Below are 115,343 nucleotides of genomic sequence, written 5' to 3' on the forward strand. Positions count from 1 at the left end.
AGCGTAGAACATAATCATTCATATTATCTATGAATGTTGTCAGCTACATTAAGTAAAACCTTAATCCGGTAGTACCTGCTGACCCATTGGCGTCTCTCGACATTTCTGGGCAGTAGCATATTTCTATACAGTAACCTCACCTAACAAGAATATAAAATTGTTATTCTCAATTAGTTTTAGTCTATATTTTTATAATATGCGTAAAACTAAAGTATGTCAATGATATTTTCAATAGTTTTTAATTGTTGTTATCAATTAGAAACCATTATTAATATCCCACACAGATACTTTATATCTTTAATTTAATAAAATAAACCATAGTATTATTTTATCCAGTTTTTTTAATATCATTCACTACAGTTTCGTCTTATTAATCAAAATTTTCACCTTACTACTACTGTAGATATATTATGAAGCTCTGTAGTTATAGCATATCAAAAAAACAGCATCATAAAAATAGGTATCGTTTCTCCTATCCACTTGTTTATTAACAATTAACATATATTAATGCATATTATTCACAATTAATTCTCATTAATATCTGCATATAATTCTCAATTGATAATATATATTTATATTATTTTTTTTGAGACCTTTAACATTTCTACATTCATAACATATAGTAGTTAGTATATGTATTATTAATTGATAATGAGGTGTAATAAGTGAAAGATAATTCATTAAAAGGTTTGAGTAAGATCGAGGTAAAAACTCTTAGAGAAAAATATGGTTTTAATGAGCTTTTGAAAGTTAAAAAGTCTAATCCCATAATAAAATTTTTAAGTGTATTCAAAGAGCCTATGTTTTTATTATTAGCAGGAGCCTCAACTTTATATTTTATTTTAGGTGAACCAAGAGAAGGTAGTATAATGCTTATTTTTGTTATTTTTGTTGCTACTATAACCTTCGTTCAGGAATGGAAAACCGAAAAAACTATGGATGCTTTAAAAGATTTGACGGCACCCCATGTTATAGCCCTTAGGGATGAAAAAAAACAAGTAATTAAAAGCTGCGAACTTGTGCCTTCTGATATAATTTTTTTATCAGAAGGAGATCGTATTCCAGCAGATTGTGAAGTAATACAGGAATCAAACTTTTCAGTGGATGAATCTTCTCTAACTGGAGAAAGCGAACCTGTATATAAGCTACCCACCGGAGCTATAGATTCCTCTAAGGAATACTGGAAACAGGATTATTTATATGCAGGTACTTTGTCTAATTTCGGGAAATGCACTGCTAGAGTAAGGACAATAGGCTTTGAAACGGAATATGGAAAAATAGGAAAAGCTATAAATGAAACAAATCAGGAACCCTCTCCTCTTCAAAAGAAAGTATCTAATTTAGTAAAAACATTAGCTATTGCTGGCTTTATTTTATGCATTATAGTAATAAGTTTTTCCTATATGCATACTGGTGAATTTGTTGAGAGTATACTCGCAGGTATAACCTTGGCTATGGCCATTATTCCAGAAGAGTTCCCCGTAGTACTTACAATCTTCTTATCCCTAGGCGCATTTAGGTTAGCTAAAAAGAACACCTTAATTCGCAGTATACCCGCTGTGGAAACTTTAGGTTCCACCACCGTTCTTTGCGTAGATAAAACAGGAACAATCACACAAAATATTATGAGGGTAAAAACTATATATAACAATGAATTTATAGACCCAGATAAACTTCTGGATAAAGATTTAGCTAAGCTTTTAGTTTTAGCTTGCGAAAAAGATCCCTACGATCCTATGGAAAAAGCGATAGTTGCAGCTGGCACTGATAAAATAGACATAAATGAGCTTTACAATATTGAGTTAGCTAAAAAATATGCTTTTGATCCTAAAACCAAAAGAATGGCGAACATTTACAAAGAAAATGATACCTATTATATAGCAGCTAAAGGTTCCCCAGAAACTATATTGCCACTATGTAATCTAAGTCCAAATGAAGAAACCAAAATTTTAAATATTATCGATGATATGGCTATCAACGGGTTAAGAGTTATTGTACTGGCTGATTTAGTAACTTGTACCCTTAAAGATAATTTAGAGCAGTATAGATTATGTTTTAAGGGATTAATCGGACTTCAAGATCCACCGAAAGAAGGCGTACAGGATGCTATAAATATATGCAAAAAAGCTGGAGTAAGGGTAATGATGATAACTGGAGATTATTCTAAAACAGCTATAGCCATAGGACATGAGATAGGTCTTAATTTTAATAACTCTGCTATTACTGGAGATGAAATTGATGCTATGACCGACTATGAACTTTGCGAGGCAGTGAAGCATTGTGATATTTTCTCAAGAGTAATTCCAGAACATAAAATGAAGATAGTTAAGGCACTTAAAAAGAACGGTGAAATTGTTGCAATGACTGGTGATGGCGTAAACGATGCCCCAGCTCTAAAAAATGCTAATATAGGTATTGCAATGGGCAAAAGAGGAACAGAGGTTGCGAAAGAAGCTGCCGATATGATTCTAATGGATGATAATTTTACAACTATAGTTCACTCCATAGAAGATGGAAGAAGGGTTTTTGATAACATTCGTAAAGCTATGGTATATATAATGATAATTCACATTCCTATTATGGCCTTAGCGTTATTTTCACCTGTTTTTAACTTACCACAAATATTACTACCTGTTCATATTGTTCTTTTAGAGTTAATTTTGGATCCAACCTGCTCTATAGTTTTTGAAGGTGAACCAGCAGAAGATTATATAATGGATCAGCCCCCACGCTTGCCTGATGAACCTCTACTAACGAGAGCATTAACAAAAAAAGTTTTATTACAGGGTACAACAATGTTTTTAGCAGCATTTTTACCTTTCCACTATATGGTTGACTCAGGTCTAAGTGCAGACTATGCAAGAACTTTTTCTTTAATGAGCCTGATAGTCGGAAATGTAATTTTAGTCTTAGTTAATAGATCCAACACTAAGTATCTATTTAGTATTTTTAAGGAAAAAGGTAGCAAAGCTAGACTTTACATTAATAGCTTAGCCTTAATGATGTTATTTTCAATAGTGTATATTCCAGCTGCTCATCCTATTTTTAAAACTGTAGCGCTGAATTTTAAAACCGCTATACTAGCCTGCATCCTTGGTGCTGCTTCTACTGGTTGGTGGGAAATTGTTAAGTTTTATAATAATCCAAAGAACATAAAATTAAAAAATTAAAAAAAATGCCCTTTCCTAATTAGGATAACTACTGATAGTCTCCCAATTGCCTACAAAAAAAACAAACCCTATAGGTTTAATCCTATAGGGTTTATATTACTTTTTTTACTAGTTTCTGAATCCTCTGTCATTTTGTTGTTTTCTTGCTCTTCTGCAATCAACACATCTTTGAGGTTCATTGTCGAATCCTTTTTCTTTGTAGAATTCTTGTTCGCCTTCAGTGAATACGAAATCTTTACCACAGTCTTTACATACTAAAGTTTTATCTGCCATTTTAAACATTCCTCCTTTTTCAAATATTAAGATCTAACAATCGATTAACAATTATATTCTAAAAAGAGGATATGTTGTTATCTAGTTTAGTCTCAGTAATAACTGGCGTTAACCAGTTAATATAAATGTATTTTACCATACATATAAGTGAATAACAATACATTTTTGATTGTTCGCGATGAATTTTGTACTTATCCTATACGATTATAAATAATTTAATTTTATATTTACACCTTTACAATGTAATATTTATCCTCTATACTATATCTGTATTGCGTTCAATAATACAGTTGACACACTAGGATTATACATTTAAAATAAAAAAGAAAGGAGGAATAAGATGTTTGAATTAGATTTAAGAAGTCGTCTGCCCCTTTACGAACAACTAGTAGAAAAGCTTAAGCAGCTTATAATTAGTGAAATATTGAAGCCTAATCAGCAACTACCTTCAGTGCGCACTATTTCAATGGAGCTTACTATGAACCCCAATACTATTCAAAAAGCGTATAAGGAACTAGAAATACAAGGATATATTCACTCCATAAAAGGAAAAGGCAGTTTCGTTACTCCCTCCGCAAAAGTAGCAGATTCTGAAAACCTAAAGAAAATAGAAAATGAATTAACAAAAATACTGTCTGAGGCGATGTATATGGGGATGACAAAAGAATATATTTTAAAAATAATTTCACAAATACAAACTAATAAGAAGGAGGAATAAATATGATTTCAGTAAAAAATGTTTCTAAATCCTTTGCTGATTTAGAAGCATTACAAAATGTAAACCTTAATGTTAATAAAGGCTCTATTTACGGCCTTGTAGGTTCAAACGGTGCCGGAAAAACAACTCTTTTAAAGCTTTTAGCAGGTATCTATAAACAGGACACGGGAATAGTTCAAATAGCTGGTGAAAATGTGTTTGAGAATGTATTAACCAAATCAGAAATTGTATTTATACCAGATTCCCTTTATTTCTTTTCCCAATATACAATAGATAATATGGCTAACTATTATAAAAATATTTATCCTAAATGGAACAATGAAAGATTTGAAAATCTAATAAAAGTATTTGATATGGATGTAAATAAAAAAATAAATAGTTTATCTAAAGGTATGCAAAGACAGGTTGCCTTTTGGCTTGCACTATCAACTATGCCTAAGGTTATGATTTTAGATGAACCACTTGACGGCTTAGATCCAGTTATGAGGCAAAAGGTCAAAAACTTAATAATCCAAGATGTGGCGGACAAAGAAATGACTATTATTATTTCTTCCCACAATTTAAGGGAATTAGATGATATATGTGACCATATAGGAATTCTTCATAAAGGAACTCTCATAGTAGAAAAAGATTTAGATGCGTTAAAATCTGATGTGCATAAAATACAAATTGCCTTTAAGGATAAAGTACCAAAAGAACTTCTTAGCGGTGCTAATATACTCCACAAGGAAGAAAGAGGAATAGTGCTTCTTCTAATTGTTAGAGGAAATAAGTCTGATGTTATTAATTACTTTAATAAATTTAATCCTGTGATTATGGATGTTCTTACTCTTACCTTAGAAGAAATATTTATATATGAAATGGGGGCCGTTAACTATGAAATTGAAAACATCATGCTTTAATAAAGGGGTACTCGTAAATGATATAAAACGCTTTGGCTGGATAGGCATATGTTACACAATATTTTTATTATTTGAAGTACCTTTTAAAATATTGATGATGAACGCTAGTAACACCGCTCATCCAGAGTATTCTTCATCAATGAAAGATATTTTTAATAATAACATACTATTGATGTCCACTGCAGTTATACCGGTTTTAACTGCTATACTATTATTTAGGTACATACAAAACAAAAAATCTGTAGATATGATTCACGCTCTTCCTATAAAAAGGGTGAAGTTATATGATAACCATATATTTATAGGAATACTGCTTCTTGTATTACCAGTAATTATCACTGCACTTTCTTCATTATTACTTAAAGAATCTTTAAATTTAAACACTGCTAACATTCACTTTACGGTTAATAATGTTATGTTCTGGGCTGGACTAACAATTTTATTTAATATTGTTATTTTTCTTTCAAGTGTTTTAGTTGGTATGTTCACAGGACTTTCAACTGCACAGGGAATACTTACGTATATATTTTTATTTTTACCGCTTGGATTAACTGCCTTAATTAGTTATAATCTTGACTTCTTTATTTATGGCATTGCCAGTAACTACTATATAAATAATAGCATAGAATTTTTTTCCCCAATTACAATGTTTTTAACTAATACACCAATGACTTCAATGGAAATATTTATATATATAATTTTATGTATTGTTTTTTACCTTGTAGCTAGATTTGCATACCATAAAAGAAATTTAGAAGCTGCATCTAATGTTGTTACTTTTAAACATCTACAGCCTGTATTTAAATATGGCATAACCTTCTGCTGTATGCTAGTAGGTGGAACGTATTTTAAAAGCGGAGACTATGATATACGCTTCATAATACTCGGATATGTTATAGGCTCTGTAATTGGATATATTATTGCAGAAATTATAATAACTAAATCCCTAAGAATTTTTAGAAATATAAAGGGGTATTTCATGTACGCAGGTATTATCGCCCTACTAGCACTTGTTATTAATTCTGATATTATTGGATATGAAAAACGAATTCCTACTATAGAAAATATCGACAGCATCGTTATAGATAATGGGTTCTATTATTCAACTAGTTTAAAGGACAACCCAATATCTGCTTATCATGAAATACAAACTCTTAATAACATTGTGAAATTGCATAGTAAGCTTATAGATGATAAAAAAACTTTAAAGTACGCTTCAAATACAAATAAGCAATTTGCTATTCTATATAACTTGAAAAATGGAAAGCAAATAAAAAGACAATATAATATTCCACAAGATGAGTATGGAAAATATCTAAAACCTATATATGAATCAAAGGAATATAAAGAATTTCATAATAGTATTTTAAATACCGATTATAAATCCATTGATAAAATTTCAATTAACTCAAGATATGCAACTAAAGTGGTAACAATAACAAACCAAACAAAAATTAAAGAAGCAACAGATATTTTGAAAAAAGAAGCTTTAAATGAAACTTATGAAAGCATCATAGATTCAAGAGATTCATGGGCGAACATTGATATATTACTATCAAATGATGAAAGAATAAATTTATCTTGGAAAAAATCCTATAAAGAATTTGAAAATTGGTTAAAACAAAATGGATACTATTCTAAGGCTAGAATTTTGCCTGAAGATATAGACTATGCTATTATAGAAAAAAGAAACCCTAGCAACCCCCATGGAGGAATTAATCTTTCGGATGAAACCGTCAATGTAAAAAGACTTAAAATCACTGATAAAACTAAGCTTGAAACCTGTCTAACAAACTACTCACAAAATGTTGAAGGACAGTATGCTTTAGGTCTACATATGAAAAACGGTGATGATATTACTTATTTAAATATTGAAACCGCATATGTACCTGATTTCGTTCGCGAATATTTCAAATAAAACAAGAAAATATGGGGACGGTTAATAACTAATTGAATGCAATTAGTTATTAACCGTCCTTTTTTTATATTTTTACCAAAGAAAGTTCAGATTTGGAGAGAGTATTTTAGGATGTTGAGCAAAATGTATATGATTAAATCATTTACAAATTGGCTAAAATATCTATATGTAGTTAATTATTATAATACAAAGGATGTTTTATTTATGAATGCAAATGACTTTTCAAATATAAACCTAGTAAAATCATTAGATGAAAATATTAATATGATAAAAAACATTTTTATTAATGACACAACAGTCGTATATAGAGATCTATCAATTGGCAAACCTACTAGCACTAAGTGTACGCTTGTTTATATTGATGGAATGGCAAATCTGAAAACAATTAATGAGGATATTATAAAGCCACTTTTGTTAGGTGATATATCTGAGATTAATGATAGTAACATTATGGATATTTTAATGCAAAAAATACTTTTAACTGCAGACAACAAAAAAACATCTATTGTTGATAATATTATTAATGAAATTATATACGGAAAAACTATGCTTTTCATAGATGGTTTGGCTGAAGTAATTTCCATCGGTACTATAGGATGGGAAAAAAGGGCAATTTCAGAACCTCAATCAGAAACTATAATTAGGGGACCTCGGGAAGGCTTTACCGAATCAATGAATTTAAATATTACACTTATTAGGAGGAAGCTTATTAATCCTAACTTAAAATTCGAATTCATGAGAATTGGTGAACAAACTAAAACTCAAATATGTGTATGTTATATTAAAGGTATAGCAATGGAACCTATACATAAAGAGCTAATGACGCGGCTTAATAATATTGATATTGATGGTATTTTAGATTCTGGTTACATAGAGGAATTAATTAAAGATGCCCCTTATTCTCCCTTTAGGACTATTTTTAATACAGAAAGACCTGATGTGGTAGCAGGTAAACTTCTAGAAGGAAGGTTTGCAGTTCTCTGCGATGGAACTCCTGTTGTTTTAACTCTTCCAACTATCTTTGTTGAGGTTTTTCAGAGCAATGAAGACTATTATAACAATTTTTTATATTCCTCCTTTGTCAGATTTCTTCGATGGTTATGTTTTTTTATTAGTACTAGTACTTCAGCTATATATGTAGCACTTGTTACCTTCCATCAAGAACTTATTCCAACTCCACTTCTTTTAAGTATATATTCTGCGAGACAAGGATTACCTTTTCCTTCAATTGTAGAAGCCATGGGCATGATGATTGTATTTGAGATACTTAAAGAAGCAGGTCTTAGAATGCCTAAACATATTGGCGGAGCAATTAGTATAGTAGGTGCCTTAGTGCTTGGTGATGCTGCTGTTAACGCAAGACTAGTCAGTGCCCCTATAGTAATAGTTACTGCACTAACTGGAATTTCAAGCATTATGCTACCTCAAGTGTTAGGAATAGTAGAGATACGAATAATTTTTTTATTATTATCTTCCTTCCTAGGTTTATATGGTTACATTTTTGGCGTAATGGGTTTAGTTCTTCATATGATGTCTATTCGTTCCTTTGGTATACCTTATATGACTAACATCCCTTCTTTTTCTATTCAGGATATAAAAGATACGGTAATTAGAGCTCCCTGGTGGGATATGTATTTAAGACCGAAGCTATTTACAAAAAATAAAAGGCGTCAAAAAAAATTAAGAAAGAGAGACTCCAAATGAAAAAAAAAATCGTAATCATAATTTTTATTATAGCTATGTGTCCTATTATATTATGCGGGTGCTGGAACTATAGCGAAATAGACACATTAGCAATAGTAGCTGGCGTTGCTATAGATAAGGATATATCAACAAATAAATATATTGTTACAACAGAAGTTATAACCACGCAACGTCAAGGTGGTTCCTCAACCATTGGTTCTGAGCTATATAGCTCCGAAGGTGACAGTATATTTAATGCGGTGAGAAATATGATAAAAAAAACTGGTTTAAAACTTTTTTGGAGTGCTGAAAAGGTGCTAATAATAAGTGAGCCAGTCGCAAATGAAGGGGTAATTCCGGTGATCGATTGGGCCCATAGAGACTCCAGCCTTAGATCAGATATGTGGATTCTAATAGCAAAGGGTGATAGTGCTGCCGAAATTTTAAAAACTAAGGTTAATCTTAATAACGTAACTTCATTTCATCTTAATGATGCCATGACTTCATGGGAAACACTCTCTAAATTTCCTAACTCAATGTTATGGTTATTTGTCGATGCAATGTCTTCAGAAGGTAAGTCTGAAGCAATAGCTACAGTTAAAAATGAGCTTAATGCTGGAACTATAGTTCCTAATTTAAATGGCTCTGCTATTTTTAAGTCCGATAAGCTTGTAGGATATATAGATGGAGACGAAACCCTATACATGCTTATGATTCAGAACAAAATAAAACAAGGGTTAATTACTTTGAAAGATGTTTCAGGTTCTGGCACCAGCATAACCTTAGAAATACATGAAAATAAAACTAAATTAACCCCCCTTTATAACAATGGAATATCATCACTTATAATTGATATATACCCAGTTGTAACTATATCTGAGGTTGGAGGAACTAAAGATTTTATTAAAGAGGAAAATTTAAAAATACTTAAGAGTGAAGCAGAAAAAAAAATTGAAGATAATATACAATCTTTAATTAGTAAATTACAGAAAAATTACCATAGCGACGTTTTAGGTTTTGGAGAAATTTTCAAAAAAGAAAAACCAAAAGTAAGTGAGACTTACAAAAATAATGGAGAAGATATTTTGATAGGTCTAAAGACTGAAGTTAACGTGCACCTGAAAATAAAGGGTAGTGGTACAACAACAAATCCTATTTCAATAGAAAAATAATCAAAGGAGAATTTATAAATGTTTTTACTTGTAATAATTTTTTATATCATAGTAATGTTTTTTGAAACTGTCGTACTATTAAAAGAAAAAGATATTGGTAAAATAGCACTTTATTTTTCTCTGATTATATTTTCAATGATAATTAGCATTCTTCTAACTTTAGGAGTACAGTTACCAAGTCCATCGAATCAAATAAAAAATATTGTAGTTTCGATATTTGGCAAATCAAATTAGTTTATTTACTGTTTATCATTACAGCAAATAGTATGGGAGGCATAAATGAAAAATGAAGTTATTTCTGAAAGACAAGCTACAATACTTATAATACTTTTTATAATTGGAACTTCTTTTTTAAGAGGATCTGGAGGAGGCGATGCAAAACAAGATGCCTGGATAGCAATAATTATTGCTATTTTGTGGTCTATTATATTGTTACTTATGTTTTCTAAAATTTTATCCTCATATCCTGGGAAAGATTTATTTGATATACTTCAAATCGTTATGGGGAAGTTTATAGGGAAAACAATAAGTATACTAATGATATGGTTTGCCTTTCATGATGGCTCCTTAACTCTTAGAAGCTTATCAGAATTTACTGATATCTTAGCGTTACCTGATACACCAGTGGTAGTTCCTATGATTTTTTTTACTATACTTCTTATATGGTGTTTAAAAGAAGGTATTGAAGTCTTAGGAAGATGGTCTGAGTTCTTCATTTGGATTGTAATTCTAATATTTTTTACTGTCTCTATATTTTCAATTTCACAAATGAATATAAGCAAATTAAAACCAATACTAAGTAGCGGTGCCGCTCCACTTCTAAGAGGTGCTTTCTCAAGTTTTACTTATCCATTTGGTGAAACCGTAATTTTTACAATGGTATTTTCTAATATATCTAAAGTTAGAAATTATAAAAAAACATTTATGGTAGGCTTACTAGTGGGTGGAGGGCTTATATTTTTAGCAACATTAAGAAATATTTTAGTATTAGGAAGTGGAACCTTATCAAGATTATATTTCCCTTCTCCCACGGTAATAAGCCTTATTCACCTAGGTAATTTGCTTCAAAGACTCGAAATGACAGTAGCTATTCAATTTTTAGTATGCGTCTTTGTTAAAGTAAGTATATGTATTTTTGCAGTTTGCAATGGAATTTCCAAGGTTTTTGGATTTAATGATTACAAATTTATTGCAACACCTGTAGCTCTTCTAATGTTTAACTTCTCTTTTTTTGTTTACGAGAGTACCATGGAAATGTCATCCTGGACTTTGAATATATTGCCATATTATTCTTTTGTATTTGAAGTTATAATACCTTTAGTTATTTTTATTGTGGTGGAGATTAGGAGTAGAAGTTCAAAAACAACAAGCGTAATTAAATAATTACTTAGTATTGTTTCAGCTAAGTCATATGCAAATGAGTATAACAATCATATTTTTCAAAATTATTTTTTTAGTATAAATAATATATGATATAATATAAATACTTTTAAAATTTCTAGTATATGCATTGAAAGGAAGTGTTCCACATATGTTGAAAGAATTTAAGAAATTTGCTCTTAAAGGGAGTGTATTAGATTTAGCAATAGCTGTTGTTATAGGTGCGGCGTTTTCTAAAATAGTTACCTCTTTAGTGAATGAAATTATAATGCCCTTCCTTGGCATATTAATGGGTGGAATTAATTTTAGTAGTTTACAATATGATATACCTTCATCTATAGCCGGTGGAGTAGCATTGTCAATTAAATATGGTTTATTTATTCAATCTATCATAGACTTTTTAATAATTGCTTTTTCACTTTTTATATTTATAAAAGCTATACAATCTGTTAAAAAGAAAGAAATCGAAAAAATTATCGCTCCCAAAATTTCAAATGAAGAAGTGCTATTAAGTGAAATTAGAGACTTATTACAACAAAGAAAATAATATAAAAAATCTCCAAGTAAACATTTCACTTGGAGATTTTTGTATAATTAATTATATTTACATTCAATTTATACAAACAACTAAAACATGGGAGTTATAAATATATAAAGGAGGTGCTTCGTTTGAAGTTTTTTTCCTGTAAGAAGAAATCATTTTTAATCTTGCTTTTACCCTTAGGTATTCTCCTAACTCAAATATCTAGAATGTTTCCGACTCTTATAGAAAAATACTATTCATCATTTTTTTATAAAATAATTGCTAATATTTTAAGTGCAATTACCCACTTCTTACCATTTTCTCTTGCAGAACTTACAATTATTTTCTTTGTAACTTTCGCGTTATTGTATATTTTAAAAACAACTTTTGACTTATACAAATATGAAAATAAAAGATTAGGTATTTTAAAACACTTTGTTTTAAATATACTTGCTGCATCCGGATTAATATATTTTTCATTCCAGTTTTTATGGGGATTTAATTATCAAAGACTTACACTCAATAAAATATTTCAGTTAAATGTCCGCTCGTCATCTTCAAATGAACTTGCTTCACTTTGCATGCATCTTATAAATAGTTCAAGTTCTCTAAGAAAAAAAACAAACGAAAACCAATATGGTGTAATGGAACTTTCTTATAATAAAAAGTATATCCTAAAAACTGCTCAATTAGGATATGATAAAGTTTCACTTAAATATGCTGCATTAAAAGGTAACTATGGAATACCTAAGGGTATATTACTTTCAAGTCCAATGTGCTATACAGGAATTACAGGTTTTTATTTTCCTTTTACTAACGAAGCAAATATTAATATGGCAGAACCTGATTCATTCCTTCCATTTACCACGGTTCACGAAATGGCCCATCAAAGAGGCTTTGCCAAAGAAGATGAAGCAAACTATATTGCATATATAGCTTGTATAAATCATCCGTATATAGATTTTCAATACTCTGGAACACTTGCAGCATTATCTTATTCATTAAATGCATTACAAAAAAGTGATTCACAAAAATATAAAGAATTGATTTTAACTTGTAGCACAGGTGTAATTAATGACTTGAAGTACAACCAATCTTTTTGGGAAATGTACTCCGGTCCTATAGAAAAAATAGGAGATAAAATTAACGACACTTATCTTAAATCTCAAAATCAACAATCGGGAACAAAAAGCTATGGTGCAATGGTCGACTTACTTCTTGCTGATTACAGAGAAAAATGATTTTAAAACACCGTGGTTAAAATTAACCACGGTGTTTTAAAAATCATCAATCAAACCTATTATATTATTTCTGTGAATCATTTTATGTTATTTTACATGTTGCTATCTAACTCTTCTTGCAGACATATAATCACTTCTCGTTAATTGTGATATTTTAACTACATCCCCTGTGCTTGGTGCGTGTATGTATGAATTATTTCCTACATAAATACCAACATGGTGAGGACTTCCTGATCCAAAGAATACCAAATCTCCTGGTTGTAAATTCTCTCTAGACACATATGATCCGTGAGTTATCTGAGCATAAGTATCTCTACCTGTAGTAACTCCAAAATGTGCATATACATATTGAGTAAAACCTGAACAATCAAATGAATTTGGACCCGTTGCTCCCCACACATATGGTGTTCCCAGGAAAGTTTTAGCATATTCTATTACTTCATTTGAACCAATTGGTAAAGTTGGTTTTGGTAAAGTCGGTTTTGGTAAAGTTGGTTTTGGTAAGGTTGGTTTTGGTTTGCTTACCTCTTCAACTATTTCTTTTTCATCATTTGTTTCATTTTTCACTGCGGTACTTACCTGCCCTCTTGATGGGGTATTTTCTTGAGTTTTTTTAGTATCTATTGCCATATCGTATTTACGTTTTTGATCTGCTTCATCTTTTATTTGATTCGTAGTACTGTCTACTGAAGCCTGTATTTTTATCATCTCATTTTTATTCAATTCTTCCTGTTTATTAGCTTCTACTACTAGTAGTCCTTGTTCTTTTTTCTTTGCACTAAGCTCGTCCAATTTAATTTCATTATTAGCTTTTAACGCTAGAACTTTTACTTTTTTATCATTAAGAGCTTTTTTTCTATCCTCAATAATTTTCTTTTTCTCATTTAATTCTTTAATAATTTTGTTATCATATTCTACAATTTTTTTAACATTTTCTACTCTTGAGATAAGGTCTTCGACTCCTTCAGAATCAAGTAGTATCTCTAAATAACTATCTGCTCCGTTCATATACATTGCTCTCATTCTTTCATTAAATACAGATTCCTCGCCCTTTATATTGTGCTCGGCAACTACTATATCTTTTGTAGTCTTCTCTATTTTTTTCTCAGTACTATATATCTCATTTTTTGCTTTATCAATTCCTGCGTTCATGTTCCCAATATCTAAATCTAACATTTCAATAGATATCTCTAATTGGTCAGAATTCTTTTGTGACAAACTATATGAACCCTGTTGTTCTAGCAGCTGCTTCTTTTGATTATCTAACTGCTGCGTTAGTGACACTGCGAACATCGGCTTACTTACTGACATAACTAGTCCAATAGCTATAAGTAAAGGTAATATTCTTCTTCTCATTGTTACTCCCCCCATATCTTATGTTGTAAAATCATCATTAATTCTCATATTATTATTTCCTAACCATATTATAGCACTATATTAGGCAATTGGAACGATTAATATAAATTAACCTTATTAACAGTCCAAATTAATTTAAATTATTATTACCTGTCCAGCTCTATACATCTACATCCATTTCTAAATATCTCATTTATTTAATCTTTTTTACTATGTTTGTTTGTTTGTTTTTTCGTTTTTCTTTATCCTTTGCTTTAGATAATTGCGGCGTTTTTTCTTTTATTGAGCTATCTTGTGTAATATAACTAGTTGCTACCTTTACAGGGCTTATAATAGGTGTCTTAACAGACTTCTTTATAGCCTCCTTAATAGCATCTTTCTCTATACTTGATGACCCTACTACGGGGCTCACTATTTCGGTCCTATCTATAGTGTTCATAACTGTACTTTCTTTTTTATTCCCATGGAAAATATAAATGCTTGCTAGAGTTACAACTAGACAACAGAAAAACCCATTTTTAATTTTTGTTAACTTCCCTTTATTTGTGATTTTTGTTTTAGCTTTTTTAGTCCCCACATTTGTGCTAATATTATAGTCACTCAAACCCGCTATTTTTTCATATTTATCTTTTTTTAATACTTCTAAAATTTCTTTTTTTAGATCTTTAACCGAAATATATCTATCCTTAATATCAATCTTAACGCACTTCTGTATTATTATTTTTAATTTTTCATTAATATCAGGCCCATAATTTTCGTTCAAAAGAGGTTCTATACCTGTGAAAGGGGTCTTCCCTTTCACCATAAAGTATACTAACATTCCGATGCCATATATATCTGTTTGCGTACAACATTTCCCTAAGCCGTATTGCTCTGGAGCCGCATATCCATTAGAACCTGCGCACACTGTGTCTTGCGACTTGTCACCCTTATAAATTTTCGAAATACCAAAATCAATCAAAACAACTTTTTCACTGGTTGTTATAATTATGTTCGATGGTTTTATATCTCTATATATAATAGCTGGATTTTGATTATGTAAATATCCTATAATATCACATAAATCAGATGTAATCCGGCAAGTTTTTTCTGTCTGTATTCTACCATTTACCTTAACATACTCCTTTAGTGTTTGACCCTCTACGTAATCTTGAACCATATATAGATTGTTATTTTCATAAAATATATCAACTATTCTCCGAATACCTGGATGGCTTAGATTTTTTAAAATGTTAGCCTCTGTTAAAATATCTATATTTTTTGTATTTTTTATTACTTCTTTTATAGCCCAAAAATTACCCTGAATTATATTTTCGCATAAATAAACAGTGCCCATTCCACCCTTGCCTAAAATTTTAATTACTACATATTTTTTGTCTAATATATCTCCACTATTTAGCATAATTCACCTCTTGTATAAATGTTTCATAACTTATTCATCTAATAACATATGTATAAATATAAAATTTTAAGTGATATTTTCTTTTTATAGTCATACCTTATCCAATAATAATATATATATAAATATAGGTATATTGGGTATCTAATATCCTTTACGCGAAAGTATATACAAATATAAAATGCATTTGCTATTATTGTTTTACCACAAATAATAATAGCTTAACAAAAGAGAACACAAATACAAGGTAATTATATCAAACTTCCCATTGATTTACCATATATTCATGTTAAATGTTACTAACAATATGCCAATAGGATTTTTATTAGAGTTTCTTTAATGCTATATAGCTATCTCTCACAATTTATTAAATACCCAATAAATCTTACAGTTTCCTTGTAAATAAAAAATTTCTTTGTTTTTTTAAGTACCATTATTAACTCCCTGAATATAATAACACTGTAGAGCGAATTAAGGAGATGACTATTTATGGCTTTCAGTGCTAGGGAGTTATTGGCTAGAATACTACAATGTGAGGCTGGTGGAGAAGGCGAAAATGGGATGAAAGCTGTTGCCTCTGTAGTTATGAACAGAGTGCACGTAGCAGATGGTGAATATCTTAGGATAGGTCAAGGTGATTTAAGGAATATCATATTTCAGGAAGGACAATTTGATTGTGCAAGATCTGTAATTCGTGGTGTGACTAACCCACAAACCATTTGGGCGAGTCGACCAGAGCAGATACATTATGATATTGCTGATTGGGCTTTAGCTGGCAATAGATTATATACAACAGGTGAGTCCTTATGGTATTTTAATCCCTATGCACCATGTCCAGATGAATTCCCTTTCAATGGTAGTGGTATCTATCAAGTCAGTGTAGGTCTACATTGCTTTTACAATCCCACAGCGAAGTATTTTACTACTTAATTAAAAAGCATTACTAACTATACCTTTAGATAATAATTTAATATAATTTTTAAGGAGGATATTTTATGTTTATAGCACCACCTAACAATTTTAATCAAATTCCAATGTGGGACAGTGTTCCTGTGTTTTCTGAACCCCCAATGGCACCTATTCCAAAATTTGGTACAGATGATAATACAAGAGAAAGACCTGCGATGCCAACCCCTGATAGTAACCAGCACCGTGAAATGCCACCTGTCTCACCCATAGTAGATAATCCACTTTATAATCAAGGTTGGTTATCTACCCAAATAGGTAAATATATAAAAGTAGAATTTTTAATTGGAACTGGTATGTGGGTTGATCGCGAAGGCATATTAAAAGAAGTTGGTATTAGTTTTATTGTCATTCAAGAAAGTGGTTCAAATGATCTGGTAATGTGTGATATATTCTCTATTAGATTTGTAAGAATTTTTAAAAACCAATCTAAATGTACAGATAATTATGAAAAACAGACAAAATCTTCGTATTAATGTAATTTAAAATCACGAAACATATAAAAGATGCCCCTAGTGAACTTAACTCACTAGGGGCATTTCTTATAATTTTATTTTACATTCTCAACTTCACCATACTTTACTCCAAACGTGTCCACAGTAACTTTTTTCATCTTTTGATCTTTTTTAGGTTTATCATTACTCCCAGTCTCAACAGCTACTATTTTATCCACTGTTTCCATACCTTCTGTAACCTTACCAAAAGCAGCATAATCACCATCTAAGTTGCTACTTTCCTTAATCATTATAAAAAACTGTGAACCAGCTGAGTCTTTATCAGCACTTCTAGCCATAGATACTACTCCTCTTTCATGTTTTAAAGGGTTGTCGAAACTATTATTACTAAACTCGCCGCTTATTGTATACCCGGGGCCGCCCGTGCCCGTTCCTTCTGGGTCTCCTCCTTGTATCATAAAACCTGGTATTACCCTATGAAAAATTAATCCATTATAATAACCACTCTGGACTAAAGAAACAAAATTTCTAACTGTATTCGGTGCAATTTCTGGATATAATTCTACCTTAATAGTCGAGCCATCTTCCATTACTATAGTAACCATTGGATTTTTGTCATTAGCTCCTTTTTCTGTTTGTTTTTTAACTACTGGAGTAGGTTCTACCTCTTTTGTTGCTTTAGGTTTACTATCGACATTATCTTTTTCCTTATTAGCGCATCCAGCTGCCAAAAACACAAAAATCACTGTACCCAATATCATTGTTTTTTTTAAAAACTTCATCCTTTTCATTTTTAAACGCTCCTTCATAACTTGCCTAGCATTAACTATCTTCCGCGAAAATACAATATTAACGACTTCGGAAGGAGATTTTCACTCCCACTGAAGTTTTATTTTTGTTATAACACGGAACCCTCACTTGTAGAAGTTTAAGACCTCCCTTTTGAAATGTCATTAATCCTCTACACACTAGATTTAATTAATTCCATATTACCTTCAAGTGTATACTCTATTCCTTTTGATATATAAACTGTTTCTTCTTCTTTTAATTTCATTTGCCCATTACTCACTTTTATTACTCCCTCGCCACATATTACAGTGTAGCTATGGAAACTATCATTAACTATGTCTATATAATTGTTATTGACAATAATTTTTTCCACTTTAAAATAAGGTGTCTCTAATTTATTAAAATTATCAATTTTCCCACCTTTATTCTTACCATCATAATCTATAACATCTAAGGATTTTTCAATATGCACTTCTCTGCCTCGTCCCCAGTCATGAAGTCTATAAGTAATGTTGCTATTTTGTTGCACCTCAATAAGCTTTACACCAGATTCTATAGCATGTACCGTACCCGCTGGTATGTAGATGAAATCTCCCCTGCTTATATTGATTCGTTCTAAATAATCTTCTAGTTTACCTTCTTTTATAATTTGCCTTAGCTTTTCTTTATTTAAACCTTTCTTTATTCCTGATACTAAAGTCGCTCCCTCTTTAGCTTCCAATATATACCAACACTCTGTTTTTCCATTAGCATTTTCAACCCTTTTAGCATAATCATCATTTGGATGTACTTGTACTGATAAGGTATCTTCTGCTTTTATAATTTTATTTAGTATAGGAAAATCACTACCACATCCTAAAATTTCAGACAATTCTCGTCCTTCATAAATTCCTTCTTGCACCGTAGAATTTCCCTCTTCATGACATGAAAGTACCCATTTCTCCCATCCCCATATTTTTTCACTTAAGTATGGCTTTAATTTTAAAATTAATTCTTTAGACAATACAACTCCTCCAATACACGTTAATTATTTTTTCCCATATTTGTTATTATACCTTTTGCCTCTTTCACAGTACTACTTGGCCCACAAATATCAAATTTACCATTATATTTGTTATCTACTTCAGCTACTCTTATAAGTATTTCATTGAAGTTCTTTGATGTATTAAGCGTTCCAGTCACTTCACATTGCCCTGTTTTACTATTTTTAGCTTCTATAAAAGTGCTATATCCCGTAGTCTTAAAAACATTGTTCTTCGCCCATATTCTCTTTAGAATAACCTTCTCTTTAATACCATCTACTTCTACACTTCCAGTAAATTCATAATTCAAAGATAATTTCTTTTTTAATTCTCCAACAAGCTTAATTTCAGTTGATTTGTTAAATTCACTATTCTCATCATACATATATCCACCATAGTTTCTTTCAATGCTCACCGGTCTAAAATATATAACTGATATTAAAATCATACCAATAACTGCAATTGCTATTGAAGCTTTCAAAGCTGATCTATCCATATTTATCACCTCAGATTTTAATTGTTTTATTTAAAATATATTACTTTCTGCCTTAAGCTATACATAATATTATAAACTAAATTTTCTTATCACTTCCTTTTTTAAAATTTTATCACATTATTAATTTAATTTCTATTATTTTGTAAAAACATTGGAAATTTAGTTATAATTTAGATGCATTATACTCTGAATATTGGAGAAACTAATATTTCATTAAACTTTAGAAAGGTGGCAATATCCATGGCAAGAAAAGATTCAAAAAACTACAATTACACTACCCAAGAGCAAATTATGATTAAGAAAAATGATGATGCTAGATTACCAAAACGACTTGGCAGCGATGAAAAAATCCAGGCGGCTTCAAAAAGAAGTAAAATAGAATAATTCCTACTCGGTCCATCCTATTTAGTTTAGATAAAACAAGGCATCTATGATTATTGCCCATAGATGCCTTATTAATTCATACTTATTTAACTTTCCAAGTCGTTCCTTCCTTAGTATCAAAAAGTTCGATATTCATAGCTATAAATTCATTTCTTATCTCATCTGCTCTTGCCCAGTTTTTACTCTCTCTTGCGTCAGTTCTTTCAATTATAAGCTTATTTATAAGCTCTTCATCTACATTTGTATCTTCCTTTTCAATTGTCATAAGATCTAATGAGAATATTTTATCAAAATCTTCTATAAGTATAGCTTTTTCCTTATTATTAAGTTCACCATCTTTTAAAACATCAAAAAGTACAGTGAAAGCATTTGCTATATTTAAATCATCACTGATATATGATGAGAATTTTTCTTTGTATGCGTTAGTTTTCTCACCACTCGTTACATCATTTTGATTTATAGAGTTTAAAACAGTAGCAATTCTCTCTTTAAGTTTTTTGTAGCCATTCCTAGCGTCATTTAAACTGTCGAAACTAAACACTAACTGTTTTCTATATTTAGATTGAAGACAGAAATATCTATAATCAAGAGGACTATATCCTTCTTCTTCAAGTCTTGCTACAGTTAAAAAATTCCCAGTAGATTTTGACATTTTACCACTATCTAGTACTAAAAACTCTCCATGCATCCAGTATTTTACCCATTTATGTCCTAATACTCCTTCAGATTGAGCTACTTCATTAGTGTGATGTATCGCAATATGATCCACTCCACCACAGTGAATATCTAAACATTCACCAATATATTTAACAGACATTGCCGAGCATTCTAAATGCCAACCTGGAAACCCCTTGCCCCATGGTGACTCCCACTGCATAATTTGATTAGAAAACTTAGAGTTTGTAAACCATAGTACAAAATCAAGTGGGTTTTTCTTATTAGGATCTATTTCTATTCTACTTCCTGCTTTCAGTTCATCTATGCTAAGGTTTGCAAGCTTAGTATAGTCTTCAAATTTGTCAATTTCAAAATACACATTTCCATTAGATACATAAGTGTATCCTTTTTCTTCAAGTTTTTTTATAAAATCTATCATATCCTGTATATGATCTGTAGCTCTACATACAATAGTAGGTCTTTTTATATTAAGTTTTTTACAATCTTCAAAAAAAGCATCTTCATAAAACTTAGCAATTTCCCATACTGTTTTATGCTCACGGCTTGCACCTAATGCCATTTTATCTTCCCCTTCATCCCCATCCGATTGAAGGTGCCCTACGTCAGTTACATTCATTACATGTTTAACTTTATAATTAAAATACTCTAAGGATTTTTTAAGTACATCTTCAAAAATATATGTCCTTAAATTGCCTATATGTGCATAGTTGTACACTGTAGGTCCACAAGTATACATTCCCACCTTACCTTCTTTATAAGGTACAAACTCATCTTTATTTCTAGTCATAGTATTATAAACATTAAAACTCAATATATTCACTCCTTCTTAAATAGTACAAAAGTATCCAAAGCTTTCCGGAAACTCTTACTAATAATCTAATCTTTTCATTTAAAATATAAAAAGCTACAGGCATGCTGCAGCTTTAAACTTCAAAGTATAAACAAGCACAGATTTTCAAATACAAAAGTAACTCTAATTATTTAGAATCTTAAAACAATAACATATATATAAATTCTAACATAATAATAAGATAATGCAATAAATTATGTTAATAATCTTTTATTTGCTTCTAATTTATAAAATTTGCAGATACGTTATTTAAATTATTTATAATTCTTCAATTTCCTATAAAATAAAAGTAGCAGAGCATATAGACAAAAGTTTATATGCTCTGCTCTTTTTATTTTCTGTCAGCAGACTGTTTTTTTGTTGTAGCATTTTGATTTTTTGCAGATTCTCTAGTTATAGGAGTATCATAATTACTTTTAGCTAATCTAGAAAATTTATTGTCAGGTTGGCTATCTTTAGGCATAAAAACATCTCCTTTATTTATATTGCTATTTATATGTTTCGCTATTTTCAAAAAAAATATTCTACCTAATTATAATTGTAGAACCCATTCTCATAAATTTATTTCTTATAGAATCTAGAAAACAAAAACCAATCTAAAATATAGACTGGTTTTTAAAAGATCATTTATATATTTGATTTATCTTAATTAGAATGTGCCTTATAGTATCTCTTCATAATCAACATCAACAATAACACTATCATCATAATTAATATCAATGGAATCTGAAGTATCTTTATCACTACTAAACATATCAGCTTTCGCAGCAAAATTTTTCTTTGCACTTAATTTGTAGATGAAATTTTTAGTACCCTTTATTAGTTTAAAACTATACCATACTAAAGCTCCAAAAACTAAAATTGCAAATAAGGCTTTAATAACAAAGATAGCTATATAAGGTAATGTTATTAATAAAACAATAAATGTACCAATTGATAAAACTGATTTAAATAACTTTGAAATTATATTTCTGCCCTTTGTATATTCCATGATAATCCTAGCCTTCTTTCATTTCATAAGATTTATTTATTAAATATTAATCTAATTATAACATATAATTAGAATCTAATATTAGAGATTGCTTAAGAAAGTATTAATAAATTATTAATAATATTATTATTGCATTCCTCCATCTATTGTTATCACCTGTCCAGTAATATATTTTGAATTTTCACTAGCTAAAAAGGTTACAAGCATGCCAACATCTCGCACTTCTCCAAATTTCATCATAGGTATTTCATTAGTTAAAGATTTGCGTTCGCCATCAGTTAGCCAACCATTCATTTCTGTATCTATAACCCCTGGAGCTATTGCATTAACCCTAATATTAGATGGTGCAAGTTCCTTAGCTAGTGCCTTTGTAAAAGAGTTAATCGCACCCTTAGATGCTGAGTAAATCACTTCACAAGAGGCACCTACATTACCCCACATTGAAGATATATTTATTATGCTTCCACTTTTCTGTTTTATCATCTCTTTAACAGCACTGTGCGAACAATTAATTGTGCCTTTAAGATTTACATTTAAAATATTGTCCCATTCTTCTGGCATATCATCCATAAACAGCCCGAACTTTGAGATCCCTGCATTATTTATCAAAATATCTATTTTACCTAATTTTTCAACAGTAGTTTTTATCATACCCTTTGAAAATTCATAATCACTTACATCACCTTTAATTTTCAAGGCATAAGCTCCTAGCTCTCTAATTTCCTGCAAGGTTTTTTCAGCTGCTTCATCATTGCTTTTATAATTTATAACAACGCAAGCCCCAGCCTTAGCTAGCTCTATAGCAATACCTTTCCCAATTCCTCTAGATGCTCCTGTAACTATAGCTACTTTACCTTTTAAATTCATATATACCGCCCCTAACTTAAAATGTTTTCTTTTTTATTTATTATACCGCTAATTTACTAAATATTAAAACATCCCTTCATTTAATATCTTGTAAATAATTATCTATTCAATTATTCTTCTGTTCAGAATTCCAAAATTCAATCAACTTTTTTATGACTTCTACCTATTTAAATTTCACACAATTTATGTTACATTTTAGTTAGTTATAAAAAAATCCAAATTATTATACCTATTTACACAGTAGCATTTGATAAATGCAGTTGGAGGGAAAAATGGCTAATTTAAAAAGAAAATTTGGTGAAGGACCTATATATACGATAACTAATTATATATTTTGGTTTTTCTTGGGCAATCTGTACTTTCTACTTCTCAATATTCCACTACTTTTCATATTAATTGCACTCTTTTCTAATGGTTCAAATACAATTCCACAGGGGTTTATTTCTATTATCCTTATATGTTGTATCCCAATAGGCCCTGCCGCAACAGCTCTTCTTAGTGTTATGGGCAAACTTATCCGGGAAAAAGATATAAATATTACGAAAGATTTTTTTAAGGCTTATAAAGTTAACTTTTTCCAATCATTATTCTTTTGGTCTCTAGAAATAATTACACTATCTATACTATTTATTGACATCAAATTGGTTATTTCAAGTAGTTACCCAAAATTTTTAACTGTTTTTATTTTTATAGTTGTAGCTTTTATTTTTTCAATGAATCTTTATGTGTTCCCAATAATCTCAAGATTTTATTTAAGTACAAAAGATATTTTTAAAACTGCTGCCTACTATACCATTCGTAAATTTCATATTACAATTTTGAATTTAGCTAGTTTTTTGGTTGTAATACTCATATTTTTTAAAGTTTCTACCTTTATATTAGTATTTATATCAAGTATCATCTGTTATTTAATAATGTTCTATCAGCAAAAAATACTATTGGAAATTGAGTATAATCTTAAAAAAAATACTGAGAAAATTCAGGAAGAAGGCCAAAATGGATAAAACCATTAAATAATACTTCAAATCAGATAAAAAACAATATATCCTTGCAATACAGAGAGTAATCTTTTATATTAAATATAGGACATATATCTATTATAAATAATTTGAAATATCATAATAATTAAGATATATAACAAGGAGGAATTTACATTGAGTAAAATTGAACAATTAACCGTAGATACTATAAGGATTTTATCAGCTGAGGCAATAGAAAAAGCAAAATCTGGACATCCAGGGCTTCCGCTCGGAGCGGCACCCATGGCATATACATTATGGGCGAAGCATATGAAGCATAATCCTTGCAATTCAAAATGGCAGGATAGAGATAGATTTGTATTGTCAGCTGGGCATGGATCAATGCTAGAATATTCTCTACTTCATCTTTTTGGATATGGTCTAACTATTGAAGATTTAAAGAATTTTAGACAATTGGGAAGTTTAACACCCGGTCATCCTGAGTATGGTCATACAAATGGTGTTGAAGTTACCACAGGACCACTCGGACAAGGTATTGCTAATGCGGTAGGTATGGCAATAGCCGAAAGCCATCTTGCAGCAAAATTTAATACTAAAGAATATACTATTGTGGATCATTATACCTATGCTATATGTGGTGACGGATGTAATATGGAAGGAATCTCTGGAGAAGCAGCATCCCTGGCAGGTACCTTAGGACTTGGAAAACTTATTTTAATGTATGACTCAAATAGTATAACTATAGAAGGAAATACAGATATCGCCTTTAGAGAAGACGTAAGTAAACGATTTGATGCCTATGGATGGCAGGTTTTATATGTAGAAGATGGCAATGATATGGACGCAATAAGTAGTGCCATTGAAACTGCAAAACTTGAGTTAAATAAACCTACATTTATTAAAATTAAAACTATTATTGGATTCGGTTGTGCTAAAAAACAAGGTACTGCCTCAGCACATGGGGAACCACTAGGAGAATCTAATATAACTGAAATGAAAAAATGCCTAGGCTGGAACCTCGATCCATTTACAGTTCCCGATGAAGTAACTAATCATATGGAAAATGTAAAGTCAGATCTTAGGGAAAAAGAAGAAACTTGGAACACACTTTATGCGCAGTATAGTGAAAAAAATCCTGAACTTGCTAAGGAATATGAAGCATGGCAAAGCGGAGAACTTTCTGTTGATTTACTTAAGATCCAAGATATGTGGAAGTTTGAAGGCAAAGCAGCAACAAGAAACTCTTCTGGCGCAATAATAAATATATTAGCAAAACATGTACCAAACCTTATAGGTGGTTCAGCAGATCTTGCTCCTTCTAATAAAACCTATATGGAGGGCAAAGGTGATTTTTCTATGGAAGATAGAACTGGCACTAACCTTCATTTTGGAGTAAGAGAGCATGCAATGGCTGCTATTGCAAATGGAATATATGTTCATGGAGGTCTTAAACCCTTTGTTTCAACTTTCTTTGTATTTAGTGATTATATGAAGGGTGCAATGAGATTATCTTCCCTTATGAGTCTTCCAGTAATTTATGTTTTAACTCATGATAGTATAGCAGTTGGTGAAGATGGTCCAACTCATGAACCAATTGAACAGCTTGCAGCTTTGCGATCTCTACCAAACTTCAATGTCTTTAGACCAGCTGATTCAAGAGAAACAGCTGTTGGCTTTTATGCTGCAATGACTTCAAAAACAACTCCTACTGCATTAATACTAACAAGGCAGAATCTACCTTTGTATGAAGAAACCTCAATTGAAGCTTTAAAGGGTGCCTATGTCTTAAAAACCTATGAAGAAAAAGGTAGAAACCCTGATATAATTTTAATGGCTTCTGGTTCTGAAGTAGAATTTATTTATGAAGGAGCTAAGATATTAAATGACCGTGGTATCAAAGCTAGAGTAGTAAGTATGCCATCCTTAGATTTGTTTGATGCCCAATCAAAAGAGTACAGGGAATCTATATTACCATCAGACCTAAGATCCCGCTTGGCAGTTGAAGCCGCTTCTTCCTTTGGTTGGCATAAATATGTTGGAATAGACGGAGATGTAATCTCTATTGATAGATTTGGAGCTTCAGGTAAAGCCGACGATTTATTCAAAATATTCGGCTTTACAACAGAAAATGTTGTTAATAGAGCAATTAAATTGCTCCGTAAGTGATTTAATTAAGTTATAATTTTATTCTGAATAATTTTTTAAATCTTACACATAATATTATTAATAGTTATTAACTCACAGCTAGATAGATGAGCTCATCATTAATATAGATACAGCTAAAAGTTACTAACTACCATATGTATTAAATAAACTGTTTTAAATTTAGTTTTTAGCTGTAACTATTATTTAATGCAGTTTATTTAATATTGTATTTTAAAAGCATTTATAAATTATTAATATAAATATTTATTTAATTTAACATATAAAAATAAGCAAAATAATTATGCCATATAGAATTACTAATACCCCCATTAATTATTACATATGTTCCACCATCTTCTATTTCTAAAAAACTCTTTATTTATTAGCCCAATTATGATATTATGTAGTAAATTAGTTAAAAAGGAGGTTGATTATTATGTCATATAAAATTACTGATGCATGTGTAAGCTGTGGAGCTTGCGAACCTGAATGCCCAGTTAACGCTATAAGCCAAGGAGATTCACTATTTGTTATCGATGCTGATACTTGTATCGATTGTGGAGCTTGTGCAGGTGTTTGTCCTACAGGCGCTCCAGTTGAGGCTTAATTAGAACATAGATCTTATGATTAAGATACAAGCTACTGACTTTTGTCAGTAGCTTGTATCTTTTTATTCTGTTATATTATGAAACCCTTCCCCAGGGTTAGCATGTGCTATCAGATTTCTAAATTAAAAGCAGCTCCTATTCTACACATAGGGAGCTGCTTTTAATATTGTAATTTACTATTAAATCATCTCCTGCGGAGCCGCGACAGCTTCGCAGAAGATGCATTGATGACTTCAGAAGGAGATTTATACTCCCACTAAAGTTTTCTATTTGCTAGGGCAAATAACGTCTACTTATAGTAGGTACTCCCACTTATACAAATGGGAGACTTTCCTTCTGAAATGTCGTTAAAATTCAGCAGACCCAGTTGTTCTTGGGAATGGAATAACGTCTCTGATGTTGCTCATACCTGTAATATACATAATAGCTCTTTCAAATCCTAGTCCAAATCCAGCATGCTTAGTTCCGCCGTATTTCCTTAACTCTAAATACCACCAGTAATCTTCTTTATTAAGACCACATTCTTCCATTCTAGCTTCTAAAATATCTTGTCTTTCTTCTCTTTGGCTTCCACCGATAATTTCTCCTATTCCCGGTACAAGTAAGTCCATTGCTGCAACTGTCTTATTATCGTCATTTATTCTCATATAAAAAGATTTTATTTCCTTTGGATAATCCGTTACAAATAATGGTTTTTTAAACACTTCTTCTGTTAAATATCTTTCATGCTCAGTTTGAAGATCACAGCCCCAAGTTACCGGGTACTGGAATTCATTTCCTGATTTTTGTAGAATATCCACAGCCTCAGTATATGTTATCTGTCCAAACTCTGCGTTTACAACACCATTTAATCTTTCAATTAAACCTTTATCTACAAAACTATTGAAAAACTCCATCTCTTCTGGAGCGTTTTCCATAACATATTTTATTATATATTTCATCATGTCTTCTGCGAGTTTCATATCATCTTTTAAATCCGCAAATGCTATTTCAGGCTCTATCATCCAGAACTCAGCTGCATGTCTTCCTGTATTAGAATTTTCTGCTCTAAATGTTGGCCCAAAAGTATAAACATTTCTAAACGCTAAAGCAAAAGCCTCTGCTGCTAACTGTCCACTTACAGTTAAGCTAGTTTCTTTACCAAAAAAGTCTTGCGCGTAATCAACTTTTTTATCTTCGCCTAGCGGAATATTGCTAAAATCAAGGGTAGATATTCTAAACATTTCACCCGCACCTTCGCAATCACTACCAGTTATTATTGGTGTATGGGTATATACAAATCCTCTCTTTTGAAAAAACTCATGTATAGCAAAAGCAGTTAATGAACGCACCCTGAACACTGCTGAGAAAGCATTACTTCTTGGCCTTAAGTGTGCAATAGTTCTTAAATACTCAAAAGAATGTCTTTTCTTTTGCAATGGATAATCGGTATTTGACATCCCTTCTAAAACTATTTTAGTAGCTTTAATCTCAAATGGTTGCTTAGCTTCTGGCGTTACAATAAGTTTCCCTTCTATAGTCAAAGATGAACTTATAGGTAATTTAGCTATTTCAGCAAAATTTTCTAAGCCTTCCTCAAAAACTACCTGAATATTTTTGAAGAAGCTTCCATCATTAACTTCTATAAACCCGAACGCTTTAGAAGATCTTAAAGTTCTTATCCATCCAGAGATAGATACTACTTGATCTTCATATTTTTCTTTTTCTCTATAAATTTGTTTTACTAACAATTTTTCCATAAAATTGCCCTCCTTATAATTTTATATTTACCTTAATAATAAAAAAAGCCTTCCATCCCTTAATAATAAAGGGACGAAAGGCTATAATTTCGCTATGCCACCCAGTTTTGTCATATAATATGACCAATCTAATCAGTACAGAATTATATATTCGTTGATACGAGTTATACATTTGATACTGCCCAACAGTTAACGGATTGGAGCCGTCTAAGCCTACTACCTTAAAGATTTCGGTTAGAAACTCTGAGATGTTCTTCGATATAAACTTCGTATTGGTCTTTCACCATCACCAACTCGCTATTACTACCCTTTTATATCTACTCTTCTCTTCACAGTCTTTATATTTAAATATTAGTATATGTATCAATTATTTTTATATTCAATTAAAATTATAATATTTTTAATAATAAATGTCAAATATTTTTATAATAAAAATAGATGCCTAAAATGATTTTTCAATCATTTTAGGCATCCCTTAAGTTTTTCTCTTAATTATATATATTATAATTCTTTTAAACAAGCATATCTATTTAATCAAATTCTTCATCTTCATTTTCATCTTCAACTATCTCACCAATAACTTCATCTCTCTTTGCCGTTTCTCCAGTAACCTTATTTTCAAGAACAATGTTACATTTCACACATCCATCTTCTTCATTAATGAAAGTTTTTGCTACAACATCATCTTTTTCTAAAGATACACCCTGCGTAAGTTTCTCTGGGTGGTCAAATATAATAGGTTTACTATTTAATCTATCATCCATGTATAATCACTTCCTTTCTAAATTTAGTCTTTACATGAAGACTTCAAAATATACTTTGAAAATGTTGCCTATTATACTTGTATTTTATTTTGTAAATCCTTCTCCCGATACTTCTCTTACATCTGCAACAGTAATAAATGCGTTGGCATCAATTAATTTAACCATTTTTTGAAGAGGTACTATTTCATTTTTACCAACTACTATATATAGCACCTGTTTGGGTCCATTTGTATACATTCCAGTAGCATTTATTCCTGTTACACCTCTCTTTAAATCCTTCATTAATATTTCCGCTATTTCCTTAGAATTATTTGAAATAATAAATACCGCTTTAGAATAATTTATTCCTTCAAGTATACCATCTATAACCTTACTAACTATATAAGTAGATATTAGTGCATACATAGCTTTTTGAACACCAAATACAAAAGCACCTGTTAGTATTATAATCGAATCAATAGCTAATATAATTTTAGCTATTGGCATATTTTTTAAATAAACCTTTATGATGTTTGCAGCTAAATCAGTTCCTCCAGTACTAGCGGATGCTCTTAATACAAACCCTAAGCCTATACCAACAAATACTCCACCAAATATACTAACCAACAAAATATCGACCTGTGGCATCGGTATAAAGCTTGTATAAAACAACGCGAAAGATAGATATGCCGCAGCAAACAAGGATTTACCCACAAATTTTTTCCCCTTAAGTTTTCTAGCAATGATAAGCAATGGTATATTTATCACAATATTAGTAAACCATAGAGGCACTCCTATTCCGTAATGCTTTTCTGCAATATATTGAATAACAATGGCAATACCTGCTACTCCACCTGTTACTAATTTAAATTTTGCCAAAAACATATTTATGCCTGCTGCGAGTATTGTAGTCCCGATAATAATGTAAATATAATTTAAAACGTTCTCATTTTTAGTTTCTGTTCTCATTTAATCTATCCTACTTTCTACTTACTGCTTTATAATAATAAAGTATCACAATTATAAAATTATGTAAATAGAAATTATAGTTTTTAATTATTTTATAAGTTTTGCATCATAAATCCATCTAAATATAAAAAGCATCACATGTAATATTAATTTAGGGGGACTAAAAAATACTGCATGTGATGCTTTTTTATTTGGTTATTTAAATTATAGACATAAATGACTATTTCTATCCATATATATTAAAAATATTTTTTGTATATTATCTCTTGCCTAGGATGATTTATTTCAACTGCTTTTATGTTAATTTTTCTCATTATACTAGCAAATTCTTTAGTAATAGCTACTTCATCTCCGAAATGCATAGGTATAAGTAGTTTAGGCCTAATTTCTTTTGCAAAATATTCTCCGCCTATATAATAAAACTCTTGAAGTCTTGGATCTACAGGAAAAAAAGCTATGTCGATAGATTTTTCTTCTTTTAATTTCTCTATGTGAGTTTTAAATGAAGCCTCTGCTTCAGATCGCTCCTCTGAACTGTCCTCTTTCCAGTGCCACCAATTAAGATCTCCAGCATGAAAAATAGTTACCCCATCAACTTTTACTAAAAAAGATATTCCAATATCAGTTGAACCATAAGCTTTTACATAAACGTCTTTAAATAATTTTTCTTCACCTTCCTTTATAAATCTATAATTCGATTTATTTTTATCTATTTTTATATCATTACTAAGTATGTATTGTATATCACTATTATAATTTTCCCAATCCAAAATACAAGAATTAAAATGATCCTCGTGACTATGTGATGAAAACACATAAACATTTTTCATGTCTTTAATATTTTCAGATGATAACAATGCTGTCTGCTTATGGGCTTTATCATTTATTACAGGTTCTTTATAGTAATCAAATATTAAAAAATGATTTTTAGTTTTAATGGCAAACCCACTATGGTATATATAGTATATTTTTGTTTCTATTTCTCTCATATATTTTCACTCCTTCATAATTTTGTGATAGTAAACTCATATCATACATTCTATGCAAATATAAATATATTCCAAACCAGATATTTTTATTTTTAAACTCCTATGAATAAAATTTAAGTAAGCATATAATGATTCTATGGCATATGTGATATATTAATCAGTGTAGCGTGTGCTACACGATATATGAAAAGGTGGTTATATTAAATGAAGTTTTCTTTCGATCATAATAATATAAATGTATTGGATTTAGAAAAAAGCGTGGAATTTTATAAAAATGCTTTAGGATTTATAGAAACTAGGCGATTTCATCCATCAGATGGTAGTTTTACTCTTGTATTTTTAGGTGATGAAACAACTAATCATAAGTTAGAACTTACTTGTCTTAAGGACAGAACGCAATCATACAATTTAGGTGAAAATGAATTCCACCTTGCTGTAGTTACAGACGATTTTGATGAAGCCTACTCATACCATAAAAAAATGGGTTGTATTTGCTATGAAAATAAATCTATGGGAATATATTTCATTATAGATCCAGATGGTTACTGGACAGAGGTTATTCCTAGAAAATAGAAATAATAATATAAATTTAAATAGAAAGATGTTGCTATTTTTATTAGCAACATCTTTTTTTAATTTCCTTTAATAATTGTAAGTTTACCATCCACAATATCAACTATTGCACTACCGCCTGTGCAAAGGTCTCCAAACAGCACTTCATCTACAAAATAAGCCTTTATTTCTTTTTGGACCACTCTATTGATTTCTCTCGCGCCATAATCCTCGGAAAAACCCTTTTTACTTAACCAATCATATAAATTATCTGTAACCTTTAATTTTATATTTTTAGTTAAAAGTTTTTCTTCAAACTGTTTCATTGCCTTCTTAGCTATTTGAAGAGCCATAGCTTCATCAATTTTATTAAATACAATTATGTTATCCAATCTATTCCTAAATTCGGGTGAGAATACTCGCTCCACTTCTTTAGTAATTACTTGCCCAGACTCCATTTTGTCTCCAAACCCAATTATATGTTTGCCAGCCTCTCTCGCTCCTGCATTAGAAGTCATTATTAAAATCACATTTCTGAAATCCGCCTTTTTACCAGTATTATCTGTTAATGTTGCATAGTCCATAACCTGCAATAATACATTAAATATATCAGGGTGGGCTTTTTCAATCTCATCTAGAAGTAGCACGCAATAAGGATTTCTTTTAATAGCCTCAATTAACATTCCACCCTCTTCATAACCTACATATCCCGGTGGTGCACCGATAAGCCTTGCAACAGTATGTTTTTCCTGGTATTCACTCATATCAAATCTAATAAGTGGAATAGCTAAGCTACTCGACAATTGTTTACTTATTTCTGTTTTCCCAACCCCTGTAGGACCAACAAAGAGGAGCGACGCTATTGGCTTATCTTCTTCATTAAAACCTGCCCTAGATCGCTTTATAGATCTTACTAAAGTGTCTATAGCGTCTCTTTGCCCAAAAACTTGTTTCTTTAAATTAATATCTAGATTTTTCAGTATATCTATTTCATTATTTGATACACTTTGCTCTGGAATTTTTGCAATAGAAGCTACTATTTTTTCCACTGCACCCACCGTAATAAGAATAGTCTCTTCATTGTCTTCAGCATAAAGCCTTGCATAAGCACCTGCTTCATCCATAATATCTATAGCCTTATCTGGAAGAAATCTGTCCTTAATGTACTTGCTAGATAATTCTACTGCTATTTTTAAAGCTTCATCTTTGTATGTAACATTATGGTAAGTTTCGTATTTATCTTTTAACCCCATAAGAATATCGAAAGTATCCTCAACTGAAGGCTCTGGCACCTCAATTTTTTGAAATCTTCTAGCCAGTGCACTGTCTTTTTCAAAATGTTTCTTATATTCATCATAAGTAGTTGATCCAATAAATCTTACCTTACCATCTGCAAGAAAGGGTTTTAAAATATTAGAAGCATCCATAGATCCTCCAGAAACTGCACCTGCTCCAACTATAGTATGGATTTCATCTATATACACTATAGGTTTTTCTTCCTTACTAATTTCGCTTAACACTTTTTTGATACGTTCTTCAAAATCTCCTCTATACTTTGTACCTGCGAGAAGAGCACCCATATCCAAATAATATATTTTACTCCCTTGCAATAACTTTGGCACTTTATTTTCTACAATTAATTGTGCAAGACCTTCAGTAATAGCAGTCTTACCTACTCCAGGTTCCCCTACATGCACCGGATTATTTTTAAGCCTCCTGCATAATACCTGTAAGGTTCTTAGCAGAATATCTTGTCTCCCTATAAGAGGATCCATCTCTCCTTTGCCTGCTTGTTCTGTTAACTCTACAGTAAAGTTACTTAAAAAATTTTCCTTATCATTGGGATTTTCAATTTCCTCTTCATAGGTGTATTCTATATCTTCTTCATTGTCAGTAAATCTCACCGGCTCTTCTATCTCATTATCTGTTGTAGAATCAAAATCAAAAGTATCTACCACAGAGATACCATGAGCTATATAATTAAGAAGATCTCTTCTCTTCATTTGCTGTTTCCGCAAAAAATAAGAAGCAAAGCTTTCATCATCATCATACATGGCCACAATCACATCGCCTATCTTAACTATCTCTTTACCCGAAAGCATAACATGATCTGCAGCCGTTGATAGAATGGTTTGAATTCCAATTGTTTGGATCGGCTCTACATCTTCTACGATTTCTATATTATCCTTTAAAAATTTTGTTATTTGTTTTTTAAGTCTTTTAACATTCCCGCCACTATTCTCTACTATTTCAATTCCCTCTTCAAAAAATAAAGAAGCGTAAAGAATATGTTCTGGTGTAAAGTATTCATGATTTGACATTTGAGCTTCATTAAAAGCCGCAGTAATAATCTCATTTACTATATTATCTAATTGCATAATTACTCCTCTTCTAAGGTTAGTTTCAGTGGAAATCCACTTTCTTCACACATATCCATAGCTTGATCAATTTTTGTTATACCTACGTCATAGCTGTATATACCTGCAACGCCACTACCTTTTTTATGGACTTCAAACATGGTTTTTGTGGCTTCCACAACCTGTTTTTTAAAAACCCCAACTAAAACCTGCACAACAAACTCCATACTTGTATAATCATCATTGTGGATTATCACCATGTACTTACTAGGCTTCTTAATCTTCATTTCTATTTTTTCTTTAATGATAATTTCCTCATCGAAGGTCCTTTTTTCTGACATAATTAACAACCCCACTGTTTTTATTAAAATTTATGTTTAATAATCTAAAAAAATAACTATTCACATACTAGTCTATTTTATTTTCTATACCTTGCTCCAAGACTATTATATCCTACTTGTTTATATATTACTGCATTTACCTATATTATTTCAACTATTCTATACTTTTATATTTCATATCTAGCATTTAAAATATACTGATGTTTGAATGAACCATTTTTTTATTATTTACATAGTATGTAGAAGGTCATAAGACCTAAAAAAAAGGAGGAATTACTTTTGGAAAATAATCAAATTCTTCACCCTTGCGATAATTGTGGTGAAATTATTAGTTCAAAAACATTACCTTTAAGCAGTGGAATTAATATTACACCAGTTGGCATTAATGGCCCCCTAGTAGCTAAAATCCCTGTAGTTCTCGGCGAAAGAGAAATTCAAATAGATGTTGAAGCTGAGTTTAGATTGAACGAACCATTCTATGAAATTAAAAGAATAAAGAAAAATGTATATTTAACTCAATGCAAATTACTTCCAAGATCAGGAGTAATTGAAAATGGTGTTCTTAGATCCGGAAAATTATTTATAAGTGGATTTGTAAGGAAAAATATAGAATATGCAACCGCTGACTGCATCGAAGATAAAATTGTAAGTGGTAGAATAGCTCATACAACAATAGATGTCAAATTTACAACCGTAACAGAAGTTCAATATGTTGTACCACCAATAGTTAATGTTCGCAGAGCTCAAACTGAAATAGATTTATTAAGTAGTTGTGTGTGCCATGACGACTGCAAAGAAACTCTTATCGGAAAATCAGCATGTGAGCAATCTTTTGAAGATAATATAACTTTTACTGAAAGCCCATACTGTGAATTAGAAGGAGTAAGAATTTTTGAAGACGATATGAATACAGACCCTATATACCATAAAACTAATTCAAACGTACAACTTTACAATAAAGTAATTGAAAAAATGGTTGTTTATGTTAGAGTTAAAGTATTACAATTACAACAGGTAAATATACCATATGATGATCCAGTTAACCCCATTTGCACTACGAGTAAATATTCCGATTTCTGCGAGTAAATATTTCACTATAGACATTTAGATATAGCCGTTCTTCTAAAGAAGATATTTTCCTTTAGAAGCACGGTTATTTATATATTTAAAGTAACACTTTCTTTATTTTCTACATAGTATGTAGAAGGTCATAAGACCTGAAAAAAAAGGAGGAATTACTTTTGGAAAATAATCAAACTCTTCACCCTTGCGATAATTGTGGTGAAGTTATTAGTTCAAAAACATTACCTTTAAGCAGTGGAACTACTATCAGACCAGTTGGAATTAATGGCCCTCTAGTAGCTAAAATTCCTGTAGTTCTCGGCGAAAGGGAAATTCAAATAGATGTCGAGGCTGAGTTTAGATTGAACGAACCATTCTATGAAATTAAAAGAATAAAGAAAAATGTATATTTAACTCAATGCAAGTTACTTCCAAGATCAGGAGTAATTGAAAATGGCATTCTAAGATCTGGCAAATTATTTATAAGTGGATTTGTAAGAAAAAATATAGAATATGCTACTGCTGACTGTATCGACGATAAAATTGTAAGTGGTAGAATAGCTCATACAACCGTAGATGTCAAATTTACAACTGTAACAGAAGTTCAATATGTTGTACCACCAGTAGTTAACGTTCGGAGCGCTCAAACCGAAATAGATTTATTAAGTAGTTGTATGTGCCATGATGACTGCAAAGAAACTCTTATTGGAAAATCAGCATGTGAGCAATCTTTTGAAGATAATATAACTTTTACTGAAAGCCCATACTGTGAATTAGAAGGAGTAAGAATTTTTGAGGACGATATGAATACAGATCCTATGTACCATAAAACTAATTCAAATGTAAAACTTTATAATAAAGTAATTGAAAAAATGGTTGTATATGTTAGAGTTAAAGTATTACAATTGCAACAAGTGAATATTCCGCTATAGACATTTAGATATAACCGTTCTTCTAAAATAATATAATTCTTTAGAAGAACGGTTATTTATATATAATTAATATAATACGTATTCCATATTCAATAATATTTAATTACATAAGGCATATGAAATAAAATAACTCTACAGTATGCTATCTAGCCCGTTTTATTTAATATTTCTGACCCTTATAATAAAGGAGCATTTTTGAATGAAGGAAAAAAATAACTGTGATAAATCAAGGCTGATGAAGTTACTTATTGTTTTGAATATGTTGCAACGACCAAATTGTTTTATAATTTTTAATGAATCATCTAAAAAAGTCTCAACAAATGTTAATCACAAAAATAATTTATGCTTACAAAAAAATGCAAAAGATAGAATGAATGTAGAATATATACTTCCTATTAAACAAGTAAATATTGAAGGTTACTCAGATTTAATACCTCCTCTTAAACAAGTAAATATTGAAGGTGACTCAAATTTTATACTTCCTATTAAACAAGTAAATATTGAAGGTGACTCAGATTTTATACTTCCTATTAAACAAGTAAATATTGAAGGTGACTCAGATTTTATGCTTCCTCTTAAACAAGTGAACATTGAAGGTGACTTAGATTTTATACCGCCTCTTAAACATGTAAATATTGAAGGTGACTCAGATTTTATACCGCCTCTTAAACATGTAAATATTGAAGGTGACTCAGATTTTATACCGCCTCTTAAACATGTAAATATTGAAGGTGACTCAGATTCTATACCTCCTATTTGCGATAAATTAATTATGTCAAAACTGCTTGTTATTTTAAAACTCTTACAACAATCATCTTATAATGAAGATATTAATAAGATATTTAAAAACAGGTTAACAAATATCAAGCATAAAAATAATTTAAGTGTACAAAAAAATACAAACGATAAAATTACTACAAAATTTATACTTCCTACACGCAAATTAATTATTAAAACTGATACAGAATGTATAAAAAAAGAAGGTGACATTAATACTACTCCCGATTGTATTTATGATATCCGTGGAAGTATAAATACTAACCCCAGTAAAAGCTTAGTATCGACCTTCCCCCTCATAATTGCAGAAAAAACCATAGATATTCCTATTGAATCAACATTTAGATTAAAAAACGCTGCCTTAGATATAAAAAACATGAAAAAAGACGTATACTTAACTAATAGTAAGCTTATACCTTTGTATAAAAAAGATGATATTTCTCCCTCCTTAAATGGAAAACTTTTTTTAGAAGGTTTTGTAAGAAACAAAGTAGATTCCTCTATAGCTAAAGATGTTCACGATGGTATAATTAATTTAGATACTGAATCTCTTATAATTTATATTCCTTTTAAATGCACTACTTTGATCCAGTATAAAGTCCCCCCCATTTTCTCTAATCAAAATCCTCTAGATTATATACCAATTTATGTCTCATTAGATTGTTTAGATGTTAATAAAGGTTATGGTGATTATCTATACAAAAAAAATATAGAATGTGATAGCTATATAGATTGCAGTGTTCCACCTATAAATTGCGAAATAGAAAAAGCTAAAATTTATGAAACATATACCCTTGTTGATAAAACGCCATTTAATAAAGACTTTCCTATAGAAATCAATTTTAATACTATCAAAGAAAACATAATAATAAATCTTTCATTAACATTACTTCAAGAACAAGATGTAGCCATAAACTATAAAAAAACTAAATAGATAATTTATAGTAATGTTTAAATAAAAAAACATGGCAAAACTGTTATATGTTGATTAAATTTTATTTTACTCTCCTAATAAACTTCATTTCACAATTTACTCTATTATACTAGATCATATTCTCTAAAAACCTTAAACAGTAAAACCCCCAAGGTAGCTGAGGCCGCTGAAAAAAGCACTCTTTATTTAGTAGAGTTTTCAAGCTTGAATAGAAAAAGCATGAGATATCCATATTTGGGATATCTCATGCTTTTTATTTTATAATTAAGTTTTAAAAGCCCTATTTCATGCTTTTCAACTTAATTATTCTCTTTAGATTCACAGTGAAGATTGATAATGCACCTTGCATTTGCATGCTAATTAAGCCTGACGATATTGCTACATCATAGCTATGTTGGTGCTTAAGTTCACTGTTTTTAGCCTCTATCATATAACGTTCCCTAGCTCGTTTTTTAAAATATTCACTTTTTTCGAACTCTATTTGATCTTTGTGAGTATTTGACTTTATTGAAACTGAATAAGTTTTAGATTTAGCGCCTTCTTTATAACACCCATCTTTATGAACACAATTTTTACACTTTTCTACATTAAAATAGTAGGTTAGCACTTGATTTTTACCAACATTCTTCTTTCCCTGTTTTGCTTTTTTAATAGCCATATGACCTGCCGGACATACAAATAAACCAGCATCTTTATTAAACTCAAATTCATCTTCTTTTTTTCGCATTCCTTGTGAAATTACAGGATTTAGTCTTGAAATTAATGCAATTTTATTTTCTTTTGTATATTCTAGGTTTTTCTTTTCAGAATAAGCTGTATCTCCAATTACTTCATTTACATCTATACCAGCCTCACGGCTTTTTTCTATTAAGGTTATGAGCTCCTTTCCATCACTTTTTTCGCCAGTTGTAATAACAGCTGCTGTAATTAAACGTTCTTCACTCATAGCAAGGTGTGATTTATATCCAAAAAAAGAACTATCCTCAGTTTTATGCCCCACTTTTGCATCCTCATCTTTTGATATTTTTAGATTTTCTAAGTCATCATTAATAGCTTCCATTAAGTAGTTTAATTTAGTTTTCACAGCTGGATTTGCTGCAGTTTCTGGCTTCTCGTTTATGGTATCAATTAATAATTTGCAGTACTCAAGAATATCTTCAAGTACTCCAGTTGTAACTTTATTAGGTAACTCTTCTTTAATACCAGGATGTACTCCGTACAATGTTTTTCTTAAGTTTTTTGCACGTTTCAATAATTCCTCGCTTGCTGACTTTTGGTTATAACGTGACTTGGTATGCGTAGCATCAACTATTATTGCTTTACTTTTTAAAACCCCCTCTTTTATAGCAAGTTCTACAGTCTTGTTTATTAATAAATCCAATAAATTCATGTCTTTAAGGCGAAGCTTTCTAAATTTAGTTAGTGTACTTGAGTTTATTAAATTTGTTTCTTCTGGGGCTAAATTTAGAAAATATTTAAAGGACATGTCATAAAGAGTTCTTTCAACAACATCTTCATCAGACAATTCATATATTACTTTCAAAAGTAAATATTTAAATAGCATTATGGGGTTAATAGCACCTCTACCCATAGATGAACTATAGTTAATCATCAATTCGTCATAAACAAATGAAAAGTCAACAAGGTCATTAATTTGCTTTAAAATGTTATCTTTCGGAATAATTAACGAATATAAGCTATGGTATGTATTTATTTTTATTTCCAATTGTCCTTTTAGCATAATAGTTTAGCCCCTTTTATTTTATTCTACTATACTAATTCGACATATCTTTTAAAATTCCTTTTTGTTTTTTAGTCTTTTATATAAAAAAATCGCCATCTTTAATTAGATGACGATTTTTCATATAGTTTTTCAGTGGCCTCAGGTAGCTTGGGGGTTTTTACTATTATTATACTCCCTTTCCAAATGTACAATCAGGATACCTACATTCCTCACACTCCATACAAAGTCCCCCATGACCATATGCTGCTATATCAGCAAAACTCAATTTTTCCTTTGCGAGTACCCTTGGTAATACCAAATCAAATATAGTTCTCTTAGAGTACATTACACATCCCGGAAGTCCTAAGATTGGAATATTTCCTTTATAAGCTAGCAAGAACATTGCACCTGGAAGCACGGGTGATCCATATGTTACAATTTCTGCCCCTGTATTTTGAATTGCTACAGGGGTAACGTCATCAGGATCTACTGACATTCCGCCAGTACAGATTACCATTCCAGCCCCCTGCTCTATCCATGCGTCTACAGCCTCCGTTATCTTATTCTCATCATCTGAAAGTATAGTTTGTCCAAGTATTTCACAACCATATTCCGTAACTTTGCTTCTTATTACAGGACCAAACGCATCCTTTATTCTGCCATGATATACTTCACTGCCTGTAGTAACAATTCCTACTTTCATTGGTGCATACGGTATTATGCTTACAATTTTCGCATCGCCGATTAAATCCTCTGCTTTTTTTATCTTATCCTCCTCAATTACAAGTGGAATAACTCTTGTTCCTGCTACCTTCTGTCCCTTTTTTACAGGATAGTTATTATGTAATGTAGCTAAAATTATCTCACCTAATGAATTAAGTCCATATAACAACCTTGTATTAATTATAAGAAGTCCATCGTGCTCTGCTATAAAATTAATTTTACCTTCTTTTACTTCACTAAATGTAAGTCCTACCCCTGCTGTAAGGGCTCTCAAGCGTTCTGCTGCATCATTTTCATGAAGATATCCTTGTTTCTCCTCCCATACATATATGTTGTCTTTTCCTAATGAAAGTAATAATTGTATATCTTCCTCTTTAATTATATGTCCTTTTTTAAATGCTCTATCTTTTACTACTCCTGGAACAATTTGAGTAATATCATGACATAAAACGGATCCAACTGCGTCTCTCACAGGTATTTTTTTTATATCACTCACCTCTAACTCGTATTTTGAAATACGTTTTATTTAATACCACACTCCACGTGAAAGCATTACATCCATTAAACAATCTATAGACCTCGATTCTTAAACTTTCTTAAAACCCTTTTAGAATTCTCTTTTCCATACCATTAATCCTCATTCTGAGATGTCATTAAATAAAATACTGCTTCTAATACTCCGCCTGCTATATTTCTTGCTTTATCAGAAATAGTATAACAATTCATTTTTTCTGACACCCTTGGATCGATATCCGCAATCTTAAATCCCTCTTTTACAGTACTTCCACTACGTATAATTCCTCTTAACAGTCCTGATATTGTTGCTTTTATTGGTGTCTCTCCTATATATGCAATAACTTCATCTTTTTCAACCACAGCACCAATATCTAGAACATCCTTCATTACTCCAGCGCATATCGAATGTATAACTCTTTCTTTAGAGTACCCCCTAATATTTCCTGGAACTCCTGTGTTTTTCGCAGCTTGTCCACTAAAAATAAGTCTACCTAGATTGTGACCCCTAGCCGTCTCTATTACAACATCTACATCTTTACCTGCTGTAAATCCCGGCCCAATAGCAATAGTTATATCTGCCATATCCCTTGTTGTTCCCATATTTTTCTTAGCAATAATAGCATCAACTACAATTTTAGGCTTTATTTCTTTAATATATTTTCCTTCTTCATCTATAATTACTGGAACTTTTTTATTGCTCCAAGCATTTTCTATTTCACTTAAACTGAATACATGTACAGCCCTAATTCCTTCTACCTCTATTTCTCTTTCATATACCACTTCACTAAAAGAAATCTTCCGTCTAATAGCAGTCGGTTTTGATGCTTCTAGAACTAATACCCTAAATCCACTTCTATGCAATTTTTGAATTGTTCCAGATGCTAAATCTCCTCCGCCACGTACAATGACAATCTCATTAAACATGCTCATTATTCTCCTCTAGTTTTAGAATATACTCATAATCTTCATTAGTATCAATATCAAATAATTTTGTACTATTATGTATTTCTACAAACTTAACTTTCTCTAAATTCTTATTTATTATTATTTTCCCACCAACATCCCCTTCTAACTTCAAAAAGTCTTCCTTAAAGATGTACGGAAATATTACAGGATTCCCATGTCTACCATCACACCTTGGAATAATTATATAAGCTGAATTCTCTTTAAATTCATAGATTAATCCATTTATCGTATCTTTATCTAAAAAAGGTTGGTCCGCCGTAAAAAACATATATCCATCTGTTTCTGTTGTATGTGTTACACCCAATTTAACTGATTCGCTTATTCCTTTAACTGCATTTTCATTTTTAATAACTTTTAAATCATTTCTTTTACCAATTTCTATTATTTCCTCTTCTCTAGCTACAACAATCACCTCTAAAAAGCAACATTGTTTAATTACTTCTATAGTGTATTCAATTAGCATTTTACCTTTATATTTTAAAATAAGCTTATTTTTCCCCATTCTCCTCGAATACCCTGATGCTAATATTATAGCAGTTACCATTATTATATCACCTACTCTTACCCATAACTACAAACTTAAAACTTAATTTCATTTTTCTTACATAATTTATATGATAAAAAATCCTTCTAATCATATAATACCTTCATGGGATTCTCCAAAATATACGTTAGTTTTTAAACTTCCAATAAATATACTATTTAATAATTTCTTATTCTTTAAATTTATTTCCTTAACTAACAACCTGGCTAATATTAAATGATGGGGGTCTTCTATTTTATTTATGTATAGTATTTTTTCTCCTTGTGCTCCCTTGAACAACCCCTTAGGATGAAATATTAGCTTAGATAGGTGTTCAATTTTAACAGTTTCTTCCTCTTTTACCCCCGTTATTTCACAAAATATCTTACTTCTATGAATATTGCTCTCATTAATTAGAATACCACATGACTGCATATCTATAATTCCTACAGTTTTTGTAGTTTTTGCGTATATAACTGGTTCAAATTCATTCCACCCTTTTAGCTGTTTTTCCTTTGCCCCATCTGCCTCTATTAGTATATAGTCAAAATGTGGTACTAACTCATCTAATTCTTTTGTGCTTAGCCCCAATATTTTATTTTCTCCATTTACAGCTAATCCTAAAATATAAATTCCATTTTTATTCATAGTAATATACCTTGGAATTATTTCTTTATCAGTGCATATAAAGTCATACTTATCATCTAATGGAATGTATATCTTAGTGGTTGTAGTTACTAAGACCCTATTATTCGCTCTCAGCTCTTCTGCAAGCTTAAACATCATCGTGGTTTTCCCACCTGCACCTACAAAAGATATAATGTCTTTTTTCTTCAATTCCATATAATTACTCAGCTTCATGATATCACCTACTTATTTTTTCTTACTGTATGGCGTATTCAAAATAGGTAGCTTTGTTCTAAACTCTCCATCATAGCTATAATACGCACCAGCCACAGCAGGCGCAGTTGGTATTGAACATATCTCACCTATTCCCTTTGCTCCATATGCAAGATTCATATTTCCTCTACCTAATATAATAGATTCTATTTTCGGTACCTCCGTTGCTTTAAACAATCCCAGTGTCCCAAATTTTGCAGTTGGTACGCTGCCCCTAAGCGGATAATCCTCTGTTAGAGCATATCCAAGACTCATAACAACACCGCCTTCAATCTGCCCCTCAATACTTTTAGGATTTATAGGAGTACCAACATCATGAACCGCAATAACCTTCAAAAGTTTACCCTCATCATTCAAAATAACTACCTGTGTAGCATAGCCATAAGCTACATGACTTACAGGGTTTTGTTTAATTGAGCTCATTTTATCAGTTATCCCTTTAAATTCTCCATAGAATTCTTGCCCATCTAAGTTTTCTAATGTTTGATAAGTTAATGCATCAAGAAGTTCTCTAGCTGCTCTTTTTACTGCCTCACCTGTGAATAATGTTTGGCGTGAAGCTGTTGTATTCCCAGAATCAGGGCAAGTCAAAGTATCTGGCGCTGCATGTACCACTTTATCCGATGACATATTAAGGGTTTCACAAACTATTTGCGTTAATATAGTCCCAAGCCCTTGTCCAATACAAGCCGCACTGGTATGAATATATACGCTACCATCCTTTATAACCAGCGTGCAACGTCCAATATCAGGGATTCCGACTCCTAGTCCACTGTTTTTAATAGAACAAGCTATTCCTGCTTTAGGATTTTGCTTGCATATTTCTTTCACTGCTTCCAAAGTTTCAACAATAGATGTTGATGAATCTGCAATTTGACCATTAGGAAGTACTTGGCCTGGTCTAATTGCGTTTCTATATCTTATTTCAAAGGGAGTTATTGAAGCCAAATGCGCAAGCTGATTTAAATTGCTTTCTATTGCAAAACAGCTCTGTGTTACCCCAAACCCTCTAAATGCACCAGCTGGTGGATTATTTGTATATACTGCTTTCCCAATTATATCAATATTATGATAATTATACGGTCCTGCAGCATGGGTGCATGCTCTTTGCAGCACAGGTCCCCCCAGCGACGCATATGCTCCTGTATCAGCTATTATGATAGCTTTCATAGCAATCAAATATCCATTTTCATCACACGCAGTTGTAACCTCCATCTCCATAGCATGACGTTTGGGATGTATCATCATGCTTTCCCTGCGACTTAATGCAACCTTCACAGGTTTGTTACATAAATAAGCAAGAATTGATGCATGGTGTTGAACGCTCATATCTTCTTTTCCACCAAAACCACCACCAACTATTTTACTTACAACCCTTACTTTACTTTGATCAATCCCTAAAGCTTCTGCACATTCCTTCCTTGTTTGATAAATACCTTGGTCACCGCAATATATTATTATTCCATCATTACCATCTGGCGCAGCTACTGCCGTTTCGGTTTCTAAAAAAGCATGTTCTGTAAATGGCGTGCTGTATTTATTTGTTACGCTGTATTTCGAACTTTTTATATATTTATCTGCATTACCAAATACCATGCTTTCAGTTACTAATAAATTACCGCTTGCATGTACTTGAGGCGCACCTCCCTTCAATGCATCTTCCGGACATGTAACCGGTGTTAATTCTTCAAAATCAATTTTAACTAAAGATTTAGCTTTTTCTAGTATTTCTTTCGTTCGGGCAGCTATTAGAACTATAGCATCTCCTATGCAGTGTGTTATCTTTCCCATTGGTATTAATACATCCCAATCCTTTGTAATATGACCAACTTTTGGGCTTCCAGGAAGCTCATCCGCTGTAATTACTAAATAAACACCTTGTAGTCTTTTAGCTTCACTAATATCTATACTTTTTACTAAGGCACGTGGATATTTAGTTCTAACCGCTCCACCATAAATCATACCATCTATACGCATATCATCTACATATTCTGCTGTGCCAAGCACTTTGTCTACAGCATCAATTCTATTTAAATTTTCTCCTATTGAACCTTTACAAGTAGATTTAGGCACCCCTGTATTTTCTCGTAATAGTTTAGCCGCCAGCTTCACAGCTTTAATTATTTTCACATATCCCGTGCAGCGGCAAATATTATTCTTCAAAGCATTTTTTATTTCGACCTCAGTTGGATTTTCTACCTTATCAATAAGACTCTTTGCACTTATAACCATTCCTGGAGTACAAAAACCACACTGTACTGCTCCTGCCTGCATAAAAGCATATCCATATATATCTTTTTCTCTACCAGTTAGGCCTTCAACCGTTATAATATTTTTATCTACAATCTTGCTTGTTTTTAATATGCATGCTTTTTTTGCCTCGCCGTCAACTAAAACCATACATGTTCCACAGGCACCCTCAGAGCACCCATTTTTAACTGATGTTAAATTCAAATCTTCCCTTAAGAATGTAATTAACTTTTTATCTTCCTTAGCCCTAACTTTATTCCCATTTACAACAAAGTTAAAAATTGCGACCACCCCGTTTTATATATTTCCCAAAATTCTGCTTTATAATATTTCCATTCTCTACAATCTGTGTCCCTCGTAGAAAAACATGCTTAGCAGACCCTACAGTTCTAAATCCTTCAAAAGGTGTATAATCTACATTTTGTGTTTGATTATACTTAGATATAATTCCTTGATTTCTTATATCCCATACAACTATATCCGCATCACTTCCAACTTGTAATGCTCCCTTTCTAGGATACATTCCAAAAATCTTTGCAATATTTTCACTAAGCATAGAACACATTTGCTCTTTACTTATTCTACCTTTATCTACTCCATAGGTGTACATAAGGATTGGTCTATGTTCAACCCCTGGTATACCATTGGGTATTTTACTAAAATCGTTTATACCATGATCTTTTTGACCTTTAAAATTAAAACTGCAATGATCTGTTCCAATTGTATCAATATCTTCCTTTGATAAAGCTTGCCATAATCTTTCTAGATCATCTTTTTTTCTTAAAGGTGGTGACAGAACATACTTAGCACTTTCGAAATCCTCTGATAAATATAAACTATCTTCTAAAAGTAGATATTGAGGACATGTTTCTACATATATTTTTTGTCCTCTTTTTCTTGCTTTTAATACCTCTTCTAAAGCTTCTTTTGTACTTAGATGTACAATATATATAGGCGCATCTGCTAAATTTGCAATATCTATATATCTTGATACTGCTTCTGATTCCACAATATTAGGTCGTGACAGTGGATGGGCTACCGGGGTCGTATTTCCACTATTAAGCTGTTCTTTTATCATAGTATTTACAAGATCACCATTTTCACAATGAACACAAAGCAAACCATTATATTTTTTTAAGCACTTTAAAAGATCATATATCTCTCCATCATTAAGACGCAAATTGTCATAGGCCATATACGCTTTAAATGATGTTATTCCCTGGTCTTTCATTATTTTAAGTTCATCTTTTACATCTGCATTCCACTGCGTTATTGCCATATGAAATCCATAATCGCAACTTGAAACATCTTTAGCTAAATTATGCCAATTTATTAGCGCTTCACTTAGAGTTTCTCCTTTGTTTTGAGTTGCATAATCCAAAATCGTTGTGGTTCCACCTACAATAGCCGCGGCAGTACCTGTTTTAAAATCATCTGCAGTTCTAGTGTATCCTGTATCTAAATCAAAGTGAGTATGAGAATCAATAAATCCTGGAAATACTAAACAACCTGCTGCATCTATAATTTGTGCTTTATCATCTTCTAAATTTTCACCAATAGAGGTAATTATCTCATCTTCAATTTTAATATCAGAAATATAGCTTTTTCTAGGAGTTACAATAGTCCCATTTTTTATAATAATTAACATTTAACCCACCTCATCAATTTTCAAATCATATAACTATAGTTCGAAATTACAGCCCAAATCATATTTTCAATGTCTTTAGGTATTTCTGTATTGTTTTCATTAAGATTAACTTCTAAAACTTCTCTATCTAACCTAACTTTTACGATTTTTTCATCTTTATTAATTAATACAAATCCCATGTTTTTGCTGTTTTCAAAATCGGCTTCTTTAGCAAATAGTGTAAGCTTTTCTTTATATGGAGCGCTATCATATGGACAGAACGTTTCACAGTTTCCACACTCATTACATAGTTTATCCAAGTGAATTATTTGATGCATTTTATTACCTTTTACTTTTATAGTAATATTTGCACGGTTAGGGCAGACATCAACACAAGCTTCACATATTGTTGAACACTCAAGACATCGTGCGCATTCTTTAGGACCGCACTCAGCCATTTGGAGTATACCTTTTTTAGCTATTGCCGCTTCAGTATTTGTGCTTGCTTTTGGCATATTTATTCTTAAATCACGATTCATTTCTTCTTTGACTATAGACCTTGCAAATCTTGTTGCATCTGCTATGCCTTCAACTACTGTAGCCGGTCCATGCAGACCATCTCCAGCAACATATACTTTTTTAATGTTTGTTTCTAGTGTTTGTGCATTTACATCGGCTTGTCCTTTTTCATTTAGTTTAATATTATTTTCTTCAAATATCTTAGTATCTATCTTCTCCCCAACTGCTGATATAACGATATCTGCTTTTATATCTACCATATCGCCGCTTGGAACTGGTCTTCGTCTTCCACTTTCATCTGGTTCTCCGAGTTTCATAACCTCACACTTAAGAACACCACCGCTAACTTTTACAGGTGATAGTAATTCCTTAAATTCTACTCCATCTTTGATTGCCATTTGCAATTCTTCGACATCTGCAGGCATGTATTTTTTAGTTCTACGATATACTACATATACATTCTCTACTCCGTCTACTCTTTTAGCTGCCCTAGCTGCATCCATAGCAGTGTTACCACCACCTACTACTACAACATTTTTACCAATATTTAAATTTTTATCATTATTCTTTAATTTCTCTAAAAAATGAAGTACATTTATTACATTTCCGCCTTCGATATTAACTCTACCTGGCTGCCATGCCCCGATCGCAAATAGGACATATTTATATCCTTGCTTTTTCAACTCATCTGCAGAATTCTTCTCTGAATTTAATTCAATTTTAACTCCCACGCTTCGAACAAGCTCAATGTCTTTCTCAATAGAATTTGATGGTATTCTAAATCCTGGAATAACATGTTTTACTATTCCTCCTAAAGAGTTTCTTTTTTCAAAAATTGTTACATTGATTCCTTCTCTTGCAAGGAAATACGCTGCCGCAAGACCTGTAGTTCCTCCACCAACAATTGCTACCCGTGCATCACCTTTATCTGCTATCTTAAGTTCCTTAATTAAACTATCGTATGCTTTTTCTGCTGCTTGTAATTTTATATTCCTTATGTTAACAGACTCATCGCAGAAATTTCTGATGCATTTGCTCATGCAAGCATGACTGCATATTGTTCCAGTAATAAATGGGAGTGGATTTTTTTCAACTATTACCTTTAGTGCTTCAAGATGTTTTCCTTCTGAAACAAGACGTATGTACTCTGGAATATCTTGTCCTATAGGACATCCCTTCTCGCATGATGCAATAAAGCAATCAACTAATGGTACTTTCTCATTTATTTTGCGATTAGGAATTGGTTTTATAGGCTTTATATGATGAATATCTTTTACTGATTTATCTTTAAGATCTCTTAATTTTCCATTATCAATAACATACTTATTAGCATATTCCGACTTGTTTAATTTTTCAGCAATTTGAACACATCTTTGATATCCACCAACTTTTAAAAGTGTTGTTGCTATAGTTATAGGCCATATACCCGTTTCAAATATATCATTTATATTAAAAACGTCTGCACCCCCTGAATAAGAAATCTTAAGTTTTCCTTCAAATTCTTTTGAAAGCTTATATGCAAGTGCTATTGAAAGGGGATATAGAGATTTTCCTGACATATACATCTCATCACCTGGTAATTCAGCATTTTTAATCTGAGCTGGAACTGTATTCGTTAATTTAACGCCAAATGACAATCCTTTCTTGCTTGCCAAATCTTGTAAACCTCTAAACATAGGAGTAGCATCATTAAATTGCAAGTCCTCATTGAAGTGATGTTCATCAAATGAAACATAATCATACCCCATATCATCTAAAGTTTTACGTACAAATTCATAACCTAATAATGTGGGATTACATTTCACATAAGTGTTTAGCCCTTTTTCATTTATTAGGTATGTTGCAATGCGTTCAATTTCTTGTGATGGACATCCATGTAATGTTGATAATGTTATCGATGTACATACCTTAGGTGATATATGCTCAACATATTCACTATCAATGTTTTGGAATTTATCCATATTTCCAAAGACGTATGACCTGCATTCACTCCATATATCACTTTTAGATGCATCTTTAAGTCCCCTAATAAATTCACCTATTTTAGGTGAAGAAATCCCCTCAAAATCATATCCTACACTCATATTAAAAATAAATCCATCAGGACTTCCTAGCTCAAGTTCCTTTGATAATATTTTTAGTGCAAACCAAGCCTTAACATACTCATCATATGCCTCGGTAACTCTAAGCTCTGTTGACCACTCTACGTTATAGCACTCATCTTCTGCTCTTATGCATGGCTTTGACACAGGTAAATCTTCACCGTCAAGGGTTTGCACTGTTTTTAATTCAAAAAATCTACACCCAGAAACGTAAGCTGCAATTATGTTTTGTGCTAACTGTGTATGTGGACCAGCTGCTGGACCAAAAGGAGTTTCAATTTTTTCTCCAAATATTTCGAGAACCTTATTATCCTGCTTTTTGAAAAATTTGTTTACTCCAAATATCTTGACCTGCTTTTTATTTTCGTAAGTTATCCACTCCATTAAGTTTTTAAATGGAATAGGTGTCATTCTATCACCCATAGGTAATACCCCCTTATTTTTATTGTTTTTTAGCTGTTGATTTTATTCCACAATTCATTTGATAATTCTCTTGATTTCGCCATGATTTGCTCAGAATCAACACCGATTATTTCACGATCCTTCATAAGAACCTTACCATTTATCATCGTAGTTGTTACACATCTTCCATTAATTCCAAACAAAATATGAGCGTTTGCATTATTTACATTAAATGGCGTTAGTGGATCGTATTCTGCTACTATAATGTCAGCATAAGCTCCCTTTTGTATAATTCCAAGAGGTTTTTCAAAGAATCTATTAGCAATCTTTGCATTGTTTTTAAATGTCATTAGAGGAATTTCGTCCCATCCAACAGATGGATTACAGTTATTATGCTTATGCAAAATATTTGCAACCTTCATGGATTCAAACATGTCGCTTGTATATCCGTCAGTTCCAAGCCCTAAAGTCAATCCTTTTTTAACAAGCTCTAGCACAGGTGTACATCCTACAGCGTTACCCATATTAGATTCAGGATTGTGTACTACCATTGTATCTGTTTTATTTAATAAATCCATTTCAGCAGGATTTATGTGTATACAGTGAACAGCAATAGTTTTTTCACCCAAAATATCAAAATCAAATAAACGATTTACTATTCTTTTATTGTATTTTTTTAAAGAATCATATACATCATCTATACCTTCTGCTGTATGCACATGATACCCAGCACCACAGGTTATATTTTTAGCACAATACTCAAGTGTTTTATTACTTAATGTAAAAGATGCATGAAGTCCCATCATACCCTTTTGCATATCAGAGGAATCCTTTTTAGCTGACTTCATAAATTCAACATTTTCTTTTACAGCTTGTCTCATTTTTCCCTCTCCATCTCTATCAGAAACTTCATAACATAAAGATGTACGAATTCCTAGCTTTTTAGCAACACCCGATATTTGAAATAAACTTCCGGAAATACTACCATAACTTGCATGATGGTCAAAAACAGTTGTAACCCCATTTCTTATACAATCTAAGTATGTTGAATATGCACTATATTCTGTATCTTCGAGTGTTAATAATCTATCTATTTTCCACCACATTCCAGAAAGAATATCTAAAAAGCTTTTAGGGTTATTCCCTTTAATAGAAAGACCACGGGCAAATGCACTATATATGTGATGATGAGTATTAATCATTCCTGGCATAATTAAACCTTTTTTAGCATCAATAAACTCAGCGCCCTCATACTTTTTCTTCATTTGCTCTGTGGTTCCGATATTCACTATAATATTAGCATCAATACATACACAACCATCCTCAATAAATGTATTGTCATTATCTCTAGTCAATAACTTACCATTGCCTATTAAAATCATAATATCCCTCCTGTAATATATTTTCAAAATGATATGCAATTAATTGATTGTTCTCATTGTTTTTACTATTCCAAATTTATTCTACCATTTTTTTCCGAATTTAGTCAATTCATTCCAATAAAATTTTTGTAAGCTTAAAAAATTTTTGTATTTTTTATTGATTTATAAGAAAACACTGATATACTTATCTTATAAATATTGTAATATTTTATAAATTATTACTTATTATATAGCCGATTGAGAGGTTTATTATGGATATTAACAGTAATTTAGATTTTTTAAAAAATTTAGCCAAAGGCATTTCATCTCAATTTGGGCGAAATTGTGAAGTAGTTATACATGACTTATCTTCCGGCAACCCAGATTATCCCATTCTATTTATTGAGAATGGCGATGTTACAAAAAGAACAACGAGCACTAGTAGCGCTTCGCGTGTTGTATTAACTACTTTAAAAAACAATTGTGAACAAATTGAAGATAATTTAAACTATATTACCAAAACTCACGATGGCAGGATTCTAAAATCGAGTACTATATATATACGAAATGATGAAAACATTCCTGTTGGTATATTTTCTATAAATTATGATATTACTGAGCTTACAATTGCTAGTAATTGTATAGAGGCCTTAATTAGTCATAAAGAAAACATTTATGACGGGGATAAAATTCCTCAAAATGTAAATCAACTACTAGATGATTTATTAGAAGAATCTTTAATGAAAATAAATAAACCAGTTGCATTAATGAGTAAAGACGAAAAGATACAAGCTATTCAATATCTTAATGATGCCGGCGCTTTCCTAATTACTAAAGCAGGCGATAAAATAGCAAGTTTTTTCGGAATTTCAAAGTATTCAATCTACAATTATGTAGATATAAAAAAATAAATTTTTTGGAGGTTTTGTTATGAATAAAATAAACTGGATACGGAATGAGCTCCCTAAAAACAGTAATAAAATGTTAAATGTAATGTCCCTTGAAAAAATTGATAAGGCATCCTCTTTTCATAAAAGTTTCCCGCAATACAGTCAAACGCCCTTAGCTAAACTAAATAATATGGCTAAATTTCTTGGCCTTAAGAATCTGTATGTAAAAGATGAGTCTTATAGATTTGGCTTAAACGCTTTTAAGGTCTTAGGTGGTTCTTTTGCTATAGGTTGCTACATTGCAAAAAAATTAGGTAAGGATATATCAACACTTCATTATGATACTATTACGTCGAAAGAACTTCTTAAAGAATTCGGACAAACAACTTTCTTCACAGCAACTGATGGGAATCATGGAAGAGGTCTTGCCTGGTCAGCTAACAAATTAAATCAAAAATCCGTCATTTTCATGCCAAAAGGCTCTTCAAAAACCAGATTAAAAAACATTCAAAAGGAAGGCGCTATTGCTACAATAGAAGATGTAAATTATGACGAATGCGTCCGCATCGCAATAGCCGAGTCGGCAAAAACTCCTAATTCTGTAGTTGTTCAAGATACTGCATGGCTTGGTTATGAAGAAATACCCTCTTGGATTATGCAAGGTTATGGAACAATGGCAATGGAGGCTAATGAACAACTGCATAATGATAATTGTGATGCACCAACACATATTTTTCTGCAAGCTGGTGTAGGTTCTCTTGCTGGTGCAGTCCAAGGCTATTTTTCAAATGCTTATCCTGGTAATCCACCAATAGTTACTATAGTAGAACCCAATAAGGCTGATTGTATATTCCGTTCTGCATCAGCAAAAGACGGAAATATAAGAATTGTTACTGATGACATGCAAACAATCATGGCAGGCCTTGCATGTGGAGAACCAAATACAATATCATGGGATATTTTAAAAAATAATAGTTCATTCTTTGTATCTTGCCCAGATAATATTTCCGCTAAAGGAATGAGACTACTTGCTGCACCTATTAAGGGAGATCCTACTGTTACCTCTGGCGAATCCGGCGCTGTAACAATGGGTGTTCTCTTTAATATAATGAAAAATGATAATTTAAAAGATCTAAAACAAGCTCTAAAACTTGATGAAAATTCAAAAGTACTCTTGTTTTCAACAGAGGGAGATACTGATCCAGATGTATATCGTAATATTGTATGGGATGGTAATTATTCATCATTGTAATAGTTCTCAATTTAACTAGTAATTTAATATTTATTAAAATTTAAGGGGGAATAAAAAAATGGATTTTAACAGTATTAAGGAAAAAGCGGAGAGCTATAAAGCTCCAATGACAAAATTCTTACGTGACTTAATTGCTATCCCTGGCGAAAGCTGTGGGGAAGAAGGTGTTGTTAAAAGAATAGAACAAGAAATGATTTCTCTTGGTTTTGACAAAGTAGAAATTGATCCACAGGGAAATATTTTAGGTTATGTTGGAACAGGTAAAACTCTTATAGCTTTTGATGCTCATATTGACACTGTTGGTCTTGGAGAGCTCAGTAACTGGACTTTTGACCCTTATAAAGGTTTTGAAACTAAGGAAGAAATTGGTGGACGTGGTGCATCTGACCAACTTGGTGGTATCGTATCAGCTGTATACGGCGCTAAGATAATGAAACATCTTGGCATGTTAAGCGAAGACTACACAGCTCTCGTAGTTGGATCAGTACAGGAAGAGGATTGTGACGGAAACTGCTGGCTGCACATCATAGAACAGGACAAAATCAAACCTGAATTCGTTGTAAGCACAGAGCCAACTGATAGCGGTATCTACAGAGGACATAGAGGACGTATGGAAATCAGTGTTGATGTTAAGGGTGTTTCATGCCACGGTTCAGCTCCAGAAAGAGGAGACAACGCAATCTACAAAATGGCTGAAATATTAATAGATATCAAAAACCTTAACACAAATGATGCTGCTGATTCTACAGAAATCAAAGGTCTCGTAAAAATGTTAGATAAAAAATATAACCCTAAATTCGAAGAAGCTCAATTCTTAGGACGTGGTACTGTAACTACATCAGAAATATTCTTTACTTCACCAAGCCGTTGTGCAGTAGCTGACTCTTGCGCGATTTCATTAGATCGTCGTATGACCTCTGGAGAAACCTTTGAAAGTTGTTTAGAAGAAATCCGTCAACTTCCAGCTGCTAAAAAATACAATGCTGAAGTTACTATGTATAAATATGACAAAGAAAGCTGGACTGGACTTTCATACCCTCAGGATTGCTACTTCCCTACCTGGGTTATTCCTGAAGATCATGCTGTTGTTAAGGCAATGGAAGAATCATACCAAGGAATGTTCGGAACAACAAGAAGCGGTTCCTATAGCACTGATGAAATGAGAAAAGCTCGTCCGCTTACTGATAAATGGACATTCTCAACAAACGGTGTTGCTATAATGGGTCGTCATGGAATACCATGCATAGGATTCGGACCTGGTGCAGAATCTCAGGCACATGCTCCAAATGAAAAAACTTGGAAAGATGACTTGGTTAAATGTGCTGCTGTATATGCTGCTCTCCCAACTATTTATTGTAAAAGTAAATAAAAATAAATAATACTAAATAAAAAGGAGTTTTTAAAAATGGCTTTAATGGATAAATACATCAGCAAACTTAACTCCCTAGATTTTAAAAATATGTATAATAATGATTTCATGCTCACTTGGGAAAAATCAAAGGACGAACTCGAGTCAGTGTTCACAGTTGCAGAAGCTCTTAAAGAATTAAGAGTAAATAACATATCATCAAAGATTTTCGATAGTGGCCTGGGAATTTCACTCTTCCGTGACAATTCAACTCGTACAAGATTTAGTTTCGCTTCTGCTTGTAACCTTCTTGGTCTTGAAGTTCAGGATCTTGATGAAGGAAAATCTCAGGTTGCTCATGGTGAAACAGTAAGAGAAACCGCTAACATGATTTCTTTCATGGCAGATGTTATAGGTATCCGTGATGATATGTATATTGGAAAAGGTAATGCTTATATGCGTGAAGTTTCTAAGGCTGTACAAGAAGGTAATGATGAAGGAATTTTAGAACAACGTCCAACACTTGTTAGTTTACAATGTGATATAGACCACCCCACTCAATGTATGGCTGATACTCTTCATATTATAAATGAATTGGGCGGTATTGAAAATTTAAAAGGTAAAAAAATTGCTATGTCATGGGCATATTCTCCATCTTATGGTAAGCCCCTTTCAGTTCCCCAAGGAGTAATTGGACTTTTAACTCGTTTTGGTATGGATGTTGTTCTTGCACATCCAGAGGGTTATGAAGTTATGAGCTCCGTCGAAGAAATTGCAATAAAAAATGCTGCGAAGTCTGGTGGTTCATTTACAAAAACAAATTCTATGGAAGAAGCATTCAAAGATGCCGACATAGTTTATCCTAAGAGCTGGGCTCCTTTTGTCGCTATGGAAAAACGTACAGATTTATATGCAAAAAATGACCAAGCTGGTATAAATACACTTGAAAAAGAACTCCTTTCACAAAATGCTGAGCATAAGGATTGGCAGTGTACTGAGGAACTTATGAAAACTACAAAAGATGGGAAAGCGCTTTATCTTCACTGTTTGCCCGCTGATATCTCTGGTGTTAACTGTGATGTTGGAGAAGTTGCAGCTTCTGTGTTCGATCGTTATCGCAAACCACTTTATAAAGAAGCAAGCTATAAACCTTATACAATAGCTGCTATGATTTTCTTAAGTAAAGTTAATAATCCACAAGAAGTTTTAGCTATGCTTGAGAAGAGCAATAAAGAGCGCAAATTAAAATAACCCAAATTAAATGCTGGGGGGAGTTTTTATGAGTTCTAATCAAAAATCCTTACTATTCCAATATGATGGTAAACCTTCACTTAAAGAGATTATACCGCTAGGCATGCAACACGTCGTTGCTATGATTGTTGGTTGTGTTACACCGGCTCTCATAATTGCTGGCGTTGCAAATCTCACCGCCGCTGATAAAATTTTACTTGTACAGTCCTCACTTTTTTTTGCTGGTATAGCAACCTTAATTCAAATTTTTCCACTTGGTAAAGTTATTGGTTCAAGATTACCTGTAATTATGGGAGTAAGTTTTGCATATGTTCCAACATTAACGACTATTACTGGTGAATTTGATATTGCTACTGTTTTGGGAGCCCAAATAATAGGTGGTTTAGTTGCTATAATTTTTGGGATATTTTTAAAAAAACTTTTAGCATTCTTTCCACCTCTTGTTACTGGTACCGTTATATTTAGCATAGGATTATCACTCTACTCAGTCGCTATTATATATATAGCTGGCGGTGCTGGTTCTCCAACTTTCGGTTCTCCTAAAAATTGGGCTGTTGCTCTAACAACACTTGCTGTTGTTATGTTTTTAAATTATTTTACTAAGGGGACTCTCAAACTTGCATCTATTTTAATAGGTATAATTGCAGGATATGTTATTGCTATATTTCTTGGAATGGTATCCTTTGATGCGGTGACTTCAGCTGGCTTATTTCAAGCTCCAAAACCACTACACTTCGGTATAAACTTTAATATTACAGCTATAACATCTATGGCTATAATGTATATTGTAAATTCTGTTCAAGCTATAGGTGATTTATCTGCTACAACGGGTGGAGGTATGGATAGATCTCCCACTGATAAAGAACTTTCTGGTGGTATTATCGGAAACGGATTTTCAAGTATAATTGGTGCTTTCTTTGGTTGTATGCCAACTGCGACATATAGCCAAAATGTAGGTATAGTAATTACAAATAAAGTTATCAATAAGTGGGTATTTGCTTTTGCTTCTTTTGTTGTAATTTTAGCAGGTCTTATTCCTAAATTTGCTTCACTGCTTACAACTATTCCTCAATGTGTTCTTGGCGGAGCAACAATCTCGGTTTTTGCCACAATAACAATGACAGGAGTTAAAATGATTTCTTTAACTAATCTTACAATGAGAAACTCAGCAGTTGTAGGAATTGCAATTGCATTAGGTCTAGGTATTGTTCAAGTTCCCAATGCATTTGCTCTATTCCCATCATGGTTTATATCTATATTCGGAAAATCATCCATTGTTGTTACAACCATAGTTGCAATAGCACTAAACCTTATCTTACCTAAAGATAAACCTGAAAACGTTACTATTACTAATAATAAATCTAAATCAATAAACATGTAAAAAAATCAAGCCACTTTAGTGGCTTTTTAATGAGGTGGTATAAAAATGAATAAGTTTATGAAAATCGCTATAGAAGAAGCTTTAGCTGGAATGGAGAACAACGATGGTGGCCCTTTTGGAGCCGTTATTGTAAGAAATGGTGAAATTATAAGTTCCGCTCATAATCAAGTTATTAAGACCAACGACCCTACTGCACATGCTGAGGTTACAGCCATTAGAAAAGCTTCTAGTGCACTTGGTAAATTCGATTTATCAGATTGTATAATATACTCCTCTTGTGAACCTTGTCCTATGTGTTTTGCAGCAATTCATTGGGCAAAAATAAAAACACTTTATTATGGTTCAACAAGGCAAGATGCTTCAAATATAGATTTTGATGACCAATATATTTATGATGTAATAAACGGAACGGCAAAAAAATTGCAAGTTGAAAGGCTACAAATAGATAGAGAAGAGAGCCTTGAAGCTTTTAAAAAATGGAAAATTAAAATAGATAGGGTTCAATATTAGAACATAAAAGCAAAGCACTTCCATCGCAGCGATGTAAGTGCTTTATTTTTCATTTCTTGAATCTTCATTATTGTTTTAAACCAGTGACGATCGAAGTTTAAAACATTTCACCATCGTTCTCAATGGTTACAATTTTCGCAACGATGCTTTTTAACTTTTTCTACAGCATTCAAAATATTTTCATAACCTGTACAACGGCAAAGATTACCTGAAAGTTCTTTTTTAATTTCATCTGTTGTATACTCTTTACTGTCTTCAAGAACAGGGATAGATGCCATAACAGCTCCACATGTACAAAAACCGCATTGGACAGCACCTTCATCAATAAATGCTTCTTGAATATCTGATATATTTCCATCACCATCCATTAAACCCTCAATTGTACGAATTTCTTTACCCCCTGCCCAAATTGCAAGGTAAATACAAGAATCAAAAGCTTCATCATTAATAAGGACAGTACAAGCTCCACATTCTCCAACCTCACAGCCTTTTTTAACGCTCGTAAGATCAAGATGATTTCTGAGAACATCCGTAAGTGACTCTCTATCATCTATCATAAGTTGTTTAGGTTCATCATTTACTGTGAAGTTTAAAATTGCATTAGCCATTTACCACACCTCCTGATAGTCTTATTGATTCCTTTAAAGCCCGTTTACACAATTCATAAACAAGCTGGAGACGAAAATCTTTAGATGCACGCCAGGAAGTACGCGGATTAACTTCTGTCTTTGCTATTTCTCCAAAAATATTGAACATTTCATCAGATATTTTCATTCCCTTTATGGCTTCTTCAGCTTTTGGACATCTCATAGGGACAGGACCTGCAACCCCAAAGGCAAGATGTACATCGCAAATCACATCTTTTTGCACATTAAGTTTGCAAGTTACACTGCATCCAAGGGTTGCAATATCCATTGCATTACGCATAGAATATTTAATATAATTACCTGTGAAATTTTCATAATTTTCTTTTGTAATATATATAGCCGTAAGTATTTCACCATTTTTTAAACTAACTTTTCCTGGACCTACATAATACTGCGCAATTGGAATAACCCTCTTCCCATTTGCCCCTTCTATTTCAAGAATAGCATTCAGTGCAAATAACGTCGATGCACTATCAGCACTTGTAACACCATTTGAAATATTCCCTCCAATTGTGCCAATGTTTCTTAACTGTGGGCCTCCTATTTCATCAACCGCATTTCCCAGTACTGGAATATGTTTTTTAATAATTTCATTTTTTGTTATATGTGAAAAACTAGTAAGGGCGCCTATTTTTATACTACCATTTTCCTCCATAGATATTCCTCTTAGCTGGTCTAATCCATAAATACTTATAAGAGAACATCCAGCAAGCTTTCCATGACGAATCTTAATAAGTACATCACTCCCACCTGCAATAATTACAGCATCAGGTTCATCCACAAGATGCTGTATTGCATCTTGAATTGAAGTTGCACTATATATTTTTCCGATATCATACATTGTTATGTCACCTCCATCTTTATATCAAATTTTGATTCTTAAATTTTTCTACAAGTCTTTGTGGCGTTAACGGAGCAACATTGAACTGAACTCCTGTAGCATTTAGCACAGCATTTCTAATTGCAGGTGCAACGGGGATCGCAGGCGGTTCTCCTAGTGCCTTGTTACCAAAAGGCCCTGACACATCATATGTTTGCGCAAACTGTGCTTCCAGGTGTGGTGTATCCATCATAGTTGGAAATTTATAATCTAGTAAATTGTCATTAAGTAGTTTGCCAGTCTTTTCATTAAACAATAGCTGCTCACTTAAACCATAACCGAGTCCCATGCTCATACCACCATGTACCTGGGCTTCTGCAAGTGCTGGATTAATAATTTTACCAGAATCATGTACATTAATAACTTTAATAACTTTAATTTTACCAACGGGAATATCAACTTCAACATCGACAAAACATACTCCAAAGGAAAACGTATTTGATTTACATTGGTTTGTTTCTTCAGCTGTTATATGAATTGATCTTTCTACATTGTAAAGTGCATGCATAGCAACTTCTTTAAGTGATGCTAAAACTTCACCAGTTTCCTTGTTTATAATATTATTATCTTTAAGATCAATATTTCCTGATGGAACTTTTAACATGAAATTTGCGTGCTCAATTATTTTTTCTTTGAGCTTTATAGCAGTTTTTTTAGCGGCCATCCCTGATACATAAGACTGCCTCGATGCATAAGCGCCTGTGTCAAATGGTGTAATATCTGTATCTTGAGTTGATATCATATGGACATTTTCAATTGGAATAGTAAGAACCTCTGATACCATTTGACTAAATACCGTATCTGCCCCCTGACCTATCTCTGTCGCACCCATTTGAACTTGAACAGAACCATCTTGATTAAGCACAATCCTACAAGATGCTGTTTCGAGTGATATTGGATAAACACCTGTTGCATAACTAAATATTGCCATACCAACACCTTTTCTTACAGGCCCTGTTTGATTTTGGTATTCTTTAATTTTATTGTCCCAATCAATATATTTTCTACCTTTTTCGATACATTCGTAAAGACCATTACAATTGCATTTAACCTGATTATCAACAAAACCTACTTTCATAGCATTAAGTTTTCTTATTTCAATCCTGTCTAACCCAAGTTTTATTGCAATATCATCCATATGGGATTCAAGCGCAAAAGTGATTTGTGGTATCCCATAACCACGCATGGCACCAGATGGAGGCATATTCGTAAATACCGAATACATATCCCCTTTAGTTGCAACCGCATCTTGATATATCTGTTTAAATGCGTGGCCAGCTTTATTTGTTACACTATGTCCATGTGATGCATAAGCGCCTTTATTACCATATATTTCAACTTTTCTTGCAACAAATCGTCCATTTGATCTTAGATAACTTTTAATTTTGATTTTCATGGCAGTACGCACGCGGGTATTAGCAAAATCCTCTTCCCGGGTCAGATCAAGTTTGACACATCTACCACCGATAGCCTTACATAAATATGCATTAAGTGGTTCATAAAGAACATCTTGTTTATTCCCAAACCCACCCCCTATATATGGCTTAATAACTCTGATTTTACCCCAATCAACACCAAGTGCTTGACCAATTACACGTCTTGTAATATGAGGGATTTGAGTTGATGAAACAACAACAATTCTTTTTCCCTCTTCATATGCATAGGAAATTGGATTTTCAATCTGGCAATGTTTAACGGCCGGAGTTTCGTATTCCCCTTCAAAAACAATAAGTCCTTGTTCTTTTATCGCATTATCATAATTACCCATTTCATAACTTGTATGCGAAAGAATATTATCAGGGTAATCTTCATTGATTGCTTTTGCCCCTTCTTTTAAGGCAGCTTCTATGGACATTAATGGTTCATATTCATCGTATTTAACTTTTATAAGATTAATTGCTCTTGTTGCAATTACATTATCTTTAGCAACTACAGCTGCTATGTCATCACCATAATATCTAACTCTTTGATTAAGTAACTTTCGGTCTGCAATATCCGCATGACTCGGGTCAATTGAAAAAGGATGCCCAGCTGTTGGAAATTTAATATCAGGAACATCAAAACAAGTTACAATTTTTACAACCCCTGGAAGTTTCATCGCCTCTGTAGTATCAATAGCTTTAACAAGACCATTCGCAATTTTACTATGAAGAACTTTAGCAACTAGAGCATTATTTAATTGAAAATCATCTGTATATAGTGCCCGTCCAGTTACTTTATCAAAAGCATCAACCCTCTTAATACTTTTCCCAATACTCATTTTTTTCCCTCCTTATATAAATGCGTCCTTATTATATTCAATAACCTCTTATGATCTAATAATATTTTTTATTGTGAAACTGTTTTTGAATCTAAGTTAGCTTTCGATTCTTCTTTTAATACAAAATTAAGTAATAGAGCTGACACTGTACCTGCACTTATACCTGAAGAAAAGAAACTTTTAACTGCTGACGGCATACTATTTAAAAGGTCTGGCCTTACAGTAACTCCTAACCCTATTCCAATTGAAATCGCAAGTATAAGCATATTTCTGTTGTTAAGTTCTACACCTTTAATAGTCTTAATTCCCGCTGATACTATCATTCCAAACATTATAATACCGGCACCACCTAAAACCGGGCTTGGCATAATTGCAATAAGGGCACCAATTTTAGGAAATATACCTAGTCCCATTAAAATAATTCCAGCAACAGCAACTACAAATCTACTTGCAACTTTAGTAAGTGGTATAAGCCCAACATTCTGCGAAAATGATGTATTAGGCCCAGCATTAACAAATCCTGCTATAAGAGACCCAACACCATCGGCAAGTATACCTTTTGAAAGTTCTTCTGAAGTTACCTCTTTTCCCGCTGCTTCACCAACAGCCATAAGACATCCTACCGTCTCAACAGTTGTTACTAGATACGCTGTAATAAATGCAACAAATGCACTGAGCTTAAAGGCAACACCATATTTGAAAATTGTTGGAAATTCAATCCAGCTAGCATTTGCAATTGCTGAAAAATCAAGCATTCCTAATGGAAAACATATTGTGTATCCAAATACCAGACCAATTATAACTGATGCAGAAGAAATGAGTCCTTTACCGTATCTATTTAATAAAGCAATTACTAACATAACCGCAAACGCTATACATACATTCCTCACGCTTCCATAATCTTTAGATCCGACTCCACCAGCAGCCCAATCTATTGATACAGGTATTAAAGTTAAACCAATTAACATAACAACAGTTCCCGTTACAATTGGTGGGAAAAACTTCCTCAGTGGTTTAATAAAATAACTTAAAAAAATCTCAATGAAAGATCCCATTATTGTTGCACCAAACATTCCCGGCAACCCGAAAGCAGAACCTACTGCTATAGATGGTCCAACAAATGTAAAATCAGTTCCCATAACACATGGAAGTTTAGACCCTACAGGACCAATTCCTTTGGCTTGAATAAATGTAGCGATGCCCGCTGCAAATAATGCGGCACTTACTAAAAATGCAATGTCTTTCACTGGTAGTCCTAAAGCACCTCCAACTATTAGTGGAACTGCTACAATACCTCCGAACGCCGCCATAATGTGTTGAAAAGCAAGTATGATTGTAATGTGGATTGGTGGTTTGTCGTTTATCTTATACAAGATACCATCGTTGTTTCTAGGTGAATTTACTGTCCTCATAGAATATATCCCCCTTTTATAATTAAATTATAAATAAATTTACAATAATGGAGACTGTATTTGTACTCTAGACATTGTGATAATTCAAAATACTACAAAGGAATGAATAATATAATCCTACTTACTATATTTATTACGCCTTTTTTTAGGATGCATACAATAAATATAGTTACCTTTCGTATACGTTTTCTAGATTCATTTAGAATATTTATAAATAACTAACGCTCTGTTATTTTTTTGTAAAAATATTGTTTTTTTTCCTATTGTACCCTTCGTCAAGATTACCATCTTGACAAATAAAAGTCAATGATTTACAAAACTTTTAACCCCTTAGCTATTTCTGCAGCCTTGGCAAATGGACAAGAAATGGAATTGTTGCATTCCAATATAATTAAGGGCTGTGGTGAATGTTTAAAGCTATGTACAAAAAATACTAAAATCTAAAAAAGCACTGTCAATATTATTGAAACTCAATAATATTGGCAGTGCTTTTACTATTTTTAATTTAAAATATTAATATGATTTTAGTTACCCTACATAAATTTTACTTTTGAGGTAGCTCATTATTCCCTAACTTGCCCATCTCCATATATAAGATATTTTGTAGTTGTTAACTGCTCAAGCCCCATTGGGCCCCTAGCATGAAGTTTTTGATTGCTTATACCTATTTCTGCACCAAATCCAAATTCTGCGCCATCTGTAAATCTTGTAGAAGCATTTACATATACACAAGAGGCATCTACTTGCATTAAAAATCTCTGCGAATTTCTATAATTATTAGTTATTATAGCTTCTGAATGTTTTGTTCCGTATTTAAAAATATGGTCAATAGCTTCTTCCATTGACTCAACAACTTTAATTGAAAGTATTAAATCCAAATACTCAGTATCCCAATCCGCGTCGATCGCAGCCTTCGCATCTTTAATAATTTCAATTCCTTTTTCACATATTCTAATTTCCACACCTAATCCATAAAGTCTTTGTGCAAGCCTTGGTAAAAACTCACTAGCAATATTTTCATGTACAAGTACTGTTTCTACTGCATTACATACTCCCGGTCTTTGAGTTTTAGCGTTAACTACTATTTCTTCCGCCATACCTAAATCAGCCTCTGAATCCACATATATATGACAAATACCTAGCCCTGTCTCGATTACTGGTACAGTAGCATTTGCTATAATGGCTTTTTTAAGTCCAGCGCCACCTCTAGGAATAATTACATCTACGTAATCATTAAGCTTTACTAACTTATTTACTAATTCTCTATCCACCATTTCAATAAGCTGAATACACCCTTCTGGTAGTCCTGCGAAAGTAGCAGCTTTTTTAATAACTTTAGCTAAAGCCATATTAGTATTTATAGCCTCTGAACCTCCTCTGAGTATTATTGAATTACCTGCCTTTAAGCATAAAGCTGCTGCATCTACAGTTACATTTGGCCTTGACTCATATATCATACCTATAACGCCCAATGGAACTCTTACCATGGAAATATCTAAATCATTTGGTCTTTTCCATCTTTTTATTCCGTCACCTATAGGATCAGGAAGTGATGCAACATTTTTAAGTCCCTCAGCCATATTTTCAATTCTCTGCTGATTAATCATTAATCTATCCAGCATTGCAACAGACAAATTATTTTTCTTACCTAATTCCATATCCTTAATATTTGCTTCAATTATAGCGTTTTCACTGTTTATTAAAGCTTTTGCCATATGTAAAAGTGCATTATTTTTCGCATTAGTGCTAGCAGTAACCATGATTCTAGACGCATCTTTAGCACGTCTGCCTATATTTATAATATAATCTTCAAAATTCAATTTTTCTCCTCCTTGGCGCTTTATAGCATAGATAACAGCTATGCTATTACAATGTGTATCCTATTCTATCTCTCGCTCATGGTTTTTGTATTTCTTTCGAATAATGTCCCTACATCACGACCTTCTAAAATATCATTAATAATATTAGGTTCAGAGCCTTCCGCAATAATCATAGAGGCATTTGCAGCTACTACAATTTCTGCTGCCTTAATCTTAGTTGCCATACCCCCAGTTCCAAGATTTGACCCTACACCTTCTGCAGATTCCTTAATTTCATCAGTTATCTCAGATACATTATAAATAATTTTCGCATCAGAATTTGTCCTAGGGTTTGAGTCATACAATCCATCAATATCGGAAAGTATTATCAATAAATCCGCACCTATTAGACTTGTTACCATTGCAGATAATGTGTCATTGTCTCCAAACATTATTTCATCAACGATTACAGCATCATTTTCATTTACTACAGGTATAACCCCCTGAGATAGTAACGTCAAAAACGTATTATGGGCATTTAGATATCTTGTATTATCTACGATATCCTCTTTTGTTAAAAGAATCTGTGCTATAGTCTTTCCATACTCTGAAAAAAACTTTTCATACATGTGAATTAAAATGCCTTGACCTACAGCGGCCGCTGCCTGCTTTTCTGGTATTGTTTCCGGCCTCACCGTAAACCCTAATTTCCCCATGCCTGCTCCTATAGCTCCAGAGGTGACTAGTACAACCTGAATTCCTTGATTATGAATATCTGCCAATTGTCTTATAAGATTTTCAATACGTTTAAAATTTAATAATCCTGTAGAGTGGGTTAATGTTGAAGTTCCTACCTTTACCACAATTTTTGTTACACCTTTTAAATATTCTTTTCTACTGTTCATATAACCACTCCCCATCTCATTCTAATATTTAATTTAATTTTCTGTTTTTATAAATTTACCATACTTTTTAAAATTTTAAAAGATATTTTATACATAATACTAATTTAATTTTACACCATATAAATTACCAGGGTTAATTAATTTATAAAATTTTGATTTTTAGGATGAGGTTATTTAAGTAGAGTTTTGTATCATAGTGAATTTAATGATATAATTAATCTATTGTCATTAGCCATCTAAAAAATAGACTATCATGCTTACTAGTTATTTTTTTAAGATGCCTTAGTTAATGACTAAATAAAAAATGTAAAGTAGGAAGATTAAAATGAGAAATGCAAAATTAGAAAGAGCAATAGTTAGAATAGATAATGAGATTTCCGCTATGAACATAGCTAAGAAATACTTATCAAATTTAGATGAAATTAAAAATGTACAACACACTTTAAATAATAAAAGACAGCTACTCGCGGACGAATTGTATGTTGAAGACAAAAAATGTTATGAGAAGTGTTGTGACGTTATAGACGACATGCTAGATAAAGAGCTAGGAAAAGAAGACCAAATAGAATTACTTGAAATGATTAGGGAAAATTTCGGAAGACAATCCCCAAACGTAAGCAAGAAAAGTAGTGGCCTTAATGCCTGGTTAAAAGAACTTTGCATTGAATACCATTGGATTAAAAATGAAGAAACTGATTGGGATATGGTTGTTATTACCGGATTTGGGTTATATGAATAATCACCAAATTTTAGATTACAACTAAGTCCCTAATTATAATTAACCGCCATGTTGAGTCAACATGGTGGTAATTGATTTATAATAAAAAACTGCTTATAAAATAAGCAGTTTTTTATATTTTCTTTATTTACCTACCACTGGAACCCTTTTAGCATCGTCTTTCTTCATTTTCTTATTATTATCACCTTTAGGCTGAGCTTGCGGTCTACTCATTCCTTTTTTCGCCATAATTTTTCCTCCTTAAATTTATTTTAATATGCCTCATTACCTTATTATCTTTTACATATTATTTTGTTTAATACTAATACATTTTATTATTTATTCTTTCCTCTAATTTTATCATTAATCTGTATGACTTCCTCTTCATTTAAACTTGTTAAGTTTAAAATTTCAATCATGCCCTTGCCTTCTTCAAGCAAATTTTTTATATTTTCAACTTCCTCTTCATGCTGACCTTTTGGCAATTTTGTTTTTTTCATAAACTTTTATTTACCTCCTCTAAACTTTAATAAAATATTGTAATATCTTATTTTTACCGAGAAGATAACTTTTATTCTAAAACTATTAAAAATATGAATATAAAATGTTAATGTAATATAATCCATAACAAATAATATGTAGACTATATTCTATATATTTTATAGTATTAATAATCTCATATTTGTAAAATATATTAACATATTATTAAAAAGGGAGGTCTTTTAATATGCGTGAAGGATTAATTCCAACTATGTTAGGTGCAGTTGTTACTACGGCTGGAGCATCATTTTCAAAAAACAGTATGAATAAAAAAAATATGCTTCCTATGATTGAAGCAGGTGTTATTGGCTTCGGGCTTGCTCACATTGTGTTAGGAGCAATTGATTTGGTTGAACACAGACGATAACTTACTTTGTTACATTTGTCTAAATATTAAAAAGTCTTTCTAATTTCAAAAAAAATAATTTAGAATAAACGAAAAAGCTGATTAGAAATTTCAATTTCTAATCAGCTTTTTTATAGTATCTAATCTCTAAATTCCCCATAAAATCTTTTTACAATATTTACTAATCAATGTTATAATAGTATTAGTATAATAATTTCATTATAGAAATGTTAGTATATCTAATAATTGAGGAGTTGTTTATATGATTTTAATTAAAAATGCCAATATACACAGTATGGCAAATAAGGATTTTGAAAATGGAATGATTTTAATCGATCATGGTAAAATTATTGCTATTGCAAATGACGTAAATCCACCCCGTAACGCAGAAATTATCGATGTTAAAAATAAGTTTGTTATGCCAGGAATGATTGATGCACACTGCCATCTTGGAATGTGGGAAGACGGAATGGGCTTTGAAGGTGCTGATGGTAATGAGGCTGTTGACCCAGTTACCCCTCATTTAAGAGCAATCGACGCTATTAATCCTATGGATATATGTTTCAAAGATGCAATCGACGCTGGAATAACAACCGTTGCAACTGGTCCAGGTAGCGCCAATGTAATTGGTGGACAGTTTACGGTTATTAAAACCTATGGAAATAGAATTGATGATATGATTGTAAATGAGTGTCTTGCTATGAAAGTCGCCTTTGGTGAAAATCCTAAAAGGGTATATCATGCTCAGAAAAAATCCCCCAGCACAAGAATGGGCACTGCTGCTATTTTAAGAGAAAATCTTATTAAGGCAAAGATGTATATAGAAAAACAAAATAAAGGCTTAGAAAATCCTGATAAAACGCCTGAATTTGACATGAAAATGGAAGCTTTAGCAAAGGTCATAAAAAAAGAAATACCTCTAAAAGCTCATGCTCATAGAGCTGATGATATCCTTACTGCTCTTCGAATTGCAAAGGAATTTAATATAGATATAACCCTTGATCATTGCACAGAAGGCCACTTAATTATAGATTATTTAAAAGAAGGCATTCAAAAGGGTGTAATATTAGGTCCCTCGCTTTCTAATAGATCAAAAGTAGAACTTAAAAATCTAACTTTTAAAACGCCTGGAATTTTATCAAAAGCGGGTATAAAAGTAGCCATAATGACAGACCATCCTGTTATCCCACTTCAATATCTCCCAGTATGTGCTGGCATTGCATCAAGAGAGGGTATGGATGAAGAAGAGGCCCTTAAGGCAATAACTATAAATGCTGCAGAAATACTTGGCATAGATGGCATTGTTGGAAGCTTGGAAATTGGAAAGGATGCCGATATTGTTATATATAGTGGACATCCCTTTGATTTAAGAAGTAAAGTAGCATTGGTAATGGTTAATGGTGAAATTGTAAAAAATGAAATTTCAAAGGAATTTTAAAGGAATTTTAAAGGCTGTCAACATAATATTTATGTTAACAGCCTTTATTTTGTAATGAGATTCAAAAGAAATTTTATATATTAATGTTGCTTTTTAATTCTACCTTTTTTGATGCAATCAAGAAAATTACCATTGCTGCAATTGCTCCTATAATCCCGATCGTGTATGAAATATTTTGTGAAAGTTTAAACCCCTCTGGGGCAATTAAGATGTAAGAAGTACATACGGCTGTCATAAATGTAGCCGGCACCGTTGCCATCCAGTGTTTTTTACCCATACTAACCATATACATACCCGCTGTCCATAATACTATAGTAGCTAAAGTTTGATTAGACCATCCAAAGTATCTCCATATTATTGCAAAATCCATCTTAGTTAATATAAATCCTACCACAAATAGTGGAATACTAATTACAAATCTGTTTTTAATAGGACCTTGACTAAATTTAAATGCATCAGCCAAAGTTAATCTTGCACTTCTAAACGCTGTATCACCAGAAGTTATAGGACATGCTACAACCCCGAGTATAGCCAAGATTCCACCAACTTTTCCAAGCAAACTAATTGAAGATTCGTTTACTACCCACGCTGCTGTATGACCACTAATCGCCATAGTAGCATTTAACTGATCTACTCCTCCAAAAAAACTCATTGCTGCCGCTGCCCAAATTAATGCAACTATACCTTCCACGATCATTGAACCATAAAATATCTTTTTACCTTGTTTTTCACTACTTATACACCTTGCCATTAAAGGCGATTGAGTTGCATGGAACCCCGAAATAGCACCACAAGCAATAGTTATGAATAACATAGGAAATATTGGATTTTTATCTGAATTTGAATGCATATTAACCAAATTTGATAGTGTCACTTCTGGAATATGGTACCTACCAAAGATTAAAGCAAAAGCAATACCAACTGCCATAATCAACAAGCAAAATCCAAATATAGGATATATTTTTCCAATAAGCTTATCTATTGGAACCATTGTTGCCAGTAAATAATATGCGAATATTATATAAACTAATAGTTGAAAATTCATACCTGTTAAATCTTTTAATATACCTGCTGGTCCAGTTACGAAAACTACTCCTACTAGTATTAAAACTATTACCGAAAACACTCTCATAAAGTTTTGAAATCCTTTACCAAGATATTTTCCTACAACTTCAGGAATACTTGCACCATCATGTCTTGCTGATAGCATACCTGAAAAGTAATCATGAACTCCACCTGCAAAGATGCATCCAAAGACAATCCACAAAAATGCAACTGGACCCCACATTGCACCTGCAATTGCTCCAAATATAGGTCCTAATCCTGCAATGTTAAGAAATTGAATTAAGAAAATCTTCCATCCAGGCATTTCAACAAAATCTACACCATCCGCTAGCCTTACAGCGGGTGTTTTAATTGACTCGTCTGCTCCAAAAGCTTTTTCTACAATTGTGCCGTAAATAAAATAACCTGCTATAAGCGCTATAATTGCTAAAATAAATGATACCATTTGAACTCCCCCTAATTATTTATCAACTAAATTATAATGTATTTTTAAGAACTGAATACGCTTTCATACATGAAACGACAAAAAAAGCACATAAAGTGCTTTTATATACCCATTGTTTGTAAATTTGCAATATATGGTCTATATTTTATAAAAAGTCCGTTAATATACTATTTTGTAACAATCATCTTTATTTTCATATGCCTTAAATCATCTCCTGCGGAGCTGCAACAGCATCTGCCCCAAAGGCCTTTTCTACAATTGTACCATAAATAAAATAACCTACTATAAGGGCGATAATTGCTAAAATAAACGATACCATTTTAACTCCTCCTCAATATTTATAATTACATTTCAATTTATTAACATAATTATATTATATTTACATAATTATAATATATTATTAAGAATTAAATACAGTTTTATACATGAAAAAACAAAAAAAGCGCATGGAGTACTTTTATATGCCCATTAGTTGTTTAAACTCAATTATATTATTTCTACTTACCGGTATATGTACTTCTTCACCTTGCAGTTTTAACATAAAGGTATTGTTAAACCATGGAATTATTTCAGTTATTTTATCAGTATTTATAATATATGATCTATGACCTCTAAAAAAGAATTCTTCTGGAAGCTTTTTATAGAACTCAGAAATGCTACAATTTATATTGTATTGCATTCCTTTAATATAAATTAATGTTTCTCTTTCTCTTGCTTCACAATAAGAAATATCAATCATACTCCTCACCATCATTTTATTATCTTTCCAAAGTGTTATTTTATTATTTATACTTTTTTTATCGAAAAATTTCTCAATATTTTTTAATGTACTAACTATACGCTCTTCTGAATACGGCTTTAATATATAATCATAAGCCTGAATTTCAAATGCATCTACAGCATAATCTTTATGAGCCGTAATAAAAATAATAAGGTAATGTTTCGGGAAGTGATTAATAATTTTACCTAATGCCATTCCATCTAATTTAGGCATATTGATATCCAAAAAAATAATATCCGGTTTGTTTTGCTCAATAAACTCTAATGCCTTAATAGAATCATCAAATTCATCCATTATTTTTATACTACTGAAATTATTTATGAAGTACTTTAGCTCCTCTCTTGAAGGATATTCATCATCAACAATAATACAATTCATATCGTCACTCCCTTATTTCCCTCACATTGAAATTGATTCTAGTACCACTCGTACGTCTTTCTATCCTTAATCCTTCACCATAAATATACTTTAATCTATTATGAACATTTGACATGCCTATTTTATTTTCTTCCATTTTACCTTCATAGACTTTTTCTATAATCTCTTTTGAAATTCCAACTCCATCATCTTCAATTACTATTGTAATGTCACCAGCCGCAATTTTTTTAATTTCAATTGTCACGCTGCCGTATCCTTTCCCCTCTAAAATACCATGTTTAATAGAATTTTCAACTATTGGTTGAATGATCAGATTTGGAATCTTGACATCTAAATCGTCTTCAATATCATAAATTACATGAAGTTTTTCTCCAAACCTTGCTTTTTCTATCTCTATATATGCTTTAACCTGCTCTAGTTCACGGTAAATATCTACGAGATTTTCTCCTGTTTCTAAATTATATCTCAAGTAAGTGGATAAATTTATAATTAACTCTCTTGCACGGTTAGGATCAAGTCTAATAAATGAAATTATAGTATTTAGTGCATTAAATAAAAAATGAGGGTTTATTTGAGCTTGTAACGCCTTTATTTCAGCCTTATTTGCCATATTCTTTAGCTCTCCTAATTTACTAATTTCTAATTGAGTAGAAATTAGTTGGGATAATCCTACGGCTAAGTTTATATTTCTAAAGGAAATTGCATCCTCGCTGCAATAATATATTTTTAATGTTCCTATCATTTCGTCTCCTTCCTTCAAAGGAGCAATGATTGCGGATTTCAAATTGCACTTAACATTAGGACAATCTATCTGTTTTGCATTAGTTAAAGAAAGTAAGTTTCCCTCTCTAATAACTTTTTTTGTAGCTTCTGTTACAATCCGTTTTCCTCTTATATGATGATCAGCTCCTACACCTACATGAGCTAATATATACTCCTTATTTGTTATAGATACTGCATCTGAATGAATTGAATCTTTTATTATTCCACATATCTCTTCAAATGAATTTTCTTGCATTTTTCTAAAATATGGCAATGTTTTATTAGCTATTTCCAAAGCTATTTGTGCTTGTTTTGCTGCGATTTCTTCCTTTTCCTTATGTATTTTTTGAATTATTAATATTAAGATTGCGATTCCTATGGCATTTGTAAAGCTCATAGGTAAATATATACTTTCCACAATTGTTAAGGCCCTACTAAAAGGATGTGCCATCACAAGTATTAAAATCATTTCTAACGTTTCAATTAGAATCCCACCAATTAGCCCATACAACCACTTGTTATTTTCATTTGATTTTTTATATATTATACTTGCAACTATTCCTGAAATTATAGTTACGATTGTACAAGGTATTGATGTAATCCCTCCTACATCTACTAGTAGCCTGTGGATTCCAGCTATAACCCCTGCAAGTATTCCTACAAAAGGACCACATAATATTCCCCCTGCCATTACTCCAATAATTCTAGTATTAGCAATCGCTCCATTAAACTCTGTTCCCGTGTAGGTCCCTAAAATTCCAAATGTTCCAAAAATTATTGAGAGCATAATTAGATCTTTTTTTTTGAACTCATCTTTTTGAACGATCCTCTTAAAGCTCCCTATCCTAGAAACAAAAAAAGCAATAAGAATCACATACCCTAAATTATTAGTAAGATTTCTTAACAATTCGATCATACATATTAACTCCATTTCACCCAATATATCTAAAAATAACTAGCTTAGTCTATTTTTCACACATGATTAAAGAAGGCTTTATAAATAGTATATACAACATTCTATAATATATAAAGATATATTATCTATGCTATAATTACTATAAGGTTATTTTTAATTAATACGAAATGTTGGAATACTTTAAATAGCCTTTATACATTATTCTATTAATTGTAAATATACACCTAGGTGATAACTACAGGAGGGTCTCTAATGCGAATGATTTTTTTTGATACAGAAACTACTGGCATAAGGCCAGGTAATATATGTCAACTAAGTTACATCCTTGTTGATACTAATTATAAACCAACAAAAACAATAGGTAAAAATATCTTCTTTACAGTAGATTATATAGAGCCATCTGCGCAAGATGTGCATGGTTTCAGTGTAGAGGCTTTATTTAAACTAAGCAATGGCAAAACTTTTGAAGATTCTCACGAAGATTTTATTGATGACTTTTTAACCGCAGACATTCTTATAGGACACAATGTTAATTTTGATATAAAATTTTTAACTCATGAACTTGAAAGTTGTGGGCATAAGCTAAATCTTAGCCATACTTTTTGTACAATGAAATATTATAAAGATATATGCAAACTTCTTACTTCAAGAGGTGGATATAAAAACCCAAAATTATCAGAAACTATTACATTTCTTAAGTTAAATGAGACTCATATAAATTTAAAAAGCAATGAATATTTTGGAGATACTTCAAATTTTCACGATGCTAGATTTGATACTACTGCAACCTATTTGCTAGTTACAGAAGGTATTAAGAAAGGCTTTATCCCTAAACATTATTTTTCAAAGCTTGTTAAATAATTTATAATGAAAAGATAGAATAATCGTACATTATTCTATCTTTTCAAAGAGTTTTTCAAATCCACTCCACATCTCCATATTGACTTTTTTAAGATTTACAACTCTAAATTTTTCATTAACAAAAGCATGAGTTGTACTGCCTTTAGCTAAGATTTTCCCGTCATTTTCTCTAATAACATTATAATTGAATATTACCTTAGCCCCATTTAGCTCTTTCATGAATGTTTGAATTATAATTATATCTTCATATTTTGCACCTTCTATGTACCTACAAGAGCTCTCTACCACTGGTAACATAATATTATTTTCTTCCACCTGTTTATAGGTCATGCCTATTTCTGTTATATACTCCGTTCTACCTACTTCAAACCAAGCGTAATAATTTGAATGATGCACAATCGCCATTTGATCCGTCTCTACATACCTTACTTTTAATTTCGTTTCATTGATATACATTTTCATTTCTCCAGTCTTCATTTGTATTAAACTCTAAACATTATTAGAATTCATATATTATACCATCGCAAAATATCCTTTTAATAACCTTATTATATACATATATTTGAATTGTATCACCCTTTTTCAAGTATAACTCTACAGGCAAATTAAGATCACATACAAAATTTCCTGATTTTATTTTTAGTTTTGTCCTGTGAATATGGTTTCTTCCCGCCAAATCTGCAATGTCTGCCCCTAATAGCAACCCCTGTCCTGAGGTCATGCTATCAATTTGTATTCTTGGATAATCAATAATCTTTGCAACCATAGGAATATCATTTCCTATTTTTTCATTACTAACATATACTGTATCCTCATTCATAATTATTGAATCATTTTCAATTATAACATTATTAATATCCACCAAGAAATATGCATTGATTTCTTCATTTGGGATGCTTTTATAATGAAATTTTTCTTCACAACGTAATATTCTAAGATATACCAATTTCAACAATTCTTCATAGGTATTATCTTTAAATTTTCCAAATTCTTTTCTCATTACATTATCTATGCTTTTGCTTAATCTTGGTTCATTAATTTTCCCTAAAATGTTTTTACAGCCCAAAAAGCTAGCTAACTCCAATTTTATTTTGCTTTTATTAAAATCCTTCTCTTCCAACTTAATATCTGTGTTAGCAACCATAAATACACTTGTATATTGTGGATATGCAGCTTGAATAAATCCTAAATATTTCCTATTTCTATCGTATACATTAAAAGGCATATTACGTCACTTCCTCCTAAATTATTTTTAAATCATATAAAAAATATTCCATATTAATATTACACCTCTATTTAAAATTGTTAAATACAAATTTCACAAAATATTATTTTACTTAATTACTTAAAAAGGTAAAAATATCTCTACTATTTATAGTAACTTCCTCATGCAAATATTTTTATGATTATTAGGTTATATTATTATATAACCCTAATATAAAAGGAGGTAATACTTATGGACAATAATAAAAGTCACATGAAAACTGATAAAAAAACTAACGCCGAACTGAGAAAAATGTTCCCCCAAAGCGGTGGTGATATAGGAATTGAAAATGGCGTGAAAATTGATGCAAATAATGACAAATTGACTAAACGCTCTAAATTATCTCATAACAAATAATATTTTTATCGCTAGAAAAACTCCAGAATGTTTCTGGAGTTTTTTAGTTTGTAGTTTCCACTTCACTACCTTATGCACTTTTACAATTTCATATAAAATAAAAAAAGCCCTATAAAACCAAAGTTTTATAGGGCTTTGCACTTATTTATACTATCTTCTAAAAGATGAATTATCATTTTGTTGTTTTCTTGCTCTTCTGCAATCAACACATCTTTGTGGTTCATTTTCAAATCCTTTTTCTTTGTAGAAAGCTTGTTCGCCCTCAGTGAATACGAATTCTTTCCCACAATCTTTACAAATTAAGTTTTTGTCTTCCATTTTAAATATTCCTCCTTTTATTTGGAAATTAAAATCTAAATTTGATTAACAATAATTTCCTTAAAAGAGGATATGCTGTTTATCATATTAGATTCTCTAGATAGCAATTATTAATTACTATTATATACTTATATTAACATATTATGAATGCATGTACAATATTTTTTTACTTTTTTATACAATCATTTTTTTATATCATTATAAAATCATACCATAGTGAAATAATATTTATCTCTATCCTTTAAATCATCTCCTGGGTAGCTGCACAGCTTTGAAGAACTCCAGAAGGATATTTATAATCCCACTGAAGTTTTATTTTTGCTAGGGTAGTTACCTCCCGCTTATAGAAGTAGTAGACTTTCCTTCTGAAATGTGGTTAAAATGCAAAATTACCACTCTTAAATATAGGTATTTCTTTTCCATCTGCTGTAATACCTATTATTTGCAAATCTCCTGTGCCAACCATAAAATCTTCATGCACAAAGGAATCATTGACCCCTAGTTTTGCAAGTTCCTCACTACTTAAATTTTCACCATTTTTTATGCATACTGGATATGCTTTCCCAATAGCCAAATGGCAAGATGCATTTTCGTCAAAAAGTGTATTATAAAATAGTATATTTGAATTTGATATTGGAGAATCATATGGTACTAAAGCCACTTCACCAAGATAATAAGATCCTTCATCGGTTTCAATAATGCTCTTTAAAATATCATAACCATTTTTTGCTTTGAAATCTACAATTCTTCCCTGCTTAAAAGTAAGTGAAAATTCTTCAATTAGATTTCCATTATAGTTTAAAGGTTTTGAGCTTACTACTATTCCATTAACTCCAGTTTTTTTAGGAAGTGTAAATACCTCTTCAGTAGGCATATTAGCTATAAACTCTATGCCCTCTGGGGTATAATCTGATCCTCCAAGCCATAAATGATTTTCTGGAAGCTCAATTTTAAGATCAGTACCCAATGAATTTTTATATTGCAAATATTTAAAGTTATTCAAATTTAAAAAGTCCATACTTTTTTTTAGATTGCTTTTGTGAGTTTCCCATGAAGCAACAGGATCCTCTGTATCAACCCTTACTGTTTTAAATATAGAGTTCCAAAGTTTTTCCATTGCCTTATCCTCTGATAATTCTGGAAAAACTTTTTTTGCCCAGGATAAAGTTGGAATTGATGCAACACACCATACATTTTTATTACTCATAAGCCTATCTCTGTATTCTTTTATTGCAGTACTAGCTGCTTTATGTGCTTTTGACAATCTCTGCGGATTAACATCCTTCATAAGTTCAGGATCAGAGGCTGAAATACTTAAGAAAGCTGCGCCCATTCGTGCATTAGATAAGTAAAAATCTCTCTGCCATTCCGGATATTCTTCAAAAACCTCTTCTGGCGCATGCATGAATTTAATTTTTGAGGATAATTCATCCCTCCAATTTATAATTACTTCCCTAGCACCCTCTATATAAGCACTTCGAGAAACAATTCTAGTAAAAGACGCGCACTCTATAGGCGAGTTGATTACAAGTGTTTGATTCTTTTGAATATTAATTCCTGTTTTTACCAATAAAAGAGCATATTTTTCTAATAATTCATTATTCATAATTTATTTTTAGCGAGTAAGTGTACAACAAGTACTCAAATTCACTAAATACTCACTTCCTTCCAATATCTCGTGTAGCCTTCTGCACGGATTGATTTTGCTTACTTTATTTATAATTTATTATTAGTACATCCAAGAAAATTATACCATAAAAAACAGCGTATGAAATCTAATGTTTAGTTTCATCTATCTGCTTTTCTATTTACTTCAATGATAATAATCTTTATAACCGCTATACTAGTAATATTATTATATAAAGATAATTATGAGAACTAAATCAAAACAATTATCTCAAAATAATCATATCTGACTTTTACTTAAATATAATTTATTTAAAAACATTAATTTTTATGATTTTGGTTATACTACATTTAAACCGATAATTATTTTACTAATAAGGAGGATTTTTCATGAAATCAAAAATTGTACTATTAACATCCGCTCTATTAACTGTGTTGTTTGTAGGATGTGCTAAGCAACCTGCACCCCCAAAACAAACAACACCGCCAGAAACAACCCCAAATGTAGTAACTACAGCTTCAATAGTAAATACTACAGCTACTTTTGAAAAGGCTATAAGTAGCAAGGGGACATGGATTATTGCAATAACAAAGGATTTAGCTATTGATAAAGATCTTGTAGTTGATGGTGAGTATAAAAACGGTAAAAAAGATGATAGTGGCAAAGATATTATACAACGTAAGATAGCTCTATATAGCCAAGATGAGAATAAAAACATAACTGCTAGATTCACTTTAACTGTTCCAAAATTAACTATCAATAGTGTTAACGGCAGTATAGAACATGGGACTTTCAAAGGTGATCTTTATGTTTCTGCAAATAACTTTCAGTTAAAAGATGCTACCGTTGACGGAAATATATATTTTACTACTGATGAATCTAAATCTACATTCAAAATGGATGCCAAAAGTAAATTGACAGGAAAAACGGAATTAAAAAAATAGTATAGTATCACAAATATTAAACCATTAAAAAATCGCATTTTTTAATGGTTTAATTTTATTTTGAAATTTTGTAATCATGTAGTTCTCTTTAACTACTTACAATTACTTATATATAAAACAATAAAGATTCTTTAGAAGTATGTTTTAAATTAGAAAAGGTAGTAACATAAAATGTTATTTTACATAATAATATATTGTGTATAACTTTTATAAGGAGATTTTTATGAAAAATTATTCAATGGACTGTAAAAACATGAAAGAAATGAATCCTACGATGCCTATGAATCAAATGGATCCCATGATGCATATGATGCCTATGAATCAAATGGATCCTATGATGCCTACGATGCCTATGAATCAAATGAATCCTATGATGTCTACGATGCCTATGAATCAAATGAATCCTATGATGTCAATGATGCCTATGAATCAGACACCAATGGATCCTATGATGCAGAACTGTATGATGCATATGATGCATATGATGTGTATGATGTGTATGATGCATATGCACCATATTATGCCTATGCCGGACAAAGACAATGTAAAAAAATAATTTTCTACTTAGATTCGAGCAAAATCATATGATTAGGCTAAGTCACATAAATAATCTAAGTGACTTAGTTTTTTGTTCTTCCATGCTTATTTTGCCATAATTTCCTTTCCAAATTCTTATGAAACGCGCCCCTTATTCTCGCTGTATATCATATACTTTAAAGACATATCACATGGTTCCATTTCTAATCACTTTACTTTCTATATTAAGCTTTATTGGCTCTTTAATTCTACTGTTTATTCTACTATGCTATACTCATACTAACTAAGTATAATAAGGAGTGTATAAAATGAATGAACAACAAAAGATGCTAAATGGTGAAATATATAATGCCTATGATAAAGATTTAGTACTCTTAAGAAATAAAGCTAGGCATCTTACAAAACTATATAATAATACAGATCCCGAGGAAACAATCGAGCGAATAAATATTATTAAAAAACTACTTGGAGAAATAGGCGGGAATTTTGAAATAGAACCTCCCTTTCATTGTGATTATGGCACTAATATTGAAATTGGAGAAAATTTCTATGCGAATTTTAATTTTTTGGTTTTAGATGATGGACTTGTAAAAATTGGACATGATGTATTGTGTGCTCCTAATGTAAGCATATTTACTGCAACTCATTTAATTGATCCCAAATTAAGGCCCAAAAATGCTGATTATACAAAAGCTGTAACTATAGGGAATAATGTATGGATTGGTGGTGGCTCTATAATAAATCCCGGTGTAACTATTGGGGATAATAGCGTAATAGGTTCTGGTAGCGTGGTTATAAAAAATATTCCGGCTAATGTTATCGCTGTTGGAAATCCTTGTAGAATAATAAAAAATATTGATTAATTAATAAAAGTACCTAATATAGTACTAACAACTGTTGTATCAACATTTCATCTTTAAATTGAAATCCGATAATGAAATAAATTACAAGTAATATTAAAAATGCTCGATATTCAAAAAACTACTGAAATATATATTTCAGTAGTTCACTATCTGGCTTTTGCCAATTTTTTTATTCACATTCTTTTGTAACCTAAGTTCAACTTCTTCTTATCTAAACTGTAATTGCATATTATAATATTTTACACCCAATTGTGCAAATACTTCCACTTATAGTAGTTACTCCCACTTATAGAAGTGTGAGACTTTCCTTCTGAAATGTCGTTAAAAGTTTTTAGAAACGTAATTTATCATTAACATCCCCTATTTTAAAATTGCTAATACACCACCCTATGATAATTTATTATCCCGATTGGATAATCCCTCAGAATAATTGTTAGATTACTTTACTAAAAAAGCAAACTCACCCTCCACATTATCCTTTAATAAATTTGCGTTGATTTCTACTTGAACTCCTATTTTTCCGGCACTTACAATTATGGTATCTATTTCGAGAGCACTTTTATCAATAAATGTTTTATACTGTTTCTTCATACCTATAGGGGAACACCCCCCTCTAACATATCCTGTAACCTTTTGAAGATCCTTTAAATCTAACATTTCTATTCTCTTCTCGTTAGTTACTTTAGCTACTTTCTTAAAGTCCATTTCTTCTCTAACTGGAATTAATATAATATAAATATTTTTAGAAATTCCATGTGTCACTAAAGTTTTATAGACATACTTTTCATCTCTACCTATCTTATTTGCCACAGACACTCCATCTATTTTATCATCTTTGATATCATAAGTTATAACATTGTATTCTACATTCCCTTTATCTAAAATTCGCATAGCATTTGTTTTTATCATCATCTTCCCCTTTATTTAAATGGATTTACAATAAAAAGTTAGTTTCAAAGCTTCCCTTATTATATCCTCTTTTCTTACCTTATGCACTATTTACCTAATCACAATAGTATTTATTGGTCTATTTTACAATTATTAACTATAAATAACCCCTTTGCTATTGAAATTTTTACCAGTTGCTATATAATGATATTAACAAAGTAAATTAACTTAGATCGTCTACATTAAAGGGGGAAAAAACATGTCGGAAAAAGTAAAAAGTACTAAACATTTAACATTAGTATCATTAGTTTTAATGATTTTTACTTCGGTTTATGGATTTAACAACATTCCCAGATCATTCTATAAGATGGGTTATGCTGCCATTCCTTGGTACATACTGTCTGGAATAACATTTTTTATTCCTTTTGCTTTCATGCTATCTGAGTTTGGTGCAGCTTTCAAGGATGAAAAAGGTGGAATCTACTCATGGATGGAAAAATCAGTGGGGGCTAAATTTGCTTTTATGGCAACGTTCATGTGGTACGCATCTTATGTAATTTGGATGGTTAACGTTGCATCGGGAATTTGGGTTCCAATATCGAATGCAATATTTGGTAAAGATATAACACAGACTTGTTCCTTATTTGGATTAACCGGGCCTAAAACTTTAGGAATACTTGGAATGCTTTGGATAATATTTGTTACATTTATATCAACTAAGGGATTAGATAAAATTAAAAAGGTAACTTCACTAGGTGGCACTGCAGTTGCATTGTTAAATGTAGTATTATTAGTCGGATCTCTACTAGTCCTTATAGGAAATCATGGCCAGTTAGCTCAGCCAATAACTGGACTTAGTTCATTCATATCCTCGCCAGATCCTGCTTATTCTGGAAATATGATTTCATCATTTGCTTTCGTAGTATTTGCTATATTTGCTTATGGTGGTATTGAAGTTGTTGGAGGACTAGTTGACGAAACAGAAAATGCTGAAAAAAACTTCCCTAAGGGTGTTGTTATTTCAGCAATTGTTATCTCAGTTGGATACGCACTTGGACTATTCCTTGTTGGTATATTTACTAACTGGTCAACTGTTATGACTGGAAATGGCGTTCACTTAGGTAATGTTGGTTATGTAGTAATGAGTAACCTAGGATATTCTCTTGGTAGCGCATTCGGTGCAAGCGAAGCAACATGTTTAGCTTTGGCGCATGGAGTAGCTAGATTCGTTGGGCTTTCAATGTTCTTAGCTTTAGCCGGTGCATTCTTTACATTAATGTTTTCTCCATTAAAACAATTAATTGAAGGTACTCCAGCTAAATTATGGCCTGGGAAAATGGCAGAAATGAAAAATGGAATGCCTCAAAGGGCTATGTGGATTCAAGCTACAATAGTTTGTGTTATTATTGCTCTTGTATCCTTTGGTGGAGAGAATATGTCAGGTTTCTTCGTTGTATTAGTAGCTATGACTAATGTAGCTATGACTCTTCCATACATGTTTATAGCTTTTGCTTTTGCACCATTTAAGAAAAACAAAGATATTATTAAGCCTTTTGAAATATTCAAAACTGAAAGAAGTGCACTAATATGGACAATAGTTGTTATGTTCACTGTTGGATTTGCAAACTTCTTCTCAATAATACAACCAGCACTGGAAGGAAAATTGAGCATAACACTTTGGAGTATAGGTGGCCCGATATTTTTTGCGGCTGTTGCCTGGTTTATGTATAGCCACTATGAAAAGAAATATTTAAATAAAAATATACCCTTTACAAATAAAAATTTTAAATAAGTCTATGCTGAATCAAAAAGATGATTTCTGTGTTGTGCACAGAAATCATTTTTTTGCTTTTCACATTATATTATATAATTTCCTCAATAAATAATTTTATTATTATTCCATTTACCTGATTTCATGTAGATTATACACATTACAAGTGATGCGAATGTTGCAAGAGGAGAAGCAAATCCAATTTCATATAGAGTCATACCTACTATTTTACTTAAAACAAAAGATAACGGTATACGAATGATAAATGTAGCAATTAAACTGTGAATCATTGGAAATAACGAATTACCACAACCACTAAAAAACGAGTTCATACAAAATACAAAGCATACCAAAATGCAATCGATGCTGTATGATTTAATATATAATGCAGCTGTTTCTATGACCGCTGTATCCCTAGAAAACAATGCTGTAAGCGATGTTGGATTCCATTGTGCATATGCATAACATATTATTCCTAATATTAATGAGCATCCCGTGCCTATATACAAACATTGTTTTGCTCTTTCCTTCTTTCCTGCCCCCATATTCTGAGCTGTCATCGCTGCAATTGCTGAAGCAAATGCAATCGTTGGAAGCATTGTAAATACAATTATTTTTTCGACAACACCTACAGATGCAGAAGCAGTAAGTCCCATTACATTAATAACTGCTGTAATTATTATAAAAGAAATATTAATTAAACCATCCTGTAATGCTATTGGTAATCCTAGCTTAAATACCTTCTTTGCTTTTCCTGCTTCAATCCTAATATGACTACGATGAAACTCAAAGTTAAAACCTATCTTTTTTATATACAGCACCCCAATTATGAAGCTTATAGCTTGAGCAGCTATAGTAGCAATTGCAGCTCCTGGCGCCCCCATATGGAACCCACCCACTAATATTAAATCTACCATAATATTAGTTACGCAAGCTACCGCAATAAAGAATAATGGTGCTTTTGAATTGCCTAGCCCTCGCAGAATACCACTCAACGCATTGTACCCTATAATAAATGGAATACCACAAGAACAGATAAAAATATATTCTTTTGTGTATTTAAATGCCTCTGTTGGCGTATTCATTAAATTTGTAATAGTACCTGTCATTACCACCATAATTACAGTCAACACAGCTGCTATTATACCAAATGTACAAATGATAGTTCCAACTGACTCTGCAATATCTTTATATTTTTTTGCACCCAAATAGTTGCCAATTAAAATAGTACCTCCAGTTGTTAATCCAAGGATAACGCTTGTGATTGTCTGCATAATCTGGCTTCCTGTTGCCACAGCAGAAACTTGCGCCGAATTATCAAACTGTCCAACAACCAACAAATCAGCTGCACCATAGAGTGCTTGCAACAAGCTTGCTAATAGAAACGGAAATGCAAATTTTAAAAGCGTTGGGATAACCTTACCCTCTGTTAAAGTATTCTCTTGTTTCATAATAACCTTTCCTTCTGTTAAAATGTTCTGTTGTGTCATAATATGTGCCTCCTAAAATAAAAAAATGCTGGATAAGGCAGTTGGCTTTATCCAACCATCTTATCCAGCATATAATTATCTATATACCCTCCGATGAACAGTAGCAATCGTAACACATATGTTCAATATTGTCAAAAATAAAACAAAGACATTTTTACCTATTGACAATTGCTTTTACGAGTAATATACTAAGCAATAACAACTGAATACAACTTATCCAGAGCGGCAGAGGGACTGGCCCGATGATGCCCGACAACCAGCATTCTTAAGTGGAGTGCAATGGTGTCAATTCCATCAGATTATAAAATCTGAAAGATAAGGACGATAGCAAATTTTATAATACAATTTTATTGTTTATTAAAGTTAATCACGCTGCTTTCCTTATAGGAAAGCAGCTTTTTTTTATAAGATGCCTAATTACAAGGAGGATGCAAATGCCAATAAAAATACCTGACAATCTTCCAGCGTTTAAAACTTTAAATAAAGAGAACATTTTTACTATTACAGAAGACTGCGCATTTCACCAAGATATTCGGCCTTTAAAAATTGTGATTTTAAACCTTATGCCAACAAAAATCGATACTGAAACACAAATTTTAAGACTTCTTGGGAACTCTCCACTACAGATTGATATAGTTCTTCTTCACCCTGCAAGCCATGCATGTAAAAATATATCGCAGGAACATTTAATTAAATTTTATAACACTTTTGAAGAAATAAAGAATTCTAGATTTGATGGAATGATAATAACTGGAGCGCCAATTGAAAGTATTCCCTTTGAAGAAGTGGATTACTGGGAGGAGCTTAAAAAAATTATGGAATGGAGTGTTCACAATGTATACTCTACCTTGCATATTTGTTGGGGTGCTCAAGCAGGGCTTCATTATCATTACGGAGTGCAAAAACATAAACTTGATAGTAAAGTATTTGGAGTGTTTAAACATAAAATAACAAAGCAAAACGTTAAACTTTTGAGTGGATTTGACGATGAATTTTATGTTCCACATTCAAGACATACTGAAATAAGAAAAGTTGATATTGATAAGATAGATGAGCTTGAAATTTTATCAGAATCTGAGGAATCAGGCATTTACATTGTATCAGCAAAAAAGGGAAGACAAATTTTTATAACCGGGCATTCAGAGTATGATCCATTAACATTAAAAAATGAATATGACAGGGATATAGCAAACGGCTTAAATATAAATGTCCCCAAAAATTATTATCCAAAAGACGATCCATTAAAAATACCTATCGTAAAATGGAGAGGTCACTCAAGTTTGCTTTTTTTAAACTGGTTAAATTATTATGTTTATCAGGAGACACCTTACAATTTGGTGTACCTAGAATAATACATATAAAAGTTGGGCCCCTAGTAACTTAGGGACCCAACTCTAAATATTGAACTTTATTAAAATTTAATCTGTATTAGAAATACGTTTCTTAAATTCTTCCATGTCATGGAATGAACTTATATATACCCTATGTAAGGAAAGTATACCATCCTCTTTGGAAGACCATCTGCCGTCAGTACTAAAAGCCATTGTATACCCTGCTTCTCGTACAGCCTCAATTGAAGTTTTGCTGTATCCACCATAAGGGTAGGAAAAGAATTTTATTTGTTTATTTAATATTTTTTCCAAATCTTTTTTAGATTTAACTAAAGTTTCTAGTTGCTTATCCTTAGGCATCTCTTTTAAATTTTCATGCTTTACGGTATGACTCCCTATTTCCACTCCATATTTTTCCATTTCCACAAGCTGTTTCGAAGTCATATAGTTAGGACTTTTATCAATACTACCAGTAATAACAAAAATTGTTGCTTTAAAATTATACTTTTTCAAAACAGGGAACATATCCGTATAATTATCTTCATAACCATCATCAAAAGTAAGAACTATGGATTTTTCAGGTATTGGTATATCCTTAATAAGATATTCATATAAATTTGTAAGTGTAATAGTATAATAACCATTATCTTTTAAATATTTTAGTTGCTCCTCAAATCTTTTAACAGGAAGACGAATAGGATTATCTTTTTCGTAGTCAATTGAATGGTACATTAAAACTGGAACACTCTTTCCTGAAGCCTTCATAACAGCAGTCTTGTCAAAAGCGGGTATCGAAGAGGTTTGAGCGGGTTCAGCCGGTTTAATGGGTTCAACTGCAGTTGCTGGTTTAACTGGGGCAGTTTTTTTTATTGTAGCAGTCTTCGATCTTGAACACCCCGAAAGAGACATTAAAATAACGAGTGTAAATATTAAAATTATTTTTTTTCTCATAATAACCTCCTTGTATGTATTTTTTCGGAAACACATATTATTTTTTAATCTTCATCATCTAATACAAAACCCCTTAATAATAAATTCCCTGAGTATTTTGTAACCCTAATGCTAAATTGATCACCTTACATTTATTAACTTTATACCATCCAGATTATAAAATCAATCTTTTCCGGTATTTTCTTTATTTTATTATTTTCTTTTAATTCATAAATATCTAAAACAGGTTGTAAAATATAATATACTTCTATATAATTAAATTATAATAATAATATATGTGCTAGGGGTGCCTAATGGCTGAGATATGAATATTTAATTCATTGACCCTTATACCTGATCTGGATAATACCAGCGGAGGAAAGCGGTTATGATGTATAAGTACATTAACTATATTCCTTTTTTGAATATAGTTTTTTTGTTTTTGCCATAATACTTCTGTAGCACAATACATGGAGGCTATAAAAATGACTTTTACCGAAAGAATCGCTGAAATTACAAAAACCCCCATTGCTCTTTTTGCACTATTAGGAGTTTTGTTATTAATCTATGCAGTTTTGAAAGTTAGGAAAATTAAATTTACTACGCAGATGATAACTTTAGTTGGTATATCTCTTGCATTATCTACTGTATTGCAGTTTATTACAATTATAAAATTACCACAAGGTGGTAGCATTACTGCTGGGAGCATGGTTCCAATCATACTTATATCCTTATTTTATGGTCCTGAAGTTGGGTTTTTAACAGGTTTTTTATTTGGAATTATTAATTTTTTAGTAGCACCCTTCGCACTCCATCCAGTGCAAGTACTATTTGATTATCCGCTTCCTTTTATGGCCATTGGAATAGTTGGTTACTTTAGATCACGTAATACTAAGGTCATACTTATTGGCGTAGTCGTAGCAATGCTAGCTAGATTTACATGCCATTTTATTTCTGGAGTAGTGTTCTTCGAAAGCTATGCTCCAAAAGGAACCTCTGTTTATTTATACTCCCTTTTATATAACGGTTCATACCTAAGTGTGGAAACCATTATTACCTGTGTAATTATTGGGCTTCTACCTTTAAAACGATTATCAAAGTTAGCTATAACCAAAGCTCTAAATTAACTCGAAATATATCTACTACCTACTTCACGTTTTTCTTCAACCAAAAGTTATACTAATACATTATTCTGTTCATCATGAAGTTTACTGTATTATATTTAATGCTACGTAATATTAATATTACGTAGCATTAAATATAATAACTTTGAAATTACTATCAATCATCTCTTAACTCTAGCCCACTAAAATGGGCAATTCTGTTAGATTATGTTTTAATCATTCTTTTAGATGAAAGAATACCCATAATACATAAACCAATTATAAAATAAAAAATATAATTATAATTCGCAAGGATATCCATTAGAAGTCCAGAAGCCAACACCCCGATAATGGCTCCTATACCATATGCCGTAAACACAACACCATAATTCTCACTATAATGTTTCGTTCCATACATATCAAGAGTTGAAGTAGGCGCTATAGCTAACCATCCTCCAAGATTAAACCAAAATATCGAAAACGCTATACTAAATAATACTAAACTGCCTTCATTTGCCACTAGCATTAATAATGCTGCGATAATAATTAGTGCGTAAGAAATTAGCATGGCGGTTTTAGACGAGTACTTATCCGTAATCAAGCCAAATATAGGTCTACCTATTCCATTAAAAACTGCAAATACGATCATTAATAAAGCTACTGTTTTTGGGGATAGCTTAATGAGTTCTACACCAACGTTACTTGTCATTCCAATTAACATTAGTCCAATCATTGATCCAATCATAAAATTTACATATAACCCTTTAAAGTTTTTTGATTTAATCATTTTAGCAGTATTCGTACCATTCATATGAATTTTTGTGCTTGCAGTTGTTTCAAGACTTTTACTTTCCACATCAGACGGATATCTAAATGGATACGAAAGCAAAGGTATTATTACCCCAAAAGATACACCTAATATTAGGAAAGCTTTTGTTATTCCATAACTTTCTATTAAATTTCTTGCAAGTGGAGCTGTTATAAGTGGTGACAACCCAAATCCTATTAATACAATGCCTACTACTAAGCCTTTTTTTTCTGGAAACCATTTTGCTACTACCGTCATCGGAGCTCCATATGCTATGCCTACGCCAGCGCCAATTATTACCCCATATGTTATAGTTAAAATATATATATTTGGTGCATATGCAGATAATATCCATCCTAATGCTACAAGAAGTGCACCCATAGAAACAACCATTCTTGGACTGTATTTCTCTAAATATTTTCCAGTTATAAACATAAAAAATGAATAAGCTGCTAAAGAAACCATGTAAGGAAAGCCACTTTGAGTAGATCCTATATTAAAAGCCTTTTCAATTGGAATCCTAAAAACACTCCATGAGTATACAGTGCCTAAGCACATCATAATTATAATTCCCAAAATCACATATATCCACCTTTGCTTAAATTTCATATTATCATCCCCTTCGTTTTTTATAATACTCCTTTAAAATTAAAATCAATAAAAAAGCCAATAACAAAAACTCCTCACTCAGAGTTATTGTTATTGGCTTACCCCTTGACTGGTCATTGACCCTTCAGTGCGTCTTCCATGATTATTTTATTAATCGTTCTTCAATATCTTGGTCTACAATTATAGCTATAATTTTTTCACCTGTTTTGGTACTCACATCAGAATAAGTACTTACTATATTAACATCAATTATAGATTTTATAGTTTCTTCCAAATTTTCTCTTGCATTCTCAAACAAAGCAATATTCAGTCTTTTAATTAAATCGACGCCTTCCTTGCTTTGAGCCAAGCTTTTTTCTGATTTACTTAAAAATCCTTTAAGTCTTACTATTATTAAATCTTGAAATATGATTGTCCGAATTTTTTCTGGGCCTCTACCCATGTGTTCAATCTCAAATTTACTAATTGCTTCGCTTAATTTCGCTTCAATTTGTCCTTTTGTCATTGAGCTCCTCCATAAATCATCATAAATAGAATCAGAGTCTTGATATAATAAATAATTTTAGCATATCAATTGATAATTGTAAATAATAATATTTAAGGTTGTAGTTTGTTACTTTATTATCCTTTGCTAAGATTCAAATTTCCTAATCAAATTTATTTCCGCTCTAACAGGCGGTTTAGAATCACTTTTGCCTCGCACGTTCACTTTATCTTCGCAAATATTCAGTTCTCTTGCTATAATAGCCTTAACTCTAGGTTTACAAAAATTCCCTTGGCAAGTTCCCATTCCTGCTCTTGTACGTCTTTTAATCGCATCTATAGAGTTAATTGGTATATTTCTATGAAGCGCATCTATAATCTCTGCCTCTGTAACCTGCTCACATCTGCATATAATATTTTTTGATTTATCTTCATGATTAACTTCTCCATCAAAACTATTATCTTTTTTTACTATTATTCCTTTTCTATAAGGATTAAAATTATTATTCTTCACAAGATTCATTCCTGAATTCTTAAGTATTTCTACCACCATCTCAGCAATTGCTGGCGATGATGTAAGCCCCGGAGAATCTATCCCAGCCACATTAATAAATCTTTTAACTCTGCTTTCCTCAATGATAAAATCCCCCGTACTGCTACTAGCTCTTATCCCTGAAAAAGTAGTTAATGCGCCTCTCACATTAAAATCAGGTATGGACTTTCTAGCCGCCATAATGACATCTTTTAAAGTTTCAGCGGTAGTTGACACATCATCTCCATTACTCACTTCTTCTGCATTAGGTCCTATCATAAAATTGCCATGATATGTGGTAGTTACTAATATCCCTTTCCCTTTATCTGTAGGCACTTGAAAAATAACAGTATTCACAAGGTGCCCTTGATCTTTTCCCATTAAAATATATTGGCCTCTCTTTGGTGTTATTTTAAAATCATCGATCCCTACCATGTTAGATATATTATCACTATGCAAACCCGCAGCATTTATAATATATCTTGCTTTAATATCCTCCTTGTTAGTATGTACAATAAACTTATCTTCTAATTTTTCTATAGATATTACTTCATTTTCAAGCTTAAGTTCAACGCCATTAGTTATAGCATTTTCTACTAACGCAATTGTAAATTCATAAGGAGACGCTACCCCTACGCTTTTAGCATATAGTGCTACCTTTACTTCACTATTTAAGTGTGGCTCTATTCCTTTTAGTCTCGCTCCTCTTATCACCTCTAAATCATTACAGTCTAATTTTAGACCATTTTCATAAAGCTCAGTAATTTTTTTCTCGTCACCTTCATTAAATCCAATCACTAAAGCTCCTGTTTGTCTGTATCCAAAATTTAATTCTTCCTCAAGACTTCTATACATTTTGTTTCCTTTTCCGCATAATCGTCCTTTTAATGTACCGTACTTTGCAGCATATCCACCATGAACTATTCCACTATTTGCTTTTGATGCTTTCGTTGCAACGTCATCTTCTTTTTCTAAAACGCCTATTTTTAGATTATATCTTGAAAGTTCCCTTGCTATCGCTGCACCTACTACTCCTGCTCCTATAATAATTACATCATACATAAATATCACCCCTCAACATATTATTAATATTTAAAACCTTTTAATATTTAATCTTTGTTAATATCTATTATAATATAATTATTTACATTATAATAGATATTTTCAATAAAATCGTTTTCTTATTTATTAGTTTTCGCCGTGTATGTTGTTTATAAAAATAAATGCGATGTAATTTTATAGTTGCTGAGCTATTAAATAAATTTTACTTAATGCGAGAACGTAAAAAGCATGTGTCAATTACTTTGACACACACCTTTACTGTATTTTATGATTATGGTTATGTTTAAATGTTAATTTGTAATATCAGAAACGGAAATCTCGCTTCCCTTCCTTAAGTTCTTTTAAATGCTCTATTGCAATTGTACGAACCTTTTCATTTTTTATATTAGGAATCTCATTTTCAATTACCATCTCGCCCTTTTTTTTGGTATCAAGTGAAGCATAATCCTCCAAATATTCTTTAAGTGTCATTAGTGCGTTCGGCTGACAGCAGTTTCCAATTTGACCTGATTTTACAAGGCTCATGAAACGATCACCTGTACGCCCTTCTCTATAACAGGCGGTGCAAAAGCTTGGAATATACCCAAATTCCAAAAGCCAGTTTACAATTTCATCTAATTTACGAGTGTCAGTTACTTCAAATTGCTTCGAGTTATCTTCTTCCGTTTCTGTCTGCGCATATCCGCCAACGCTGGTGCATGAGCCTCCGCTTACCTGAGATATACCCAGTTCCAACACACGCTCACGTGTTATTTTCGATTCACGGGTTGATACAATCATGCCAGTGTATGGAACAGCGATACGAATAATAGCCACAATTTTTTCGAACATCTCATCCGAGATTGAATTTGAGAACGTATTTGGGTCAATATCATCAGCAGGGCATATTCGAGGAACACTAATTGTATGTGGACCCACACCCATGGCTGCCTCTAAATGCTCTGCATGCATGAGTAGTCCAACAAAGTCATAACGGTACATATTTAAACCGAATAAAACTCCGATCCCCACATCATCAATACCAGCCTCCATGGCACGATCCATAGCCTGCGTATGATATTCATAGTTGTGCTTTGGTCCTGTTGGGTGCAACTCCTCATAATTTTTTTTGTTATACGTTTCCTGGAAAAGTATGTAGGTACCGATACCCGCATCCTTAAGTTTCTTATATTCTTCCACTGTAGTTGCAGCAATATTGACATTGACACGGCGGATATCTCCATTTTTATGCTTAATACTATAAATGGTCTTTATACTTTCAAGGATATATTCAATTGGATTGTTCACAGGGTCTTCTCCTGATTCTAAAGCCAATCGCTTGTGTCCCATATCCTGAAGTGCTTTGACCTCTTGTGCTATTTCTTCTTGCGTAAGTTTTTTACGGGATATTGTTTTATTTTTAGCGTGATATGGACAATACACACAACCATTTACGCAATAGTTCGAAAGATATAGTGGAGCAAAAATAACAATACGATTGCCATAAAACTTCTGCTTAATCTCTTTTGCCAGTTTGAACATTTTTTCTTTTTCATCTTCCAAATCACATTCGAGAAGTACTGCAGCCTCCCTGTGTGTTAGACCCTTACAGTCTTTTGCACGTTCTATCAGGCTATCAATTAGCTCACGATTTCTTTTGTTTTCTCGAGCATAAGAAATGGTAGATAGAATTTCACCGTCATCAATAAACTCAGTTGCATTTTTAGACTTATTATCATACATAGCATAAACCCCTTTTTAATATTTATTATTTATAAATGGTCAAACTCTTATAGACCTTGATTTAATCATTCGTTTACTGCTTTGCTATAGGTGGCGCCTTGGAATAAATCGTTTTGGTGTTTACATTTGGTAGCATTCCAAGCTTACCTGACAGGGCACTGATAACATCATTCGGCGCATCCACAACGATACTTATTACCGAAATATGGCGTTTCAGATAGGGTACTCCCATTCTTCCTACTATGTATTCTCTATATTCGTGGAGAATAGAGTTAAGCTTTGGAGCAGCATCTGTGTTTTCAACGATAATTCCAATTAGAGCAATTCTTGTTTCCATTGGCAACCTCCTTTCTTTTAAACAATAAAAAAAACCCCTGCACCCGAAAAGGCACAAGGATAGTACGTCGAAACCAAAGGTACAACCAATAAAGATATGTTCTTTGGAACATTCCAACTATTCTCTCGCCTTCTCATTCGGGACGAACCCTCGTGCATTCAGAACGATAACTTTGTTAATTTAAAATCAATCTAACCGTACCACTCCTGATAGTAAAAAGCAATACAACAATTTATTTACTTATTTTTAACTGCCCATCTGATTCCTTTTTCAATATATTCATTCCAAAAATCCCACGTATGGCTGCCAGGACTTTCTACATATGTTACATCTATATTTTCTGAAATTAAAAAATCACGGTATTTATGATTTACATCTAACAAAAAATCGTTTGTACCGCACGCCATATATATTTTAGGAATTAGAGCATTTTTCTTCTTCAACTTAATAATAAGTGCCTCTGGGTCTTTATCACTATCCAAAAGTTGATTCAGATCACCAAATACTCTAGTATAAAATTTATAGTCACGAACTTCGTCCTTAAAATCACTAGAAGCTCCAGCAATATTGTATGTAACTATAGCAGAAGATAATGCAATGATACGGCTAAAATTGTCAGAATATTTTAATCCATTTCGAATTGCTCCATATCCACCCATAGACAACCCACCTATAAATGTATCTTCCCTTTTCCTTGATAACGGAAATATCCTGCGTGTAAATTCCACTAAATCATTTCCAACGAACTCACCAAACAATTCGCCTTTATCAACATCGTCTAAATAAAAATTATTTTCTCCAGAGGGCATAAACACTGCGATATTGTGTCTTAAAGATAGTTCCTCAATTTTACTACTACAAACCCAATCAGTGTAATTTCCAGTTAACCCATGCAAGAGATACAGCGCTTTCATTGGTTTTTTCTTAATTATTTCTTCCTCCTGTATTTCTATTGTATCAATTGGTATAAGAGCATTGAAAGTAACATCTCTTTTTAAGGCTTTTGAAGCAAAGTTCACTTGTAAAAATGCCATTTTTTATCCGCTCCTCTAAAGTATTTTTAGTATTAGTATAATACTATATACACTATATTTCGAATAGTTTAAAATAGAGGAATGAATGCAATGACGTTTTCCTCTACTTTTTTATCTTAAGCGTAATAATGAAAGTCTACCACTAATTCAGTATGACAGTCCCTCTATTTTTATTTCGTATTTTTACTAAACCCAAATATAAAAACTGGTATTTGTGCAATTATAATCATTATCAATGGTATCATCATTGATAAATAATACTTTAATGATAAAAGTATTATTAAAAATGCAGCTAATAATATGAAAGACTGCATTACGATGTAGCTTACAAGTTTCATTTTCTTAGTCATAAATCCTCCTTAAAAAACTTTACTTAGCGCAAGCGCAACTAACCCTTTGAAACTCCAAATGTACCTCCAACTATAGTTGCAACTCCTGCAATTCCCAAGCTATTCACTGCAGCAGCAAAAGTAACTTTCATTATAGAAGCAATTACCCATACTTGACCATACGAGCATGCGACAACTAGTCCTGCTCCGGCTAGATTATTGTGTATAAATCCATAATTGAATGTTTTAAAAAATATTGACCAATAAAATTAATCACAAAAAATATCAAAAACACTTTTATAAATGAAACCATTCTGTCTTTCGTTGTAATTTTCATCACACACTCTCCATCCACTATCTAGCCATAGGGTCTGTTAACCCTTAGCAATCTCCATCATTCTTTTTTTGTTAGTAGTAAACTTCCAAAAGAACCAGCTAAAGCTAAATAAATAATTTTATTTTTTTAATTTTAAAATCAGTTTCATTTCTAACCATACTTATTTTAGGTAAAACAAAACCAGGCATGTATTCTTTCAACTTAATATCTATTTTTATATTATATTTACCTTCATTTTTATAAACTTTAATTGAATAAGCATCAAGACATATATCCAATTCTATTAATTTTAAAGCCCAAAAATGAATTAGCTCGTGAATTATGTTCGCTAATAAAAAACTTATAATGATATATATAAACACTAAACTCATATGTTCCCCTTTTATACTTTATTATTCTATACTAACCGGAGGTTGTTATCCCTTTACTTAACTCAGCTTCATTCCCTTTTTTCAGGTGACTGTCCAAACCCCATAGGATGTAACTGAAAATCACCATAGAAGTCACTGAAAACAGTTCCTTCTATGGTGATGATTATAATTCAGAAAATCCGATTTATACACAAACTGCAGGAGTCGCAGTCGCATTCTTCACCTTGCTACAAATTCTTTTCTTTACAATTAAAATACGAATAAAAATTTTCACCTAAAATATCTTTAACTTTTGTATATCTAAGTCCTATTTTTCTATCAGTACATATTGTTGGATATAGTAATAAAATTCCAATAATATAACCGCAGATTCAAGCAAAGTACCTATTCCAAAAAATCCAAATGCAGATATAAGAACTAATATATATCCAAGAGATGCATACAAAGCGTCTCTAACAAAAATTCTCTTTGCTAAAGATTTATCTAAATAAAATAAATCACACTTTTTATAATTAGCTATCAATTAAATATAAAGTTTCTTCTTTGGCAACAATCAAGCGAGATATCCGTATGACCAAAGTAAAACAAAAAAAATTTGTTTCATTTAGGAGCTATTATTTTTAGCATAGAAAGCTGTATTTTACAGACTTTTCTCACAGCCTCCTAATTTCTTCATAATATCTTCTAACAAATTTTTATAGTTACTACATTTTGAAAGTATTTGTCCCGCATCACAAATATATTCTTTGTATTTTTTATCAAAACCAGTACCGTCACTAAATAATCCTCTTAAACTTTCGTTTATCATGGCAAAATATTTAAATGTATTATAATTATTTAAGGTTAAAAACTTATCAAAATTTTTATAATTATCTAATTTAAGTTCATATTTTGTTAAAGAGTATTCATGCAGAAGGAATTTATAAGCAACTTTTATAATTTTAGCATCAAACATTATATTTCCTTTTGAAGACTTAAAGTAATAATTAAAAATCCATTCTTTAAATTTAATAAACTGAATACTTAAATTCTCTCCATTTATTATCTTTTGATCAATAATTCTGTTTATTAGTGCTACGACCATATTATTATATTCACACTTGGACAAAATTTTGTCCACAAACAGCTCAGATTCTTCAACTATAAAATTATTAATTGGATATTCAGATGAGAATTGAATAGAAAACATTAATATAACAAACTCAGGCTTTCTTTTGAGTAAATCAATTAAACAATAGTCACCATATACACTAATGCTGCTATAAAATATAGTTATAAAAATTGACCAATTTACAATTAATAAAATCATACAAATCACAGTAAATTTATTTTCTATTATAAACAGGGATGAAATGAGAATAATTACAAATGTAAATATCGGTCCCCCATATAATATCTTTATATATTGGTTTGTATATGACAAGAGACTTTTTTTATCATTCATATATATGCTTGGCCCTACAACAAATAATTTCAACTTTATACATACTAATTTACTCATTAAATAATGACCTAATTCATGCATAAAAATTGAAACAAAGTAGATTAAAATTCCCACAATAAAATACATTACCATTCTATTCAACATGTAATCATTTTTTAAATTCACTTTACCTAAAACTATGTTATATAAATTGGTTTTATACGCACCCTTCATTAAGATTATTAGTATAATAACATTAATTATTATTTTAGTGAATCTGAATTTTCTATGAAATATATTATTATTTATGTAATTAATTGATTCCCCCCCCAAAAAATTAAATAATACTAAAATTGAAATCTATTAACTATAGTTACTATTTAGTCACAAACCAAATTAGCTCCATTTGTCTAAATTATTTGAGCTAAAGTTACTTAATTTGGGCATTCAGATGAGAGACATTATTTCTCTCTTAAATCAAGATGTTAATCACCTACATCCTTGGCAACCACCTTTAGTTATTAGCCTGATTATCTTTTTCTCATAAAGCAGACCACCTCTTAACATAAAAGCATATACACTTTAAATCACAACTGCTCCCTAAGTGTTCTACATCATTCTCCTTTATCATTATGATACCAATGCCAACTAACATTAAATATAGTACTCGGTAGCAATATTATTAAAAATCCAGTAAAATTATATAAATTATAAGTACTAATAATAAGACCACATACAAATACTATTATAGACACTATCACATAATATTCTTTATCTAGTTTCATACCCATCCACCCTAAGTCACCTTCCATTCCTGCCACAGTAATAACTACTCTATCACGGTGTATGCCTTCTGTTTGCTAATTACTATAATTGGAGATTCGTTCAATCATTCTTTCTATTTCAGCTTTTTCAAAAATATCTATTCCTTTTACTTCATCCTGATTAACTAAACTTAATCCACTCTGCCCAAATTCTAAAGCCTTTACAATATCTTTTTTAATATAAAGTTCATATGCCATTTGTATTCGAAAACCACCAATACTTTTATCATTTAAAAGTACTTGTGAAATTTGTGTATATATTTCTTTTGATTTGTTGATATCTTTTTTAATATAACAATAAGAATATAAAATTTCACACATTACATCTAGCCTTACATCCTTAGTATATTCATCAATATTTTCTTCAATTATACCTATACATACTTGGGCTTTATCAAAATTTCCACTATCTAGGTAATAATAAAAATAATATAAGCTTATATATTCGTGAAAGCTTTTATCACTAAATATATTTCGATTATTTAGTACTTTAAAATTTATATCCCTTGTTCTAATACCACAAAAAAGTTGCAATGATATTACCATTTCCATTAAATCAATATCATTGGAATCTGATGGGTTTATTATAGTCAATACATTTGAGCCATCTGTTTTCATTCCATTAACTTTACTTGGTATAACATTTTTAATTAAATTAAATTCACTAATAATTAATAAAAAACAAAAAAATATTTTTATGAAAATATTATTCATGTTAGGTACCTTATAAATTATCAAAAATAAATATGCAATTATAAATATAAAGTTCAAACCTATGCCTCCAAGATAATATATTAATAACTCTTTAAATAATTTACTAAAAGTCTTGGGATACATCATACACGAACCTAATAACCCATAATTGCCAGTGATTTGAAAAATGACTTTTTGATTTTGATTTCTTATTTCAAACGGAAAAATAGTAAAAGAATAGAATTTAAATCCAACTAATTTTCCAGCTATAAAGTGACCTAATTCATGAATTATTATATCGATATAAATACAACTTAATAATAAAACTAATAATATTAATATACTGTATTTGTGAACACTTTCAATATCAATAGATAAGTTTTTAATTTTACATAACGCTGTTAATATTATTAATATATCTATACCTACAAAAAATGAAACAAGACCCATTATTTTTTTATTACTTATATTCATAATATGAAATCTCCACATGGCAACCTAATATATATTAATTTTATATTTTTCTTTTTAATTATCATATACACCTTCTTAAATTTTATATAAATATTATACTCCAATTTTTAGTAATATATATATCAGTTTGCCTTTTTATCAAAAATTGTGCTATAGAAAACCACCCCTACTGCAACACCAACTGCAACAGAAATATTTCTTGCTAAACTTATATTTGATGGTCTGAAAAAATAGTCAAACAAAAAATTAAAAAAACAAAGTGACACTGAAAACTTTATACAAGTAATTACTTTTCCTTTTGTGACTTTCATATAAATCATCTCCTTATAATTTTAAAACTATACTTTTTATATCTCACATTGTGTATAATCGAGCTTCAACATTAATATTTTGTTATGCACTATTAAGTGTACCAAGATACAATGTTAAAGCTGGTAATACTTATTTTTTTACTATATTATAAAATTTATATTGATAACCAACCGTTTCCTGGTTTTGAATCATGATTATCTAAGTATCTTGCAACAGTGTTTCCAATATCAGCGGCATTTATTGCAAAATTTACTGCACCAACAAGGCTACCTGCTAGTGCTCCAGCACCAATAGAAAGTAATTTGGTTTTAATATTCCTATTAAATATTTTTTTCCCTCACTAACTCCTACCTTTCTAATATATGATGAGATAGCTCCTTCTCCAGCTACCCGAACTGGCATAACATCAACTCCTAACCATACTCCATCTCACCACTCTCAACCTCAACATAATTATTCGGTAATTTTAAAGCCATTTCAATTTTTTAATCCCCTTCCCATTATTATAATATTTTCAACTGTTTACTACAATTAATAATCACATTAATTGCATTATTTATATCAAAAGCACTTGCTGACACCTAAAATAGCTAATTAAGTTTTATCCCAATCTGTTCCATGAAGTATTTCATATATGTGATTTTTTCATACTTAACCCTAGTTTCTGTAATCATACCAAGGGTAACATTAACTTTTCCTCCTTTTTTATCTGCAAGGTAATTTTTATCAAGTTTTACTTTAACCTTGAAATATACATTCCCTTTTTCATTACCTATAGTCGCACCTTGATCTATATTTAAAACCTTACCTTGAACAGCTCCATACTCTTTTTACCAAACCGTCGCTTTATTCCTTTTTTAGGTGACTGTCCAAACCCCATAGGATGTAACTGAAAATCACCATAGAAGTCACTGAAAACAGTTCCTTCTATGGTGATGATTATAATTCAGAAAATCCGATTTATACACAAACTGCAGGAGTCGCAGTCGCATTCTTCACCTTGCTACAAATTCTTTTCTTTACAATTAAAATACAAATAAAAATTTTCACCTAAAATATCTTTAACTTTTGTATATCTAAGTCCTATTTTTCTATCAGTACATATTGTTGGATATAGTAATAAAATCCCAATCAATATAACCGCAGATTCAAGCAAAGTACCTATCCCAAAAAATCCAAATGCAGATATAAGAACTAATATATATCCAAGAGATGCATACAAACCGTCTCTAACAAAAATTCTCTTTGCTAAAGATTTATCTAAATAAAATAAATAACACTTTCTATAATTAGCAATACAAAACCATATAAATGAATAAATAGAAACAAATACAATAAATATTCTTAGTAATTTAATATCAATCTGATGTATTTGTGTTATACCCATTCCAAAACCCGCAAATATAAAAAATGAATTCATTCCAAGTGTTGCCGCTTTACCAATTTCTCTTATATTTTGTTTTTCTTCTTCAGATATTATTTCAACTTCCATATTTTCTTTTTTAACAGGTGTATGTTTTTTTGCTTTTTTATACATCTTATATTCCAAATATACATTAACAATTAATAAAGAAGCTAATATGACTTGTTGTATAATAAACCCTGCTGATAAAAATTTGAAATTAAATCCTTGAAAAGCAACACAACATGATGCAACTCTTATAACCCAATCGATTATTGCTTCAATTTTAAACATTTTATATCCTTCTTTGTTATCAGTAGCTAATATAAATGATGTAGCGATTAAAAATACATATGGTGACAATACCCAAAACACTTCTATTGTTAAATTATTTTTCAATACGATTTTATCGTATGAATATATAAATGCAAATGCAAAATTACTTATATAACTAATTAAATTTAATAACATTAAGATCTTAACAGACTTTTTCATTTATAATATCTCCTATTTTTATAATTATTTTTTGACATGGGTATTTAGACGTATCTCAATGGTTCTTGTTTATCATCACTAACCCCAAAAGTAATTAGATCTTCTTAGATTAAAGTCAAGGTGTTAGTTATTAATTATTTTTATGTAACCTTATTAATCAGCAAATTTTGTAGCATTTGCAGCTAATTAGTAACTAAAAACTAGTCACTACGTTCCATTTTTTATAATGGGGTGAGATGTCCGTTCTAAAGAATATATAAATTCCTAAATTGTTCAAATAATAATTTTTCTAATCTACTATTTACAATAGATGATTTAGGAATTGAGTTTAAAACCTCATTATAAGTAATCTCGTTAAGAAAATATTTTGTTCTACTAATAATGTATTTTTGATAAAAATTTCTCTTATTAGAACTATTTCTTATTAACTCAAATATTTTTTTTGCCTCTTCTAATTTTCCCTCTTTAATTACCATATATATAACAATTACATTTATATATTCAAACAGATTTCCATTTAAATATTTTATTTGGGATAACTTTTCTATTAAATTCTCCATGTTTTTAATTATATTTATATTAAAACCATCAATACTATTAATTAATACATAATAAAGTATATATGTCTGTAAATTTATTTGATTTTTATTATGGCTGATGTTGTGGAAAAATTTATCTTCCATATTTAATTCTTCACATACATCATTAGCATATTTGTAAATAAACAGATTCTCCTCATTAATATTTTGCTTTTGATTTGATAATATATTATTATAGTAAAATAAAGTTGATACGGCAAACACTTTATCCTTGTATAGCCTATAAGACATTATCCCATCACTAAATAAAAGAGTAAGACCCCCTATTATCATTGACATAACACCAAAAACTTTAATAAACAAATTTGGAATATAATAATTATATATTATATTAATTATGATTCCCAATACTGAACTTCCAAAAGAACCGGCCAAAGTTATAAATATAATTTTATTTTTTTGAATTTTAAAATCAGTTTTATTTCTAAGCATACTTATTTCAGGTAAAACAAAACCAGGCATGTATTCTTTAAGCTTATATCTATTTTTATATTATATTTATCTTCATTTTTATAAATTTTAATTGGATAAGCATCAAGACAATATATATCCAATCCTATTAATTTCAAAGCCAAAAAATGAATTAGCTCGTGAATTATGTTCGTTAATAAAAAACTTATAATGATATATATAAACACTAAACTCATATGTTCCCCTTTTGTAATTTATTATTATATGCTAACCAGAAGTTATCTCTTTGCTTAAATCAACTTCCCGTTCTATTAAATACATTATTATCTATATAATTTGCTTTCACAGACTTCTATTGTAATATGATTTAGTCAAATTTCATAAAATGCTTTTACTCATCGTGCCTGCTCCCTTGCTTGACTTCGAATACTGATTTCCATAATATATATTAATAGCTTACTAGCGAAATTAATGGTTATATTTCCAAGAGAAATTACCACTCATTTGGTGTTAGTATAATATTGTAGACACTAAAAACCGAACACATTAAAATATAAATATGATAAGGATGTGTTTATAATTGCAAGAGGTCAAAAACAATATACAGCTTTATTCAAAAATACAATAGTAGAGCTATCTAACTCTGGAAAAAAGCTTAGCAGGGTTAAGCAGTGAATATTCCCTATCAAAATCAACAGTAACAGATTAGATAAATAAAAGGTCAATAAACCATAAAAATGATACATAGTAGCATTGGATATATTACTCCCCAACAGAGTGAATATTTGGCTAAATACTCTGCGAGCTCTTTAATATTTAGATGATAATACGTTTTTCTTGTTTTAGGTCCATATTCGGTGATCTCATTTTCTGTATAAATATTAGTATTAATTTTTATCCTACCCACATAAAACACTTCTTGAGCATTAATAAAACTCTGCCACACCTGTTAAGGCCTAAAGTCTTTGCGATAGTAATTCCACCTATATTTTCTTCTAAATACATATTTACAGTGTTTAGATTAACTTTAACTTGATAATTTCTTTATTTTTTCAAAAAAATCATTCCATAAAATGAATTTTACAACTCTTTTTTAGTTGTGTCCATTCAATAGGGTGATACCAACTATGTTAAATGTTTTATCTAGGTGATTACTTCTTCCCCCTTAGGCTTGTGCCCGCATCCATGTTTTTACAGGCACCTAACAATTCTACACCTGTTAATCCTTTTTTTAACGACACCGTAAAAATCTACTTATAAAAAACATATCAGAAATAATAAAAAAAGCTATTAATTAAGACTATTGATGTGCCTAAAAGTAATACTACCGCCAAAAATAAATTACTTCCATTAGTTGATAATTTTGAGAGTATAGTGTCTTGTTTAACAAAGTCCTTGAATATATTCATTTATACCCACCTTTTTTCTATTACTTTTCGAATATAATTAATGTTGTATTTGTTTTGTAGATTTACGAAGCCTTCCACTTCTAAACTAAGTATCGTTTTATTGGATAGCTTTTTTGTAAAATAAGGGTAATACCGTTTAAATTCACCCATAAAAAACACCATAATTCTACTTGCAAAATTCTTTATAGCTTTTGATTACAGCGCAAATAAATTTCAAATTAACTACAAACAATACTAAAAACATAAAAATTTCTAATATGCCTTCTGGCCAAAAGCTACTAATATTAAATTGGATAATTGAAATTATAATTAAACAAGGAATATATTTTCTAACATTAGCTGCATAATCGGACATAGCAAATTCATAAAATTTATTAATGATTTTCAAAATCTCACATCCATTTCCCCTACATATTTTCCAAACTTAATTTGCAATGATTTTTCTTCAATTTCTTCCTTATTCTTGTTTAATATTTTCGTTGCAATTAAAATACTTTCTTTTAACTGTTTATCAATATTATAATTTTTATCAATAAACTCTAAAACTCTTAGTTTATACTGAAAAACTTTAAATGCCATTTGTATGTGATTTGTCACAAAAATCATTTCATTTTTATAATCATCCAATTTCCTGATTTCTCCACCTAATGACAATCCATTTCTTTCTTCATTCAAGTTGATATCCAAAAGAATAGAAATTAATATCAAAAGAAAAAAGATGAGTAATCAATAATAATTAATGATTACTTATCTTTTTTAAAAGAAATTAGTTTATTGGTATATTAATTAATAAAAATACACATCAAATATGTCATACTACAAGTAAATGCTTTTAGCATTTCCAATCTTCTCAAGAAGACGTTTCAAAATTAATGGAAATTCACCTAATTTTATCTCTTTAACGCCAATGTTATCTTTTTCTTGAAAAAAGTCTTCAATTTCATAATATATTTTTTTTGTAACTGCGCTTTTATGTAAAAAACAGGGTTCTGAATCATTGAAGTATTCAATACTTTGCTCAATAATAATATTCTCTGCAACTGGTAGTTTATAAAGATTACCCTCATATAAAATGCAATTATCATTATCTGTTATTTTAATATTTCTCGGCATTTAATAAACTCCTTTATATTTACTATATTAAATTATAAAAACTATAAATAAACAAAATAAGAACATCACTATTGCGGTTAATAGTTTTATTAAATACATTTTCTCTACAAGGAATGATGATACTTTGAACATATCAGTCCCTTTATCAATAATAAATACGATTATAATTGGTGGTATAATAAATACTAAATCATATAAGAATAAATAAGAAAAAGCCTTAAGAGAATAAATGCTATTTTTTTGTATCATGTAACTTATACTTGCAAGATATACTTGTCCTGTACATAAAAATTCTCCTAATGAAATAACTACACCTAATAAAAAACTTATAATAACTAATATTTTCCCACTTTTATTTTCCAAAAATCTTTTTATTACATTGTGATTAAAACGTCTAACTTTTCTTGGGAGTTGATTTTTAATTTGTCCAAATTTTTCCTTTCTTGCTTTTAAAAAATCATTTACATTCAAATAAATAATTATAGCAGAAAACAATATAAATATTTCTTTCATTATTGTATTATATATTCCTATATTTATTTTAGATAGATATGTGTATAAGACTGAACCTATTAATAAATATGCTATAAATTTACCTAAAATAAAACTAAAACCAAGCTTCTTTATTCCAACATTTTTGACACTAATAAGTGAGAGAAAAAATAAGAGCATGGATATAGAGCATGGGTTAAGTCCATTAATAAATCCTGTAAATATAAAACCTAAAATATCATAATTGAATGAATTTGCATTTATCTGAATTCCCTCCAAAATAGGTGTTTCCTTAACCTTCTCATTCTCATTCTGTAATATTTCTCTTATTATAGACTTTATTTCAGACGGCTCTTTTATATATCTATCTGATACGAATATAATTGGTGCTCCTCCAGTCTCTTTATTTAACTTATATTCATTATTATATCTAACAAGCATCTCATAATTTTGACTTTTACTTATATCATATTTATATATCTTAATATTTTTATGTTCTTTCTGTAACTTATTTAGTTCATCTTCAAACTTATTGCATGTATTACAAAGAGGCACATTGAAATAAATCAAATTTAACTCATTAGTCTTTGCATGAATTGTGTCGACCATTAAGAAATTAATGGCAAAGAATATTATTAGTAAAAATAATATTCTACAGTATCTTTTTACTACTTTATTAATATTCATACTTCTCATATTTTAACCTCACTTGGATTATTTATTATTTCAATTTCACTATGAATATGATAAAGTTCCTACTATTTATTTACGATTAAAACATCTAATCATAATTCCACCACAATTTATTTTCCTAATTGGAGTTTAATATATCTTCTACAATTCTTTTAAATTCGTCTTTTTTATAAATACCAACCATTTTTTCATTACCTACATACATTGTTGGTATCGTATTAATCTTGAGATAGTCTATTTCTTTCTTTATTTCCTTGTTATCATCTTTCCTTTTATTATATAATTTCTCTCCTAAATATGACTTTAAGTACTGCTCTGATTTTGGATTAATATACTTTTCTTTTTCATTAAATATCTTTCCAATCTCTTTATAATCCTCTGTACTAATTTTAGGAATATTTAAATGCATATTTTCATTAACAGTCTTAAATATTAAAACAACCTTCTTATTAGCTATGTATTCTAATAGGATTGGCTCAATATTTTCATTCATTTTTTTACAATCTGGACAATTAAAGTCCGTATACTCAATTATCTTAACAGGTGCCTTAATATCACCAAAAACAATACCAGCATTAGATATAGTCTTAATATCATCTTTTTTACTTAAACCCTCAGATCTATTTATAAAAATACCCATAATCACTAATAGAACTAAACTTATTGTAATGACAACACATTTTTTCTTTCTTTTAAACTTCATTTTTCCTTAATCCTTTCAATAAAATATTAAATATTATTGATAAGACAATAGTCGCCAAAAATACAGCCAAAACTAATAATAAAAATGTAGTCTTTATATTAAACGTATAGCCATTGTTTCCAATTTTAAGAATCTCCATTGTGTTAAAAAGGATTTTACCACTTTTATTACCAAACATTTTAAGAAAGATTAAACTCATAGCAGTTATAGGTAAAATAATTATACTTAAAACAGCCGCTAAACCATATGTTTTTTCACTAATTTTTATCATATTAATCTCCCCTAGTATCTAAATTATTTTTTTATTGTATATCATTAAGAATATATAGTTAAGAATATTTTTACCATCACCTGTAAATGGTAGTAAATGTACTAATTGAATAACAAACATTCCCGCAAAAATATTGATATACACAGAATATTGCCACTCTTTAAACATAGTGAAACTAATGATGTACATTAAGACTCCTAAGATTCCAGGAATTATTGATCCTGATAAGGCTATAATAATATTGTTCTTAGAATTAGTTTCTGCTGGTCTTACAAATCTCACTCCCAATGGACTTACCCCTAAAAATCCTATATTTTTATTTTTCTTTTTTATCCATAAAGAATACATATGAGATAATTCATGTATGTTTGTGCTCAAAATTAATCCAACAAAAGCGATCAAAAATCCAAATGCTACTCCCGAAGCTAAACTATCACTAATTAAAACTACACTCAATATGTATAGAACTAATGTCCATATAAATAATATTCCTATTTTTTTAAAAATCACATTATTAATACTATTAAATACAGAAAAAAAGTTGCTGTTTTTTATAGTAACTCGTTCTTTATATCCTTTTTTATATTGTGCAATAAGATTTATAAATATTTTTTTTATCCTTATATTGGTGTCATACTTCCAGTTTAAAAGATAATTTTTATTTAATTCATAGAATAAATTATTTATATCATTATATAGAACATCATAATCGATCTTGATTTCTTTGTTTAAATATTCTGTAATCTCACTTACACTTTTAATTCCATCAACTAGTAATAATATTTTATAAGCCGTTTCATTTATTGGAATATCAGCATGTAGATTATGATCAAATATGTGATCTTTATTAATCTCAATATTTTGAGGTATATATGGTATTCTTTTTAATTTATTCATATTTTATCCTCCATTTGGCCACTAAATAAAAAGCAGTAAATAATATAATTGTAAGTACTACCGCCACAATTATCAAAGACATATTTGTTGTAATTATTTGATTTAATATAACTACTATAGGAATCATTGTAAAAAAGAGAATAAAAAAAGCAAATACACCCATATAAGGGTTCTTGTTATCTACTGGAATTAATATTCCTAAAATATATAATGATATTATTGAACTAATAACTATTGGAATGCTAATCAATACTTGATATATATCCATATCAATTCCTAGTATTATTATAGTTATAAGTAGAAATAAACCATATCCGATAATACATAATCCTATTGCCTTTGAAATCAACACCTTTAACAATTCAACCCCATTAGCTTTATACATTATAAAGTAATTATTTTCATTTCCAAAGGAGTTTAGCGCCAACATACTAGAAACTAAACTTACTATCCCTATTATCATAATATTCGGCTCTAAATTTCCCAATTTAAATCTTACTAAAATTGACAATAGCAAAAAAATTATTATATTTATGTAGTTTTCTTCATTTCTAATTTGAACTTTAACTTCTTTTATAATTAATGATCTATTAAACCCCTTTGACATAGGCAGAAATTTTAATATTTTAGAAGAGTTGTTATTCTGAACTTTTTCATAGCAAAATAAAGTGCTTAAAGCTAAAAATGCAGTAATTAAGATATAAATACTTATTCTTAAATAGCTTACAGAATTAAATGCTGCAACCTTTACTGATTTCATAAGAACTCCACTAATTAAATAAAGTATATTATAATCAAATTTAGTGTATGAAGATAAAATCCCTTCCACCGAAAAATTTTCTATAAAATAATAAAATACTGACATTAGTAAAATTAAAAGCGTTATAAGCTTTCTATAAGGGAGTCCAATCATAGATATAATAAATATACAAAAGTCATATATTATTGTATTTAAAAAGAATACAAAAGTAATTTGTATAATAAAAGCTAATATACTGGCTAGCAAAAAACCTCCCTGTAAATCATTCATAACCAATGAAGGTACAACTAATAAAGTATTTATAAACAATTCGCTGACAAATACAACAAAAAATATTGGAAGCTTGTATCCTAAATTCCTTTCGAATGTAGTAAGCGGAAACCAATTTAACTGCATTTCAAATTCACCGCGTTCTTGTATTACAGATTTCACCAATACAAATAGTGCCGTTGTTACCACAGAAATATTTACCAATATACCAGAAAACAATAAATATAGTGACCTAGTATCCCCATTCACAAACATTACTATTATAGGATTTACAACACAGTATCCTGCTATTACGGATAATAAGGTAATAAATAATAAAAATGAAATTACTCCTACAACCTTACTTTTAGTATTCAATATTTTTGCTAAACTTCTCTGCCATATTTTAAAAATTAATTTACAAATTATTAATGACTTCGTCAATTTTATCACTCCTACTTTTATCAAGAGATGCTTTAATAAAAACTTCTTCAAGTGAATTACAGTTATATTCTTTTTTTAATATATTACTAGTATTTTCTGCAACTTTCCTCCCTTTTGAAATTATTACAATTCTATCACTCAAACTATCAGCTAAAAGAAGATCATGAGTTGACATTAAAATACTTTTTCCATCTTTCAAAAATTTTCTCAACATTTTTTTTGTTGTTATTATCGATTCTACATCTAATCCTCTAAATGGCTCGTCTAACACCATCAATTTGCCTTCTAACATAAATGCTGCAATTAATTGAAGCTTTTTCTTCATTCCATGTGAATAATTTTTTATTATTTGCTCCATAGCTTCTGCCATATTATATATTTGTACAAGTTTTTTAATCTTTTCGTCATTTACATTTTGATACATTGATTTTACGAAGTTAATATATTCTTTACCTGTCAAAGACTCAATAAGTAATAGTTCGTCCGGTACATATGCAATATATTCTTTAAATTTCTTAGTATTATTTTTTTGACCGTATAAAGACAAAGTCCCTTTGGTTGGAGAAATAACTCCAAGTAAACAATTAATTATTGTAGTTTTTCCAGAACCGTTTGGACCAACAATTGAAACCAATTCTCTTTCTTTTAGTTCTAAATCAAAATTTTGAATGCCCCAAAAATTATTTGAATATTTTTTACTAAGGTCTTTAATTGATAACATAATAAAAGTTCTCCTCCCTAAATAGAATATTGTTTTTGTAAAATTTTATTTTGCAATCAACTATAAATTCAAATGAAACTTAGACAAGCTTATTATCCATTATAGGCTTGTCTAAGTTGAAGAATGATGCAATAAAATAGCTTTTTTATTGCATTTTATTCATTTAATAACATTCAAATTTGACTTTTAATCCCCATTCAATTATGCTATAATCTCCAGTGAAGCCACTGTAACCATTAGCAAGACACCACACTGACATACCTATGAACCATGTAACACCAATTACTAGTAATACTGCCATAAATACTATAATCCACGCTTGATCTTCAGTATATTCAACTGAAGTACAGTCAATTTTCGGACATAAATAAGTTTCCATACAACACCCCTTTTTTGTGGTATTGTCAAAAATATTAATCTATCTTTGACTTACCCAATTTTATTTTAATAATTTATATAAATAACTTGCTTCCAATTCAGGATTAGGTATTTTAGTTTCGCGAGAACTAAAATACCTAATCAAAAGAAAGGAACAAGATATCATCATGATTAATAATTCTTCAATTCAGTCAATCGTTTACATACAAAATAATTACTACCCTTATTCCTCTACTACCATATTATAAACCTTTAAGGGTTGTCCTTTTAATATTCTTACCTAAAATACAAACCCATACCAAATCTCTTTATAATTTTTTATCAACCTTATATAGTGATTTAGGCATCTTACATTCATTAAATGACCAAACTATACACATTGATGATGAAGCTTTCGCCACTGCCGATACACCAGAACAAGTTATTGAAGCTACTTTTTCTAATATTAAATTTTTCATTTTTCCACCCCTTATTATTAAGTTCTCCTATTGCTTTACTTGAATTACCATGATATTATTTTACCATATTGTGATTGCTTAATTCTACATTTTTTCCTAAGATGGGCTTTTTTGCACGTGAAATGTAATTAATATTAATTTTTATCAATAAATTATTGTTTAGGGTGGCGTTATATGAATATAAATGAAAAATTAAGCAACTTATACATGGAATTTGTCAAAAAAAATTTAGATAAGACAGAGGAAGAACTTGAAATACTCCATTATGGCACTCAAGTTATATTAATTAGTATATACAAATTGATTATTCTGTTTGTAACATCATATTTTCTTAAAGTATTCACCTATACATTAATAGCATTTATAGTTTTTGGCTTCCTTAGATCTTTTGCTAATGGCGTTCATGCAGACTCTAGCCTAAAGTGTATTTTTTTAAATTATATAATTTTCTTAGGAAATGTGTTTTTAAGTCTAAATTTCACTCTAAATAGAACTTCAATAATTATCTTATTTTTAATAAGCTTAATTTTAGTTGTTAAATATGCTCCTGCCGATACAGCTGAGCGTCCCCTTGTAAGCAAAAAATTAAGAAAAGCTTTAAAACTAAAATCTATCGCTGTTGTATTAATTTCGTGTTCAGTAAGTCTATTATTACCAAATTCAATTTATAAAAATATAATTATTTATTCCATCTTCCAAGAATCCTTTTTAATTACTCCCTTTGCCTACTTTATTTTCAGAAAACCTTATAATAACTATAAAAATCTGCAACTTTAAAGCACTAATTATTAACAATAATTAGTGCTTGTGTAAAAACGAAGTTATCAATACTAATATTTAAATATACATTATTATATTTTTAATTCTAAATATCCTTACAGTATCCAAATATAGATTATAAATAAATCTTAGACAAGCCTAATTATAAGCTTGTCTAAGATGTTGCAATAATAAAATAAATTTATTATTACATTTTATTTACATTCAAAATTGACTTTTAATCCCCATTCAACTATGCTATAATCACCAGTGAATCCCTTGTAACCATTACTAACACACCACACTGACATGCCTACCATCCATGTAACACCTACCGCTAGTAACGCTGCCATAAATACTATAACCCACGCTTGATCTTCAGTAACTTCAACTGAAGTACAATCTATTTTTGGACATAAATAAGTTTCCATAAGACACCCCTTTTTTGTGGTATTGTCAAAAATATTAATCTATCTTTGACTTACCCCATTATATTTTAATAATTTATATAAATAACTTGCTTCCCGCTCATGATTTGGTATTTTAGTTTCGCGAGAACTAAAATACCTAAACAAAAGAATGGAACAAGATATCATCATGATTAATAATTATTCAATTCAGACAATCGTTTACATACAATGTAATTATTAGTCTATTTCTATAGCACTAAATCCAAACTTTTAGCACAATCTTATAAACCCTTTTTCCTCAGTTCTTCTATCGATTTACTTGAATTACCATGACTTTATTTTACCATGTTTAATTATTTGATTCTACATTATTTCCTAAGTTGGGCTTTTTTGAGCGTGAAATGTAATTAATATTAATTTTTATCAATAAATTACTCTCTTAGACTTTTTATTTTCAGAAAATCAAATAATGACTATGAAAATTTACAACACAAGAACTAATTATTAACAATAATTAGTTCTTGTGTAAAAACGAAATTATCAATACTAGTATTTAAATATACATTATCATATTTTTCATTCAAAATATCTTTAACAGTTTTTAAGCCTATTCCTCTATTGACGCCTTTTGTTGAAAAATTTTTCTCGTATATTTTATGAATAGATGCAGTATTTTCCGGGCAAGAATTTTTTATAATAAATGTAGTACTATTATTATTTTTATATACTAAAAATTCAATAAATTTGTTATCGCATAATATCGCAGCTTCTATAGCATTATCAAAAATAATTCCAGTAATTCTACAGATATCTATTAAGTATATTGATAATCCATTAACATCGTCCACAATCTCTATTTTGACTTTTATGTTTTTTGATTGAGCCTTAATAATTTTAGAAGAAAGTAGTCCTTTCAACGAATCAATTTTTATATGCATAAGTGATGTATAAGATCGATTCTTTTCCAATATTTTTTTACTTTCAGGCATTAATTCTTTATAATAGAATTCCTTCAACCCTTTTATATTTTCTGACTCAATATATGCCCCTATTGTTTGGAATATATTAATTTGGTCATGTCTAAAACTTCTTAAGTCATTTGAAAGATTTTCTAAATTTATAGTATATTCTTTAAGATGGGCCAATTCCTTTTCTCTGTAATCCCATTCTAAATCTTTTTTAATACTTTCGTTATTTGTATGAGTTAATATTAATATCACAATAAAATAGCTAATTATCAAAAAAAGGTTTAATGAAATAAAAAATTTATTAGGCTTATTAAATATCATTTTTAATGATAAAGAATAAGAATATATAGAAATAAGTGATATTACTACAGTAGAGACTAAAATAGAAATATTTTTTGATTTTATATTCAAAAAATTTTTAACATAGTTATTTTTTAAAACTTTACATGAAAATTTACTTAGAAAATAACATACTATTAAGATTAATAAAGCTGTTAATAATTTAATTTTAGGATTATTTAGTATATCACAATATTTAATTTTTAAAATAAAAACTAAGATAACCCCAGTAACAGCATCACCAAAAGCAAAAATCAATTGTATAAAAATAGAAATTAATAGAGCATAGTATACTTTTTTAAAAAGTATATATAAATATATACTCATTATTATTGTTGTAATAGGAATTATCAACTTGTTTTCATTATAATTATTCAATAATACAATTATAGAAAATAAAACACTATTAATAACTAAAAAGTTTTTTTTAGTTATATCCATATAACTTATATTAATCATAATAATACCAAAATTTAATGCAATAATAAATATATATAATAACTCCATTATCATATTAAACATTTTTTAATTAATCCTTTTAGATATAATGCTGAACTATAACAGATTTCATCATTTATCATATAGATAGTTTTATTTTTTTTATCAAAAAACTTAATTTTGGTGGTATTAACTATATAAGATCTGTGACATTTATAAAAATATGATGGTAATTTAGCTTCTAGATCCTTCATTTTTCCATAGAACTCAAAATGGCCATTAGTCGTATGGCCCCTTAATTTATGACCAATATCTGCTGTTTCAAAGAATAGGATTTCATTAAATAGAAAGTTTTCAATCCTATTCACTAGATTTATTGAAATGACTTCTTTTTCTTTAACATTAACATTTTTATAATTATTGTAGGCTCCACTTAAGCATTCTGAAATGCTGCTTTTAAGAGCCTCATCATCAAATTTTAAGATATAATCAAAAGCTCGTACTTTATATTTAAATGTTAAAAATGATAACTCAGCATGTGAAGTTATAAAAACAATATATCCTTTTGTATCATAATTTCTTATCTCTTTTGCAAGGTCTATTCCATTTGATTTAGTGCCTAAATCTACATCTAAAAAGTAAATAAAGCTTTTTTCTATGTTGTTCTTAAGATGATTAACTACATCTTTAGAATTATCAGCTGATAAAACTATCTTTAAATCAAGCTTTAAATCTATTAATTTATTTTTTATAATACATTCAATCTTTTCCCTTTGCATCTCATTATCTTCACAAATAATTATATCAAGCATTTTAGCACCACCTTAATAAGAATTCAAACTAAAACTTATAATAATATGACAATTTACATTATTATTATACCATTTCCAACAAAAAAACACTACATTGCTAATTAGTTACATGAGCTATGCCCGCGGTGGTTTTTATGAGCGAATTTAATCCTCCTATGGCATTTTTAGTTTTTATATTATTCTATATACACGACATTTCGAATAGATTAAAATAGAGGAATGAATGTAATGACGTTTTCCTCTAAAATTAACTAAGGAGATGTTGCTTTGAAAAACAAATCTATACTATTATTTTGTATAATTATTTCCATAAGCTTTATTTCGCAGGGTTGTAGCAAAAAAGCTGAATCTATTGCTACGCCAAAGCAATCAAACCCTAAAAAAACAGAATCAGCTGTAAAGACCTCACAAAAGTACTTCTCTCCTTATACGGGTGAAGCGGTAAAAAAAGAACTATTAGATAATATTGCTGTGCTTGTGGTAGTAGAAAACTCAGTAGCTGCAAGACCTCAATCGGGTTTGAATGCTGCGGATATAGTTTATGAGACCATGGCTGAAGGTGGCACACCTAGATTCATTGCATTATTTCAA

The 115,343-nt window shown here is 30.8% G+C and carries 112 protein-coding genes, 1 pseudogene, 3 riboswitches and 1 other annotated feature (2 of these 117 cut by a window edge); of the genes and pseudogenes, 39 read left to right on the top strand and 74 right to left on the bottom strand.

Going from position 1 to position 115,343, the window contains the following annotated elements; translation table 11 throughout:
• A riboswitch (M-box (ykoK) riboswitch) is annotated at nucleotides 1–155 on the bottom strand; it reaches 35 nt to the left of the window's first position.
• 510 nt (nucleotides 156–665) lie between these two features.
• Nucleotides 666–3,170 carry a cation-translocating P-type ATPase gene (locus KTC94_RS07810; protein WP_220319912.1) on the top strand — a complete coding sequence of 835 codons (2,505 nt, stop codon included), beginning with the start codon at nucleotides 666–668 and terminating at the stop codon, nucleotides 3,168–3,170.
• 108 nt (nucleotides 3,171–3,278) lie between these two features.
• On the opposite strand, the gene KTC94_RS07815 is transcribed toward KTC94_RS07810, so the two are convergent.
• Nucleotides 3,279–3,443 carry a zinc-ribbon domain-containing protein gene (locus KTC94_RS07815; RefSeq protein WP_165413014.1) on the bottom strand — a complete coding sequence of 55 codons (165 nt, stop codon included), beginning with the start codon at nucleotides 3,441–3,443 and terminating at the stop codon, nucleotides 3,279–3,281.
• A 340-nt stretch (nucleotides 3,444–3,783) separates the two neighbouring features.
• On the opposite strand from KTC94_RS07815, the gene KTC94_RS07820 reads away from it, so the two are divergent.
• The 9 genes from KTC94_RS07820 (at nucleotide 3,784) to KTC94_RS07860 (ending at nucleotide 12,980) form a co-directional block, all read left to right on the top strand.
• Nucleotides 3,784–4,161, top strand: a complete 378-nt coding sequence (locus tag KTC94_RS07820) for a GntR family transcriptional regulator (protein ID WP_216302702.1) — start codon at nucleotides 3,784–3,786, stop codon at nucleotides 4,159–4,161.
• Between the two features lie 2 nt (nucleotides 4,162–4,163).
• Nucleotides 4,164–5,063 carry an ABC transporter ATP-binding protein gene (locus KTC94_RS07825; RefSeq protein ID WP_220319911.1) on the top strand — a complete coding sequence of 300 codons (900 nt, stop codon included), beginning with the start codon at nucleotides 4,164–4,166 and terminating at the stop codon, nucleotides 5,061–5,063.
• Complete coding sequence (locus KTC94_RS07830) at nucleotides 5,038–6,981, top strand: DUF6449 domain-containing protein (RefSeq protein WP_220319910.1); 1,944 nt, start codon at nucleotides 5,038–5,040, stop codon at nucleotides 6,979–6,981. The genes KTC94_RS07825 and KTC94_RS07830 overlap by 26 nt, the downstream gene beginning before the upstream one ends.
• 123 nt (nucleotides 6,982–7,104) lie before the next feature.
• Nucleotides 7,105–8,685: a spore germination protein gene (locus KTC94_RS07835; RefSeq protein WP_216302699.1), complete on the top strand. Its 1,581-nt coding sequence runs from the start codon at nucleotides 7,105–7,107 to the stop codon at nucleotides 8,683–8,685.
• Nucleotides 8,682–9,836, top strand: a complete 1,155-nt coding sequence (locus KTC94_RS07840) for a Ger(x)C family spore germination protein (RefSeq protein WP_216302698.1) — start codon at nucleotides 8,682–8,684, stop codon at nucleotides 9,834–9,836. The genes KTC94_RS07835 and KTC94_RS07840 overlap by 4 nt, the downstream gene beginning before the upstream one ends.
• Before the next feature lie 18 nt (nucleotides 9,837–9,854).
• Entirely contained in the window at nucleotides 9,855–10,070 is a 216-nt protein-coding gene (locus KTC94_RS07845) for a hypothetical protein (protein WP_216302697.1), read from the top strand.
• A 45-nt stretch (nucleotides 10,071–10,115) separates the two neighbouring features.
• Nucleotides 10,116–11,219, top strand: coding sequence for an endospore germination permease (locus KTC94_RS07850; protein WP_216302696.1), 1,104 nt, complete (start codon nucleotides 10,116–10,118; stop codon nucleotides 11,217–11,219).
• A 148-nt stretch (nucleotides 11,220–11,367) separates the two neighbouring features.
• On the top strand, nucleotides 11,368–11,763 hold the full coding sequence (mscL, locus tag KTC94_RS07855) for a large-conductance mechanosensitive channel protein MscL (protein WP_216302695.1): 396 nt from the start codon (nucleotides 11,368–11,370) through the stop codon (nucleotides 11,761–11,763).
• 122 nt (nucleotides 11,764–11,885) lie between these two features.
• Nucleotides 11,886–12,980, top strand: a complete 1,095-nt coding sequence (locus KTC94_RS07860) for a DUF3810 domain-containing protein (protein ID WP_220319909.1) — start codon at nucleotides 11,886–11,888, stop codon at nucleotides 12,978–12,980.
• Nucleotides 12,981–13,082: 102 nt separating this feature from the next.
• Here KTC94_RS07860 and KTC94_RS17755 read toward each other — a convergent pair whose 3' ends face one another.
• The 3 genes and pseudogenes from KTC94_RS17755 to KTC94_RS07870 all read right to left on the bottom strand — a co-directional run bounded on the left by KTC94_RS17755 (nucleotide 13,083) and on the right by KTC94_RS07870 (nucleotide 15,738).
• Nucleotides 13,083–13,379 (bottom strand): C40 family peptidase, encoded by a 297-nt coding sequence (locus KTC94_RS17755; RefSeq protein ID WP_366510001.1) that lies wholly within the window; start codon nucleotides 13,377–13,379, stop codon nucleotides 13,083–13,085.
• Nucleotides 13,380–13,419: 40 nt separating this feature from the next.
• Nucleotides 13,420–13,467, bottom strand: a pseudogene (locus KTC94_RS17760) (hypothetical protein); the annotation flags it as partial.
• Nucleotides 13,468–14,529: 1,062 nt separating this feature from the next.
• Nucleotides 14,530–15,738, bottom strand: a complete 1,209-nt coding sequence (locus KTC94_RS07870; protein WP_220319908.1) for a serine/threonine-protein kinase — start codon at nucleotides 15,736–15,738, stop codon at nucleotides 14,530–14,532.
• Between the two features lie 486 nt (nucleotides 15,739–16,224).
• Here KTC94_RS07870 and KTC94_RS07875 point away from each other — a divergent pair, with 486 nt between their 5' ends.
• The gene (locus KTC94_RS07875) at nucleotides 16,225–16,665 is read left to right on the top strand and encodes a cell wall hydrolase (protein ID WP_216302691.1); all 441 of its coding nucleotides are present in this window, start codon (nucleotides 16,225–16,227) and stop codon (nucleotides 16,663–16,665) included.
• A 65-nt stretch (nucleotides 16,666–16,730) separates the two neighbouring features.
• Nucleotides 16,731–17,177: a hypothetical protein gene (locus tag KTC94_RS07880; RefSeq protein ID WP_220319907.1), complete on the top strand. Its 447-nt coding sequence runs from the start codon at nucleotides 16,731–16,733 to the stop codon at nucleotides 17,175–17,177.
• 74 nt (nucleotides 17,178–17,251) lie between these two features.
• Here KTC94_RS07880 and KTC94_RS07885 read toward each other — a convergent pair whose 3' ends face one another.
• The 3 genes from KTC94_RS07885 to KTC94_RS07895 all read right to left on the bottom strand — a co-directional run bounded on the left by KTC94_RS07885 (nucleotide 17,252) and on the right by KTC94_RS07895 (nucleotide 19,463).
• Nucleotides 17,252–17,947, bottom strand: a complete 696-nt coding sequence (locus KTC94_RS07885; RefSeq protein ID WP_369811889.1) for a peptidylprolyl isomerase — start codon at nucleotides 17,945–17,947, stop codon at nucleotides 17,252–17,254.
• A gap of 170 nt (nucleotides 17,948–18,117) precedes the next feature.
• A complete protein-coding gene (locus tag KTC94_RS07890) occupies nucleotides 18,118–18,948 on the bottom strand; it encodes a type I phosphomannose isomerase catalytic subunit (protein WP_220319906.1) in 831 nt (276 codons plus the stop codon).
• A gap of 20 nt (nucleotides 18,949–18,968) precedes the next feature.
• Nucleotides 18,969–19,463 (bottom strand): hypothetical protein, encoded by a 495-nt coding sequence (locus KTC94_RS07895; RefSeq protein WP_220319905.1) that lies wholly within the window; start codon nucleotides 19,461–19,463, stop codon nucleotides 18,969–18,971.
• Nucleotides 19,464–19,703: 240 nt separating this feature from the next.
• On the opposite strand from KTC94_RS07895, the gene KTC94_RS07900 reads away from it, so the two are divergent.
• Complete coding sequence (locus tag KTC94_RS07900; RefSeq protein WP_165413030.1) at nucleotides 19,704–19,847, top strand: hypothetical protein; 144 nt, start codon at nucleotides 19,704–19,706, stop codon at nucleotides 19,845–19,847.
• A gap of 82 nt (nucleotides 19,848–19,929) precedes the next feature.
• On the opposite strand, the gene cysS is transcribed toward KTC94_RS07900, so the two are convergent.
• The 4 genes from cysS to ymfI form a co-directional block, all read right to left on the bottom strand.
• A complete protein-coding gene (gene cysS / locus KTC94_RS07905) occupies nucleotides 19,930–21,336 on the bottom strand; it encodes a cysteine--tRNA ligase (protein ID WP_220286465.1) in 1,407 nt (468 codons plus the stop codon).
• A gap of 370 nt (nucleotides 21,337–21,706) precedes the next feature.
• On the bottom strand, nucleotides 21,707–21,838 hold the full coding sequence (locus KTC94_RS07910) for a hypothetical protein (protein WP_258280570.1): 132 nt from the start codon (nucleotides 21,836–21,838) through the stop codon (nucleotides 21,707–21,709).
• A 198-nt stretch (nucleotides 21,839–22,036) separates the two neighbouring features.
• A complete protein-coding gene (locus KTC94_RS07915) occupies nucleotides 22,037–22,366 on the bottom strand; it encodes a hypothetical protein (protein ID WP_220319904.1) in 330 nt (109 codons plus the stop codon).
• A gap of 126 nt (nucleotides 22,367–22,492) precedes the next feature.
• The gene (gene ymfI / locus KTC94_RS07920; protein ID WP_220319903.1) at nucleotides 22,493–23,233 is read right to left on the bottom strand and encodes an elongation factor P 5-aminopentanone reductase; all 741 of its coding nucleotides are present in this window, start codon (nucleotides 23,231–23,233) and stop codon (nucleotides 22,493–22,495) included.
• Nucleotides 23,234–23,505: 272 nt separating this feature from the next.
• On the opposite strand from ymfI, the gene KTC94_RS07925 reads away from it, so the two are divergent.
• The 3 genes from KTC94_RS07925 (at nucleotide 23,506) to KTC94_RS07935 (ending at nucleotide 26,965) form a co-directional block, all read left to right on the top strand.
• Nucleotides 23,506–24,237: a YesL family protein gene (locus KTC94_RS07925; protein ID WP_220319902.1), complete on the top strand. Its 732-nt coding sequence runs from the start codon at nucleotides 23,506–23,508 to the stop codon at nucleotides 24,235–24,237.
• 150 nt (nucleotides 24,238–24,387) lie between these two features.
• Complete coding sequence (gene tkt / locus KTC94_RS07930) at nucleotides 24,388–26,379, top strand: transketolase (RefSeq protein ID WP_220319901.1); 1,992 nt, start codon at nucleotides 24,388–24,390, stop codon at nucleotides 26,377–26,379.
• Between the two features lie 415 nt (nucleotides 26,380–26,794).
• Nucleotides 26,795–26,965: a DUF362 domain-containing protein gene (locus tag KTC94_RS07935; protein WP_165414303.1), complete on the top strand. Its 171-nt coding sequence runs from the start codon at nucleotides 26,795–26,797 to the stop codon at nucleotides 26,963–26,965.
• Between the two features lie 348 nt (nucleotides 26,966–27,313).
• Here KTC94_RS07935 and asnS read toward each other — a convergent pair whose 3' ends face one another.
• From asnS to KTC94_RS07955, 4 genes are all read right to left on the bottom strand, one after another.
• Nucleotides 27,314–28,705, bottom strand: coding sequence for an asparagine--tRNA ligase (asnS, locus tag KTC94_RS07940; protein WP_220319900.1), 1,392 nt, complete (start codon nucleotides 28,703–28,705; stop codon nucleotides 27,314–27,316).
• Between the two features lie 66 nt (nucleotides 28,706–28,771).
• Nucleotides 28,772–29,047, bottom strand: a binding site (T-box leader).
• Between the two features lie 188 nt (nucleotides 29,048–29,235).
• Complete coding sequence (locus KTC94_RS07945; protein WP_216302681.1) at nucleotides 29,236–29,469, bottom strand: hypothetical protein; 234 nt, start codon at nucleotides 29,467–29,469, stop codon at nucleotides 29,236–29,238.
• An 84-nt stretch (nucleotides 29,470–29,553) separates the two neighbouring features.
• A complete protein-coding gene (locus KTC94_RS07950) occupies nucleotides 29,554–30,417 on the bottom strand; it encodes a YitT family protein (protein WP_220286467.1) in 864 nt (287 codons plus the stop codon).
• Between the two features lie 239 nt (nucleotides 30,418–30,656).
• Entirely contained in the window at nucleotides 30,657–31,406 is a 750-nt protein-coding gene (locus KTC94_RS07955; protein WP_216302679.1) for an MBL fold metallo-hydrolase, read from the bottom strand.
• A 204-nt stretch (nucleotides 31,407–31,610) separates the two neighbouring features.
• On the opposite strand from KTC94_RS07955, the gene KTC94_RS07960 reads away from it, so the two are divergent.
• On the top strand, nucleotides 31,611–31,979 hold the full coding sequence (locus KTC94_RS07960; RefSeq protein WP_216302678.1) for a VOC family protein: 369 nt from the start codon (nucleotides 31,611–31,613) through the stop codon (nucleotides 31,977–31,979).
• A 59-nt stretch (nucleotides 31,980–32,038) separates the two neighbouring features.
• Here the strand turns inward: KTC94_RS07960 and clpA are convergent, their stop codons facing one another.
• Nucleotides 32,039–34,336 carry an ATP-dependent Clp protease ATP-binding subunit ClpA gene (gene clpA, locus KTC94_RS07965; RefSeq protein WP_220319899.1) on the bottom strand — a complete coding sequence of 766 codons (2,298 nt, stop codon included), beginning with the start codon at nucleotides 34,334–34,336 and terminating at the stop codon, nucleotides 32,039–32,041.
• A 2-nt stretch (nucleotides 34,337–34,338) separates the two neighbouring features.
• Nucleotides 34,339–34,656 carry an ATP-dependent Clp protease adaptor ClpS gene (locus KTC94_RS07970; protein WP_216302676.1) on the bottom strand — a complete coding sequence of 106 codons (318 nt, stop codon included), beginning with the start codon at nucleotides 34,654–34,656 and terminating at the stop codon, nucleotides 34,339–34,341.
• Between the two features lie 279 nt (nucleotides 34,657–34,935).
• Between KTC94_RS07970 and KTC94_RS07975 the strand changes: the two genes are divergently transcribed.
• The 3 genes from KTC94_RS07975 to KTC94_RS07985 all read left to right on the top strand — a co-directional run bounded on the left by KTC94_RS07975 (nucleotide 34,936) and on the right by KTC94_RS07985 (nucleotide 38,361).
• Nucleotides 34,936–35,742, top strand: a complete 807-nt coding sequence (locus KTC94_RS07975) for a CsxC family protein (RefSeq protein WP_220286469.1) — start codon at nucleotides 34,936–34,938, stop codon at nucleotides 35,740–35,742.
• Between the two features lie 155 nt (nucleotides 35,743–35,897).
• Nucleotides 35,898–36,650 (top strand): CsxC family protein, encoded by a 753-nt coding sequence (locus tag KTC94_RS07980; protein ID WP_216302674.1) that lies wholly within the window; start codon nucleotides 35,898–35,900, stop codon nucleotides 36,648–36,650.
• Between the two features lie 199 nt (nucleotides 36,651–36,849).
• On the top strand, nucleotides 36,850–38,361 hold the full coding sequence (locus tag KTC94_RS07985) for a hypothetical protein (RefSeq protein ID WP_220319898.1): 1,512 nt from the start codon (nucleotides 36,850–36,852) through the stop codon (nucleotides 38,359–38,361).
• A 280-nt stretch (nucleotides 38,362–38,641) separates the two neighbouring features.
• On the opposite strand, the gene KTC94_RS07990 is transcribed toward KTC94_RS07985, so the two are convergent.
• The 9 genes from KTC94_RS07990 to ssnA form a co-directional block, all read right to left on the bottom strand.
• A complete protein-coding gene (locus KTC94_RS07990; protein WP_220287894.1) occupies nucleotides 38,642–40,102 on the bottom strand; it encodes an IS1182 family transposase in 1,461 nt (486 codons plus the stop codon).
• 169 nt (nucleotides 40,103–40,271) lie between these two features.
• Complete coding sequence (locus KTC94_RS07995; RefSeq protein WP_220286781.1) at nucleotides 40,272–41,294, bottom strand: molybdopterin-binding protein; 1,023 nt, start codon at nucleotides 41,292–41,294, stop codon at nucleotides 40,272–40,274.
• Between the two features lie 143 nt (nucleotides 41,295–41,437).
• Nucleotides 41,438–42,247: a selenium-dependent molybdenum cofactor biosynthesis protein YqeB gene (gene yqeB / locus KTC94_RS08000; protein ID WP_220286730.1), complete on the bottom strand. Its 810-nt coding sequence runs from the start codon at nucleotides 42,245–42,247 to the stop codon at nucleotides 41,438–41,440.
• The gene (mocA, locus tag KTC94_RS08005; RefSeq protein WP_220320254.1) at nucleotides 42,240–42,833 is read right to left on the bottom strand and encodes a molybdenum cofactor cytidylyltransferase; all 594 of its coding nucleotides are present in this window, start codon (nucleotides 42,831–42,833) and stop codon (nucleotides 42,240–42,242) included. Before mocA ends, yqeB begins: the two co-directional genes overlap by 8 nt.
• A gap of 90 nt (nucleotides 42,834–42,923) precedes the next feature.
• The gene (gene yqeC, locus KTC94_RS08010) at nucleotides 42,924–43,673 is read right to left on the bottom strand and encodes a selenium cofactor biosynthesis protein YqeC (protein ID WP_216304260.1); all 750 of its coding nucleotides are present in this window, start codon (nucleotides 43,671–43,673) and stop codon (nucleotides 42,924–42,926) included.
• 12 nt (nucleotides 43,674–43,685) lie between these two features.
• On the bottom strand, nucleotides 43,686–46,244 hold the full coding sequence (xdh, locus tag KTC94_RS08015) for a selenium-dependent xanthine dehydrogenase (protein ID WP_220320286.1): 2,559 nt from the start codon (nucleotides 46,242–46,244) through the stop codon (nucleotides 43,686–43,688).
• On the bottom strand, nucleotides 46,237–47,610 hold the full coding sequence (gene hydA, locus KTC94_RS08020; protein ID WP_220320255.1) for a dihydropyrimidinase: 1,374 nt from the start codon (nucleotides 47,608–47,610) through the stop codon (nucleotides 46,237–46,239). Before hydA ends, xdh begins: the two co-directional genes overlap by 8 nt.
• A 20-nt stretch (nucleotides 47,611–47,630) precedes the next feature.
• Nucleotides 47,631–50,633: a putative selenate reductase subunit YgfK gene (gene ygfK, locus KTC94_RS08025; protein WP_216304258.1), complete on the bottom strand. Its 3,003-nt coding sequence runs from the start codon at nucleotides 50,631–50,633 to the stop codon at nucleotides 47,631–47,633.
• A gap of 29 nt (nucleotides 50,634–50,662) precedes the next feature.
• Nucleotides 50,663–51,994 carry a putative aminohydrolase SsnA gene (gene ssnA, locus KTC94_RS08030; protein ID WP_216304257.1) on the bottom strand — a complete coding sequence of 444 codons (1,332 nt, stop codon included), beginning with the start codon at nucleotides 51,992–51,994 and terminating at the stop codon, nucleotides 50,663–50,665.
• Nucleotides 51,995–52,245: 251 nt separating this feature from the next.
• Between ssnA and KTC94_RS08035 the strand changes: the two genes are divergently transcribed.
• Genes KTC94_RS08035 through KTC94_RS08060 form a run of 6 tightly spaced genes read left to right on the top strand, consistent with a single transcriptional unit; the run spans nucleotide 52,246 to nucleotide 58,605 of the window.
• Nucleotides 52,246–52,884, top strand: a complete 639-nt coding sequence (locus KTC94_RS08035; protein ID WP_220320256.1) for a transcriptional regulator — start codon at nucleotides 52,246–52,248, stop codon at nucleotides 52,882–52,884.
• A gap of 19 nt (nucleotides 52,885–52,903) precedes the next feature.
• Nucleotides 52,904–54,115, top strand: coding sequence for a diaminopropionate ammonia-lyase (gene dpaL, locus KTC94_RS08040; protein WP_220286734.1), 1,212 nt, complete (start codon nucleotides 52,904–52,906; stop codon nucleotides 54,113–54,115).
• Between the two features lie 58 nt (nucleotides 54,116–54,173).
• Nucleotides 54,174–55,484 (top strand): YgeY family selenium metabolism-linked hydrolase, encoded by a 1,311-nt coding sequence (locus tag KTC94_RS08045; RefSeq protein ID WP_220320257.1) that lies wholly within the window; start codon nucleotides 54,174–54,176, stop codon nucleotides 55,482–55,484.
• A gap of 36 nt (nucleotides 55,485–55,520) precedes the next feature.
• Complete coding sequence (ygeW, locus tag KTC94_RS08050) at nucleotides 55,521–56,714, top strand: knotted carbamoyltransferase YgeW (protein ID WP_220320258.1); 1,194 nt, start codon at nucleotides 55,521–55,523, stop codon at nucleotides 56,712–56,714.
• 28 nt (nucleotides 56,715–56,742) lie between these two features.
• On the top strand, nucleotides 56,743–58,095 hold the full coding sequence (locus KTC94_RS08055) for a uracil-xanthine permease family protein (protein WP_220320259.1): 1,353 nt from the start codon (nucleotides 56,743–56,745) through the stop codon (nucleotides 58,093–58,095).
• A 45-nt stretch (nucleotides 58,096–58,140) separates the two neighbouring features.
• On the top strand, nucleotides 58,141–58,605 hold the full coding sequence (locus KTC94_RS08060; protein ID WP_220320260.1) for a nucleoside deaminase: 465 nt from the start codon (nucleotides 58,141–58,143) through the stop codon (nucleotides 58,603–58,605).
• 119 nt (nucleotides 58,606–58,724) lie between these two features.
• Here the strand turns inward: KTC94_RS08060 and xdhC are convergent, their stop codons facing one another.
• From xdhC to proB, 6 genes are all read right to left on the bottom strand, one after another.
• Nucleotides 58,725–59,213 (bottom strand): xanthine dehydrogenase subunit XdhC, encoded by a 489-nt coding sequence (gene xdhC, locus KTC94_RS08065; protein ID WP_220320261.1) that lies wholly within the window; start codon nucleotides 59,211–59,213, stop codon nucleotides 58,725–58,727.
• Entirely contained in the window at nucleotides 59,206–60,093 is an 888-nt protein-coding gene (xdhB, locus tag KTC94_RS08070) for a xanthine dehydrogenase subunit XdhB (RefSeq protein WP_220320262.1), read from the bottom strand. Before xdhB ends, xdhC begins: the two co-directional genes overlap by 8 nt.
• Before the next feature lie 19 nt (nucleotides 60,094–60,112).
• Nucleotides 60,113–62,392: a xanthine dehydrogenase subunit XdhA gene (gene xdhA / locus KTC94_RS08075; protein WP_220320263.1), complete on the bottom strand. Its 2,280-nt coding sequence runs from the start codon at nucleotides 62,390–62,392 to the stop codon at nucleotides 60,113–60,115.
• A gap of 68 nt (nucleotides 62,393–62,460) precedes the next feature.
• Nucleotides 62,461–63,804 (bottom strand): nucleobase:cation symporter-2 family protein, encoded by a 1,344-nt coding sequence (locus KTC94_RS08080; RefSeq protein ID WP_216304247.1) that lies wholly within the window; start codon nucleotides 63,802–63,804, stop codon nucleotides 62,461–62,463.
• A gap of 563 nt (nucleotides 63,805–64,367) precedes the next feature.
• The gene (locus tag KTC94_RS08085) at nucleotides 64,368–65,624 is read right to left on the bottom strand and encodes a glutamate-5-semialdehyde dehydrogenase (RefSeq protein WP_220286741.1); all 1,257 of its coding nucleotides are present in this window, start codon (nucleotides 65,622–65,624) and stop codon (nucleotides 64,368–64,370) included.
• A 65-nt stretch (nucleotides 65,625–65,689) separates the two neighbouring features.
• Complete coding sequence (gene proB, locus KTC94_RS08090; RefSeq protein ID WP_220320264.1) at nucleotides 65,690–66,508, bottom strand: glutamate 5-kinase; 819 nt, start codon at nucleotides 66,506–66,508, stop codon at nucleotides 65,690–65,692.
• A gap of 325 nt (nucleotides 66,509–66,833) precedes the next feature.
• On the opposite strand from proB, the gene KTC94_RS08095 reads away from it, so the two are divergent.
• Nucleotides 66,834–67,247 carry a hypothetical protein gene (locus KTC94_RS08095; protein ID WP_165412644.1) on the top strand — a complete coding sequence of 138 codons (414 nt, stop codon included), beginning with the start codon at nucleotides 66,834–66,836 and terminating at the stop codon, nucleotides 67,245–67,247.
• A gap of 314 nt (nucleotides 67,248–67,561) precedes the next feature.
• On the opposite strand, the gene KTC94_RS08100 is transcribed toward KTC94_RS08095, so the two are convergent.
• Nucleotides 67,562–67,726 (bottom strand): hypothetical protein, encoded by a 165-nt coding sequence (locus KTC94_RS08100; RefSeq protein WP_165412643.1) that lies wholly within the window; start codon nucleotides 67,724–67,726, stop codon nucleotides 67,562–67,564.
• A 227-nt stretch (nucleotides 67,727–67,953) separates the two neighbouring features.
• Here KTC94_RS08100 and KTC94_RS08105 point away from each other — a divergent pair, with 227 nt between their 5' ends.
• Both KTC94_RS08105 and KTC94_RS08110 read left to right on the top strand, forming a co-directional pair.
• The gene (locus KTC94_RS08105; protein WP_216304641.1) at nucleotides 67,954–68,133 is read left to right on the top strand and encodes an asparagine synthase; all 180 of its coding nucleotides are present in this window, start codon (nucleotides 67,954–67,956) and stop codon (nucleotides 68,131–68,133) included.
• 241 nt (nucleotides 68,134–68,374) lie between these two features.
• Nucleotides 68,375–69,550, top strand: a complete 1,176-nt coding sequence (locus KTC94_RS08110; protein ID WP_220320265.1) for an amidohydrolase — start codon at nucleotides 68,375–68,377, stop codon at nucleotides 69,548–69,550.
• Nucleotides 69,551–69,623: 73 nt separating this feature from the next.
• Here the strand turns inward: KTC94_RS08110 and KTC94_RS08115 are convergent, their stop codons facing one another.
• The 3 genes from KTC94_RS08115 to KTC94_RS08125 all read right to left on the bottom strand — a co-directional run bounded on the left by KTC94_RS08115 (nucleotide 69,624) and on the right by KTC94_RS08125 (nucleotide 73,897).
• On the bottom strand, nucleotides 69,624–71,060 hold the full coding sequence (locus KTC94_RS08115) for a carbon starvation protein A (RefSeq protein ID WP_216303174.1): 1,437 nt from the start codon (nucleotides 71,058–71,060) through the stop codon (nucleotides 69,624–69,626).
• Between the two features lie 457 nt (nucleotides 71,061–71,517).
• On the bottom strand, nucleotides 71,518–72,219 hold the full coding sequence (locus KTC94_RS08120) for a LytTR family DNA-binding domain-containing protein (RefSeq protein WP_216303175.1): 702 nt from the start codon (nucleotides 72,217–72,219) through the stop codon (nucleotides 71,518–71,520).
• A gap of 4 nt (nucleotides 72,220–72,223) precedes the next feature.
• Complete coding sequence (locus KTC94_RS08125) at nucleotides 72,224–73,897, bottom strand: sensor histidine kinase (protein ID WP_220320266.1); 1,674 nt, start codon at nucleotides 73,895–73,897, stop codon at nucleotides 72,224–72,226.
• 252 nt (nucleotides 73,898–74,149) lie between these two features.
• Between KTC94_RS08125 and KTC94_RS08130 the strand changes: the two genes are divergently transcribed.
• Nucleotides 74,150–74,758: a 3'-5' exonuclease gene (locus KTC94_RS08130; protein WP_220286744.1), complete on the top strand. Its 609-nt coding sequence runs from the start codon at nucleotides 74,150–74,152 to the stop codon at nucleotides 74,756–74,758.
• Nucleotides 74,759–74,788: 30 nt separating this feature from the next.
• On the opposite strand, the gene KTC94_RS08135 is transcribed toward KTC94_RS08130, so the two are convergent.
• Nucleotides 74,789–75,214 carry a thioesterase family protein gene (locus KTC94_RS08135; RefSeq protein ID WP_165412635.1) on the bottom strand — a complete coding sequence of 142 codons (426 nt, stop codon included), beginning with the start codon at nucleotides 75,212–75,214 and terminating at the stop codon, nucleotides 74,789–74,791.
• 43 nt (nucleotides 75,215–75,257) lie between these two features.
• Nucleotides 75,258–75,983 carry a hypothetical protein gene (locus tag KTC94_RS08140; RefSeq protein ID WP_216303179.1) on the bottom strand — a complete coding sequence of 242 codons (726 nt, stop codon included), beginning with the start codon at nucleotides 75,981–75,983 and terminating at the stop codon, nucleotides 75,258–75,260.
• A gap of 231 nt (nucleotides 75,984–76,214) precedes the next feature.
• On the opposite strand from KTC94_RS08140, the gene KTC94_RS08145 reads away from it, so the two are divergent.
• Nucleotides 76,215–76,379, top strand: coding sequence for a hypothetical protein (locus tag KTC94_RS08145; protein ID WP_165412633.1), 165 nt, complete (start codon nucleotides 76,215–76,217; stop codon nucleotides 76,377–76,379).
• 150 nt (nucleotides 76,380–76,529) lie between these two features.
• Here KTC94_RS08145 and KTC94_RS08150 read toward each other — a convergent pair whose 3' ends face one another.
• Entirely contained in the window at nucleotides 76,530–76,697 is a 168-nt protein-coding gene (locus tag KTC94_RS08150) for a zinc-ribbon domain-containing protein (protein WP_165412632.1), read from the bottom strand.
• A 376-nt stretch (nucleotides 76,698–77,073) separates the two neighbouring features.
• On the bottom strand, nucleotides 77,074–78,303 hold the full coding sequence (locus tag KTC94_RS08155) for an aminopeptidase (protein WP_187351415.1): 1,230 nt from the start codon (nucleotides 78,301–78,303) through the stop codon (nucleotides 77,074–77,076).
• Nucleotides 78,304–78,713: 410 nt separating this feature from the next.
• Here KTC94_RS08155 and KTC94_RS08160 point away from each other — a divergent pair, with 410 nt between their 5' ends.
• The 3 genes from KTC94_RS08160 (at nucleotide 78,714) to KTC94_RS08170 (ending at nucleotide 80,668) form a co-directional block, all read left to right on the top strand.
• Nucleotides 78,714–79,268 (top strand): hypothetical protein, encoded by a 555-nt coding sequence (locus tag KTC94_RS08160; protein WP_216303180.1) that lies wholly within the window; start codon nucleotides 78,714–78,716, stop codon nucleotides 79,266–79,268.
• Between the two features lie 223 nt (nucleotides 79,269–79,491).
• A complete protein-coding gene (locus tag KTC94_RS08165; RefSeq protein ID WP_220320267.1) occupies nucleotides 79,492–79,824 on the top strand; it encodes a hypothetical protein in 333 nt (110 codons plus the stop codon).
• A gap of 289 nt (nucleotides 79,825–80,113) precedes the next feature.
• The gene (locus KTC94_RS08170; protein WP_220320268.1) at nucleotides 80,114–80,668 is read left to right on the top strand and encodes a sugar O-acetyltransferase; all 555 of its coding nucleotides are present in this window, start codon (nucleotides 80,114–80,116) and stop codon (nucleotides 80,666–80,668) included.
• A gap of 438 nt (nucleotides 80,669–81,106) precedes the next feature.
• Here the strand turns inward: KTC94_RS08170 and ybaK are convergent, their stop codons facing one another.
• A complete protein-coding gene (gene ybaK / locus KTC94_RS08175) occupies nucleotides 81,107–81,577 on the bottom strand; it encodes a Cys-tRNA(Pro) deacylase (protein ID WP_220320269.1) in 471 nt (156 codons plus the stop codon).
• A 238-nt stretch (nucleotides 81,578–81,815) separates the two neighbouring features.
• Between ybaK and yjeM the strand changes: the two genes are divergently transcribed.
• The gene (yjeM, locus tag KTC94_RS08180) at nucleotides 81,816–83,348 is read left to right on the top strand and encodes a glutamate/gamma-aminobutyrate family transporter YjeM (protein WP_220286749.1); all 1,533 of its coding nucleotides are present in this window, start codon (nucleotides 81,816–81,818) and stop codon (nucleotides 83,346–83,348) included.
• 83 nt (nucleotides 83,349–83,431) lie between these two features.
• Here yjeM and KTC94_RS08185 read toward each other — a convergent pair whose 3' ends face one another.
• Entirely contained in the window at nucleotides 83,432–84,817 is a 1,386-nt protein-coding gene (locus KTC94_RS08185; RefSeq protein ID WP_258280571.1) for an MATE family efflux transporter, read from the bottom strand.
• A 210-nt stretch (nucleotides 84,818–85,027) separates the two neighbouring features.
• Nucleotides 85,028–85,139: riboswitch (SAM riboswitch) on the top strand.
• Between the two features lie 112 nt (nucleotides 85,140–85,251).
• Here KTC94_RS08185 and metA point away from each other — a divergent pair.
• Complete coding sequence (gene metA / locus KTC94_RS08190) at nucleotides 85,252–86,169, top strand: homoserine O-succinyltransferase (protein ID WP_220286750.1); 918 nt, start codon at nucleotides 85,252–85,254, stop codon at nucleotides 86,167–86,169.
• A 66-nt stretch (nucleotides 86,170–86,235) separates the two neighbouring features.
• On the opposite strand, the gene KTC94_RS08195 is transcribed toward metA, so the two are convergent.
• Nucleotides 86,236–87,099 (bottom strand): polysaccharide deacetylase family protein, encoded by an 864-nt coding sequence (locus tag KTC94_RS08195; protein WP_216303186.1) that lies wholly within the window; start codon nucleotides 87,097–87,099, stop codon nucleotides 86,236–86,238.
• 272 nt (nucleotides 87,100–87,371) lie between these two features.
• A riboswitch (TPP riboswitch) is annotated at nucleotides 87,372–87,476 on the top strand.
• An 87-nt stretch (nucleotides 87,477–87,563) separates the two neighbouring features.
• On the opposite strand from KTC94_RS08195, the gene thiT reads away from it, so the two are divergent.
• Nucleotides 87,564–88,205 (top strand): energy-coupled thiamine transporter ThiT, encoded by a 642-nt coding sequence (gene thiT / locus KTC94_RS08200; protein WP_220320270.1) that lies wholly within the window; start codon nucleotides 87,564–87,566, stop codon nucleotides 88,203–88,205.
• A 202-nt stretch (nucleotides 88,206–88,407) separates the two neighbouring features.
• Here thiT and KTC94_RS08205 read toward each other — a convergent pair whose 3' ends face one another.
• From KTC94_RS08205 to KTC94_RS08340, 28 genes are all read right to left on the bottom strand, one after another.
• Nucleotides 88,408–89,598 (bottom strand): OFA family MFS transporter, encoded by a 1,191-nt coding sequence (locus tag KTC94_RS08205; protein ID WP_216303188.1) that lies wholly within the window; start codon nucleotides 89,596–89,598, stop codon nucleotides 88,408–88,410.
• Nucleotides 89,599–89,740: 142 nt separating this feature from the next.
• Nucleotides 89,741–90,103 (bottom strand): DUF2294 domain-containing protein, encoded by a 363-nt coding sequence (locus KTC94_RS08210; protein ID WP_220286753.1) that lies wholly within the window; start codon nucleotides 90,101–90,103, stop codon nucleotides 89,741–89,743.
• Nucleotides 90,104–90,229: 126 nt separating this feature from the next.
• On the bottom strand, nucleotides 90,230–91,675 hold the full coding sequence (locus KTC94_RS08215; protein ID WP_220286754.1) for an NAD(P)/FAD-dependent oxidoreductase: 1,446 nt from the start codon (nucleotides 91,673–91,675) through the stop codon (nucleotides 90,230–90,232).
• Nucleotides 91,676–91,978: 303 nt separating this feature from the next.
• Nucleotides 91,979–93,397: a [FeFe] hydrogenase H-cluster radical SAM maturase HydG gene (gene hydG / locus KTC94_RS08220; protein ID WP_220286755.1), complete on the bottom strand. Its 1,419-nt coding sequence runs from the start codon at nucleotides 93,395–93,397 to the stop codon at nucleotides 91,979–91,981.
• A 73-nt stretch (nucleotides 93,398–93,470) separates the two neighbouring features.
• Nucleotides 93,471–93,734, bottom strand: a complete 264-nt coding sequence (locus KTC94_RS08225) for a TM1266 family iron-only hydrogenase system putative regulator (protein WP_216303192.1) — start codon at nucleotides 93,732–93,734, stop codon at nucleotides 93,471–93,473.
• A 236-nt stretch (nucleotides 93,735–93,970) separates the two neighbouring features.
• Nucleotides 93,971–94,768, bottom strand: coding sequence for an alpha/beta hydrolase family protein (locus KTC94_RS08230; protein ID WP_220286756.1), 798 nt, complete (start codon nucleotides 94,766–94,768; stop codon nucleotides 93,971–93,973).
• A 170-nt stretch (nucleotides 94,769–94,938) separates the two neighbouring features.
• A complete protein-coding gene (locus KTC94_RS08235; RefSeq protein WP_220320271.1) occupies nucleotides 94,939–95,118 on the bottom strand; it encodes a hypothetical protein in 180 nt (59 codons plus the stop codon).
• 190 nt (nucleotides 95,119–95,308) lie between these two features.
• On the bottom strand, nucleotides 95,309–95,434 hold the full coding sequence (locus tag KTC94_RS08240) for a hypothetical protein (protein ID WP_258876442.1): 126 nt from the start codon (nucleotides 95,432–95,434) through the stop codon (nucleotides 95,309–95,311).
• A 104-nt stretch (nucleotides 95,435–95,538) separates the two neighbouring features.
• Nucleotides 95,539–95,805, bottom strand: a complete 267-nt coding sequence (locus KTC94_RS08245; RefSeq protein ID WP_220286757.1) for a hypothetical protein — start codon at nucleotides 95,803–95,805, stop codon at nucleotides 95,539–95,541.
• Between the two features lie 640 nt (nucleotides 95,806–96,445).
• Nucleotides 96,446–97,306, bottom strand: coding sequence for a hypothetical protein (locus KTC94_RS08250; protein ID WP_220320272.1), 861 nt, complete (start codon nucleotides 97,304–97,306; stop codon nucleotides 96,446–96,448).
• Between the two features lie 536 nt (nucleotides 97,307–97,842).
• Complete coding sequence (locus KTC94_RS08255) at nucleotides 97,843–98,049, bottom strand: hypothetical protein (protein ID WP_216303197.1); 207 nt, start codon at nucleotides 98,047–98,049, stop codon at nucleotides 97,843–97,845.
• A 39-nt stretch (nucleotides 98,050–98,088) separates the two neighbouring features.
• A complete protein-coding gene (locus tag KTC94_RS08260; protein ID WP_220320273.1) occupies nucleotides 98,089–99,219 on the bottom strand; it encodes a site-2 protease family protein in 1,131 nt (376 codons plus the stop codon).
• A gap of 122 nt (nucleotides 99,220–99,341) precedes the next feature.
• A complete protein-coding gene (locus tag KTC94_RS08265; RefSeq protein ID WP_216303199.1) occupies nucleotides 99,342–99,530 on the bottom strand; it encodes a hypothetical protein in 189 nt (62 codons plus the stop codon).
• Nucleotides 99,531–99,804: 274 nt separating this feature from the next.
• Nucleotides 99,805–99,933, bottom strand: a complete 129-nt coding sequence (locus KTC94_RS08270) for a hypothetical protein (protein WP_258280573.1) — start codon at nucleotides 99,931–99,933, stop codon at nucleotides 99,805–99,807.
• Nucleotides 99,934–100,534: 601 nt separating this feature from the next.
• Entirely contained in the window at nucleotides 100,535–101,428 is an 894-nt protein-coding gene (locus KTC94_RS08275; RefSeq protein ID WP_220286760.1) for a hypothetical protein, read from the bottom strand.
• 245 nt (nucleotides 101,429–101,673) lie between these two features.
• Nucleotides 101,674–102,375 (bottom strand): hypothetical protein, encoded by a 702-nt coding sequence (locus KTC94_RS08280; RefSeq protein ID WP_220320274.1) that lies wholly within the window; start codon nucleotides 102,373–102,375, stop codon nucleotides 101,674–101,676.
• A gap of 1,331 nt (nucleotides 102,376–103,706) precedes the next feature.
• Nucleotides 103,707–103,847: a hypothetical protein gene (locus KTC94_RS08285; protein WP_220286762.1), complete on the bottom strand. Its 141-nt coding sequence runs from the start codon at nucleotides 103,845–103,847 to the stop codon at nucleotides 103,707–103,709.
• Nucleotides 103,848–104,013: 166 nt separating this feature from the next.
• The gene (locus KTC94_RS08290; protein ID WP_220286763.1) at nucleotides 104,014–104,235 is read right to left on the bottom strand and encodes a hypothetical protein; all 222 of its coding nucleotides are present in this window, start codon (nucleotides 104,233–104,235) and stop codon (nucleotides 104,014–104,016) included.
• Complete coding sequence (locus tag KTC94_RS08295; RefSeq protein ID WP_220286764.1) at nucleotides 104,232–104,522, bottom strand: hypothetical protein; 291 nt, start codon at nucleotides 104,520–104,522, stop codon at nucleotides 104,232–104,234. The genes KTC94_RS08290 and KTC94_RS08295 overlap by 4 nt, the downstream gene beginning before the upstream one ends.
• A gap of 141 nt (nucleotides 104,523–104,663) precedes the next feature.
• Nucleotides 104,664–104,960 (bottom strand): hypothetical protein, encoded by a 297-nt coding sequence (locus KTC94_RS08300; protein ID WP_165413325.1) that lies wholly within the window; start codon nucleotides 104,958–104,960, stop codon nucleotides 104,664–104,666.
• 27 nt (nucleotides 104,961–104,987) lie between these two features.
• On the bottom strand, nucleotides 104,988–106,148 hold the full coding sequence (locus KTC94_RS08305) for a hypothetical protein (RefSeq protein WP_216303209.1): 1,161 nt from the start codon (nucleotides 106,146–106,148) through the stop codon (nucleotides 104,988–104,990).
• 115 nt (nucleotides 106,149–106,263) lie between these two features.
• A complete protein-coding gene (locus tag KTC94_RS08310) occupies nucleotides 106,264–106,848 on the bottom strand; it encodes a thioredoxin domain-containing protein (protein ID WP_220286766.1) in 585 nt (194 codons plus the stop codon).
• Nucleotides 106,838–107,119: a hypothetical protein gene (locus KTC94_RS08315; protein ID WP_165413322.1), complete on the bottom strand. Its 282-nt coding sequence runs from the start codon at nucleotides 107,117–107,119 to the stop codon at nucleotides 106,838–106,840. Before KTC94_RS08315 ends, KTC94_RS08310 begins: the two co-directional genes overlap by 11 nt.
• Before the next feature lie 18 nt (nucleotides 107,120–107,137).
• Nucleotides 107,138–108,016 carry a PqqD family peptide modification chaperone gene (locus tag KTC94_RS08320; RefSeq protein WP_216303211.1) on the bottom strand — a complete coding sequence of 293 codons (879 nt, stop codon included), beginning with the start codon at nucleotides 108,014–108,016 and terminating at the stop codon, nucleotides 107,138–107,140.
• Entirely contained in the window at nucleotides 108,009–109,469 is a 1,461-nt protein-coding gene (locus tag KTC94_RS08325; protein ID WP_216303212.1) for a hypothetical protein, read from the bottom strand. Before KTC94_RS08325 ends, KTC94_RS08320 begins: the two co-directional genes overlap by 8 nt.
• Entirely contained in the window at nucleotides 109,444–110,190 is a 747-nt protein-coding gene (locus KTC94_RS08330) for an ABC transporter ATP-binding protein (RefSeq protein ID WP_216303213.1), read from the bottom strand. Before KTC94_RS08330 ends, KTC94_RS08325 begins: the two co-directional genes overlap by 26 nt.
• A gap of 163 nt (nucleotides 110,191–110,353) precedes the next feature.
• Nucleotides 110,354–110,569: a hypothetical protein gene (locus KTC94_RS08335; RefSeq protein WP_216303214.1), complete on the bottom strand. Its 216-nt coding sequence runs from the start codon at nucleotides 110,567–110,569 to the stop codon at nucleotides 110,354–110,356.
• 307 nt (nucleotides 110,570–110,876) lie between these two features.
• Nucleotides 110,877–111,026 carry a cyclic lactone autoinducer peptide gene (locus KTC94_RS08340; protein ID WP_165413317.1) on the bottom strand — a complete coding sequence of 50 codons (150 nt, stop codon included), beginning with the start codon at nucleotides 111,024–111,026 and terminating at the stop codon, nucleotides 110,877–110,879.
• A gap of 174 nt (nucleotides 111,027–111,200) precedes the next feature.
• Between KTC94_RS08340 and KTC94_RS08345 the strand changes: the two genes are divergently transcribed.
• Nucleotides 111,201–111,803: an accessory gene regulator ArgB-like protein gene (locus KTC94_RS08345; RefSeq protein WP_220286767.1), complete on the top strand. Its 603-nt coding sequence runs from the start codon at nucleotides 111,201–111,203 to the stop codon at nucleotides 111,801–111,803.
• Nucleotides 111,804–112,000: 197 nt separating this feature from the next.
• Here the strand turns inward: KTC94_RS08345 and KTC94_RS08350 are convergent, their stop codons facing one another.
• The 3 genes from KTC94_RS08350 to KTC94_RS08360 all read right to left on the bottom strand — a co-directional run bounded on the left by KTC94_RS08350 (nucleotide 112,001) and on the right by KTC94_RS08360 (nucleotide 114,752).
• Entirely contained in the window at nucleotides 112,001–112,216 is a 216-nt protein-coding gene (locus KTC94_RS08350; RefSeq protein ID WP_216303216.1) for a hypothetical protein, read from the bottom strand.
• A gap of 476 nt (nucleotides 112,217–112,692) precedes the next feature.
• Nucleotides 112,693–114,024 carry a GHKL domain-containing protein gene (locus KTC94_RS08355; protein WP_220320275.1) on the bottom strand — a complete coding sequence of 444 codons (1,332 nt, stop codon included), beginning with the start codon at nucleotides 114,022–114,024 and terminating at the stop codon, nucleotides 112,693–112,695.
• Nucleotides 114,012–114,752 carry a LytTR family DNA-binding domain-containing protein gene (locus KTC94_RS08360; protein ID WP_216303218.1) on the bottom strand — a complete coding sequence of 247 codons (741 nt, stop codon included), beginning with the start codon at nucleotides 114,750–114,752 and terminating at the stop codon, nucleotides 114,012–114,014. Before KTC94_RS08360 ends, KTC94_RS08355 begins: the two co-directional genes overlap by 13 nt.
• Before the next feature lie 267 nt (nucleotides 114,753–115,019).
• Between KTC94_RS08360 and KTC94_RS08365 the strand changes: the two genes are divergently transcribed.
• A protein-coding gene (locus tag KTC94_RS08365) for a DUF3048 domain-containing protein (RefSeq protein ID WP_220286769.1) crosses the window boundary here: on the top strand, nucleotides 115,020–115,343 show its start. 702 nt of this gene lie beyond the right edge of the window; only the first 324 of its 1,026 coding nucleotides appear in the window; it begins with the start codon at nucleotides 115,020–115,022; the stop codon falls past the right edge of the window.

The organism is Clostridium sp. CM028 (assembly GCF_030585565.1).
Lineage (GTDB): Bacteria > Bacillota > Clostridia > Clostridiales > Clostridiaceae > Clostridium_AD > Clostridium_AD estertheticum_B.

Excerpts from the sequence above, each read along its gene's own strand:
- KTC94_RS08330 (WP_216303213.1), bottom strand. The coding sequence starts at position 110,190 with ATGTTATCAATTAAAGACCTTAGTAAAAAATATTCAAATAATTTTTGG.
- hydA (WP_220320255.1), bottom strand. The coding sequence starts at position 47,610 with ATGTTAATTATTATAAAAAATGGGACTATTGTAACTCCTAGAAAAAGC.
- yjeM (WP_220286749.1), top strand. The coding sequence starts at position 81,816 with ATGTCGGAAAAAGTAAAAAGTACTAAACATTTAACATTAGTATCATTA.
- mocA (WP_220320254.1), bottom strand. The coding sequence starts at position 42,833 with ATGGTAACTGCTATAATATTAGCATCAGGGTATTCGAGGAGAATGGGG.
- KTC94_RS08080 (WP_216304247.1), bottom strand. The coding sequence starts at position 63,804 with ATGAGGACAGTAAATTCACCTAGAAACAACGATGGTATCTTGTATAAG.
- KTC94_RS08150 (WP_165412632.1), bottom strand. The coding sequence starts at position 76,697 with ATGGAAGACAAAAACTTAATTTGTAAAGATTGTGGGAAAGAATTCGTA.
- KTC94_RS08210 (WP_220286753.1), bottom strand. The coding sequence starts at position 90,103 with ATGACAAAAGGACAAATTGAAGCGAAATTAAGCGAAGCAATTAGTAAA.
- KTC94_RS08105 (WP_216304641.1), top strand. The coding sequence starts at position 67,954 with ATGCGTGAAGGATTAATTCCAACTATGTTAGGTGCAGTTGTTACTACG.
- KTC94_RS08305 (WP_216303209.1), bottom strand. The coding sequence starts at position 106,148 with ATGAGAAGTATGAATATTAATAAAGTAGTAAAAAGATACTGTAGAATA.
- KTC94_RS08250 (WP_220320272.1), bottom strand. The coding sequence starts at position 97,306 with ATGAGTAAATTAGTATGTATAAAGTTGAAATTATTTGTTGTAGGGCCA.
- KTC94_RS08350 (WP_216303216.1), bottom strand. The coding sequence starts at position 112,216 with ATGGAAACTTATTTATGTCCAAAAATAGATTGTACTTCAGTTGAAGTT.
- hydG (WP_220286755.1), bottom strand. The coding sequence starts at position 93,397 with ATGTATGATAATAAGTCTAAAAATGCAACTGAGTTTATTGATGACGGT.
- KTC94_RS07970 (WP_216302676.1), bottom strand. The coding sequence starts at position 34,656 with ATGTCAGAAAAAAGGACCTTCGATGAGGAAATTATCATTAAAGAAAAA.
- KTC94_RS08135 (WP_165412635.1), bottom strand. The coding sequence starts at position 75,214 with ATGTATATCAATGAAACGAAATTAAAAGTAAGGTATGTAGAGACGGAT.
- KTC94_RS07925 (WP_220319902.1), top strand. The coding sequence starts at position 23,506 with ATGGCTAATTTAAAAAGAAAATTTGGTGAAGGACCTATATATACGATA.
- KTC94_RS07885 (WP_369811889.1), bottom strand. The coding sequence starts at position 17,947 with ATGAAAAGGATGAAGTTTTTAAAAAAAACAATGATATTGGGTACAGTG.
- KTC94_RS07880 (WP_220319907.1), top strand. The coding sequence starts at position 16,731 with ATGTTTATAGCACCACCTAACAATTTTAATCAAATTCCAATGTGGGAC.
- KTC94_RS07850 (WP_216302696.1), top strand. The coding sequence starts at position 10,116 with ATGAAAAATGAAGTTATTTCTGAAAGACAAGCTACAATACTTATAATA.
- KTC94_RS07870 (WP_220319908.1), bottom strand. The coding sequence starts at position 15,738 with ATGCTAAATAGTGGAGATATATTAGACAAAAAATATGTAGTAATTAAA.
- KTC94_RS08045 (WP_220320257.1), top strand. The coding sequence starts at position 54,174 with ATGGATTTTAACAGTATTAAGGAAAAAGCGGAGAGCTATAAAGCTCCA.
- KTC94_RS08100 (WP_165412643.1), bottom strand. The coding sequence starts at position 67,726 with ATGAAAAAAACAAAATTGCCAAAAGGTCAGCATGAAGAGGAAGTTGAA.
- KTC94_RS08240 (WP_258876442.1), bottom strand. The coding sequence starts at position 95,434 with ATGAAAATTACAACGAAAGACAGAATGGTTTCATTTATAAAAGTGTTT.
- KTC94_RS08235 (WP_220320271.1), bottom strand. The coding sequence starts at position 95,118 with ATGACTAAGAAAATGAAACTTGTAAGCTACATCGTAATGCAGTCTTTC.
- KTC94_RS08260 (WP_220320273.1), bottom strand. The coding sequence starts at position 99,219 with ATGAATATAAGTAATAAAAAAATAATGGGTCTTGTTTCATTTTTTGTA.
- KTC94_RS08155 (WP_187351415.1), bottom strand. The coding sequence starts at position 78,303 with ATGAATAATGAATTATTAGAAAAATATGCTCTTTTATTGGTAAAAACA.
- KTC94_RS07835 (WP_216302699.1), top strand. The coding sequence starts at position 7,105 with ATGTATATGATTAAATCATTTACAAATTGGCTAAAATATCTATATGTA.
- KTC94_RS08285 (WP_220286762.1), bottom strand. The coding sequence starts at position 103,847 with ATGAATATATTCAAGGACTTTGTTAAACAAGACACTATACTCTCAAAA.
- KTC94_RS08340 (WP_165413317.1), bottom strand. The coding sequence starts at position 111,026 with ATGAAAAATTTAATATTAGAAAAAGTAGCTTCAATAACTTGTTCTGGT.
- KTC94_RS07990 (WP_220287894.1), bottom strand. The coding sequence starts at position 40,102 with ATGCTAAAAGGACAATTGGAAATAAAAATAAATACATACCATAGCTTA.
- KTC94_RS08205 (WP_216303188.1), bottom strand. The coding sequence starts at position 89,598 with ATGAAATTTAAGCAAAGGTGGATATATGTGATTTTGGGAATTATAATT.
- KTC94_RS07915 (WP_220319904.1), bottom strand. The coding sequence starts at position 22,366 with ATGGAATATACAAAGGGCAGAAATATAATTTCAAAGTTATTTAAATCA.
- mscL (WP_216302695.1), top strand. The coding sequence starts at position 11,368 with ATGTTGAAAGAATTTAAGAAATTTGCTCTTAAAGGGAGTGTATTAGAT.
- xdhA (WP_220320263.1), bottom strand. The coding sequence starts at position 62,392 with ATGAGTATTGGGAAAAGTATTAAGAGGGTTGATGCTTTTGATAAAGTA.
- KTC94_RS08230 (WP_220286756.1), bottom strand. The coding sequence starts at position 94,768 with ATGGCATTTTTACAAGTGAACTTTGCTTCAAAAGCCTTAAAAAGAGAT.
- KTC94_RS08140 (WP_216303179.1), bottom strand. The coding sequence starts at position 75,983 with ATGCCTTTTAATGTATACGATAGAAATAGGAAATATTTAGGATTTATT.
- ygeW (WP_220320258.1), top strand. The coding sequence starts at position 55,521 with ATGGCTTTAATGGATAAATACATCAGCAAACTTAACTCCCTAGATTTT.
- KTC94_RS08035 (WP_220320256.1), top strand. The coding sequence starts at position 52,246 with ATGGATATTAACAGTAATTTAGATTTTTTAAAAAATTTAGCCAAAGGC.
- KTC94_RS08300 (WP_165413325.1), bottom strand. The coding sequence starts at position 104,960 with ATGCCGAGAAATATTAAAATAACAGATAATGATAATTGCATTTTATAT.
- KTC94_RS08060 (WP_220320260.1), top strand. The coding sequence starts at position 58,141 with ATGAATAAGTTTATGAAAATCGCTATAGAAGAAGCTTTAGCTGGAATG.
- KTC94_RS07935 (WP_165414303.1), top strand. The coding sequence starts at position 26,795 with ATGTCATATAAAATTACTGATGCATGTGTAAGCTGTGGAGCTTGCGAA.
- asnS (WP_220319900.1), bottom strand. The coding sequence starts at position 28,705 with ATGGAAAAATTGTTAGTAAAACAAATTTATAGAGAAAAAGAAAAATAT.
- ybaK (WP_220320269.1), bottom strand. The coding sequence starts at position 81,577 with ATGATAAAAACAAATGCTATGCGAATTTTAGATAAAGGGAATGTAGAA.
- KTC94_RS08245 (WP_220286757.1), bottom strand. The coding sequence starts at position 95,805 with ATGAGTTTAGTGTTTATATATATCATTATAAGTTTTTTATTAGCGAAC.
- KTC94_RS07830 (WP_220319910.1), top strand. The coding sequence starts at position 5,038 with ATGAAATTGAAAACATCATGCTTTAATAAAGGGGTACTCGTAAATGAT.
- KTC94_RS08125 (WP_220320266.1), bottom strand. The coding sequence starts at position 73,897 with ATGATCGAATTGTTAAGAAATCTTACTAATAATTTAGGGTATGTGATT.
- KTC94_RS08115 (WP_216303174.1), bottom strand. The coding sequence starts at position 71,060 with ATGGTATCATTTATTTTAGCAATTATAGCGCTTATAGCAGGTTATTTT.
- KTC94_RS08055 (WP_220320259.1), top strand. The coding sequence starts at position 56,743 with ATGAGTTCTAATCAAAAATCCTTACTATTCCAATATGATGGTAAACCT.
- ygfK (WP_216304258.1), bottom strand. The coding sequence starts at position 50,633 with ATGGGTGATAGAATGACACCTATTCCATTTAAAAACTTAATGGAGTGG.
- ymfI (WP_220319903.1), bottom strand. The coding sequence starts at position 23,233 with ATGAATTTAAAAGGTAAAGTAGCTATAGTTACAGGAGCATCTAGAGGA.
- KTC94_RS08275 (WP_220286760.1), bottom strand. The coding sequence starts at position 101,428 with ATGAAAAAGTCTGTTAAGATCTTAATGTTATTAAATTTAATTAGTTAT.
- KTC94_RS07960 (WP_216302678.1), top strand. The coding sequence starts at position 31,611 with ATGAAGTTTTCTTTCGATCATAATAATATAAATGTATTGGATTTAGAA.
- KTC94_RS07875 (WP_216302691.1), top strand. The coding sequence starts at position 16,225 with ATGGCTTTCAGTGCTAGGGAGTTATTGGCTAGAATACTACAATGTGAG.
- KTC94_RS08355 (WP_220320275.1), bottom strand. The coding sequence starts at position 114,024 with ATGTTTAATATGATAATGGAGTTATTATATATATTTATTATTGCATTA.
- KTC94_RS08185 (WP_258280571.1), bottom strand. The coding sequence starts at position 84,817 with ATGACACAACAGAACATTTTAACAGAAGGAAAGGTTATTATGAAACAA.
- KTC94_RS08265 (WP_216303199.1), bottom strand. The coding sequence starts at position 99,530 with ATGAAAGTCACAAAAGGAAAAGTAATTACTTGTATAAAGTTTTCAGTG.
- KTC94_RS08225 (WP_216303192.1), bottom strand. The coding sequence starts at position 93,734 with ATGGAAACAAGAATTGCTCTAATTGGAATTATCGTTGAAAACACAGAT.
- yqeC (WP_216304260.1), bottom strand. The coding sequence starts at position 43,673 with ATGAAGCTGAGTAATTATATGGAATTGAAGAAAAAAGACATTATATCT.
- KTC94_RS07910 (WP_258280570.1), bottom strand. The coding sequence starts at position 21,838 with ATGCCTAAAGATAGCCAACCTGACAATAAATTTTCTAGATTAGCTAAA.
- KTC94_RS08130 (WP_220286744.1), top strand. The coding sequence starts at position 74,150 with ATGCGAATGATTTTTTTTGATACAGAAACTACTGGCATAAGGCCAGGT.
- KTC94_RS07900 (WP_165413030.1), top strand. The coding sequence starts at position 19,704 with ATGGCAAGAAAAGATTCAAAAAACTACAATTACACTACCCAAGAGCAA.
- KTC94_RS07955 (WP_216302679.1), bottom strand. The coding sequence starts at position 31,406 with ATGAGAGAAATAGAAACAAAAATATACTATATATACCATAGTGGGTTT.
- KTC94_RS08195 (WP_216303186.1), bottom strand. The coding sequence starts at position 87,099 with ATGAGAAAAAAAATAATTTTAATATTTACACTCGTTATTTTAATGTCT.
- KTC94_RS08320 (WP_216303211.1), bottom strand. The coding sequence starts at position 108,016 with ATGAATAAATTAAAAAGAATACCATATATACCTCAAAATATTGAGATT.
- KTC94_RS08310 (WP_220286766.1), bottom strand. The coding sequence starts at position 106,848 with ATGAAGTTTAAAAGAAAGAAAAAATGTGTTGTCATTACAATAAGTTTA.
- ssnA (WP_216304257.1), bottom strand. The coding sequence starts at position 51,994 with ATGATTTTAATAGGCAATGGTAAGTTATTGACTAGAGATAATGACAAT.
- KTC94_RS07945 (WP_216302681.1), bottom strand. The coding sequence starts at position 29,469 with ATGGATGATAGATTAAATAGTAAACCTATTATATTTGACCACCCAGAG.
- KTC94_RS08270 (WP_258280573.1), bottom strand. The coding sequence starts at position 99,933 with ATGCCAGTTCGGGTAGCTGGAGAAGGAGCTATCTCATCATATATTAGA.
- xdhB (WP_220320262.1), bottom strand. The coding sequence starts at position 60,093 with ATGTATGATATCGGAAAAATATATAGTGCAACTTCAATTCAAGATGCA.
- proB (WP_220320264.1), bottom strand. The coding sequence starts at position 66,508 with ATGAACAGTAGAAAAGAATATTTAAAAGGTGTAACAAAAATTGTGGTA.
- KTC94_RS08095 (WP_165412644.1), top strand. The coding sequence starts at position 66,834 with ATGAGAAATGCAAAATTAGAAAGAGCAATAGTTAGAATAGATAATGAG.
- KTC94_RS08170 (WP_220320268.1), top strand. The coding sequence starts at position 80,114 with ATGAATGAACAACAAAAGATGCTAAATGGTGAAATATATAATGCCTAT.
- KTC94_RS07840 (WP_216302698.1), top strand. The coding sequence starts at position 8,682 with ATGAAAAAAAAAATCGTAATCATAATTTTTATTATAGCTATGTGTCCT.
- KTC94_RS08145 (WP_165412633.1), top strand. The coding sequence starts at position 76,215 with ATGGACAATAATAAAAGTCACATGAAAACTGATAAAAAAACTAACGCC.
- KTC94_RS08345 (WP_220286767.1), top strand. The coding sequence starts at position 111,201 with ATGAATATAAATGAAAAATTAAGCAACTTATACATGGAATTTGTCAAA.
- KTC94_RS07820 (WP_216302702.1), top strand. The coding sequence starts at position 3,784 with ATGTTTGAATTAGATTTAAGAAGTCGTCTGCCCCTTTACGAACAACTA.
- KTC94_RS08335 (WP_216303214.1), bottom strand. The coding sequence starts at position 110,569 with ATGGAAACTTATTTATGTCCGAAAATTGACTGTACTTCAGTTGAATAT.
- KTC94_RS08215 (WP_220286754.1), bottom strand. The coding sequence starts at position 91,675 with ATGTATGATGTAATTATTATAGGAGCAGGAGTAGTAGGTGCAGCGATA.
- KTC94_RS07845 (WP_216302697.1), top strand. The coding sequence starts at position 9,855 with ATGTTTTTACTTGTAATAATTTTTTATATCATAGTAATGTTTTTTGAA.
- thiT (WP_220320270.1), top strand. The coding sequence starts at position 87,564 with ATGACTTTTACCGAAAGAATCGCTGAAATTACAAAAACCCCCATTGCT.
- metA (WP_220286750.1), top strand. The coding sequence starts at position 85,252 with ATGCCAATAAAAATACCTGACAATCTTCCAGCGTTTAAAACTTTAAAT.
- clpA (WP_220319899.1), bottom strand. The coding sequence starts at position 34,336 with ATGCAATTAGATAATATAGTAAATGAGATTATTACTGCGGCTTTTAAT.
- KTC94_RS08165 (WP_220320267.1), top strand. The coding sequence starts at position 79,492 with ATGAAAAATTATTCAATGGACTGTAAAAACATGAAAGAAATGAATCCT.
- yqeB (WP_220286730.1), bottom strand. The coding sequence starts at position 42,247 with ATGTTTAATGAGATTGTCATTGTACGTGGCGGAGGAGATTTAGCATCT.
- KTC94_RS08315 (WP_165413322.1), bottom strand. The coding sequence starts at position 107,119 with ATGATAAAAATTAGTGAAAAAACATATGGTTTAGCGGCTGTTTTAAGT.
- KTC94_RS08120 (WP_216303175.1), bottom strand. The coding sequence starts at position 72,219 with ATGAATTGTATTATTGTTGATGATGAATATCCTTCAAGAGAGGAGCTA.
- KTC94_RS07825 (WP_220319911.1), top strand. The coding sequence starts at position 4,164 with ATGATTTCAGTAAAAAATGTTTCTAAATCCTTTGCTGATTTAGAAGCA.
- KTC94_RS07950 (WP_220286467.1), bottom strand. The coding sequence starts at position 30,417 with ATGAGAACAGAAACTAAAAATGAGAACGTTTTAAATTATATTTACATT.
- KTC94_RS08360 (WP_216303218.1), bottom strand. The coding sequence starts at position 114,752 with ATGCTTGATATAATTATTTGTGAAGATAATGAGATGCAAAGGGAAAAG.
- KTC94_RS08110 (WP_220320265.1), top strand. The coding sequence starts at position 68,375 with ATGATTTTAATTAAAAATGCCAATATACACAGTATGGCAAATAAGGAT.
- dpaL (WP_220286734.1), top strand. The coding sequence starts at position 52,904 with ATGAATAAAATAAACTGGATACGGAATGAGCTCCCTAAAAACAGTAAT.
- KTC94_RS07815 (WP_165413014.1), bottom strand. The coding sequence starts at position 3,443 with ATGGCAGATAAAACTTTAGTATGTAAAGACTGTGGTAAAGATTTCGTA.
- KTC94_RS07895 (WP_220319905.1), bottom strand. The coding sequence starts at position 19,463 with ATGGATAGATCAGCTTTGAAAGCTTCAATAGCAATTGCAGTTATTGGT.
- KTC94_RS08160 (WP_216303180.1), top strand. The coding sequence starts at position 78,714 with ATGAAATCAAAAATTGTACTATTAACATCCGCTCTATTAACTGTGTTG.
- KTC94_RS07985 (WP_220319898.1), top strand. The coding sequence starts at position 36,850 with ATGAAGGAAAAAAATAACTGTGATAAATCAAGGCTGATGAAGTTACTT.
- xdhC (WP_220320261.1), bottom strand. The coding sequence starts at position 59,213 with ATGGCTAATGCAATTTTAAACTTCACAGTAAATGATGAACCTAAACAA.